Here is a 115,343-nt window from a genome sequence, read left to right as displayed (position 1 = left end):
TTCAATTGGCATTATTTTATTATATTTCATATAAAAGAGCGTTTTATACTTCCAATGACCTCCATCTAATGTACATAAAATAATATCTCCACAGATATCCTGACAAAATATTTTTATATTTCCATCAAAGTCTTCCATGACATAAAAGCTTTCAAAACTCTCTTTGTAAACAATTTTCTTTTCTGTCAGTTTACCATTTATGATCATTTGATAATATATACCTAATTCGATGTCGTATGAAAATATTAGTAAGTTTTTCTTTTTATTTTTTACTAAAAAATAATCATATTTTTTATCATTCATGCTTAATATCCCCCTAAATTCCTTACACTACTTACAAAATGGTATAAATACCAATTCCTCTATAATTGCATGGGTTGAGATTATAGAGCTAACATCAAACTTAATAACATTGTCTTTCTTTATTGGGGAACTTATTAACTTAGTTAATGATTTTACTACATATTCCATTCCGTTACCTTCTCTATAATCTGAAATATATAATTTAGCTTTTTGTTTACCTTTAAGCTTTCCTTCAATTATATATTTTTCTTCATTTTGATTTTTACATTTTATATAGTATGGAATATGAAAATCATATTCTAGTATTAAATACTTCTCTCTACTCTCTAAAATTTTTCTGCTTTTACTTTCTTCTATAACATTACAATTTTCAAAAATCATATCTTCTATACTTAAAATCTCATTGTCTTTTAATGATATTTCCACACATACTTGTGGAAAATTCACTTTTTCTTTATAGGTCGATAAAACTTTTTTTGCTAATATAGTGTTTCCTTTTTCTTGTTTCCATTTGTCATTTGAATTGATAGAAAGATAAAATTTTTCTTCTATTTCATTATTTTCTATAATAATTCCTATATCATATGGGACTATATTCTTCTCATCAAAGGTAAAAGTATCTAAAATAACATTATTAGAAACATCTATTCTATCAAGTACTCCTTTTCCTTCTTTATTTTTACTTGTTACCAAAAGTACTTTTTTATCAGGAGATAATCTGATCCTTTGTAAGTCTGGCAAAGTTGTACTAATACTTGCTATACATTTTTTATTTATTATGTCTATAACTTCAATTCTATGTAATCCATTATTTGCTGCATATAAAAAATTTCCACTTCCATCTAAACACGTAATACTTGATCCTTGTTGCAAATCTATATATGAAATACTTTCAGTTTCAAGATCTAATATATATACATTTCCAGTATAAGCACCTCTATTTGATCCTTTATTTGAAATATATAAATATCGTTCACTTTCCTCCATAAATATATAATTTGGAGTATTTCCAACTTCCTTATAAACTTTAATTAAATTAAAATTTGTAGTATCGTAAGCTTTTATTTCATTTTGAAAAATATCAAGTACAAATAATTTTTTTCTACTCTTACTAAGCTCCATGCTATCTGCAGCAATAAATCCTGTTATTCTTCCAAGTATTTCTCCATTACTTAGATTATAAATACATACCTCTTCTGTATTACAAACATAAATTTTATGAGAAATGGAATCCACTTTTATATTTCCATTATTAGGCATATGCCAAGTTTTATTAGTGTTATATAAATGCTCAATAATTGTAACTTTACTATTTCTATCTGTTGCAATATAAACATTATTTTTTTCATCAACAACGATATCTTGAGGTCTAGGACCAACTTCAATCTCGTTTATAACACTATAACTATCTCCATCAATTATAGACACCTTATTAGTACTTAAGTTAGATATATAATAGATAGTATTTCTTCTTACATTAGCCACGGATTCCCACTCCCCCCTTTTAATTATTTAATACAATAGCTACATAAGGTTTCTTTATCTTTATTCAATTAGCTCATAAGTTTCTTTCTTTCCTTCTTTTATTATCTTAAATACTGCAGTTGGATATATATTATTTTTAGCCAGTTCTCTTTGTATTTCTTCTTTATCCTTTTCTTTAAACTTTAATGCTTGTGTACAGCTAATATTAGTCTTATTTGGTGCCGTAACTAATTTCACCTCTATTTTCTTTTGAGTTAATCTATCATACATATATACAGCTCTATAATGAGATGTAAATGCCATTACATAATCATAGTCTCCTAACCTCATAATCTTCTCCTCTAAATTCCTACCTTTTAATCTATTTTCCCTCTATTGTATGCTCTAAAATATACTAAGTTACTTTCTGTTAATTTTCACCATATTTTTAAAAATTATTTTGTCCACTACTAGTTTTTCTTCTTAATAACCTTTCCATAACTGACTGATTTCTTTCTAAATCTAATTCCGCTTTTAATTTCTTATTTTCTTCAGTTATTAACCTAGATTCTTCTTTTATTAATAGGTTTTCTTCCTCCAGATATTTTGATTGATTTTCTATTTGAACATTATATTCTTTTCCTTCTATTAGCTGCTTATTTTTATCTACTAATTCAGAGATTAATTTTTTATTTTCTTCATTTACTAATGTTATTTCTATCATAAGTGAGGCGTTTTCCTTTAGAATTTCTTTCAAATTATTTTCTACTATTATCTTAGACTCTTTTTCTTCTTGATTTTTTTTATTTGCTTCTTGAAGCTCTAATGATAATTTATAAATCTTATCATTTGCTAAATCTAATTGATTTTTAAGTGATATAATTTCATCCTCATAAGCTTTCACACTTTTTTCAAGTTCTTCTTTTGATTCCTTAATTTCTAATAACTGAATATTTGTATTTTCAAGATCATTTTGAATCTTTTTTTGTAGTTCTAAAAATACATTGCAATTTTCTTCTGCCTTCCTTTTTTGATCTATTGCTCTAGCAACTTGTTGCTCGTACTCTTCCATAAATTTTTGATTTTTTTGCAACCTTAAATTTAGATGTGCTATTCTATTCATTAAGTTATTATTTTCTACTTTTTCTCGAGATAATTCCGCATTCAATCTTTCAACTAAGTCATTTCCAGAATTAGAATTTCCTTCATACTTATTTCTATCGTATCTTAATGAATCTTTCATAGTAATTAAAAATTCACTTGGGTCATATATCTTTATATCTAAGTTATCAGTTCCATAAACCTTTTTTCCTTTAATATTGCTGTCATTATCTGTACAAATAAAGGCGTTATATTTTTCTAATTTATCATTATTTCCTCTATCAAAATAAGCTGGCCCTATCCATTTATCATTATTAAAAGTTGAATAAAAAATCTTATCATCTTCTAACCAACAAGAACATAACTTATTACTTTCAGTAAATAATAAAGGTTCTAATAAACTATTTTTGCTTTCATATATCTTAAAGTCCTTCACATTTCCAATAGCATCTATAAAAACATGATCTAAAGAATATATTAAACCTTCTCTAGACTTATTTAATATATGGATGTCACTCTTATCAATAGCAACTTCAATTTTTATATCTTCTCCTTGAATTCCATAAAGCCTTTTTGATTGTATCCACCTATTATTTTCTAAATTACAATAATTTAAAGATATCTCATCCCCTTCATCTGAAAGGAAGAATACATAAATATTACCTCTATAATTTACATTTATAGAGTAATACTCCTTTAAATTAGAAATTAAAATAATATCTGATAATCTATTAATATTGGTTTCCCGTCCATTCCATACGCAATGCATTAAAACCCCATGATCACTTCCATCATTACCAACTAATAAATAGAAGATGTGCATATTAGATCCTATAATTTCAACTTTCAAATTTTCTATTTCAAAATCTTTATTATCTAATTTGTAAATTATTTTTCCTACCCACAATTTATTCTTCATTGTACAATATTTTAGTTCACCTTTATCATTGCTATATACTAAATGTATCCCTTCATTTTCATCAATATAAACAGCAAATCCAAGTACGTCTGTATCAATTGTAATTTCCTTAGTCCACTTCCCTTCTTTATACATAATTCTGTAACTCAATTCTTTATTATTATTTAATGAAAATTTCCATAAGCTTTCTTTATAATCTGAATATATCCATGGATATACACCTCTCATATTCGCCCTCCCATTTATAGAATTCTAATATAAAGTTTCTTAATCTGTTAATATTTCATATATTAATACTAAAACTATTAATTATAATATATAACTACTCAATTCGTTTATTTTCCCTTTTAAATAAATCATTTATAAAATTATATTTAAAATAAACAAATATTATGCAATTTTATGGAGTAAAAAATTTATTTTATATATATTTTTTAATATCACCTCTTTTATCTTCCTACATATCATGTAATGTGAGTAAATAAATTTATGTTTTTTATTATTTTAAAAGGAGGATATTATATGTCCATTAACTTCAAAAAATTCGTACCACGTCCAGGCCTAGTAAACAAGCAAGGACGTCTACCTGATCCTGCGGAGTTAGTTTGTATTGAAGTACCTAAGGTATTTGATCAATGTTTAATTAAAAGATGCCTTGTATATTGTGGAGGTCCAGACACAAATACAACTGATTGTGAATTAAGAAGTGATCCACTAGTTGATCCTAAACGATATATTTCTAGTAGAGACTTCAATATAACACTTCTTTCAGTGGAAAAGATACCAATTAAAGGTAAACGTGGGTTTAAAAAAGTAGTGCTTAAATACATGATTTCTTTCTACGCTGATTATCTTGATTGTGATGGCAAAACTAAGAGTGAATTTTATGAGATTAATAGAACAGATGTGATTGGAAAATTCTATTGTCCTGATTCAATTTCTCAAATTTCAGCTAGTACTGACCTAGAAGAAGATTCTAACATCATAAGACTTGAAATGGTTGCAGAAGCACTACATGGTGAAATACTTAAAGATAAAAACGGGGATGAAGTTTTAGATATCACTTTAGGCTACTATATTGTAGTAAAATGCGAACTTCTTGTACAACTACTAATTCCTGCATATGATTATTGTCCTGTTCCTAAAGTTGTTTGTGAGGATGAACCAGATGAAGATCCATGCGAAATTTTTGATAAGGCTCCAATTCCTAAGTTCTATCCTGATCAAAACTTAGAACCTCTATTCCCTGACTGTTATGATGATGATGACGACGATGATGATGTTGATGAATAAAAATTATTCTCTTAGCTATAACTAAAAGTATTTAGTATGTCTACTAAATTTAGTAGTTATAAATGGTGATGACAGTTTAAGTATTTAAGTATTTATGAATTTATTTAATTTTATCTATCATCACCTTTTACAATATTTATATACTTTAATAAAAGTACTTAATAAATAAATTTATATTGAATTTTTTGTAATACAAATAATGACCTACAACTTTTGTGTAGGTCATTATTTTTTTATGATAAATATTAATTTATCTAAAAGCTATATTTTATTATTTACCATTATTTGTTCTGCAACTTCATTAGCAGCAATCATCCCGCTTTGAAGAGAACCTTGTTGAGTTCCATGTTTTTGAGATATATGCTCCCCAGCAAAAAATACTCTATTATTCATTTCTGGCATTTTTGCTCCATAAGAAAATAATACTTTATCTTCCGGTTTTGATAATGCCCCTGATCCCCATATATATTGGACATCAGACCAAATCAATGACTTATAGTCAATTAAATTATCATCAATATAATGTTGTGGAAGATCATGAATCTTTTCTATATATCTTATAGCATCACTAATTTGTAATTCTGTATTTTCACTTCCAAGTAACATAGCTTCCTTACCCCAACTATAACTTACAAGTAGTACTCCTGGCTCCTTAGGACTTGTACCTGCTTTTAGTATATAGCTACCAATCTTATCACTTAAAGGTTCTGAGTGATCTGATGGATAGTAAATAGAGACTAGAGGAATGTCGGTAAATGTCCTTCCTCCTACTATTCCTTTTGATTTACCTCCCATTTCCCAAAATCTTTCTTTCAGATAAAAATATATTTTTTCTGATGTTTCATAATTCATTTCATTTATTGCACGTATTTTTCTTGAACTAAAGCTAGGCTTTATATCCATTCTCCTTAAACTTTGAAAAGGTATTGTACATATTATATAATCAAATTCTTCTATACTTTCCTTATTCATTTCTCCTTGTGTATATTTAAGAGTAATTCTACTTTCTGTTTCTGAGCTATATATGCCCTCCACTGGTGTTCCAATTTTTACTTTTACCCTTCCTAACTTATCTTTATCAATTCCATTAAATATCTTTTCATTTTTATCAAATAAAGCTCCATATAAAGACAGAGGTAAGTTTATCATTCCATCCTTAATATAATAATTAAATTCTGAATCTACTGTATAATATTTTTGTAATATTTCCATAAGACCAATTTGAAAAAATTGCTTACTTCCATCAAGATATCCTAGCATTGATATTGCCTCTTCGCTAAATCCAGCATTTTCATATGCTTTCCTATAACTTAATTTATCTATTTTTTCTATTTTTTCACAGTACTTATCCTTAACTTCTAATAATTCTCTTCTTTCTTTAGGTGTCAAAGCTTCCAAATACACCTTATGAAATTCTTTATCTGCTTGTTCTTTTAACTTCTTTTTATCACTGTTTGATAAATCAAACTTTGGATGTATATTTTTAAATACTTGTTTCCCCCTCTGATCATTTAATGCCTTTTCTCCTCTAATATATAATAAAGAATTATTATTATTATTTACAAAAGGTTTTGTTTCAAGGTTGAAAAGATTAATATAATGCCATGTGGTATAATGTGATACTGGTATGCTAATTTCTCCAAGTTCACCATATTTTCTATTTTTTCTATCAAAATAATAGGTGTAAACTTTTCCTCCAATTCTCTGGGTAGCTTCAAATAATGTGATATCACATCCTATCTTCCTTAATTCAAATGCAGCAGCTAAGCCTGCTTCTCCTGCACCAATTACCGCCACTTTTACATCTTTTGCATAACCACTTGGACATATATTAGTTATATCTGTAGGTGGACTCATTAATTCAATAATATTATTTATATCATTTGCTCTTTTTTGATTCTTTAGTACATATTCAAGCATATTGTATCTTTCGTCATCGCTAGGATTATCAATTTGATCAATATGCTTTGAGTTATTGCAAGATTCCATAACTTTCACATCCTAATGTTTTTTACATATATAATAATATATGTATTAGATTATTTTTATCGTGACTTATATATCTTTCTTATAGCTTCTAATAATTCATCTATATCTTGAAGAATATTAAAACATCCAGGACTTACCCTAACTGTTCCGGCATATTCTGTTCCTATAATATCATGTATTAAAGGAGTACAATGATACCCTGTCCTAACAGCAATTCCATATTCATTTAATTCTTCACCAACAATAGATGCATCAATTCCATCTATATTAAAAGAAATTACTCCACTTCTTTCATTTAGAGAATCACTTCCATATACCTTTATATAAGAAAGTTTTTTTATCTCTTCAAAAAAATATTTTATTAATTCATCTTCTGCTTTTTTAATGCTCTGTATCCCAACTCTTTTTATAAATTTTACCCCTTCACATAATCCTGCAATACCTGGAGTATTTAAAGTTCCACTTTCAAACTTATCTGGCATAAAATCTGGCTGATTCATATAATGTGAATTACTACCTGTACCTCCTTCCTTAAAATTATTTATTTTTATTCCATCTCTTATAAATAATCCTCCTGTTCCTTGAGGTCCAAGCAACCCTTTATGACCGGAAAATGCCAATAAATCTATATATGAACTTTCTACATCAATTGGTATAACTCCAGCACTTTGAGATGCATCTACCATAAATATAACTCCTTTTTCTCTTGCTATCTTCCCTATAGATATAATATCTTGAATACTTCCTAATACATTAGAAATATGATTAATTATTATTATTTTAGTATTCTTTTTAATTTCATTTTTAATATCTAAAGGATTTACATATCCAGCTTTATCTGCACCTACTAAAGTTATTTCTACCCCTTGCTTTTCCATTGAATTAAGAGGTCTTAAAACAGAATTATGTTCTATAACCGTACTAATAACATGATCTCCATTTTTTAAAACTCCCTTAATAGCTATATTTAATGCTTCGGTTGCATTACTGGTAAAGATCAAATTAAATTGATTTTTTATATTGAATAATTCACAAATTAGATTTCTTGTTTCCATAATTTTCAGTGCTGATTTAATTGCCATATCATGAGAGGCTCTACCTGGATTAGCACAATAGCTTTTCATGCAATTTAAGACTTCTTCATAAACTTTAGTTGGTTTTGGAAATGATGTAGCTGCATTATCTAAATAAATCATTTTACACTCCCTTTTTATTATTTAATACATTATATTAATCCTATTAAATTTTAGTTCTTATTATAATTTCAGCCTTTTTACTTAATTAAATAAATCTCCAGATAAAAATTCATCTAGAGATTTATTTAATTATTATTTTATATTTTTATACTCTTTCATAATTAATATAACAGCTATTATCACAATATATAGTAGCATCAAGTGATGAATTATTGAAAGCAATAGTAGCAACAGGAATTATTGAATTAACTCTTACCTCAACAGTATAAAAACAACAATCTTCTTCACATAAATCTTGATCACAAACAAAGAATGAAATAACTCTAGCTCCTGTTATTCCAGCAACTTCTCTACCTAAAATAATAGTCCATTCTGACCCTACTGGAACTCTTGTTAATTGATTTCTACATTGTTTAAATACCCTTATACTTAAATTCCCAAAAAAGTTTCTAAAAACTATATTGCTAGTAAAATTTAATTTAGCTCTTGGATTACATAAGCCATAAGTATCTACCTCAATTGAAGTAATTGCAAAAATAGTATTTGCTTCAGTATCTTCTGGTATAATAACCGACCTTGGACAACTACATTTTATAATAGGATTACAATATTTTTCATTCTTTTCTTTTTTAGCATCATTAAAATGACCATAATGTTTCCTCAAATTTGAATTCATATCCCGGCCCCCTAATTTCTTTTTTAAGTTTCATCTTATAAAGATACAGCCCTATCTTCTTATTCCATTTTCTTCTGTAGCTTTGACATGGACTTTGTTTTTTATAATTATATATTTCACCGTTCACTCCAAACTGATTATTATATATACAAAATATTAAGTTCATAACTTTAATACTTTCTTCTTATAGATATGTATTACTAATTAATATAGTTTGCCTTATCTATAATAAACTTAATATAAATAAATCCCGGCGTGGAAAATCCACCTCCAGGACTCATTTAAAATTATATTTCTAGTTTAATTTTCTAGCTTACAACTGCATTAATTTATTTTTTATATTATTAATCTCACTCACAATGACAATTTCTACGACAATATTTTTTACATTTATTCGAATTACATGTTGCTATAGCCCCAAGTGTAGCATTGTTAATATTTATAGTTCCAAGTGCTATAATTGTAGTAACTGTTGCAACTACTGTATAAGTACAACAGTCGTCACTACATAAATTATTATCACAAATAAAAAATGATAAAGTGCTAGCTCCTTCTACTCCTATTTCTATTTCTCCTACTGAAAATAACCATTCAGAACCAATTGGCACAGGTGTTATCTGCCCTCTACATTGCTTAAACACTCTTACAGAAAATGCTCCTATGGCAGCAATAGGAGTAACAATATTACTTGCAAATTCCAACTTAACGATTGGATCACATAAACAAGAAGTGTCTAAAGTCAGCGATGCAAGTGTGAAAGTAGTTCCGACTAAAGCACCTATAGGAAGGATTGTAGAAGTAGGACAACTACACTTTATAATAGTTGGACACGTATCTTCTCTTTTATAATTATCTATCTCATGACTTCTTTCAAATAAATCATGATCATGATATCCCCTTGATATTGAATCCATTAATTTTTTACTTCCTTTCTCTTTTCATCTATTAATAAAGAAATTTAATTAATATTGTATTATCTATAATAATTTTAATATAAATAAATCCCGGTATGGTAAATCCAAATCCGGGACTTATATTAATTTATACTTTTAGCTTATATTCTTTATATAAACCTATATTACTTACTTTACCTTTTTATAAGATTAATAGTAATATTTTTCGTCACACTTTTTATGACATTTTCTAGCACAAGCATTTGATTTACAAGTTATAGTTGCAATTAAATTTGAATTAGTAAATGATGCTCCAACTGTAGCTGCAAGAGGTCCAACAATTGTTGCAACTGCTGTATAAGTGCAACAATCATTATCACAAGAGTCACTATCACAAATAGAAAATGAAGTGAAAATAGCTCCTGGAAGTACCACAGCTGCTAATCCTCCAAGTACAGGATATACTGGTCCTACTGGAACTGGAGTTATTTGATTTCTACATTGCTTAAATATTTGTACACTTATTCCACCTATAGTAACAGCAGCTAATGCAGTAAAAGCACTTGAAAAATCTAGTTTAACAACTGGATCACAGATGCAAGAAGTATCTACAGTAAGTGATGCAAGTGTTATAGTCGCTGTTACTGCACCTATAACTGGTAATGCAGTAGAAGAAGGACATCCACATTTTATAATAGTTGGGCATTTTTCTTCTTTTTCATAATCTTTTTCATAATCTTTTCTATAATCTTTTTCACAATCTCTTCTATATTGTTCTTGATATCTTCTAGACATTGAATTCATAAATTGAATCCTCCCTTTCATATCTATCTTTTATAAAATTATCTTTCTTTATTAATTTAGTATCAGTTAGTTTTTAGTTTTAATATTATTTTCATCACAAATATTGTACTGAATTAATATCATATTACTATTAAAGTATAATTAATATCTATCCATCATTAATATTTATAATTAACATTTGTAAAACTGCTTTTGTAGTAACCTAAATTTTGATAATTACTTTACCTCTCAGGCTCATCACTTTCTGGGAATAATGGCTCTAAATTTTGGTCTGGATAGAACTTAGGAACTGGTGATCTATCAAATCTTTCACATGGATCTTCTTCAGGTTCTTCTTCACATGCTTCTCTAGGAACTGGACAATAATCATAAGCAGGTATTAATAATTGTACAATAAGTTCACATTTTACAACTATATAGTAACCTAAAGTTATATCTAGAACTTCGTTTCCTTCTTCATCCTCAACTATCTGACCATCTAGTGCCTCTGCTACCATTTCAAGTTTTATAATATTACTATCCTCACCTTCACATTGTTCTGGTTCAGTAGTTGCTGAAATTTGAGCTATAGAATCAGGGCAATAGAATTTACCAATTATATCTGTTCTGTGGATTTCATAGAATTCACTTCTATTTACACCATTGTCATCAATATAATCAGAATAAAAAGAGATAACGTAATTAAGAATTATTTTTTTGAAATTAGGGTTGCCTTTAACAGGTATTTTATCTATTGAAGTTAATGTTACACTGAAATCCCTGCTAGAAATATATCTCTTAGGCTCAATTAGTGGATCACTTCTTAACTCACTATCTGTCGTATTTGTATCAGGACCTTCGCCATATACAAGACATCTCTTTATTAAGCATTGATCAAATACCTTAGGTACTTCTATGCAAACTAACTCCGATGGATCTGGTAAACGCCCTTGTTTATTAACAAGGCCTGGACGTGGCACGAATTTTTTGAAGTTAATGGACATAAATTCTCCTTTCCTTAAAACTACGATACTCTAAATTAATTTAATATTTATTTATAATACATGTTATGTTGGAATATAAAAGTGGTGCTATTAAAAAGTCGTATAATGTAACTTTTTTTTACCCAAATTTGTGTATAAAATAAAAAAATTAGTCTTTTCTATAAATAAAACTGTATATTCATAATTTTATTCATTATTCTAATTCTATCAAAATGTAAAAGTTGATATATAAATCTTGCTATTCATCAACCTTTACTTAAAACCAATACATGTTTTTATAAAAAAAACACTGAATTTAATTAAGTAAAAGGATTTTACGTCCTTGAGCTTAATTAAATTCAGTGTATATTCATATATATTCATTTATTCTAATTACTTTAACCAATTTATCTATTCAATGCTTCAAGCAATGATTCTAACTCTAATCCATGTACCTTTGCTGCATCTTCTATTGTTTCTGCTTGAGCTGATGGACAACCCACGCATCCCATACCAAAATCCATTAAAATTTGTGGTGCATTTTCCTTTACCTTTATAACTTCTCCAATAGTCATGTCCTTAGTTATCATAATATCACCTATCCTTAATTTTTTTTAATTTAATATCAAATTAATTGTAATTTATCTTAACTACTAAATGCAATATTTTATCTTTAATTCTTTAAGTATAGCTAAATTTTCATACTTAATACTATTATTTTCATCTTCAAAGCCTACACATTCCTCATTAATTACATCTATAGTTTCTTTTTTTAATTCTCTTTGTGCGAACTTATAAATTACATTATCTTCTTTATGTATATGTCTTTCCAGAAGATTTGTATAAGAAACTGCATTAGCTATTACGTCTAATTTAGCTTCGGCATTTCCATTCTTTAAGGCTTCTAATGCCTCATTTAAATTAGTTACGTATAGTCTTCCAAGATCATGTTCTACTAGCATTCCATATTTAACTACCTTTTCTGCTGTTTCACCAATTTCATCAACCATCCTATTAAATAGCATAATTTCTTCTTTTTTATGATGATGAGAATCTGCATAGTTTCTTATAAAATGTATCATCTTATAGAAATCTTCATAGTTAACTTCTTTGCCTTCTAAAACAGAAAAACAAGCTTTTCTAACTACTTTTAACATCTCTTTAATATTCTTATGCTCATCCATCATTAATTCTATTGCATTCATTTTTTCATCCCCTATACTCTTTCTATTGAAAACTCATCATTTTCACATACATTATAATTAAAATCTTTGTTAACTTCATTAACAAAAGCCTTTATCCATAAGTTTCTTAAAGTATAAAAATAATTTACATCTCCGTATGCAGCATCCCATATATCTTTATGAACACAAATTCTTCTCTTCCAAACAACTTTATTTTCATCTTGTGAAATAACTTCATTTACTCTATCACAAGGCATTCCATCTAATATATAATCATTTACTGCATTAAATATTTCAACTGCATTACTTACAGGCTTTCTTTCTTCTTTTGCTTCCTTTGCAGCTTTTATACCTTGATTCATATATAAAGCTTCTAATTTAGAAGTTGCGTTTTCTTTTTCTAACAGCTTACCAGTCCATGTTGCAAGTCTTCCTTCAGCAGAATGAATCTTTTCTTGTAACCATCCATGAATATTTGATGTATCTATCATTTCTTCAAGAGGAAGATTAGGTAATTTTTCTCCATATTTATTATTTATTTCTTTTGATAAATTTTCTATATCTAAACCTTCATTTTTTGCTAAAGTAATTATTTCTTCTTCAAGGCCTTCAAACCAAACTATTTTATTAAATAACCAATAGTGAATTTTTCCTAAATATAAGCTCATTTCTTTTTCCTCCAATATCTATCATTAATTTTATAATGATAGTGTAACATATGGTCACATCATTTTCGGTAACATTTGTTACATCTTAATTTGTTTTATATTTTATCTATTATTTCTAGATTTAATTTTTTTACAAACTCTTCACCTCTAAACCTAAGTCTTAAATCTTCAGGCTCATGTGCATCTACCCCAAGTATTCTTCTAACATTATATTCTTTTGATAAATTCCAAAATTCTTCAACAGGATAAAAATATCTTTCACCTAAGTTATATTTAACTTTCCCTCTTTTGAATCCATTTATGTTAATTTCAAGAGGCATATTTAATCTTTCTGCTGCTTCTAAAATTCTTCTTGATGCTTTAATTGAGTGCTCATCCCAATTTCTATATGATACTGCAAACAAATCTGGATGAGCTATATATGCAAAATATCCACTTTCCATAGACTTTATTACATAATCTATATAGCATTCTAAAATTTCTGGCGTTAATTTAATTCCACCTACATAAAGCCATTCACCTTTATAAGGGAAAAAATGCACCCCTAATAATAAATAGTCAACTTTATATTTCTCTTTAAATTCATCATATAACCAATGATAATCTTCAAAATATTCACATTCTACTGCTTTCTTTACTGATATCTTATCCCCATATTTTTCTTTAGCATCATCTATTTCTTTAAAATAAACTTTTAAATCCTCATATGCCATTCTATTTCTATTATCTATATTTTTACCTGGATGAGGTAGATGGTCTGATATCCCTATTTCGTCATAACCTTCTTTTATTGCTTCTTCTACATAATCTTCTATTGTTCCAATAGCATGGTTACATCTATAATTATGTGTATGATAATTAGTTTTCATTTTCTTCACCTATCCCTTTCCATCATTTGCGTATGTATTACATAATTAACATGATAACATATATCTAAATTAACTTCTATTTTCAAACCCCAAATGAAAAGGCTATCATAAATTAATTTCAAAAAAATTTTTTAATAATTAATTTATAATAACCCATTTTACTATTTTATAAAAAATTCATTCTTATTCCTTGAATTTCTATTACTCTCTTTGTTATCATACTATGAACTACAACTACTTCATCTCTCTCTGCAATATAACAATAATCTCTCACACTGAATGTTATTTCATATTCATTTTCATAATCAGTAATATATATTTTATAAACTGGTATTTTAGTAGATCCTTTTGTAGTTTCTATAATACCTGTACATATTCCACTAGTTTTTGTATATAGTCCAAATAAAACTTCAAGAAAGTATATAAAATCTGAAATAAATATTATTAAAAATATATAAAATTCTTTATTAAAATATCCTGATAATAAAAATATTATTAATAATAACTTTATCCATCTAATCCTATTAACTCTGTCTTTCCATTTGACTTTTATATGTGGTGAAAACTTAGACTTCATTCTCCAAAATATATTACTTTCCTTGTTGTAGCTTCCCGGATATTCATAATCTCTCTTCCATTTTAGTTGCCTATCAGTAACTTGCAATAATCTTATCTTTCTTTCAATTATATATATTAAAATTAAAATTATTTCAATCAATATTTCTATTCTAGACAATACTGGATCTTTAAATATTAGAGTTACAATTACTGCATATATGGCAAATAATATACATAGTATCTTAAAAATAATAGTTTTTCTTTTAACTTCTATAATAATATTCTCATCTATATTTAGCCTAATATTATTTATTGAAAAAACTCCTAATGCAACTATAGAAAATATCATCATTATACTTATAGAATCTATATCTATACTATTGAAAAATGAAATACTAATTCCTTTATATTTTAGATAATACGATAGGTTTCCTATAAATCCTAAAACTAATCCGAAAGCTCCAAATATTCTCATGTTCTCTAGGCTTCTTTTTTCTGATCCCATAACAACAACTCCTTATTGCTTTAAAATAAATAATATCTATATTATTTATAAATTAGTTTTATTATCTACTTCTATTATATTATAATAGTGTTAATAATTGTTATAAATTTATGTAAACGAGGTGTTTTTATTGAAAAATTTTGTAGATTTAAGAAGTGATACTGTAACTAACCAACCAGATTTTATGAAAGAAGCTATGTTTAATGCTGAAGTAGGTGATGACGTTTATGGGGATGATCCTACAGTTATAAAGCTTGAAGCTATTGCAGCAGAAATAGTTGGCAAAGAAGCTGCTCTTTTTGTTCCAAGTGGTACTTTTGGTAATCAACTTGCTTTATTTACTCATTGCAAAAGAGGTAGCGAAGTAATTATAGCTGATTCTAATCATATAGTTGCTCATGAAGTTGGGGCAAGCTCTGTAATTGCTGGTGTACAATTAAGAACTATAGAGTCACCAAATGGTATTATAACTTCTAAAGATCTAGAAAAAAGAATTCGTTTTGAAGATGATGATATACACTTTCCTTCTACATCTTTAATTTGTATTGAAAATGCTCACTCAAGTGGTAATGTACTTACTATTGAAAATATGAAGGAAGTATTCAATATAGCTAAAAAATATAATCTACCTGTTCATTTAGATGGTGCAAGAATATTTAATGCCTCTACATCCCTTGGAGTTGATGTAAAAGAAATTACTAAATATTGTGATTCAGTTATGTTTTGCTTATCAAAAGGATTATGTGCCCCTGTTGGCTCAATTTTATCTGGAAGTAAAGATTTTATAGCTAAAGCTAGGAAAAAGAGAAAGCTTATGGGTGGTGGACTAAGACAAGCTGGCTTCCTTGCCGCTGCAGGTATCGTTGCACTAAATGATATGTCTAAAAGATTAAAAGAAGACCATGAAAATGCTAAAATATTAGCACATGAATTAAACAAAATACCAGAGCTTAATGTTAATTTAGATAATGTTAAAATAAATATGGTATTCTTCAGTTTCAAAGATTCTAGTATAGACACTAAATCATTAGTAAAATACTTTTTAGAAAATAATATTAAGATTAATGATGTTGAAAATGGTCAAATGAGATTTGTAACTCATTACTGGGTTACTAAAGAAGACATATCAAAAATAGTTAATACATTGAAAACTTTTTTACTTAAATTATAAATCATATATATTTTTTAATAACTCTATGAGCATAGGAGACTAGTGTATAGCCTCCTATATTTTCTTATATATAAAATTTTATATAAGATAAACCTTACTTTATACCTAATAAGATACTCTGTCTATAATGAATAAAAAAGACTCCTTATTATATATACATTAATTTTAATTGATGTACATAATCTTTAAATTCCTCTAAGTTAATTTCTTTATTTTCTATTAAATATATATAGTCTAATATTTTAGGATGAAATTTTAAATTTAATAATTCCTTACAAAAAGCATGTGCTGCTATTTCTCTTGTTTTTAGTATTGTTGCTTTTCTTTTAATTGGCCCTAAAAAATTTATATCTATCTCATCTAATAAATAATTAGTATTTTCTTCATTTTTAAACTCTAGAAAATGATAGAATTCATGAGCTAAATGAATATTATATACTTCCTGCTTTGATATATTAAATCCATACTTTTTTAATGTTCCTATTATTTGATCTATAGAGTTTTTATAGATTATTATTTGTTTTTCCTTTTTGTCAAACGTTATTTCTCCTCTAATATCTAAACTTTTAGATTGAGATCTATCCTTTATTAATACATTCACTTCATTACTCTTTAAAAGTGATTCTATCTCTTCATCTCTATATTTACTTGCAATATTTTTTCCTATTCTATTAGCTTCATTAATATAATACTTTATCTTTTCTTTAGGTATCTTATGAAATAAACTATCCTCTTTAAGTTCTAATAACGCTAATACTTCATCAGTCAAAAAATATAAGTTTTTCATATAATCACTCCTAAATTTCTTGAGTTGCCAATATTCCAATCTTTGTATCTTCATCTAAAAGTTCTATTTCAAGATTTGTTAATGTCAATAGCTGATCTTTACTAATAACTCCTGATAGATCTATAAGCTTTTGTTTAAATACTACATATATCTTTGGAAGCTGAGCTCCTGCATCTGTGAATAGTGTATTTTCATCTATAAAACTATTATAAGTTTTATATAGCTCTTTTTTTGTGCAGAATAGTAATTTGCCTTTATCTTTTTGTAATCTTATAACACCATCTTCATCAAGAATTCTTATTTTTTCTTTTTTACTTGATATTAATCCAAATAGCTTTTTCGTAGTTTCAATACACTTAAAAATGCTCCATCTCCCTGTTTCTCCAATGAGCTTAACATTTTCTTTAGATACCCCTGTTGAATCGCATACTACATTTATAAGTTCCTCCTTTGACTTCTTTTCAGCACCAAGTTCTTTAGTTCTAAGCTCTGTTGCCCCAGTTGCTGATGCTCTTAATATATTCTTTTTAGCATCTACATCTACAGTAATTTCTACTGTGTCAGGATTTGCTCCTGATTTTACAACAGCTTCAAATACATCCATTCTTATTTTTTTTATATCTTGCTCTGTAGGATTTATAACACTTCTTTCTATTTGCTCCCTAACTAATGCTAACGCAACCCCTATTGTAGAAATATATGCTGCATTCTTAGCTATATTATATTTTACATTCATAACTTCTGAAAGATATGGCGTAACTATAGAAGCTGAACCACCACCACCGACAAGTGTTATTATAGATTTATTTAATTTATACTCTGTTATTAATTCATCAACTATTTTCTTTACTTTACCTATAGCTATATCCATAACAGTCTTTGCAGCCTCTTCTATAGACATATTAACCTCTTTTGCCATTACTTCCCAAACTTTTCTCCCAGCTTCTATATTTCCTCTTGCATAATCATTTTCAGGTACATACCCTAAAATATTTGCTGCACCTGCTAAAGTTAAAGCAAAACTTTTTCCTTCATCACATTCAATAGCCACATAATTACACTTATCCTCTGGCCTTGGAGATATATAGCTTAATCTCGGATTTGATATTTCATTTGTACCTGCAAATATTTCATATTCTTTTTCTGCAATATGTGCACTTCTAGGTCCTACATCTACTATTTTATTATTTTCAACAACAATCATACTTCCGCCTGCAACACCAAGTGTTCTAACATCTAAAGATTTCAAATAAAGCTTATGTCCACCAACTTGAGAATTCTTAATCATTACTTTTCCATCTTTTATTACAGATATATCAGTGGAAGTTCCTCCAACTTCAAAAAATATTCCATCTGAAACTTTTTCATACATTAATGCCCCAGCCACACCAGCTGCTAAACCTGATAGCATCGTTAGAATTGGTCTTTTTCTAACCTCGTCAATAGTCATTACTCCGCCATCACACCTCATTATCATAAGTGGCTTTTTTATATTTGCATTTTTTACTGAAGTTTCAGTCATATTTGCCGTTTCCATCATTTTAGGAATTAATGCTCCATTTACCACTGCAGTTCTCGTTCTTGCTCTTAATCCATATAATTGTGATATTTCATATCCTCCAGTTGCATATATTCCACTACTTAAAGCTTCATCTATAACAATTTTTTCATTTTCCGGATTATCAACTGAATAGCTTTCTGATGCTACAATCACTTCTGCCCCAGCATTTTTAAGTTCTTTTATAGCCTCCCCTATAGAACTTTGTGATATTTTTCCTGAATCTATATATCTATGTTCTGTGTACAAATATTTTCCTACTGAAAGTTCTATATTATCAACTTTAGTCTCATTTTTAGCTCTTTCTCCTTCCATTCCTTTTCCCATTCCAATAATTCCAACCTTCGCAACATCACCTTCTAATAATGCATTAGTTGCTTGAGTTGTTCCATGAGCTATAAAAACTACATCATTAGGAGAAATTTTATTTTCTTCTAGAACTTTTTTTATAACTTCTATTACTCCTTTTGCAACTCCTTCTACTTCATGATGAGTTGTAGGTATTTTAGCTTTTCCTATTACTTCATAAGTATTATTATCTATTACTACAGCGTCTGTGAATGTTCCACCAACATCTATTCCAATCCTTACCTTACCCATTATATTTCCCTCCTGATGTATTTATCATTAAAGGTGCGCATATACGCACCTTTATATTTTTAAAAAGCATATATTATTTATATAATATTAAAAGATCATTAAAGCTGTATAGATTAATGATAAGCATGTTATTATCACAGTATATGGAAGTGTAGATTTTAATACTGAGTTAACATCAACTTTTGCAAAATCTGCAACGATTACATTATGAGTATTTGTAGGATCTGATATTCCTTGTACTACGCCTGTAGATCTTAAAGCCATACCTATAGCTGCTGGACTTAATGTTCCTGCTGCCATCATAACATTTCCAATACCTGAACCCAATCCATATAAATTAAGAGGTCCTCTATATAATGCAAGTGGTGATGCTATAGTAAATATTATAATATATGGTATTGGAGTAGTTGGTAATATAGCTCCTATAAGTGGTTGCATTAATGCTATTGTCGCATTTGCTGATACACCATTTAATAATATACCTATTCCAATCATTAATCCAATAACTCCCGCTACGTCTTGTATTCCTTCAACAAGTGAACTTGTTGTTATTTGAATTATTTGTGATGGCTTAGTTACTAGAATTGTATACACTACTGAAATTAATAATGAAAGTTCAGCACTAAATTTAAAGAAGAATACTAATAATATTGGAAGTAATGGTGATATTAATGCAAATATATTTACATCATCATGGGTCTTTGTTTCAAAATTACTATTTGGCATTGCCCACGTACTTCTCACACTCTTACTTCTTACGTTAATTAATATATACGCTGCTGTCACTATAATAGATATTAAACCTAACACTAATGAAGTTGACTTTACAAGCTCCATATCCATTCCTATTACATCAACATAAAATTGATAATTAGCAACATTAAATAATCCGCCAAGTCCTAACCCCATAAGAAATGATCCTGCTGCAACCTTTGGCTTTATTCCTGCTGATAACATAAGCGGTATCACTATCGTTGCAACCATTATTACCGCTCCTGCTCCTCCTAAAGCTGAAAATACTATTGCACAAGCTGCTGTTAAAATAAAAGCAATAGCCAAAGGCTTATCCCCAGCAAGTTCTGCTGCTTTTCTAATTATAGTATTTGATACACCTTGTTTTTGAATAACTTTTGCAAACATAGCCCCGAAAATAGCCGCCATCATTGTTCCAGCAAGCCTAGATGATCCTGCTCCAATTACATGAGCCATTAGAGTTTGTCCACCTTCTTCTGTTGGAGTCATAAAAGGAACTCCTGCAATTACCGCTATTATAATGCCTAGTAGTGGTAATGCTAAAAGTGTAGGTAACTTTTTCGCTATCATAAGTCCTGTAAAGACAGCAAAAACTAATAATATAAGAATAACTTGAATATTTAAAACTTCTCCCATTTTCATTCCCCTTTTTACTATTATTTTATAATTGCACTTTAATAATTTATTGTTGAGTAAAATTAGAGCTAAAATTTATTTATGTCATAATTTCTTATAAATGGTCTTATATTAATTCATTTATCACACTCCTTACAATTTATAATTTATTAAATATTTAAGCAAATTATTTTATTCAATAACTTGATTACTTTTTAATAACTCTAATTTAAGCTCCTCATAACTTAATTCTCTAAAATCTTTTTTAAATTTAAAACAAATCTTAGCTGCAGTTCCAGCTGCTTGTCCTAAAGCCATGCATATTGGTGAAACTCTCATAGATGCTAATGCTTCATGTGTTGTACTTATCGCTCTTCCAGTTATAATTAAGTTATTGATTTCTTTTGGTAATAATGCTCGATATGGTATTCCATAATAATCACCAATTTTCATTTCCATAAGATCTAATTCCTTACCATCTGGATCATGAATATCTATAGGCCAACTTCCAAGTGCTATTGTATCTTCAAATATCCTTTTTGTAACAATATCCTTTTCTGTTAGTTGATACTCTCCAACTAATCTTCTTGATTCTCTAACCCCTATTTCGTCTCCAGATTGAACTAATATTGCATCTTTAAATCCTGGTATATATTTTTTCAAAAAGTTATATATTTCAATTACCTGTCTTCTACCTTCTATAGTAGCTTCTGACAAATCAAAATCTCTAACTGAAATTTTATCTATAACTCTACTCATATTTATTGCAACTTCGCCCCTTCTATTTAATTCAAAAAAAAGAACTCTATCCCTATTTACAGTAAAATCACCATTCTTTGTAGCTTCCTTTATCTTTGAAAAAAATCCTGAGATTGCAACTCTTTTTGTATCTAAAAGACTTTTAATATTATTACCTATAACAAACTCCTCTTTATTATCTTCAACATATTTAACCAATTCATCTATATTCACATTGCTTACCTTAAACATCATTGTCATTGGCTGACACTTACCATCTTTTTCTCTACCTATCTCCATTTGATTTCCAGAAAGATATGCTATTTCTCCATCACCTGTGGCATCAACATAATATTTAGCATTTATCTCATATATACCTGATCTAGTTTTTGCAAATATTGAATTTAAATTTTTTTCCTTAACGTCTACATCTAGTGCTTCTGTATGATATAAAATTTCTACCCCTGCTTCTAACAAATATTCTTGAGCTACATACTTATAAATTTCTGTTTCTATGGGTGTAACTGTTGATGCTACACCAAGTGGATCTTCTATATGACCTATTGTCCCTCCATTTTGTTTAATTCTTTCTATAAGTTCATTTGCATATCCCATTACTATTTGCTTTTTACCAGCATGAAAAGTCATAAGAGGAATAACTAAAGCTTTAGTTGCACATCCACCTAAGTATCCACCTCTTTCTATTAAAATTACTTTATTTCCATCTGCAGCTGCTGCTTTTGCTGCTATAATACCTGAAGGACCCCCACCAATAACCAAAATATCACAATTTTTACTTCCTTTAATTTTCATACCTTCCCTCCTTAAGCTTTATATTAACCTCACATTACACTTCAAATGTTCTATTCCATGGTAATTTAGCCTTTACTATTATCTCTTCTATTTCTCCTTTAGCCCTTAAATAGTTGACTTTACTTTTAGAAAAATACTCATTAGCCATTTTATTTAATGACTTCTCAACAAAAGAATCTATTTTTTCAACTCTTTTATTCATATTAAAAATACTTAATCCTTCTTTTAACACTTCTTTATTTGTTTCATTTCTAATACTGCTTTGATACATATAATCATCGCAATATCTCTCTATTAAAAATCTTAAGCTCTCTAATGATTTTTTTAGATCTAGATTACCATTTGAATTTATATTTGAAATAATATTTCCATGAGCTATAGATGTTCCCATTGCATTTCCAGCAGTATTCCAAGCTCCATATGCTATTACTTTTAATAGTAAATTCTCTTCTTTTAATCTTTTTATAAGATATTCATCTCCACCATTTGAAAAGGCTAAATCTGCAATTGATACTTTTTTACCTAAATTTATATAGTTCTTAATTCTACTTATAAAATTATCAATTACCATTTTCTTATTATAGTTTTCTATAGTATCAGAGGCCATATCTATATAAGGAATATTAGGAGTAGTTACAGCCAGTATATAATCACATTCATCATATTTCTCCATAATCAAAGCATTAGTACTTTTTAAATGTTCATTTATATTAATTTTAAGTGATCTATCTTCAAACTTTGGAATACTATCTTCTGCCTTCTTGTCATCAAAATCTACATATACCTTAGGTCTAAATTCTCTTATATCGTTTACATATCGACTAACAAGAATTTGTCCGATCTCATCAGCACCTGGATAAACATATATTCTATCTTCTAATTTATACTTATTTATTTTTTCATGGATTCTTTTATGTTCTATTAAGTGCATACCATACTTAGAGCAATCCTCTTGCGATAATATTAAAAAGTCAATTATCCCATCCTTCACAAGCTCTATTGATTCCATATTAGCTTTATGATTTCTTTCTCGTGTTCTTAAATACGTATTTAAAACATCTTTTGGTATTTCTGATTCTATTTTATCCAAATTATTTTTCAAATTCACTTCATTTAATGACTCTACTCTATATCTCAATTCATTATATTTATTTATTTTGCTCCACCATATTTGACTTTCATCATTTGAAACTGATATAGATAACCTCATAATATTTGAAAATGCATATATTTTCACTTCTTTATTTATTCTTTTATAATCTTTTAAAAAGTTTAATATTTTTATTGATTCTTCTAAAGACTTTTTATCAGTCCTTGAAGCTATTAATCCACCATATAGCAACATATCTAAAGATATTATTAAAGCATCACATTTTTCACTTTTAATCCACTCTTTTATTGAATCTACATTTCCCTCAGCAAAAAAGCATCCTAAATCCTTTTTGCTTGGTGCTTTAATCTCTAAGTCTGCTAAATTAGCTAATTGAAGAACCAACTCTAAATTAACTGGTCTATCATCTAGTGGAACATATAATATTTTATTATTTTTCATCTATAGTCCCCTTATTATTGAAATTATCTATAGTCTTTCTGAATTTTAATGTAGTATCATAAATACTATCTCTTGTTTTACCAGTTACTATTGCCCCAATCATTATTCCATTAATACCCATTCCTTGTAATATTAATGCTTGTTCTGGTGTAATTCTTCTTTGAGTAGGTATCACTATAGGTTTAGAAGTTGCGTTACGAACTGATTTATATTGTAATATTTCTCTTACCGTAAGCTCGTCCCCATAAGTGTCTGGATTCATAATAGAACATTCTAATACATCTATAGGCAACTCATCATAAGCCTTGACATATTCTAATTTATAATTATCATCTATTGCAACCATTTTGTATATGTCTTCATTAAATATTAATGGATTCATATGCTTATCATATAATGATATAAAGTTAAACCCCTCATCTATTATTGCTTTAATTTCTGTCATTGGTATTTTATTATGTCCTCCAGCTACAATACCAATTGGCTTGTTATACTCTTTGCAAAGAGAAACTATTTTCTTAATTGTCTCTAATTCTTCTGCTAAAGATCCAAACCTAGTTTTACTAGCTCTATGCTCAACATTAATATGAATCTTTAAAACATCTGCTCCTGCTGATAGTGCTACCTTTGCTAATTCTACACTATTCTCTGGAAGACTTACTATTAGTGATATTTCTTTTTCATTCAATACATTAATTAAGTTCATATTCAAACCTTCCCCTCTTTTTTTGTTAATATAATTCTATCACCGTAAATATTATTAATCAATACTTTTTGAAATATTTTTTCATTTTTTTAGAAAATATTTTTCACAAAAAAAAGAACTTGATTAAAAATCAAGTTCTTTCAATTTTATTATCTAAGTTTTATTCTTAATATCAATATCTCTTTATACAACCCTATTATTTTACTATTTATACTACACTAACTTCTTTAATCTTATCATTGTTAAACATTTTCATCAATATTTTTTGAAATTATTTTTCTCATTTTTTGAAATTCTTTTTCTTTGTTAATAGAAAAGCGATGAGGCATATAAACTCCTCATCGCATTATTTATTCAATCTTTCAATTGCTTTGTCAGTTTTATTCTTAGAATCTAAAGCTTTTTCTTTATTCTTCCTTATAACATTGCTCCATATTAAATCTATTAAAAAGTTTTGTGATACTTTTGTTCCTAAAGACTCCATTTCAAATTTTAATTCTTGATATGTATAATTTAAAACATAATCGCTAACTCTTGCTAATTTAGATAATAAATTTTCAGTAATAGAAATAACTTTAGCATTATTATCTCTTGCTATTTCTGCTGCTATATTTATATCCTCTGTATTTCCACTATTAGAAATAATAAATAAAACATCTTCTTCTTGCATTAATGATGCCATCATTACTAGCGTATGACTATCTCTGTAACAACTACAGCTAAAACCTGTTTTCATAAATTTATAATATGCGTCTTCTGCAATTACCCCGGAATGTCCAACTCCTATAAACAATATTCTTTTTGCTTTAGCTAATACTTCTGATACTTCTTCAATAATTGTATAATCAATTTTCTTTAAAGTGTTCTCTAAAGAATTTACATTTAATTCATAGAGCTTAGTAACAACATCACTTAAAGAATCATCTTCTGATAACACATCATCTTTGCTACTAGCCTCGCTATCATATCCATTATTCTTAAACTCTTGAGCCATTGTCATTTTAAATTCTAGAAAACTTCTAAATCCTAATTTTCTACAAAATCTTGTAACAGTTGCTTCTCCTACACCACAATTATTCGCTATCTCTGTAACTGTCATGTATATGCTACTATTCATATACTCTTCTATATAATCGCAAATCTTATTCTCTGCTTTCGTTAACTCACTTCTATCTTTTACTAATGAAGATTTCATTTATATCCCTCTTACTTTACTATTTTAATTTTGTAAGATAATTATATTATAAAATTAAATAAATAACTACTTCTAACTAATATATAATTTATTCTTAGACTACTTCATGTTCTTTATAGTTCTCTCTTCTTACTCCCTACTTAACCCTATAATAAAAGTGCTTCCTTTATTTAATTCACTTTCTACAGAAATGCTTCCTTTAGAAAGTTCAACTATTCTTTTAGCTATTGCAAGTCCTAATCCATAACCTTGAGCACTTCTAGAGTTGTCTATTTGATAAAATTTGTCAAATATATGACTTACTATATCTTCATTCATTCCAATTCCTTTATCTTCTATATAGACTTTTATGAAATCTAAGCTTTTTTCTATTCTAATATTAATCTCTCCATTTTCATGTGAAAATTTAATCGCATTTTCTATAATATTGGTCCAAACCTGTAAAAATAATTCTTCATCACCGTAATAATAAGTGGTTGGCAAATCTAATTTAAAATTAATACTTTTTTCTATCCATTTATTTTCTAATAAAAGTATAGCTCTTCTTATATTTTCATCTAAAGCAAATTTGCTTTGGTTTTCTAACACATCTTGATTTTCTAGCTTAGATATTTTAAGAATATTACTTGATAAATTTTCAAGCCTTTTTGACTCTTCAATAATAATATTTAAGTATTCCTCTCTTTCTTCATCAGCTAAACTATTATTTTTAAGAATCTTAGCAAACCCTTGAATTGAAGCAATTGGAGTCTTTAATTCATGAGATATATTATTTACAAAATCTTTTTGAATATAGGCTGTATTTTTTAGTTTCTTTGCCATATCATTAAAATGAAAAATCAATTGAGCTATTTCATCTTTTTCCTTTGTTTCTAATTTAATATCAAAATTTCCTTCTGCAACTTCATTTGTTGCCTTAGTTAATTTCTTTATTTGTTTAACTGCTAGTGTAGAAATAAAACATAATAATGTTAAACAAATTATAAAACTTATGCCCAAAATTAAAAACTTTAGTCCATGAAATTCTTTAAGTATAGGAATTAAATATTGCTCACTATCTGAAAATTTCCTATTTACTATTGGAGAAACTATAAAAAATGTAACTATATTACTTAAAAGAATTGTTGTAAAAAAATATACTATTATTTTTCCTTGCAAAGTATGTCTAAAGTACCTATATATCTTCTTCATATATTTCTCTCCGCCTTATATCCAAGTCCTCTTACTGTAACAATTTTAAATTCATTAAATTCATTTAGTTTTTCTCTTATTCTCTTAATATGAACATCTACTGTTCTTTCATCACTTTCGATATCCATCCCCCAAATTTCCTCCATAAGTTGATTTCTAGTAAATATTTGTTTTGGGTAGCTAAGTAATTTAAATAATAAATAAAACTCTTTTTTAGCTAACTCTACTACCCTTGATCCCTTTTTTATTGTTAAAGTATCATAATTCAAAACTACATCACCAATTACTAACTTATGTTCATTTGATATTCTTGATCTTCTTAAAAGTGCATTTATTCTAAGAAGCATCTCATCTAAATCAATTGGCTTTACCATATAATCATCTGCCCCAACTAGAAATCCCTTTTTCTTATCTTCTATAGTTTCTTTGGCTGTAACCATTAAAATTGGGAGTTCATAATTAGAATTACGTAAATCTTTTACTAATTCATATCCACTTACTTTTGGCATCATAATATCACATATTACTAGATCAATATGTTTATCTTCAAATATTTCAATTGCTTTTTCTCCATCCTCTGCTAAATATATTTCATATCCATTTTGCTTTAAAAATACTTCCATTAATCTTCTTAAACTTTTATCATCTTCAACAATTAATATGTTTATCATTATATTCTCCTCAAAATTTACCTATTAACTATAAAAATCATCTCTTAAATAAATATTATAGTACAGTTAAAAACATAGGCAAATACCTTAATAGATATTTGCCTATAACTTTTGAATTTATTCTGTTCTTAATGCTTCAACTGGATCCTTTTTAGATGCCATTTTAGCTGGTATAGATCCACCTAACATAGTTAAACATACGCTTATAACTATTAAAATAATTGCATGAACTGGGTCTAAAACTGCCACGCCTTTTAAGTCAGTTATTTTATATAATATATTATTTGTTGGGAATGTTAAAAGCCATGCAATTATTATTCCTAAAATACCAGAACAACTTCCAACAATAAATGTTTCTGCATTAAACACACGAGTTATATCTTTTTTCCTAGCTCCTAATGCTCTTAAAACTCCTATTTCTTTTGTTCTTTCAAGAACTGAAATATAAGTTATAATTCCAACCATTATTAATGAAACTACTAAAGATATTGCTGCAAATGCTATTAAAACCATTGTTATAGCATCCATTATTCCACCTGATAAACTTACAAATGTACTTGCCATATCATTATATATTACTACATCTTCTTTTTCTTTTCCTTCATTCCAATCATCTAAATAGTCAGTTACAGCTTCCTTTGTTGTAAAATCTTTTGGATATAAAGTAATCATATATGGAGTACCAACGGCCCCTATTGATGCAAGAATGTTCTCCTTAGTATTTTGATTATCGCTATCTGGTCTATCACTTACTTTATCAAATCTTTCCCCTGTAAATACATTATAGTCAACTGCTTGTTGAGCTTTTGCTACTTCTGAATCTTTAGCATCTTCTATGAAATATTTACTTAATTCATCTGAATAAGCAAGGCCTGAAGATAAAACAGGAATAGTCACATCTTTCTTTAATCTTAAGATACCAGTAATCTTAAGCGAAATTGCTCTTTCATTATTATATATTTCACTCATGTCACTAGGATTTCCCGCTAGTGTAAAGTAATTTCCAACCTTAGTATAGTAATCATTATTTAATATAGCTCTTAATTCATGACCTACAATATCATTAAAGTTAATTTCTTCTTTATTACTATCAATTCCAAGTGCATCTAAAATTGTTGTATCTATTTTATTATATTCATCAACAACTAAAACTAAATCTGTCATTTCTTTTGGATATTCACCTGAAAGTAAGTCATATGATGTCTCTAAATATCCTTCTGTACTATTATCTAGCTTGATTGGATAAGATGATAAATTTAAATCTGAAACACTTACTGGAGTTGCAACATTACCATCACTCTTTAAAAGATTCATGTTGACTAAACGAGTATATGATACTCCTGAAAGTAAATTACTATCTATTTTTTCAACATAATCTACATATTCTTCAGTAAGCTTATTAGTATGCATAAATGTATTTTCTTTAGTATTATATGGATAAACTACATTTGTATCTGGATACTTTCCTTCTGAATCAGTATCTCCAGACATCTCTTTTCTCATTTCTTTACTATGTTCCATCATACTATTTATATCAACTTCAGCAGCCTTTTGAGTTATCATAATTGGAAATCCTGATAACGTATCTGCTTCGAAAATATCTATTTGTTTATCAAATCCATTTGAAAGTGATAAAATTAATGCTATACCTATAATACCAATGCTTGATGCAAATGCTGTTAATAAAGTTCTCCACTTTTTAGTTCTTATATTCATTCCTGATAGCTTTAATGCTGTTAAGAAACTCATGCTTGTCTTTTTGAGACTATATGAAGTATTATTTTTTTCAGATTCTAGTGGATTAGTGTCTGAAATAACATTACCATCTCTAAATTCAACTATTCTATCTGCATATTCCTTAGCAAGTTCCGGATTATGAGTTACCATTATAACTAGTTTATCTTTTGCTATATCCTTTATAAGATCCATTATTTGAATACTAGTCTTTGTATCAAGAGCTCCTGTTGGTTCATCCGCTAGTATTATATCTGGATCATTTGCAAGAGCTCTTGCAATAGCAACTCTTTGCATTTGACCACCTGAAAGTTGATTTGGTCTTTTGTGAACGTGATCTTTAAGTCCAACTCTCTCTAATGATTCTAATGCCTTCTTATGCTTTTCAGCAGATGAAACTCCACTTAATGTCATTCCCATTTCTACATTGTCTAAAATACTTAAATGGCTTATTAAATTATAGCTTTGAAAGATAAATCCTATGCTATTATTACGATAAGCATCCCAATCTGAATCCTTAAATTCTCTAGTGGATTTTCCATTAATAATCAAGTCTCCACTATCATACTTATCTAATCCTCCAATGATGTTTAGGCAAGTAGTTTTTCCTGAACCACTTGGTCCAAGTATTGCTACAAACTCACTTTGTCTAAAGTTTAAGCTTACCCCACCTAAAGCAACTTGTTTAAATTCGCCTGTTACATATGATTTTTTTATATTTTTTAGCGATAGCATACTTTCCCTCCTAGAATAAATTTTACTACAATAGTTTAAATAATATTTTAGTTTTATGAACTGAATATGAATTCAATAAAATTATTCTAACTATAATTATGTCCACTTTAAAAAAACTTAATAAAAAGACTCCTCATAAAGTATAGTGGATTAAACAATTTTTATCTACTATACTTTATGAGGATTGACCTTTAATCTTTATTTTAAATTATTAATATTTTCTATTTATTAAATATATTTACTTGATTTATTTAAATCTCTCTTTTGCTTTTATTATCTTGAATAAGATTTTTTATTAAAAGAAATCCTATTAAAATTATTGATACTAAGATAACTTGTAATATTTCTACAATGTTCATCCAAATGTTAATTTTTGAATAAGAATTAAACATCATAGTTGCTATATAAATTATGCTATCTCCTAACAAAAAAATTAGTAAATTATTAATTATTATTTTAAGTTTTGAACTATACATTTCTTTTTTACTTAATGGTATAGTATCATATTTTCTTAATATAAAAACTCGTTTTCCCTGCTCCTTTATCCAAAAAAGATGCCTATCAAGATAAAGCGTAAGAATAATTACTCCAAAAATTACTATAGGATTTATAAAAGAGATTGGTTTAGCCTCCAAACCTTTACCCCATATTACTTTATGAGAAGAAATATCTGATTGAATAACTACAAAATAGAAAAATAGTAATACACCAAGTAATAGTTTTTGATAATTATACTTTATTCTTTCTTTTTCATTTTCCAAATAGCTCATTTTATTCTCCTCCTATTTTTAAAGTAAATCACTTATGTGAAATTTTTTATTTAAGGAATCTTCTAATTGCTTTCTTTTAAAATTATCTTCAAGGGCTTCTTTAGTATCATTTATTTTAATTTCACCATTATCAAGTAAAATAATATAATCTGCAATCTTATCAAGATCACTAGTTATATGTGTTGACATAAGAATCCCTATATCTTGATTTAATATATCTTGTAGCATATTTAAAAAATCTTTTCTAAAAACAGGATCAAACCCAGCTGTTGGTTCATCTAAAAGAAGAAACTTTGGACTATGTGCCATAGCAAAACTTACTTGAAATTTCATTTTCATGCCTTTAGAAAACTGATATAATGGTTGCCCTTTAGGAATATTCATTTTATCTAGCCATATATAATAATCTTCCATACTCCAATTATTAAAATATTCTCCAAGAAGTACTCCATTTTCATATGCTGTCTTATCCATAAAAAATGAAAGTTTTTCAGAAATTAGACCAATTTCTTGTTTTGCTTCAGAAGTGTTCTTTTTTATATCAATTCCATTTATATTTACTTTTCCTTCAAAGTCAGTATCTAATCCAGCTATAATATTAATAAGTGTAGTTTTACCTGCGCCATTTATTCCAATAAGCCCTGTAAGATATCCTGGTTTAATCGTTAAAGAAACTGATTTAAGTGAAAAATCTTTATATTTTTTTACTATATTTTCACATTGTATAATATTTGTCATAAAGGCTATCTCCCTTCATATAAAGTCTTTAAAATATCTTGCATATCTTCAAGTGTAAGTTCTAATTTTTTCCCCTCGCTAATTAAACTTTCAAAATTATTTTCAAAATCCTTAAGCTGCTCCTCTCGAAGCTTTTGACGATTTGGTTCTTTTACATAAAACCCCTTACCTTGAACTGAATAAATTAACCCTTCCTTTTCAAGTTCCTCATATGCACGTTTTGTTGTAATTACACTTATTTGAAGATCTCTAGCAAGTGATCTAATGGATGGTAATAAATCTCCTGGCATTATCTCTTCTTGTATAATTGAATTTTTTATAGATTTAACTATTTGCTCATAAATTGAAATATTACTCTCTGTATCTAAAATAATATTCATTCTTAACCTTCTTTCGTATCTGGTATTTGTCTATAAACATCTTCATATGAAAGAGATTTCTTTAGAATTGGATCTATACAACTATAAGCAATGTACGCATTTACTATAAGAGCTACACTCCAACCTATTACACCTAAAAAATTCAATTGCACATTAAGAATAGACAATGAATAAAAAACTATAGCCTCCATCATTAATAAACAAATCCAATAATAATTAACTATTTCTTCCTCTTTAGAATATATTATATACCCTTCTTTGTCTTTCTTTTTTAATCCTTGTTCACCTATACCTATTTTTAAATTAATATCTAATATAATAAAAAACCATAAGGCAAGCTCCACAATATTTAGTATTATACCTTTGTTAAGAAAGATTCTTCCTATATAACTATAACTCGCTATAAAAATAAACATAAATCCCAAAATAATTTTTATAGCTAACTGTAAATACATATATTTCATTTTTTCCTTTTCGCCTGCAGCACATACAAACATTGCTTTACTGAGCCTTAATGGAATTTTTTTTGTTATATCAAACATAGTAATAAATGCTACTCCGTAAACAGCAGGAAGAATTGATCTTAATATATGGTCCTCTAATAGTAATTTAACTATAGTATCATTTGTTTTCGGCATATCCATAGGTATTTGCGTAACAAGTATAATGGTTAATATATAAGTAGTTAAGAAAATAAATAAAATAATATTGAGTACTACGCTTACCCAAGACCTTTTTAAGTTTACTAATAAATCATTTATAATAATTTTTAGCATTTAGAGTATCCTCCTTTTTCTAAATAGTACATTACCTCTTCTATTATTGGAATTTTAACTTCTATATCTAAATAATCTTCGCCTTCTACCTTTTCAATAAAAGCACAATTATGATATTCTCCATATTCTCTATAAATAATATTAGAGAATTTAAGATTTTCAATTTGCTCTTTGCTACCTTTAAGGATTAGATACTTATCCTGTAATTCTTCCTTACTTAAATAGAAAAACATTTCTCCATTATGAAGTAATGCTATATAATCTCCAACTTGATCAAGATCTTCTGTAATATGAGTAGAAAATAACACACTTCTAGTTCCATCTTCTACAATTTCCTGCATACAATTAATAAGTTCTTTTCTAAATAAAGGATTTAACCCTGCTGCTGGTTCATCCATTATAAATAGCTTTGCATCATGAGATAAAGCAAATGCTAACTGGAATCTAACTTTTAAGCCTGTAGATAACTTACCTAATTTCTTCTTAAGAGGTACTTCAAAACGCTGACAAAATTTACGGAATAAGTTTTCATCAAACTTACTATAAAGACTTCCATAAATTTTACCATTTCTAATTACACTAATACTATCCTCAAACATATTTTCATCAAGAACAAAACCAATTTGATCTTTTGCATCTTTTTCATTAGCATCCATAGAAATGCCATTAATTTTTATACTTCCACTATCTTTCTTATATAAATTTAATATAGTATTAATAAGAGTTGTTTTACCTGAGCCATTTACCCCTACTAATCCAACTATATAACCAGGCTCTATTTTCAAATTAATCCCTCTTAAATGTAATCTTCCTATCTTCTTTCCTAAGTTTTCTATTTCCATCAAAGTAGTCATTAAAGTACCTCCTTATAAACAACAGTATATATACTGTTCATATCTATATATACAGTATATATACTACTGGAAGCAATTTCAAGTATTTTTTCTCTTTTTGTTCTTAATATTTTATTTAAATAATTTTAAATAAAATAGGCGCAGTCTCAAAAATTTATTTAATATATACTTTATTCAATTTTAGTAAGCTTTATTGCCTTTAAAAAGTTAATCTCTTATTTTATAAATGGCCTCACGAAATGCGACTCCCTTTTAATCCATTGATTTTACTTGCTTAAAGACGTTTTTAAACTTAAATAGAAATTTTTTCTGTTATTTATATATACGCAAAAAGGGAAGTTCGAATCTAATCAGAACTTCCCTTTTTATCGGTTAATATCAAAATTTATTTTGATACAACTCATTTTTACAAATTTATACTATCTAAGTTTCTAGACCTAAAATTCCTAAAAAGCTGCTTAATTATCAATTATGCACTATCCACTATCAATTATCTATTATAGCTTCCTTCCCAAACAATTTCTCTATACTTATCTGGATCCGTATCTCCTTCTGTACTAAATAAAAGGACTCTTGAATTTTCATCTAAACCAATTGATTCTTTTAAATCCTTATACTCTGGATTTGTCATCAATTCATAAACTAATCCTAAAGTAACTGCTCCTGATTCTCCAGAAACAACTTTCTTATCTCCATTAAGTGGATTGCCTAGAACTCTCATTCCATTTGCTGCAACATAATTTGGTGCTGATACGAAAGCTTTAGAATAATTCTTTAAAACTTCAAAGCCTGTTATATTAACTTCACCGCATGCAAGTCCAGCCATTATTGTTGGCATATCTCCACCAACAGCTCTTGGTTTTCCATCATTAGCTATAGCTGATTCATAATAACATGCAGCTTCCTTAGCTTCTACTACTACAGTTCTTGGGCAATCTTCACCAAATACTGAAGCAAAGAATCCTTGAATTCCACCTGCTAATGATCCAACTCCAGCTTGTAAGAAAATATGAGTTGGTCTATTTACTTTATAATCATTTCTTAATTGCTCTAATGCTTCAAGTCCCATAGTTCCATATCCCTGCATTATCCATGCTGGAATTTCTTCATAACCTTCCCATGCAGTATCTTGAACTACAACTCCATTATGCTCATCTGCATATTTAGCAGCTAATCTTACTGCATCATCATAGTTCATATCAGTAATAGATGCATCAGCACCTTCTTTTCTTATATTTTCAAGTCTTATTAAAGAAGATCCCTTTGGCATATAAACTACTGATTTTTGTTTTAATCTATTAGCTGTCCATGCAACTCCTCTTCCATGATTTCCATCTGTTGCAGTAACGAAAGTTATATCTCCAAGCTTTTCTTTCACTTCATCTGAAGTTAATTTTTCATATGGTAGTTCTGCTATATCCATATTTAATCTTTGTGCTAAGTATTTTCCCATTGAATAAGATCCACCTAGAACTTTAAAAGCATTTAATCCAAATCTATATGATTCATCTTTTAAATAAATTCCTCCAAGTCCTAGTCTTTCACTTAAATTTTCTAAGTTAACTAATGGTGTAACACTATATTCTGGAAAACTCTTATGAAAGTTTCTAGCTTTATTTATTTCATCCATATTTAAAAAATCCAAATCACCATCTATTTTACTTTTTGGCATGGTATTTTCTTTCCATAATATCTTTTCTCCCATTATTAAACCCCCTAACTATCTAATTATTCTTGTTCCAGTCTTTCCTTTAATTCCATCTTTAGCTTTTTCTAACAATGTAATAAGTGCATGTCTTCCCTCTTTAGATTCTGCAAACTCTATACCTGCCTCCACCTTTGGCTTCATTGAACCTGGAGCAAAATGTCCTTCTTCAACATACTTCTTCATTTCTTCTACTGTAACTTTATCTAGCCACTCTTCATTTTCCTTACCATAGTTTATAGCAGCCTTTTCTACAGCTGTTAATATAATTAAAAAATCAGCATCTAACTCTTTAGCTAATGTAGCACTTGCAAAATCCTTATCTATAACAGCACTTGCTCCTCTTAAGTGGTTTCCCTCTTTAATTACTGGAATACCACCACCACCACAAGCGATTACAACGCTTCCTGAATCTGCTAAGCTTTTAATAGTTTCAATTTCTACAATACTCTTTGGTTTTGGAGAAGCTACAACTCTTCTATATCCTCTACCTGCATCTTCAACAACATTAATTCCCTTTGAAATTAAAACATCAGCTTCTTCCTTTGTCATAAAACTTCCTATTGGCTTTGTTGGATTTTCAAATGCCTTATCATTTTTATCTACTTCTACTTGAGTAATAACTGTAGCAACAGATTTATTTATATTTCTGCTTAATAGTTCTTCTCTAAGTGCATTTTGTAAATCATATCCCACATATCCTTGGCTCATTGCAACACATACAGACATTGGGATTGATGAGTATTTATGATCTGCTTTAGTTAGTGCATCCATAGCAAGATTTATCATACCTACTTGTGGCCCATTTCCATGAGATATTACAACATCATGTCCTTCTTCAATTAAATCTACTATAGCCTTTGCAGTTGATTTAACTGCACCCATTTGTTCTTCTAAATTATTTCCTAACGCATTTCCACCCAATGCTATTACAATTTTCTTTTTCATAATTCTCTCCCTCAAATTCTTAGAATATATGATTAATTTGAATGTTTAGGGCTTTTATCCTTATATTTTCCTTGGATAAAAGCCCATATATTTTATATAGTGTTAAGCTTATTTAACTTGACGATCCTTTTTAGCTTCTTCTAATTTAGCTAAAACTTCTTGTGGATCCTTAACTTTGCTTAAGAAAATCATTGCTGCAATAACATATGGCTTATAGCTAGCTTCTTTATAAAGAGGTTTTCTATATCTATCAAATACTGAAGCATCAACTTCCCCAGTTTCACAGCTAACTCCTGTAATATCTGCTGGTAAGCAATGTAAATATAATGCTTTTCCATCTTTAGTTGTCTTCATTAATTCTTCTGTACATTGCCAATCTTTATGTTCAGCATTTTGTGCTAATAATTCTTTTTCTAATTCTTTGATTCCATCGAAATCGCCATTTCCATATAAATCTGTTCTCTTTTCCATAGCAACAAATGGAGCCCAGCTCTTTGGATATACGATATCAGCTTCTTTAAATGCTTCTTCCATTGAATTAGTCTTTGTAAATGATCCACCTGAAAGTTTAGCATTTTCTTTAGCAATTTCTTCAACTTCTGGCATTACTTCATATCCTTCTGGGTGAGCTAAAACAACATCCATACCGAATCTTGTTAATAATCCAATTATTCCTTGAGGAACTGATAATGGTTTTCCATAAGATGGAGAATAAGCCCAAGTCATAGCTACTTTTTTACCCTTTAAGTTTTCTATTCCACCAAATTCATTAATTAAATGAAGGGCATCAGCCATAGCTTGTGTTGGATGGTCAATATCACATTGTAAATCAACTAAAGTTGGAATTTGTTCTAAAGTTCCTTCTTCATATCCTTCTCTTACAGCCTTTGATACTTCTCTCATGTAAGTATTTCCTTTTCCGATATACATATCATCTCTAATACCTATAACGTCAGCCATAAATGAAACCATGTTTGCTGTTTCTCTAACAGTTTCACCATGTGCTACTTGTGATTTTCCTTCATCTAAATCTTGAACTTCTAATCCTAAAAGGTTACAAGCTGATGCAAAGCTGAATCTTGTTCTTGTTGAATTATCTCTAAATAAAGAAATTCCAAGTCCACTATCAAATATTTTTGTAGAAATATTATTTTTTCTTAAATCTCTTAAAGCTTCTGCAACTGTAAATACAGCTTTTAATTCATCGTCGCTTTTTTTCCAAGTCTCCATAAAGTCATCATTATGCATTTTTGAGAAATCTAATTGATTAAGTTCATTAATATATTTGTCCATTAAAGCCATTTTAAAATTCCTACCCTTCATTATCTTAATTTTTATTTATTCAAATTTAAAATTAAATTATTTTATTATTTTTCTTTATTAGTACAGTAAATTGTTGGTAATGCAGCATATACAGCAGCACACTTAATTAAATCTTCTTTCCAAGTCTTTTCATTTGGAGCATGCGCTTCTGCTTCTGCTCCAGGTCCAAATCCTATTACAGGGATTCCATTACGTCCCATTATAGAAACACCATTTGTTGAGAATGTCCATTTATCTGTAAGCGGACGAGCCTTTCTCATTTCCTCTGTTACTGTAGCCCCACTTCTTGTTGTTCCGTAAAGACCTTCATATGACTCTTCCATTGCTTTTGTAACAATATGATCTTCTGGAATTACCCAAGTTGGGAAGTAACATTCAATTGGATATACTAAGCCTGTATAGCTTGGCCTATCATAGTTATACATACTTACTGTTGCATTATATTTTTTAACAGCTGGAAGTTCACGAATTTCTTCTAAACAGCTTTCCCAAGTTTCACCTGCTGTCATACGACGATCTAAAGAAATTGAGCATGAATCAGCAACAGCACAACGACTTGGAGAAGTATAGAATATTTGAGAAGTTGTAACTGTACCCCTTCCTAAGAAGTTAGCTTCCTTCCATTCTGGGTTATATTTTTCATCTAGCATTTTTACTAAGCCTTTGATTTCTTTATCATCAGCAGCATTATTTTCATTAAGGTCACGAACATTCATTAATATTTCAGCCATTTTGTAAATTGCATTATCTCCTCTTTCTGGAGCTGAACCATGGCATGAAACCCCTTGAACATCAACGCGAATTTCCATACGTCCTCTTTGCCCTCTATAGATTCCACCATCTGTTGGCTCTGTAGAAACTACAAATTCTGGTCTTATATTATCTTCTTTAATTATATATTCCCAGCAAAGTCCATCACAGTCTTCTTCTTGAACTGATCCAACAACTAATGCTGTATATTTTTCATTTAAAAGATCTAAGTCTTTCATTATTTTTGCTCCATAAACAGCTGAAACTATTCCTCCTAGTTGGTCAGAAGTACCACGTCCACCTATTTCAGTTTCAGTTTCATATCCTTCATATGGATCAAAGTTCCAGTTTGCTCTGTTTCCTATACCAACAGTATCAATATGTGCATCAAATCCTATTAATGTTTCCCCTGTACCCATATATCCTAGAACATTACCTTGTGGGTCTATTTCAACTTTATTAAATCCTAATGCTCTCATTTCTTCAGCTATACGGTTAACAACACCTTTTTCTTCACAGCTTTCTCCAGGAATAGCAACTAAATCTCTTAAAAACTTAGTCATTTGAACTTTATATCCCTCTGCTTGTGATTTAATATTTGTAAAATCCATATTCTTTTCCCCCTTATAGTTTAAATATATTTAATTCTTTAATATTATTATTAAGATCACCGATTATATTTATAGCAAAACTCATGCCAACTTTTTCACTAATTATTAAGGCAATATTTTAGTATTATTATGGTTTTAGGCCCCTTTCACCCCTTATTTTATTAAAAAAAATAAAGGATTATCATTTTGATAATCCTTTATCACTTTGGTTAAATCCAGCATTTTATAAGCTTTTCAAGGTTAATTATATATTTTTATCATTTTGATAAGTTATCCTTTATGATAAATTATATAAATAGAATTTGATAAAAATAATTTAATGTTCATTTATGAAGTCTTCTACATATTTTTTGCAATAAATTCTAGCATTTTTATACCAACTGACACAATCTCATCTATATTTATCTGAGAAAAATCATGACTAGTTCCCTCTAAAGTTATAAGCTCTGTTTTATTTTCTTTTTGTTTAAGTTCCTCATACAATATTTCCGCATTTTCATAAGGTACTATACTATCTTGTTTACTATGAACTATTAACGTATTTGGCTCATTTTTATCTACATAATTTACTGGACTATAAAGTTTTAAAATATCTTCCCTTTCTTCTCCTACAGAATTTATTATTTGCTCTAAATCCCATTGAACATTGTCAATATCTAGAGTTGTTAAATCCGTTGGTCCAAAAAAATCTATTAAGTATTTTATATTTGAAGAATATCCTTCTAACTCCTGTGAATCAACAAACTCATCTTCACCACTATATGCAGCCATTAATGCTAAATGCGCTCCAGATGATGCTCCTATAACACCTATTCTATCTGAATTAAATCCAAAATCATCTTTATTTTTGTGTATCCATCTTATAGTATCTTTTACATCGCTAATTTGCTTACTAAAGTTCTCTTCTCCATTCATAAGTTCATAGCTAGTGCTTATTATTGTAAAACCCTCATCTCTAAATGCATCTAAAAGTGGAGATATAGCTTCTGGTATTTCATTATTTCCATATACCCAACTGCCTCCATGTACATATAATATTACTGGTGAACCACCTTTAACACTCTTTTTCGGTCCATAAATATCCAGAGTTAATGGAACTCCATTAGTATTTTTATATATAATATCATCATAATCTATAGAATCTATTGATTTTAATGACAAATCTTCAGTTAAGCTTGGTCCGTTTTCTACGAATTCACTATATTTCTTTAATACACTTACATACAAAGATATTCTATCTCTTATAGAAAATATAAAAATTCCACCGATTAAAACTACTACTAAAATTACTAATCCTAAAACTTTTAAAAATTTCTTCATTTCTTCTCCTTCCATTAATATTATAGTTTCCTTACTATTTTAATTTATATTATATTTTAAATATTTATACAATAAATTAAACTTTTATTAATTTTGATAAGAAATTTTTAAAATTATACTAACTTTAATTATCTATATTATTAAAATTAGTATAATAAATATTATTTATTTTATATTTTTGTCAATATTGTTTGTGTATAGTAATACACTGTATTGATATTAAATTTAGGAAGTGATTCTATGAAAAAAAGATTATTTCTATTAATATTTTCATTAGTATTTTCTCTTATTTTAATTGGATGTAATAAAAATAAAAATGAGCCAGTATCTACTCCTTCACAAAATATTGTAAATGAAGAGAAAAATCCAAGTAATGATACTAATAAAGATCAAGCAACTGAAGATGAGCCATCAAATAATACTGATGAAGATAAATCTATTACTAATACTAAAGTTCGTTTATTCTATTTTGACTCTTCAAATTTGAATCTCTATTATATAGATAAAGAAATTCAAATATCAAATAAAGCTGTGGTAAAGGCATTAACAAAAGAACTTCAAAATTATTCTCCTAACAATAATTTTATAAATTTAACTAATAAAGTAGAGATTACTTCTGCTAAATTAGATGAAAATAAAAAACTTCTAACTATTGTATTTTCTTCTTCATATGTAGATAAAATGCTTCTTGGATCCTCAACAGAAAGTGGACTATTATCTTCATTGATATCTACCTATGCCTATAATTTAGATGTTGATAAGGTTGCTATTTATTTTGGAGATAAACTATATACTTCTTTGAAGGGTGATCTTCCTAATGGTTATTTTAATGTAGATTATAGCTCTGCCATTCCATACTCTAAAGATTCTTATAATAACTCTAACTCTGAAAATAATAACGAAACTGATACTGTAAAAAAGACTATAAACTCTAGAATATATTACTATAATTGCATTGATGATGTATTTTATTATATAAATAAGCCAATTGAAGTAATAGATGGAGCGTTAGTAACTGCCTTAACAAATGAATTAAAGAATCCTCCAAGCCAAAATTTATTTAGTTTTGGCGATAATTTAGCTATTCGTTCAGCTAAATTAGATAAAGAAAATAATACACTAACTGTTGATTTATCAAAATCTTATTATAATATATTAAGTAAAGTTGGTTCTGGAGGTGAATCTGCTGCTTTAAAATCATTGGCTTTAACTTATGGATATAATTATGGAATTGATAAAGTTATAATATTAGTAAATGGAAAACCTTATTCAGGTAGTCATATAATTTTTGAAGTAAATGAGTGTATTAATATTGATGTAGATAATATTAAACCTTTAAGTATTTAATATATTATTTTCTTATATAGCTAATTAATTTAAATACTAGGACTTTCATACTATTTTATCAAAAAACAGTAGTTAGTTTTGCATAAAAACAAAACTAACTACTGTTCTTAATAAGTAAGATTCTAAAACTTAAAAGATATGTAGTTACTAGAAAAAAATTTATAGTAACCACAAGTAATTAATAAATAAAGTACTTAAACAAACTATTAACCCTACTGTTTTACTATTTCTAAATATTTCTTTAATATCTTGTATTTAAAATCCCTACTCGAAAGTATTCTTTAATAAAAATTGATTTTTACTTTTAATAATATCACTTGAAATTATTACACTGATTTCTTTAGGATTTATTTTTGAATCACAAATTCTAATACTTTGTTCTCTAATAAGACCATCTAGATATTGCTTTATCATCAACCCGTTTCTTAAGCTTAAATTTCTATTCTCATCTAGTTCAATTATTGAATTATTTAAAGTTTCTTTAGCCCCATCATCTAAAATATATTTTTTACTTTCTAAAATACTTAATGCCATATTAAATAATTCATCTTTTTTATAGTCTTTAAAGTTTAGCATTGATGGAAATCTATAATTTAATTCTGGACTTACCTGCATAAGTCTTTTAATATTTTTGCTTTTTCCTGATAAAGTTATAACTATTCTGTTACTATTCTTATCTATAAATTTAACTAAATCCTTAATTATCCTATTTGATGTGTCTTCTAATAAGAATTCAGCATTATCTATATAAACTACTTTACCAACTTGCCTATTTAAAATATCTTCAATAGATATACCATTTTTCATATTATCTATAATTTCTTCTTTGCTTAGCTCCACTATACTTTTTGCTTTTACAACTCCCATACTATATAAAGTTTCTGATAATATATTTAATACAGTTTTTTTACCTGTTCCAATATCTCCAGTAAAAATTATGTTCATATATCTATTTATATCAGTAGATAGCCCTAGTCTTTTTCGTCTTTCCTTTACTCTCATTAATTTATATTGATTTCTTAAAAACTCTTTAGCTTCCTCATTTCCAATTAAATCTTTTAATCTCTCTTCTAAATCAAACTCATTGTCATATTGAGAAGTATTAAGCTTTTCAACATCCTTAGACGTTATTAAATTCATCTCATAAACACTTATATCTTCTCCTGCAATTCTTATGCTTTGAATTCTTATTAAATTCTCAACATAATTTCTTACCATTCTACCATTCCCTGATTGCGCATCAGAATTTTCATATATATCAACAAAACTCTTTTTAAGTGCAGCATATCCATTCTTAGATAACTTAAATCCTTTTGACTCAACTAATCTTATAGCCATTTCTAAAAGTTCATTTGGATTATAATCTTCAAAATTAGTCCATAATGGAAATCTTGATCGCAGTCCTATATTTACATCAAAAAACTCTTCCATTTCTTGCTCATATCCAGCTAATATAACTATTACTTCTCTTGAATAATCTTCAATTAATTTAAGAAGTGTTTCTATAGCCTCTCTTCCCAAACTATCATTAGCAAGAGTATAAGCTTCGTCTATAAATAATACACCACCTAAAGCTTCTTTAAATTTATCTTCTGTCTTTTTAGCAGTTTCTCCTGGTACATTAGAAACAAAACTAGATCTATCTGTTTCTACTAACTGACCTATCTTTAATAATCCCATACTATTAAGCATTTGTGCAACTAACCTTGCTATACTGGTTTTTCCTGTACCCGGATTTCCTGCAAACACCATATTTAAATTTTGCTCTATTTCTGTGTTTACTCCAACAGACTTTCTTTTTTCCTGAGCAATTAAAAGCTTATATTGACTTCTTAAAAGATCTTTAACTTCTTCTAGCCCTATTATATCTTTTAACTTTTCTTCTAAATCAAATTTAGCACTAGCTTTAAAGTTAAAATCTTCTCTTTCTAATAAATCTATTTCGCTTTTATTACTATTTAAATATTTTCTTGATGAATATATAATAGCATTTTCTATTATATTTCTTACAAACCTTGCATTTCCTAAATCATTTTTTCCTGTAAGTTGATTTCTAGTAAACAAGTCTATTAAATCATTTTTTACATTTTTTGCAATTCTATATCCCTTTGCCTTTGCAATTTGTATAGCAATTCTATACATTTCTTCCGGATTATAGTCTTCAAAATGAATTACATTTGGAAACCTAGATTTGAGCCCTTGATTAAAGCTTAAAAACTCTTCCATATCTTTTTCATATCCAGCTAATATAACTGTTAAATTATTTCTATTATCTTCAATTCCTTTTAGTAAAGCATCTACTATTTCTTTTCCGACTTTATCATCTTCACTTTCACACAAAGCATATGCCTCATCAATGAATAGTACTCCTCCTATTGCTGAACTTATTATGTCATTTGTTCTTTTAGCAGTCTCATTAACATTTTCTGTTACAAAATCCGCCTTGCTAACTTCAACAAATATGCCCTTTGATAATAGTCCTAATGCATTTAAATATTCATAAGTTATCCTTGCTGCGTTTGTTTTTCCAGTACCTGCATTTCCTGCAAATATCATATTTAAAGATATTCTAGATGTTCTTAGTCCTAGTCTTTCTCTTATACTCTGTACCTTATAATTATTTTCTATATTTATTAAAAATTCTTTCAAATCTTTAACACCTATTATAGATTCTAACTTATATCTAACCTCATCTAAAGTAGGAGTAGAATATTTATTTAATCTGTATATCTCGCTATTTACATTACAATATAGTTTATTACGATCTACATATATTAGTATTTTTTCTCCATCTTCTATAGCTTCCTTTAGTATTAGGTTTCTTAAAGGATCACTTACTTTATAATATATATATTCTGTAATTTCAAAGCCACTATTTTTACTAAAGTTCTTTTGAAGATATTCACCAACACCAAATTCTTCTTTTTCTTTACTATTATCTTTAAATCCTAATAGAACTTGTATGCCAAAATCATCTTTTATCTTTTCAATTTCATTTGTTAACTTCTTTCTTATAATTATATTCTTCTCTTTTTCCGTAAGCTCTCTAGTATGAAAATTTCTATCGATATTTTTTAATGATACTTCTAGAAATTCTTCAAATTCATTTTTATCTTCGTAATTATAAATAAATATAAAGAATTTATTATGACAAACTATTTTATTTATTTTATTTTTATCTTGTGCTTTTGCCTCTACTAAGAATTTATTTTTAATTATATAGTCATTATTTAGTTTAATACAAGTATTAGGATATATACTTGACAATAGATTCATTATTTCTTTTGATGCTTTTTCTGTGTTTTTAAACATTAACCCCTCAGATTTATCATTACCTAACTTTTCATATAAATCTGTTAAAAAAGCATTATAACCCAAATTAAAATTATAGGATGCCAAATCAATTTCATCTAAATTCTTATTTTTTATTAACTTCTTTTCATATAATTCATCAAAAATAGTCCTTATACTTACCTTCTTAAATGTATTTTTATGTCCTGCTACAATTAAAATTCCTTTTTCTTCATTTTCTAATTTATTTATAAAATATTCCGATATTTCTTTAAAAAATTCCCTTTGACCTATAAATTCTTTATTTAGCTTCTTTTCAATATCTAATATTATTTCATTCTTACCCATTTATGTCCTCCCATTCATTTTTTAACATACTCTCATTGATCTATTCTATATTATTTTTATCAAAGTTATTATGACTTAATCATTAATATAAAAAATGCTGTACTTTTGTAAGCACAGCACCATGAATTATATTAAATTATCTTTTTTTAATAAATTTAATAATGTTGGATTGAAATTAAATTCACTTATAAGCGAATCAACTTCTTTTAAAGCTTTTTCCTTTTTCTCCATGGAAACTTTAGATTTTGAAGCTCTTATTAATATATTTTTAGGTGAATGTGCTATATCAATGAATTCTAGAAGCTGTGTCTTATATCCAGCAGCTTCCAAAAGATTTCCCCTTACTGCATCTGTCATTAATGCTGCCATTCTTTCTTGAATTATACCATATTTAGTTAATATAGATAATGTATTTGCTTCCATTTGTTGATTAAATTCATGTTGGCAACATGGTACTGAAAAAATCATCTTTGCATTCCATTTTATTGCATTATACAATGCATAATCTGTTGCCGTATCACAAGCATGTAGTGTTATTACCATATCAACATTATTTTCATACTTGTATCCATTTATGTCACCAAGTTCAAAATGTAAATTATCATATTTATATCTTTGAGCTATTTCATTACATTTTTTAATTACATCCGCTTTAAGATCTAACCCTATCATTTTAACATTTATATTTTTTATTTCTACAAAATAATAATATAAAACAAATGTTAAGTATGATTTTCCACAGCCAAAATCTAATATAGTAAGTTCCTTATAATCATTTTTCTTTATTTCATCATCTATTATCTCAATAAACCTATTTATCTGCTTATACTTATCATATTTAGAATTTATAACTTTACCTTCTTTAGTGAAAACCCCTAAATCTATCAAAGGCTCTATTATCATTCCCTCTTTTAATATATAATTTTTTTCTTTATTATGACTCTTATTAGAAAGATTTGAATTATTGCTCTTTTTCTTTCCTAAAAATACTTTACCTTTTTTTGATATCTTTAAATCAAAGGATGTTTCATTAGACCATGCAGATAATTGTTTGTAATTATCATTTACACTATCAAATAGTACTTTTTCTAATTGATTAATTTCAATATTCTCATGAAAAACTTGCTTATCAGTAAACTTTTCTATTTGATAATATTTTTTCCCCTTATTATTTTCCTTAAGTAAAAAACTTATTTTATTATACTTAACTTCTTTATTTGCTTTATTACTAATAACTATCTTTATAATTTCTTCTTTTAACATTTCATAAATAGCATTTTTTAAATCTTCCATATATAAACTCCTTTTAATAAATTGCGAATATAAAGGCTACGATAAATAAATATTACACAAGAAATTATTAGATAGCAAGAATTTTTCTTATTCTACATATTTACTTCTTAATAGTTCTATTTCTTTCGCATAACCATCAAGTTCATTTGGAGTTTCTAAGAAAAATGGTAAATGTTTTAGCTTTGGATGATTTATTATTCTTGTTATAGCTTCTAATCCTAAAGAACCTTCACCAATTTTCTCATGTCTATCTTTATGACTTTTAAATGGATTTTTGCTATCATTTAAATGAATTGCCTTTAATCTATCTAATCCTATTACTCTATCAAATTCTTCTAAAACTCCATCTAAATCATTTACTATATCATATCCAGCATCATAAATATGGCAAGTATCAAGGCAAACTCCCATTTTTTCTTTTAATTCAACTCTTGAAATTATTTCTGCTATTTCTTCAAATGTTCTTCCAACTTCTGAACCTTTTCCAGCCATAGTTTCTAATAAAACTGTTGTAGTTTGATCCTTACTTAATACAGTATTAAGTAAATCTACTATGTAATTAATCCCTATCTCCACCCCTTGTTTTACATGACTTCCTGGATGAAAATTATATAAGTTATTTGGCATAAGTTCCATTCTATTTAAATCATCAATCATCATTTCTCTTGCAAATTCTCTTGTTCTTTCATCTGCTGAACATGCATTTAATGTATATGGAGCATGAGCTAAAATAGTTGAAAAGTTATTTTCCTTAGCAATTTTTAAAAGCCCTTCCATATCATCCATATTTATTTCTTTCGCCTTACCACCTCTTGGATTACGAGTAAAGAACTGAAATGTATTTGCTCCAATTTGCAATGCTTCTTTTCCCATATTCTCAAAACCTTTTGTAGTTGATAAATGACATCCTATATTTAACATAATTACCTCCAAAGTATAGTCTTATTTCAATTTGTTACATTTAATAATCTTTTTTATTAAATAATACTAAACTATTATCTAATCTGTATAATTTGTAAACTAATCCTATTAATTATTAGTTTCTGTTAGTTATATAAAATAATACTATAATAGTCTATACTAAATCAAGAACTAATTAATAATTTTTATTACTTAATAAAGATATACGAATTTAATATTTAAATTTAATAAATTAAATAGAGTTGCTATAATTAAAACAGCAACTCTATTATAAAAACATAAATTCTAATTTACATTATAAAAGTTAATGCAGTAGATTAAACTCCACCAATTATTAAAGCTTTATTCTTGATTTCTATAATTCCTAATAGCTTTCTATAAAACTATATAATAAAAGTTAAACCTGCACTAAACACTCCACCTAATATTAAAGAAAATGTACTAACTGCTAGTGCTACATCTAACTTTGTATTAGATTTTTCTCTTTCCATTTTAGTAACTTCTAGATTTGCACTAGCTGAATATTGAGCACTATTCTGTCCAAGCCCTTGCATAGAAAGTCCCATTGGATCACCTGATATTGATGCAAAGATTCCTACAAAAACTAATATAATACCTTCTATAAATAAAATATTTTCAAAGTTTTTATAGGCTGTTACTTTAGTTATTATAAATCCTATTAATGCTGCTACTCCAAGCCAAGCTATACCCCAAAGAAAAGATTTTATAACTAAGTTGATTCTATTATCTTTCATATAAATACCCCCTTTTTACTATTATAACATTATTTTCCTTTATAGTATATATTACTATATAAAATAATTATACATTCCCTCTTATTTTGTGATAGAATCACCATACAATGGGGTTGGAAGTCCGAATCCTCCTGCAACCTCAATTAAATCTCCTGTAATAAAAGATGATTCATCACTAGCATAAAATAGTGCTGCATTTGCTATATCCTCAGGCTTTCCAATTCTATTTAACGGAACATGTCTTAAAAATCCTTTTATAAACTCATCCGACATATTATCCATAGCAGCATCTGTTGCTATAAGACCTGGTAATATTGCATTACATCTAATTCCTTGTCTTGCATATTGAACTGCTATGTTTTGTGTTAAAGAGTTAATTGCTGCCTTTGATACAACATAAGCTACACGTGATAAATCTGGAGTTACTGATCCTATAGTTGATATGTTTATTATGCTTCCGCCTCCATTTTCTATCATATGAGGTATTACTTCTTTACAAGGTAAATATACACTTTGTAAGTTATCTTGTACTATTCTAAAAAAATCCTCTGTCTTTCCTGTAACTACATCAAAATCTGCTTTTACATCAGTTCCTCCATAGTTATTTACTAGTACATCTAATCTTTTTTCTTTATTAATAACCTCTTCTATCATAGTTTTATATGTTTCTGGCTTACTTGCATCAAAATATACTACATCTGCTTTACCACCATTTGCAATAATTTCATCTGCAATCTTTTTGCCTGCATCTAATCTCCTTACAGCAAGATAAACCTTAGAACCATTTTCACCTAATTTTCTAGCTATTTCTAATCCTATACCTCTTGTTGATGAAGTCACTAAAGAAATTTTATTCTCTAATCTTTTCATAGAGCACCTCCAAAATATAATCTAAATTCATCTCAACGTTTCAAAATATATTTTACCCATAAGATTATCTTTTTAAGTAACAATTTTTCTATAAATAATATTTTACTTTTTCATATTTTGATGCAATGGTATCGACAAAACTTCTTGCAATATTTCTATTCTTCATAGCAAATAACAGGGGTTCCATCCTCTATATTCTCAAAAATAGTTTTTGCTAAGTATGATGGAGAGTTTACACAACCATGAGTTCCATTCACTTTATATATTCCACCTCCAAAAGAATGTCTCCAACTCGCATCATGAATTCCTATATTACCATTGAAAGGCATCCAATATGTTACTTTAGCTTCGTAATTTGGACCTCTTAAAGTTGCTTCTTTTTGTTTATAATTAAGCATATACGTTCCAAGTTTAGTTGAATAACCTTTTCCAGGATCTCCAGTTACCACATCCCCTTGAGTAATAAGCTTACCATCTTTATAAAACCATAAATGCTGACTTGTTATATTGATTTCTACATAGGTATCCCCTATATCATCTTCATTTCTATTTAAAGCTCTTTGTGTATAGATTGGTTCTTTTTCAAGAACTGCTCCAAGCTTTATATTTTCAAGTAACATCCTTGTTTCAGCTACATAATTAATTTTCCATCCATAATATCCGCCTTTAACCTCAACCATTTTTCCTGTGGAAGATTTAAAATTTCTTGCTATTCCAACTGTGTTATATTTAGCACTTAACTCTAAGACATAATCTTTTACTGATTCTTCATTTATTATTACTTCTAAATTATCATCAACAGTAAGCCATTCATTTATTATACTTCCATCTAAAACTTCGCTCTTATTTCCAAATAAATATGTTATTTTAGTTGATACATATTTATTTAGTATATATTGAGTTTCCATTGTCTTTTCAGAATTTATTGTATACTCTGGATTTTCATAACACAATTTCACATCCAAATCTACTTCTAAGTCTCCATTTAATATGCTGTTCTCTATAGCTTCATATAATTTCTCTTCTTCTACCTTATTCCCATAAACTTCTTCAATTAATTCATATGAACCATTTGAATATTTAAATCCAACATTCTTAGGCTCTATAATATCTTTATTTAAGCACTCTAGTTCTTTAATTTTATTTTTTAAATTATCCCTATTATAAGTAACTAAATCATCTACATAGTAATCTTGATTTTTTATTAATGATACAATCCACTTTAAAGGAGCTTGTACCTTTTGAACATTAGACACACTATTTTTTTCGTTGTACTGTAATCCTATATCTTTTCCTAATATTTCTTCTACTTTCCTATCTCTTTCTATTATTTGTAACTTGTAATCATTTAAAGAGCTTTTTAATATATCTTGTACATCTTCATATGACTTTAATGATATATTAATTCCATTTATCTTTGTGTTGAAAAAGAAATGATTTGTAAAAAATACTGATATAAGTAAGTATATAAATATAATTGCTGTCATCATAATAATTATGTTTCCTGTAATTTTATTTTTAAAAAGCTCTTTTAGATTAATACTCTTCATTGCTCCATACCTTTCATTAATAGTATTTTATTTGAATATAATTTCTAATTTATAATATGCTTGTATTTTTTATTTTAAAACTTAATATACGTTACAATAAAGATTTAATATTTAACTAAAATATAAATGATTGAAACATGTAACATAATATATAAAGAATTATATTATTGTTATTTTTAAGTATACTTATTTTTTTAGAAATAATATAAAATAAAACTGCAAAAGGTATGGAATAAAAAATTCCATACCTTTTGATTTTAATTTCAACTCTAATTATTATTAATTCTATCAATATATTCTTTCATTATCTTAGCGGATGAAATGAATTTTTCTTTTTCATCTTCTGATAATTCTATATTTAATACTTTCTCTACTCCATTTTTACCTACTATTGTTGGAACACTTAAATATGTGTTAGTAACACCTAAATAATCATTTAATAACGTAGATACTGATAGCACAGTTTTTTCATCCTTTAAAAATGCTTCTACTATTCTTGTAAGAACTGCTGCAACTGAAAAGGCAGTAGCTCCTTTTCTATTAATAACTTCATAGGCTGCATTTTTAACATCATCAGCAATGACTTTTTCTGTTGCTTCATCCCATTCTATTTTCAATTGTTCTGAGAAGTCCTTTATTGGAATATTACCTATTGTTAATGACGACCATGGAACAAATTCACTATCTCCATGTTCTCCTAAAACATAGCCTTGAACAATTCTTCCATCAATACCAAAGTATTTTCCAAGTAAACTTCTTAATCTTGTTGTATCTAAAACTGTTCCTGAACCAATGACTCTTTCTTTAGGGAATCCAGATAATTTGTAAGTCATATATGCTAGTATATCTACTGGATTTGATACAACTAGTAATATTGCATTAGGGCTTAATTTTGCTATTGTTGGAACAAAGCTTTTAAATATTTTATAGTTTTTGTCTACCAAGTCTAGTCTAGTTTCTCCTGGCTTTTGTGCAACACCAGCAGTTATAATTATTATATCTGAATCTTTAGTATCTTCTAAAGATCCTAATGTAACATTGCAAGGACTATTTAAAGAACTACCATGCATTAAATCAAGAACTTCCCCTAGTGCCTTTTCTTGGTTAATATCATTAATAACTATTTCTCTTGCTACTTCCTTTTGTAGTAAGGCAAAGGCAGTAGTTGCTCCAATTGACCCTGCTCCAATTATTGATATTTTACTCATATATAATACTCCTTCATCCTTTATTTAAATTTATTATCATTTATTTCTATTATATACTAATTATTTATTAATTTATACTTTTCTCTAATAATTTTTATTATATAACTTCATATATATGTTTAAATTAATATTCTATCCAATTAGAATTATTAGCATATTATATAATTAATATACTTGTTTAATTATATAACAAAATTGAAATCATATATTGTTTAAAACTATATATTTTTATTAAAATACTGAATTTATTTAAACAATATAATTTACTTAAAACTTACTTATAATTTAATTAAATGTTATATATTTATTTAAACTTCTATAATATTTATTTTTAGTAGTTTGTGTATTATATATAAAAATAAGTCTAGTAACTTTTGTGAGGTTACTAGACTTATTTAAATTTATTTAGCTCTTATTACTTCAATTTTATATCCATCTGGATCTGTTACAAAGTAATATGAAGGTTTTGTTCCAGGAAGCCCTTTAAATGGAGTTACTTCATATCCTAAAGCTATGTGCTTTTCTCTCATGCCCTCTAGATCTTCAGCTTCAACTGCAATATGGCTAAACCCATTTCCTAAGTCATAAGGCTTTTCAACATCGTAATTATAAGTTAGTTCTATTTCATATCCACCTTCTTCATTAGATAAATAAACAAGGCTGAATTTATGTTCTGGATATTCTTTTCTTCTAGTTTCTATTAAATCTAATGCTTCTTTATAAAACTTTAATGACTTTTCTAAGTCCTTAACTCTTATACAAGTGTGTAACATTTTAACTGACATTTCTTGTCCTCCTATTTTAAATTTATTTAATATATGTTTAATTATATTTATGAAATTACTTTTTATCAACTAATTGTTCAATTTATAAATATTTTTTTAAATTTAAACATTATTTAAAGGTTTTCCTTTTACAATTTACTTTTCTTAAGTTTTATCATAAAATAAATTTACATATACATTTGGTATAATTATCTAATCTAGGAGGTTCTATGAGAAAAAAGAAAATATTTTTATTATTGATTTCATTATTAATTTCTCTTAATTTTACTGCTTGTAAGAATTCAAACTCACAAGATAATACAACTAAAAATAATCCTATTGAAGAAAATACTAATCTTGATGAAACTACAGAGGAAGCACCGAAAGTTCCTACTTCTTTTGAGGCTTTTGGAAAATCATATTCTTCAACTAAAGATCTAAATTTAATAGAAAAAGGAGCTAATATTTATGATGATCAAACATCTATTCACTATACTTCTGGTGAGTATAAAGAAATAGATTTTATAAATGATTTATTATATGCTTACTTAAATGAAGATACTTCTATATATAACTATTTAATATCATATAGCGATATTAATGAAAAAGGTTATCAAGCTATTTCTGAAGAAGATAAAGAAAAACTAATAAAGGATCTAGCTTCATTAAGAAGTCAAATGGATCTTCCTAGTGGAGAAGAAATGGTAGTTCGATTAGATAGAGTAACTTACGAGGGTTTAGATCCTAATACAAATTCCGGACATAGTTTTAAAATAAGAGTTGCAATTTCAAGAATAGGAGCAACAGTAGTCCCTTGGAACTACTTTACTATTACTGTTTTTGAAGATGAAAATAAACTTTTGGCACATTTGTTTTAGTGAAAAGTTAATAGTGAAAGAGTGTAGAAATTAATGATGTTTTGCTATTCAAAACCAAATTTAATTTCTGCCAAGCACTCTATATTTCAAAGTGCCTAAGGATTTTCCCCTTAACTCTTTCACTTTTTTCATTCTTTCACTCTTTCATTATTATAAATATATAAGTCCATTAATATCTCATCATCATATTCATCATTAACATAAAAGAAATTCTTATGAAATCCTACTTCTTTAAATCCAAACTTTCTATACAAATTTCTTGCTTTTGTATTGTTTGCCTTTACTCCTAGGCTTATATTCTTTATTTTTTTAGTATTTTTAGCAAAGTCTATTAGTGTTTTCATTACTTCACTTCCGATAGAAAACCCCCAATATTCTTTTTTTACTGAAATAGCAATTTCTGCATTATGAGATATTCTTTTTCTATTTGATGTGGATATTTGCGCTATACTTACTATTTTTTTATTTATTATTCCTACTAGCATCATAGAAGTTTCTTGGTTAGCCATATTTTCTAAATATGATTTTTCTTGATCTATACTTAAATGAAACTCATTTTCTCCAAATAGCAAATTATCACTTTCGCCGCCAACTATATTTAAATATTCAATCATCTTTTCAGCATCATTAACTTCTGCTTTTCTTAAAATTAAATTTTCCCCATTTTTTAATTTTATTTCTTTATACATAAAAACCCTTCTCCAATACAAATTGCTTAATATAATGAATTTATTTTAATCTATGGATACATAATCATTTTTAATATGATCATCTAAATATCTTAAAAGATTTTCTTTTTCTTCATCATTTTTAAAGATCCTTAATGGTATATTAATAAAAGTTGAATTAACAAGTCTTATAAAAATATTTTTTTCCATAACATAAGCTTTCTCAATAGATTCCCATGTAACATTTAGACATATTCCGTCTATTTCTTTTTTTATTCCTTCATCACTTAAAGTAATTATTGTGTCTCTAAAATAATCTATCCCTTTTAAATTAGGATCTTTTATTATAAATTTAGATGTTCTGTTAACCATGTGTTTATAGATGTCCTTATTAAAGATAACCCAAACAACCGTAAAAATTATCCAAAATATCAGCGGAACAATAGTATATCCCTCTAATATTTCAACAAGAGATAATATAATTATCAAAAGTAATGTAGGGTAAATTATAGCATTAAGAATTCTTCCTCTTTTTATAACACCTCTCTCGTTATTAACGAAGTAATTTAACTCCATATAATCATTATCATTATATCTAAATTTCATAATCATTAATAATCACCTCTTTATATTAATTAATATTTACTATATAATTATTGTAACACATTTTCTAACTTATAAATATTTTAGGAGGCATATATGAATAACTATAGTAACAATATAGTTTTTAATAAAGAAAAGAAAAAAACTATTACACCTAAAATTAAATTTATATTAGCTATTATTTTAATGATTCTAATTGCAGTATCTGTATTAACTTCATTTCTACTAAAGAACTTATTATACATTCCTGAATTATCTAAAGAAGAAGCCATAAAAATATTATATATAGATGATTCTGTAAATGAAAAAATTAAAAAAGCTGCTATAGATTATAAATTATCTGAATCTAATCCAATGTATAGTAATATATTTGACGTAAACGATCTAAATAATATTAATAGAAGTACACGTTCTTTAACCACAGATTTAATTATAAGTTATTCAGATATTAAAATTAATACTAACTGTAATGTAATCTTTGAATATAAAGATAATAAATGGATAATTACTGATATTAAAGATCTTAAAGCTGGCGATTTAAGTCCAGCTATATCTGCTGGATCCTATTTTTTAGATAAGCTATATTTTGAAGTGTTAAGTTTAGGTGGCTTTTCTTTTAATGGCACTAAATATAACTTTGATAAAGATTATATTAAAGACCTAATTGTACTTAAGGAATCCGGAAATACTACTGAAACTACAGTATATATAGGAAATTATAATAAAAGTAATGAATACTCAATGGTTGCAACTTTATCATTTGACTTTGAAAAACTACAATGGGTTTTAAAAAACTTAGAATTAAGGTAGAACAACTTATATTGTTCTACCTTTTATTCTTTTACTTCACAATGAATATATTCTTCAACCTTATCCCAAGGAACTACAAACCCCTGTCCCTTTGAACAGAAAATAGAACTTGATGAATATTCTATATCGGCATTTTTATCATATCCTATTTTATTAATTGCTTCTTCTGTATTGTGACATACATCATATCCCTCAAATATTAAACTTACACTACCTTTGCCTTTAGTAAAGGTAAGTATTTCTGAGCTATAATCCATAAATGTAGATACTGGCCCTCTTCCTGTTATAGAAACCTTATTTAGTCTTGTTTCTGGTGGATCAAATTCTCCATTTAACCTTTGAATATCAGATATAACCTTCCCCATATAATCAAGTTCTACATCTATTTTAAACTTATAGAATGGTTCAAGTAGTATATTATTAGCTTTTTCTAATCCTTGTCTTATTGCCCTAAATGTAGCTTCTCTAAAATCTCCACCTTCAGTATGTTTATTATGTGCTCTACCAGTTAATAGAGTTATTTTTATGTCTGTAATTGGTGAAGCTGTTAAAAGTCCATGATGATTTCTTTCAAAAATATGTGTCTTAATTAAGTTTTGGTTTCCTGTAGTTAAATCATCAGCATGACATTTATTTTCAAAAGTTATTCCTTCTCCTCTTTTGTTAGGTTCTATTTTCAAATGAACTTCAGCATAGTGTTTTAATGGCTCAAAATGCCCATATCCATATGTCTTATTATCTATGGTTTCCTTATACATGATTTCACAAGGACCAAATTCTACTTTTAAATTAAATCTATTTAATGCAACTTCTTTAAGTACTTCAAGTTGAATCTTGCCCATAATAGACACTTGAATTTCTTGATGTGTTTCATTCCATATCACATTTAATGCTGGATCTTCATTTTCTAATATTCTAAAATAGCCTAAAACTTCTTTTACATTATATGATTTATCAATAATAACTTTTGACATTAATGTTGGGATCATATTAAATTGAATGTTTTCTCTATTTTTTCCTATACCTTCTCCTGGCATTGCTTTAGTAATTCCTGTTACAGCAAAAATATCTCCAGCTGATACTTTTTCAACTGTTGTGAACTTATTACTATTATAAAGCCTTATACTACTTATTTTTTCAGTTATTTCTTCATCTAACACTCCATAAGTAATTTCATCTCTTACTTTAAGACTCCCACTAATAGCTTTTATAAAAGTAATTCTAGTTCCATTATTATCATATCGTATTTTATGAACTCTTCCTGCAAACTCTTCCTCTTCATCATAATTTGTATATGTAAGTTCATTGAATATATTCAAAAAATTATCTATTCCTTCATCTTGAAGAGCACTTCCACTTAAACATGGAAATACTTTATTTTCTTTTATAAGTTTTTTTAACTCATTAATCCAAATTTCTTCCTCATACTTACCATTAAAATATCTTTCTAAAAGATCTTCATTTCTCTCAGAAATAAATTCTATTAATTCTTCACTCATTCCATGAATAGAATCTATATGACATATATCATTACTTAAATTTTCATTAATTTCTTCAAGTACACTTTCTAAATCAGCTCCTGTTCTGTCCATCTTATTTATAAAGATAAAGGTTGGAATATTGTATTTTCTAAGTAAATTCCAAATTGTCTCAGTATGCCCTTGTATTCCTTCTACCCCACTAATTAATAAAATCGCATAATCTAATATACTTAATGCTCTTTCCATTTCTGTAGAAAAATCAATATGCCCAGGAGTATCTATAAGATAATAAGCGGAGCTTCCAATTTGAAATGTAGCTTGTTCTGAAAATATAGTAATTCCTCTTTCTTTTTCAATATCATGTGTATCCAAAAATGAATTTTTATGGTCTACTCTTCCTCTATTTCTTATGCTTTTTGTATGATAAAGTACTTGCTCTGAAAATGTAGTTTTACCTGCATCTACGTGAGCAAGAACTCCTATTGTCTTTTTCATTAAATCACCTTTTCTTAAACGCTATATAATTTATTATTAATTATATCATAGAAGCATTTGAAATAACTAAAAAAAGTGCTATAATGAAAACTGAAAACAAATTTAAGAAAGGGAAAGGTAATTTCAAACATGAGAATGTAATCTACTTTTAGAATTTTTAATTCACAATAAAATTTAAGATTTTTATTAGTCTTTTTTTGTTGTGTAAAAATTTACGGAGAGTGGATTACTGGCTTAAGGTTTATTTGCGTTACCCTTCTATAAAGTCGTATACTCTCTCCTACATTTTAAGGAGGGATTTTTTATGCAATTAGCATTATTAAATAAAATCAAAAAATATTATGGTGATAAATTAATATTAGATATAGACAAATTTGAAATACTAGATGGGGATAAAATAGGATTAGTTGGTGATAATGGCGCTGGAAAAACTACGCTTTTAAAAATTTTAATCGGTGATGAGATTTCCGATGAAGGAACATCTTATTTAACTGAAAGCTATTCCTATATTAGCCAATTTGGTAATAGTTTAAATGAATGTTCATTTAACAAAATAAAAAGTATTTTTAATGCTCCTACTGAATATAAAGACTATCTTTCTGGTGGAGAAAAGGTCAAAATGAAAATTACTAATGCTTTAAGTGAAAATAAGAAACTTATTATTGCTGATGAGCCAACTTCTAATTTAGATAGTAATAGTATTGAAACTCTTGAAGATATGCTGAAAAATTATTCTGGTGCTCTTCTTTTAGTTTCACATGATAGAAATCTATTGGATTCTTTATGTAATACTATTGTTGAAATTAAAGAAGGAAAGCTAAATATCTACAATGGAAATTACTCTAAATATATAGAACTTAAGAAAGCAGAAAAGGCAAGGGAAAATACTGAATATAATCAATATATTAATGAAAAAAGAAGACTTGAGGAAGCTATAGTATCAAAAGAAAATATAAGAGATGGTATTAAAAGAACACCTAAAAGAATGGGGAATTCAGAAGCTAGGCTCCATAAAATGGGTGGTCAAAAAGGTAAAAAGAAATTAGAAAATAATATAAAAGCTATTAGGAATAGAATCGAGCAATTAGATGTAAAAGAAAAACCTAAAGAAGATAAAGATATAAGAATTGATGTTATTGAAAATTTAGAGCTCACTTCTAAAAATCCTATTGAAGCAAAAAACTTAAATCTTACTATTGGTGGTAGAGTCCTATTAAATGAATGCGCTTTTAAAATAAAGAAAGGAAAAAAGATTGCCTTAATTGGGAAAAATGGAAGTGGTAAAAGTACTTTATTAAAAGAAATTATCAGTAACAATAATGAAAATATAAAAATTTCTAAAAATGTTGTTATTGGATATTTAGATCAATCTCAAGATATACTCGATCAAGATAAAACAATATTAGATAATATTAAAATTAATTCTTCTTTCAAAGAAAGTTTTATAAGAACAAATTTAGATGGCTTTGGTTTTAAGGGAGATACTGTATTTAAAAAAGTTTCATATTTAAGCGGTGGTGAAATAGTAAGAGTTGCTATTTGTAAGCTTTTACTTTCAGATAATAATATTATAATTCTTGATGAACCAACAAATTATTTAGATATTAAATGCATGCAATCTCTTGAAAATGCTTTAAAAAACACTAATAAAACTCTTTTAATAGTATCTCATGATAGAAAATTCATTTCAAATATTTGTGATTATATATTAGAAATAGATAATAATAAAATTATTCAATTTGATGGTAGTTACGATGAATATATTAATTTTAAATCTAAGCCCAAAATTGATAAAGATGAAAAGATCCTTAAAGAAAATATATTAATATTAGAAAATAAGCTTTCAGAAGTTATTTCTTTATTATCCTTTGAAAGTGATCCAAATAAAAAAGCTTTATTAGAAAATAAATATTCTGAGGTATTAAAGCAACTTAAGGAACTAAGAAATCAATAAAAATGGTGAGTATGTCTTATATTTGTGAAAAATCAAATATAAGACATACTCACCTTTCTTATTCAAAAAATGCTTTTGAATACTCTACTACACCATCAACTTCATTAAGCGCATTGGGAAGTAATTCTAAAACCATATAAGCTTCATCTGGAACATCAAAAGGAGCCTTAATTCCATAATTACTTGCTTTTTTAAATCCAAACTTAGGATAATAATTTTCATGGCCTAATACTACTATTGATTTATATCCTAATTTCTTTGATTTTTCTATAGCTTCATTCATAAGATTTTTACCTATACCATTACTTTGATAATCAGGCAAAACTGCTAATGGTGCAAGTGCAAGAGTTTCTGTATCTTTATTTTCACCCTTTATCAATGCCTTAGTTAAAAGAATATGACCAACAATCTTATTATCAATTTCAGCTAATAAAGATAGTTCTTTTATAAACTCATCACTACGTCTTAACCTTTTAACTAGATTATGTTCGTCATTATCTGTAAATTCTGCACTTTTAAAACTCTCTTCTATTACTTTTTCTACTTCTTCATTATCTTTATTTGTTTCTTCCCTTATAATTATAATAATACACCCCTTCTTAGTTAATACTAAATCCTTCTATCAACTCTATTTCTACTCCATTTGGATCTTCTATAAATATAAATCTTTCTCCACCAGGAGTTTTAATTGGTCCTCTAATAATTTTTATGTTTTTTCCTTCTAGTTCTTTTATTGTGATATCTAAATCTAAAGACTCAAATCCTATAGATACTTTTGAATGGATAACTTCAGCTGCTATAGACTTATTTTCATATTCTATTAATTCTAGCATTGCTGAACTTTCTCCTTTAAGAAATGCTATATTAGTTCCTTTCATTGGCGAAAATTCTTGTGCAATTTCTAATTTTAATACATCCTCATAAAATTTTACTGATTCTTTTAAATTTTTTACTGTAATTGTAACAAACTTAATATTCATCGTTAATTCATCTCCCTACATATATCTTATTATACTTCTAATTTCATTATTTTTTCACCATTTATATCTAATTCACCATTAAATTTAAATCCAAATTTCTCATACATCTTAATTGCTAAATAATTATTTTCATAAATGCTTAAATATATCTCATTACGTTTATATTCATTATAAATTCTATTTAATATAAGTTTTAAGCTTTCACTTCCATATCCTCTTCCTTGAAACTCATCTCCTATCATAAATCTATCTAGCCATACTCTCCCATTAGTCCCCTCATTTTCCCATAATCCATACATAGCAAATCCTATTAATTCATTATAATTATATATACCTACAGGCCTCCATAAGGATAATTGCTTTGCTTCATTTAGGCATTCTTCTACGGTTTCAATAAAGTTTTCCTGAATCTTTTTAACTTTTAATCTTAATGCTTCATTATAATTTTTATCATTGATTTCTTTTATAACTAAATTCATAATTTTACCTCAAATATTTTTATCTAATTTTAATATTAATTATTCTATTTAATTCTACTAATATTATTTTAAAATACTAATATAATCTATAGCTTTTTATTTAAATATCTTTTCTTATATCTAATTCTAGTATATTTACTAACTTTGTTAATGACCTGATAATTGGTTATACTTCCTAAAGCTCCAACAATAGGTAATCCCTGAATAAATTTGGCCATTAACAAACTTTCTGATAATACTTGTGATGTACTTTTAATTTCTAAATTAATATCTTTATTTATGCCTATATTTGAATCTATTTTATATTCAATTTCATTTAATTTTTCATTATAACTTACTTTTTCTTCACTATTTGTTAAAGCAACATTTATTAAATTTAATATATAAATCTTTTCTTCTTCACTTTCATAATCAAATCCATAACTTAATGCAATCTCGTAAATTGTTTTTAATATCATTGCAATAAATAGTGGTATATCAGGTAACCCTATCCCTAATACTCCAAGACCTGCTCCTTCTATTGTAGATATCGTTGAGTTTATAAGCTTACTTTTCTTTCCTTGAGAATCCATTACTTTTAGGCTTTTTCTAGTAACTTTTTTATCTAATGAATAATTATTCACATCATGTTCTAGTTGAATTTGATCTTTATCATATAGCTTTTCTATATATCTGCTTCCCTTTTCTAAAACTAATTTAAATCCATTATAAAAAGCACTTTCTAATGTATCTTTTAACTTTTGTGGTATTTTTTCTTCTATTTTATCCGAAATTGGTGCTACTTTACTCTTAATAAATTTATTTTCCTTTTTATTAAGTAATTTATTTTCTTTTTTGTTTAATTTAATTATTTCTCTATTTATTATTTTTTTCACTATTAATCACTATCCTTTAAGATATTTTGTAATCTTATTTTTATTATATACCTTTTTAATAGGATTATAGAATATTTATTATACTAATTTAAACAATAACAAATTATTAATATATAATTTTTACTCCACCTCTTTTGTTAAAACTAAGGAAAACTTATATATCTAATTTTATACATAAGAAAACTCCCATTTTAAAATTATAATCTTAAAATGAGAGTTTCACATAAACTACATATATAATTTTTAATTAGTAAATTTTTATGAATTCTTCAACTAAATTACTGGCATTTTTAGCAGCTATAGGTAAAAATTCTTCATATGATAGATCTGCCCCACCATCAGCTTTATCTGATATTGATCTAAGTATAACAAATGGTATGTTATTTAAATATGCAACTTGAGCCATGGAAGCTCCTTCCATTTCAACAGCTGATACTTGTCCAAAATTTTCTTTTATTCTATCAGCTATAGCTCCACCCGCTACAAATTGGTCTCCAGATGCTATTCTTCCTTCTTTTATATGAATACCCGAAACATTTTCTGATGCTTTTTTAGCTGTTTCAATCATATCCTTATCTGCTTCAAAGAAAGTTATTCCTAATCTTGATATCTCACCAAGGGGATCTCCAAATACTGTAGTATCAAAATCATGCTGCACTGCATCTGTTGAAATGACTATATCCCCTTGATTTAACTCTGGATCCATTGTTCCTGCAACGCCTGAATTTATAACTGCTGTTACTTTAAATCTATCTACTAATATTTGTGTGCAGGTAGCCATATTTACTTTTCCAACTCCTGAACGTACTAAAACTATATTTTTATCTTGTAATTTACCTCTATAAAACTCCATGCCTGCAACTTCTATAGTTTCTTTTATATCCATCTTACCTTTTAACAGTTCAACTTCCTCTTCCATAGCACCAATTACACCTAGCACTTTATCATTCGCATTTTTATTTTCCGCGCTACATCCTCCTAATACTGATATTACAATGAATAAACCCATAAATATAGATAATAATCTCTTCTTCATTTTCTTTCATCCCTTCGTTATATAGCGAATATTATTTAATAAATAACATTATTAGTTCGTGTAATTATTTATAACATAATTTCACTATATATTCAATACTATTTATATTATTTATCTATATTTTTTTAATACATATTCTATATTTCTAATTAATATTTATAGTGTATAGCTTCTTTATACTCATTATATATTTTTTTATTCAAGTCATCGCCCCCATCAATATTAGCACTATAAAATATAGGAGGTTTATTTATTCCCGCATTAACTAATTGTTGTGTAACTTCTGCTATTATAGAATTCATAATAGTAGCTGCTATTACTGTAGATGTAGGGCTAACCTTTTGTTCTAACCCTTCTAATTCAATACAAGCATCACCTATATCACCATGATTATCTATAACTATATCACTTATCTCATATAAGTTTTTCCCACAAGGATGCCTTGATGTAACAGTCTTTGAATACTTTAAGTTTGTTATACAAATAACTGATACATTTCTTTTTTTTGCTTCTAATGCTATTTCAATTGATACTGGATTTCTTCCTGAAACGGAATGAACTATTAATATATCGCCTTCCTTCATTGGAACTTTTTCTAAAATTGTTTTCCCATATCCAACTAATCTTTCCATACTACTAGTTAAAGAAATTGGAGATGTATCTAACATTAATGATTTAGCAAAAATCGGGTTAATTACAACTAATCCTCCTGCTCTATAATATAGTTCTTCACTAATAATTCCTGCATGTGATGCTCCAAATACAAATATAGATTTTTTATTTAAAATAGCATCAATAAATAAATCTACAGTTTTATTCATTACAACTTTTTCTTCGTTTTCAACTTCATCTATTAGCTCTTTAATTTTCTCGAAATATTTAAATCTCATAAACTCTCCTCCTAAAATAATACGGTAAAATATACTTTTAAACTATCAATTTAACATTAGCTAACTTCTTTTTTCTTCTTCATAACATAATATCCTAATCCTATTAGTACACAACCTAATATTAGAATATTAACATAACTTATAATTGAGCCTGTATTTGGAATTTTTTCTATTTCATTTTCTAAGTTACTATCTTTTTCAGGATCTATTACCTCTGGTTTTCCACTATTGTTTCCATTTTCAGAATTATTCTCTTCATTATTATTTTCTTCATTATCTGTTCCACCTTCAGCCTCTAGTTCCTTTATTTTTATAGCAGCATCTTCTAGCTTTTTATAATTTCTAACTAAAGCTTTATCCTTATCGGATAGGTTATTATATCTCTCCATCAAAGAATTTACTAAAGCTTTATCTCCTAAATTAACTTCTTCTGGTAAATTATCAATATCTTTAATAAGATTCATTACCTCTTCTGTAACAGCTTCTGTATAATGCGAATATGAACGCTCGCCAACCGATTTAATAGCAAATTTATATTCGTCTGAATAATCCATATCTAATACTAACTCATTATAATCTTTATTTTCATCTGAATTTACCCTAAGTGACCAATTGTTATCAATTTTATTATCTAACTCATATATAACATATTCATTAATATCATTTACTTGATCCCATTTGAGTTTTATCTTCCCATTATCTGTTTTCATAACAATAAAATCTTCTACTGCTTGTGGTGCTATATCGGTTCTTTCTATTTTATAGCTATCATATACTTCTGAGTTATTTAATAAATATGATTCTATTTTTAATTCTTTATTATTAATTGTTATCCCAGTATAAGATTGATCCTTTGGTTGTTCAGTCTTTTCAAATAATTCAAAATTTGCATCTGGATGTTGATCATAATATTTAAATCCTGATGTATTACTAATTAAGTACATTGTACCTTCAGGATTTTTAACTTTTCCATCTGTAACTATATCATCAGTTTTTTCTCCATTATAAATTTGTGCTGTTCTAGCGTATATATGATCATGTCCTTGAAGAACTAAATCTATTCCAAGTTCATCTATAACAGGTCCTAACATTGGTTTGATAACTTCTACAATATCCTTATCCTTTATATGGGATGAAGTACTATAAAGAGGTTTATGAAGAACTATAATTTTCCATTTCTTATCTGTAGCTATCATGTCTCTCTTCAGCCATTCAATTTGTGGCTCAAACATTTCTTTACTATCTGCCATTTCTGTATTTAACATTGCAAAATGAACGTCATTATAGTCAAAAGAATATACAGAATTCAATGGTGTTGCTTTAACATCTTTTCTTATTGGCAAGTTAAAATGATTAGCAAATCCTGTATTATTTCTTCCTTCATGATTTCCCATAACAGGTGCCATAGGTAAATTTAATAGACTCTTTCTTGCTTTTTCGAAGAAATATATCCACTCTTGTTCATTATTAGGTACATTTAATCCTGCATCTACCATATCCCCAGCCATTACCATAAATTTAGATTCAGGGAATTGTGTTAAAGCTTTATCTAGTGTTCTTGCCCATACTTCATAATCACCCTCATTTTTACCTTGTGAATCAGTTAAATACAGAAATGAGAATTCTCCCTCATCAGAGGTTGTAAAGCTTCCAGCTTCACTCCAAGTAATTCCATCTCCAACTCTATAAAAATATTTAGTTCCTGGTTCTAATTTATCTGATATAACTTTATGGCTTTCATATACCTTACTATCACCATTTAACTTAGTTCCAACAGTTTCACATATTCCTGTAAAAACAATACTGTCTGAAAAGTCTACCTCTTGTCCATCATCTTCAATTAATTCCACCTTTGTTCCCTTAACATTTTCATCTGTGTACCAAGCAAATCCCATTGACCTTGTAGTATCCCCATTTGGGCTCATAACAATTGTAAATGGATTACCTGTTTTAATTTCTTCATTTTCTGGTAATTTATCACTATAAAAATCTATCTTATCTATATTAATCTTTGCTGATCCATTAGATGATTCAAAAACAAACTTAACAGTATCTCCTTTTTCTAGATCAATATTAATAACTTTTTCTTCATAGCTGCTTTCTGAATTAGTTTCTGGAAAGTATATATTTCTAACAACTTTCGCATTTTTATACATAACTAATTTCCCATTATTTCCAGCAGAATAATTTACAAGCATCTTGGTTGATTTGGGAACATTTATAAACTCTATATAAGATCCCTCACTATTTAACCCAGTAACAGCCAATTCATCTGAAGCATTCGTATCAAAATACTTACTTGCTGATCCATTTAATGTTGCACATTCAGCTTCTATTTTCTCGATATACTTATCTTCAACTACTTCTTCCTCTAAAGCTTCATACAAAATATTACCTGTAGAGTCTAAAGGTGCATTTACATTTAATAGCTTTGACATTGTAGGCATGAAATCTGTATTATAAATTATATCAGTACACTCATATCCCTTCTTAATTCCATTCCCCCACATGAATGCAGCAATATTTTGTGCTCTATCTTCTAAACTATCGTGCTGTCCTCTTGCAGGAAATGATGATACAATTGATGAATGAAAATGATATGGAGTTTTTGGTGAGATAATTAAATCAGCAAATCCACTTCTTACTCCTCTTTCTTCCATTTCTTCTGGATACATAATTTCTCCAATATAACCCTTTTCCTTTAATGCATCTAGTATTTTCTTATTCTTATCTTCAATAACAGAGCTATCAAACTCATTAACATATGATATTTGAGCCTGTAATCCTACTGTTACAATAGCTATATCAGTTCCCTCTGAAGGAGATTGTATTTGACTTGGATGTAAAAATTCACATTCATATCCATCCCCTAGCCCTTCAATGGTATTAATTAAATCTTCTAATTTACTTTTATAACTATCATCATTAGTAGAATTCTGTAATCCAAAGTTAGCCATTCCATGATCGGCTGTTAAAACAAAACTCATTTTCTCATAAATTCCAGCTTCCTTACAAGCTTCAATAAACTCTCCAAGTTTTTTATCCATTAACTCTAATCTATCTACTACATTCTTAATCCTTTCATCTTCTGTTTTAGCAAGTTTTGATCCATAAGTCTCTACCTCGTTATGTCCTATTCCATCCAAATCATCCATGTATAAAGCTATAAATCTTGGTACAGCATCTAATTTAATATCTCCAGCTCTTAAATTTTTAACTAACTCTATTGCTGTGTCAAAACGTGCAATGGCATCAGAATATCCATTTTCTCCAATATCAGAGTTAACATAAGGATTTAACTCATCACCTATAACTGTTCCTCTATCTTCAAAAGCAAATTGATTTATTGATATAGCATTAAGACCTTGTCTAACAACACTTTCTGCCATAGTTTCACTTTCATTTTTTCTTGATGGTGTTTCTTGAACAATTACATTTTTTTCCTTATCAAAATACCTATAGCTATTCCCAGTATATTTTGAAGTTGTTCCAGAAGCTATTGCTGCTTGCATAGGATTAGTTATTGATGGTATTCCTGTTTTAGCATTAGAAAAATATACACCTTCATTATTCTTAATATTACTTAAAGTTGGTATTTTCCCTTCTTTTTCTGCTAAATCTATATAGTAATTTGCAAAACCATCCCAGTTAATATATACTGCTATATTTCCATCTGGTATTTCAGGCTTTATCATATATCTTACAGTCACTACTTTGGTAGAAGATTTACCATCACTATTAGTAGCAGTTATGACAATATCATTTTTCCCCTCACTTAAAGTAACATCTGCAGAAAATTTATTATCACTTACATTAACTTCTACTCCATTTACTTTAACTATCGATTCCATATTAGTAGTTCCTGTTAATGTAATTACATCTTTATATACTGTCATATTATCTTTTGGATAAATAACTGTAATTATTGGTGCTTCGGACACTTGCTCAAACACCCATGCTTTACCCTCATTATTATTAGGAGGATTTACCCCTAAAATGCTACATATAGTTGCTGCTATATCTTTAATACTTAAACTTCCTTTTACTCCACTTCCATTTTCAATATCTTCTCCAGATACAACACAAAAAACTTCTCTATAATCTAAATTGTCTGTCCTAAAAGTTCCTGACCCTGCCGCTGAAAAACTTTTACCTGATATTGGATTTATTAAGTAATCACAATAATCCCTAGATATCCCTAATTCTTCATAAGAATATATATCTTCTATATTTTCTCCAATATCATTTGTTTTATCTTTTAAATAGCTTAGCACTTTTTCTTTATCTTCTTCAGTAGCATTATTTGTAAAATATATTTGTGCATATGCCATTATATATTGCTTAATTATTACAACCTTAACATCTGATTCAATATTTCCTCCACCACTCTCTACTGCCTTTACGCCTGTTGACGAAGTAATTTTTGAAGCTAAACTTCCTGTAGTTATTTTACTTCCTATAGTATAAACATTAGATAATGAATTTAATATTATAGTTGTGTTTTTATATTTACCAGTATCTTTTAGAGCATTAACTATTTCTCCCACATTCTTATCTATTAATCTTATAGTTTCATCTAACTTATTATTTATTAATGAATCAGTTCCACCCCATCCTGCCATTTTTATATCATTTGAATATGCCATTATTAACTTTGGAGTGTCATTTGTATTAATAGCTTCAATTATATCTTTAGTAACACTTTCAACGGATATTAATTTATCTCCTCTTTCATATTCTTTTAACTTATAATTTTCATTTCCTTCTTTAAATACCCCTCTACCATCAATTGATTTATCTCCCAAATGCCAACCTGTAGCTAATACTTTTGCTCCATTATTATCCTCTATAAATTTTTCAAATATTGTTTGAGCTTCCATATTAAAAGTCTTTTTAGTATCATTTATACAGGTATTACTTTCCCTATCATAATACCTGTATAAAAACCTATTAGTATCTGTGTCAGCCCCGGTTAAAGCTGTAGCTTGTGAACCTCCATATGATGGAATCACTGTTTCAACTTCTCTTAATCTCGCTCCATTTGAAATTAGTAAATCAATATTAGGTGTATCTACACCCCTAGATTTTATTTCTTCATACATTTTATCTGACAATCCATCAATAACCAAATTAATTACATTTTTTTCAGAATTATTTTCTGCAAGTATTATTCTAGATGGTACTATCGATATTATCAAACATATTGCTACTATCAATGCTAAACCTCTTTTATTATTAACTCTCATCCTAAACATCCCCCTAAAAATAATAATTTTTTATATATTATGTTTAGATACCTTTTGGTTTTAGCTATGATCTTTATCGCATTTATTTCATTTTTGTTTAGCTATTTATAACAAAACAATTTAGTCTACTACTTCCAATAGATAAACTTACTTCATTACTATCTACACTTATTTCTTCTTTATTCCAGTCTATATCATAAACTTCAATATTTTTTATCTTTTTACTAAATTTTAAATTTAATATCGAATTATCAATCTTATTATAATTTCCAGCTATAAAAACATATTTGTTTTCTGATAATTTATAACCAGCTGCTTCACACTCTTCACTAATGAATTCAATATATTTATTGTCAATAAAATCAGAATCACTTATATATTCTTGTATTTTCTTTCTAAAATTTAGTGCTTTTTTAGCATAGTTATGAATTTCTCCAGCCTTTTCTGTTAATCTCGTTGTTATTCCCATCCATAATATATTTCCTAAAACTATAGCTCTTTGCATATCTTTAAAGAAATACTTATATCTTTTATCTTCATCTTCCTCCCAACCCCTAGGATTAACCATATTTACTTGAATAAATTCAGGGAATGTATATTTAAATACATTATAAAATTCATCATACTCAGCACCATTCCATGTTAAATTTCCCCATGTATAACTTCCGTAGATATCTCCACAATTTTCTGTCATTATATAAGAATTTGGATTATGGTTTCTTAACCTTTCCAATAATTCTTTTAATACATAAATATACCCATTATTAAAATCACCAATATCTTCATGGCTATGCTCTTTATTGTAACAAGGTAAAGGTTCAGCTGAAGCAAGTTGATCAAGATAAACTCCATCACATCCATAAGCTTTTACTGTAAATTCAGCAGTATCTAATAGAAAATCTCTCCACAACTTATCTGCTGGACAACTTACTGTAAATTTAGCTGGCCCATATGTTTCATAAACCATCTCTCCATTTTCATTTAAAACGGCCATTTTTTTACCAACGGTTTCATGGAAATTTGATTCAACATCAAAAATTCTAGCATTTATATATAAGGTAGATTGTCCACCATTGTTTCTTACATATTCAAGTCCTCTTCTAAACTCCATAGCTGATCCCAGCTCCATATCTGGATAATATTCAGGATAGTATGAATCAAATCCTGTTCTATTCCAGCTAGCTAAAAACATATGATTAACTCCAAGTTCTTTTCCCTTTTCATATAAATGTGGAATTTTATCAAATGTATTTTCTATTTTCCCATTTCTTTTAAAGTTATAACATTGATTTAAAGCATATTGCTCCTTTAAGTAATCTGGATTATGGTCAAAATCTAAATATTTTTCTATATATTTTCTATATATTTTGGAGCCATAATGCCAATCTTTATCTGTAATTGCAATAACATAATCTCCTGTATTATACTTTTGTCCATTAGTTATTCTTTTATATTTCCTAAATCCAAACCCCATCCATGGATTACTTTCTTGTCCACTTGTTTCAGCAATTACTCCTGTTACAGGGAATCTTTCATCATGACTACCTATATATAGTCCATTATTGTCATCATAATAATACATCCAGCTCATTGAAGCTAAGCCACAGTAATTTATTTCTCTCCTATAAATATCTTCGAATTTTACGCTACTAGCTCTCCAAAAATCTTTTTTATTTTTTCCGTATCCTATTACAGGATTTATTGTTTTTTCACCTGCATGATGAGGATAAATAATCACATCATCTTCATGACTATCTCCAAGATATATTCCTGATATACGTGGCATTAAAACTTCAGTTATTTCTATACTTTCATCTAAATTTTCAATGTCTGCATTAATAATAATTTTATCCTCAATTGACTTGATATATATGTTGCAGATTACATTTTTATTAGAAAATTTTTCAATTGCTATCACTAATTCATTTTCATTTTCTGATACTTCAATTTTTTCTGGGATTAATTTAACCTTATTTTTATCACTTATCCCATATAATTCTATAATAGATTGTTTTACATCATTTTTTATATATTCATCTCCAGTAATAGAGTTCTTAATACTAATAAAATTATTGATTTCACTTGAATATTCACAAGTAAACGTATTTCCCCTTAGCTTCATAATACACCTCTCATTTTAATATCCATACTTTGTATAATTATCAATTGCTTTTCCATTTATTTCTGATGCATTTTCCATATGGTTTGATATATATACACTTGGTTTAAGACCCTTTTCTAAAAGTTTTTCTACTACAGTACTTTGTATAGCCCACATTATATAACTTGCTGAAATCCCACTTGCTGGACAAATCTTTTGTCCCAATCCTTCAACATTTACTAATGTATCTCCATAGTTGCTACAGTTGTCTAAATAATATTTACATGCTTCAAATAGTCTTAATCCACTTGGATGATCTGATTTAAGCTTATTAGAATATTCCACTGTAGTTATAGCTATAGTTAAACATCCTAAATCATTTCCCTTAATCGCTAAATCTACAGGAAAATATTTGTATCCTGACACTGAGCCTATCATTATAATATCTCCTGCTAATATATTAGATCTTCCGATTATGAAATCTGCAAAGCCTGGAATACTATCATATCCTACTGCTCCTTTTGAAACAGATGGCCTATATCTTACAGGATTTTCAATTTCACATGTTATCTTTATAGGTTGAAGTGCCATCATACCTCCAGTACGACCTACTCCTTCAAACATAAGCATATGACCAGTGTCCATTATGTGCCAAGCGGCTCCTTTTTCTAATCTATCTGCAATTTCCTCAGATATTTTTATTATTTTTTCTTTTTGTGTATCTTCTATTTTTACTAATACTTTTTTCATTTCCTCAAAATACTTATCCATTAACATAACTTTAGTCCCTCCTGTATTTAGATAAATTATTTAATACCTCTTTATTTCTCTCAATATCTATATTAGCTTCTTTCAATAAAACATATAGTGTTGCTCCTATTAAAGGATCATATTTAGGATTTTCATAATACAAATTTTCACATTTTGCTGATAGTTCTTCTTTAAAAATATTTATAAATAAATCCCCAATATTAGTAACTCCTCCAATTAATGAAACTGGTAACTTTTCATAGTTTAATTTCCTATTTAATGTTATAACTAATTCTACTAATTCCTTTGCCGCTCTTCTTAAAATATCAATTGCATCTTTATCATTTTCCTTTGCTGCTTCAGCTACAATTTTAGAAATCTTAGCCACATCTTCTCTTCCAAAATCACTAGAATATATTATTTCTCTTATTTTATACTCATCTTCAATTTCAAACTTTTCTAGAAATATTTTTCTTAACTTGCTATCTTTTATATCGTTATCATAAAAATATGCAAGCTTTTCAAGGCACATAATTCCAATATGGTATCCACTACCCTTATCTCCAATTAATGGACCCCATCCACCACTAACTACTTTTCTATTGTCTTTTGATATTCCTACAGCAAAGGATCCTGTGCCACTTAAAACTACAATTCCATATGATTTTCCCATAGCTCCAAAAAAAGCATTATTAACATCCGATAAACATTTGATATTCTTCATACTAATCCTTTTTTTGATTTTGTGGATACAATTTTCAAAACCTGGTATAAATAAGCATACTAACTCTAAATCATTAATTGATAACCTTGCTTTTTCTATACATTCGTTTATTCCTTCAATAACATTATTAATAGCTTTTTCTTCATCTATAAATAAAGCATTAGTCCCTGCATTTTTGTAATAGCTTAATATTTCTGCTTTTTCATTAAATATAAGAAAATCTGTTTTTGTTCCACCACCATCGCAAACTAAAAAATTTCTCATATTATTCTCCTAACCTTAATAGTAAATTGGGGAGGCCATTAGGCATCCCAAATTTCAACTTTTATTCTTTACTTAATATTTCTTTACCTTGATTATCTACTCTTTGTGCGAATTCATCAGGAGTAATAACTCCTGCCCAAAGAGATTCACATTCTTTCTCAAACATATTTTGGAATTCTGATCCATTTATATTTACTTGATATGGAACAGCAGTTTCTAAAGCATCAACAAAGTATTTATTATAATTGTTTTCTCCTATAAACTTTGTTGTATCAACTTTATTAGATGCTGGTAAGCCAAATTTCATATCTAAAGCTATTTGTTGCCCTTCTTGTCCTGATAAGAATTCAACTACGCGCCAAGATAATTCTGGATTCTTTGCTCCTTTTGGTATAGTCCATGTATTTACAAAAGAAGAAGATGTACTAACTCCATTAACAGATGGAATTGGTAATACAGTATATTCTGTTTTATTAGCATCTAAAGTTGAAGAAGTTGAAAGTGATCCTATTTGCATTGCTACTTTATTAGCCATAAATGATGAGTATTCATTATCCCCAAATTGTGATGCTTGTGCACCAGTTGGACAAACTTTATAAGTATTTGTTAAATCATACATAAATTGTACTGCTTTCTTTGTATTTTCATCTGTTGATAATACACTTGTTTTTCCATCTTCTGAATATAATTTCCCTCCAAATGCAGCTATATGAGCAAATGTTTGGTCACTATAATTCTTCCAATAATATCCCCATTGAGAATCTGCACCTGAACCTTTAGTAAGTTGTTTTGCTATTTCTACAAACTCGTCCATTGTCCATGTATCACTTGGGATTTCAACGCCTGCATCTTTGAACATTTTTGTATTTACATACATTACTTTAGGAGTAACATCACGACCTGCTGCATACATTTTTCCATCAACAGTTAAAGCATCCTTAACAACTGGGTATAAAGAATCCTTATATTCTTGATTTGCTAAATCATCTAATGGCATAATCATATTCTTTTTTGCGTAACGTGGTACTTGGTCCATAGCAAGCATCATTACGTCTGGTGTTTCTCCTCCAGCTAGTTTAGTGATCATTGTGTCAGCATAACCCTCTCCAGAAACTGTTATAAATTCAAGTTTAATATCTGGATTCTTACTTTCAAAATCTTCCTTCATCTTTTGTAAATGAGCAAATTTAGTTATATCCCACCAAGTATAAACCTTTAATGTCTTTGGTTCATTTGAATTTGCATTATCCTTATCACTACTAGAGCCACAACTTACAAGACCAATAACCATAATTAATGATAATAAAACTCCTAATGATTTTTTTAATATTTTCTTCATAATGATCCCCCTTAAAATAAATTTTATATTCAAAGAGCTATATTTATTTCTCTTTGTATCATTGATAATATATTTATTTTCCTCCAAAACCTGAATTCATTGTTGAGGCCATAAAATATTTTTGGAATGCTAAGAAAATGATTACAATAGGTATTATACTTAGAGTTGCTCCAGCTAATAATACTGCCCAGTTAGGTTCACTTCCCTTAAGATACTTTAGTCCTACTGTAAGAGGCAGTTTATCATAATCATTAATAACTAACATTGGCCATAAAAATGAATTCCACACATTTCTAAAAGATAGAATTGCTGTTGTTGCTATAGCTGGTTTTGCATTTGGTAGCACTATCTTAAAAAACACACCAATTTTTGAGCACCCATCTACTATTGCAGCATTTTCTAAATCCTTTGGAATACTCAAAAAATATTGCCTGAAAAAGAATATATTAAATGCATTTGAAGCAGTAAACATACTTGATAAAAACAAAGCAGTAAAACTATTATATAAATTCATATCCACAATTATTTTATAATTAGGTATAAGAGTAACATGACTTGGTATCATCATTGTTGCTATAAAAGCAAAGAATAATATATTTCTACCTTTAAACTCTATTCTTGTAACTGAGTATGCTGCCAAAGATGCCACTATTATCATAGCTACCGGTATAGTTATAGATAAAAATATTGAATTAAAAAGCATTTTATTAAATGGTAAAACTTCCATTAATCTTTTATAATTTTGTAATGTGAATTCAGTTGGTATTAAATTTAAAGGATTTCCTGAATATAGCTGTTCAACAGGCTTAAAAGAAGACATAACTGCCCATAAAAATGGATAAATCATTATTATACTTAGTATAATCATAAAAATGTGATATGTTGTATTCCCTATAAATTTACCTTTACTTTTAGATATCTTCACTTTATTCTCCCCCCTGTTCATTTCTAAATCTATATTGAATTAATGTTATTATCATAATAACTACAAAGAAAATCCAAGCTATAGATGATGCATATCCCATATTATAGTTTCCAAACCCTTGCTCATATATATAGTACATAATGGTACTAGTTGATCCTAAAGGTCCTCCATTTGTCATTATAAAAATTGATTCAAACATATTAAATGCTTCAATAACTAGTAAAATAATAACTACAAATGTTGTATTAGATAACATTGGTAATGTTATCTTGAAAAAGCTCTGAATTTTATTAGCTCCATCTACTTGAGCTGATTCATAAAGACTTTCAGGAATCGTTTGCAACCCAGCTAAAAACATTATCATATAATAACCACTCATCTGCCATACACGCATAATTACTAATGCCATCTTACTTGTATCTGGACTATTTAACCACATAGGTGGATTATGAAATCCTATTGCCGTTAACATATTATTTATCAACCCCATATCAGGATTAAATATCCACAACCAAACCATACTCACTGCTATTGTAGACGTTATACTTGGAAGGAATAATGCTACTCTATATGCTTTTGTCATTCTTCCAGCTTTTTTATTTATAAGCATAGCCAGTAATAATGATATTGCTAATACTATTGGAACTAAAAATATAACAAAATATATTGTATTCCCAAAAAACTTGTAAAAAGATTCATCCTTTGTAAAAGCTCTTATATAATTCTCTAATCCTATAAATTTAGGCTTAGTCATAAGATCGTAATCAGTTAATGATAAATACAACGAATATATTATTGATCCAAAGGTAAATATTGAAAATCCTATCAAAGCTGGTGATATAAATAACCACCCTGTTAAAGCCTCTTTTGTTTTTAAGGATATTCTTTTATCTTTTTTTAAATTATATTTCGAACCTAACTCCATCTTCATTTCCTACACCCCTTTAGTAAAAACTATTAACTTTTGATTAAAACTCATTAAAATACTATCGCTAAAATAACATAATGAATAAATTGATCTATATATAAGGCATTTTTTTCTCCAAAATACTTAGGTGTTATTCCTCTTGCTTTAACATAATCTATTGGAAAGTGTGTTATTGAAATTAATGCTAATTGATATAAAGTAGCATCATAATTCATAAAATATGAAACAACCATTATCCCAAAAGAATATAGAATAGAATGTATAAATAAAACATAATTATCCTTCCCTTTACATTCTGCTAAATGTGGAGTTTGAAATAAGTAATCTCCAACTGCATGAGCCATTAAAATAAACAAAATATCTTTTATAATAAATTCACCCCTATTTATTAATTAATTTTCATCAATATATTAATTGCCTTCACATATAACTCTTATTATTCTCTCTGAGACATCACTTATTAATTTTTTTGAATCTTTAATACTATCTTCCAAACTCATAGGCTTATTCACTATACTAAAAATACTTGTAAAACCATGATTATAAAGCTCATCATGTCCTTCACCAATTTCTCCACAAATAGCTATTACAGGTAGTCCAATTTTTTCAGCTTCTTTTGCTACTCCATAAGGAGCCTTACCAAATTTTGTTTGAAAATCAATTCTTCCTTCACCAGTAAATACTATATCTGAATCTTTTAAAGCTTCTACTAACTTTGTCTCCCTAATAACTATGTCAACTCCACTTTCTAATAGGGCACCTATTACTAAAAATGCTGCTCCTGTTCCTCCTGCTGCTCCTGATCCAGGTACGTTTAAAACATCAACTTCAAATTCTTTTTCTATAATTTTAGAATACTCATACAACCCTTCATCTAAAATCTTAATATCATCTTCACTTGCTCCTTTTTGTGGTCCAAAGACATTTGTAGCTCCATTCACTCCACATAAAATATTGTCGACATCACACGCAACAGTTATCTTACACTTTAAAATTTCAGTATTAAAATTTCTTTTATCAATTTTATATAATTTTTTTAATGCTCCTCCGCCTTCTGGAATATCCCTTCCTTCTTTATTTAAAAATCTAATACCTAAAGCTCTAAGCATTCCTGCTCCACCATCATTAGTTGCACTTCCTCCAAGACCTACAATTATCTTTCTGCATCCCTTTTCTATTGCATCATTTAAAATCTGTCCCGTACCATATGTCGATGTTATTAATGGATTTAGCTCATCTTCATTTAATAAATTTAATCCAGATGCAGCAGCCATTTCTATAATAGCTGTTTCACCATCACCAAGTATTCCATAAAACGAATCTATTTCTCTTAATAGAGGATCACAAACTTTTAAGTTTATTATTCTTCCACCAGTTGCATCAACTAGAGCTTGGACAGTTCCTTCGCCTCCATCAGCCATAGGAACTTTTACAACTTCTATATTTTTGTTATACCTAATTATCCCTTCCTCAATGGAATTTGCTACTTCCATAGCTGTTAAACTTCCTTTATATGAATCTGGAGCAATTACTACTTTCATATGTTCACCACCTCATAACTTCTATGATCTACAACTATATAGTAATTGTTTACAAAGCTACTTTCAATGTGTTATCTGCATAAGAATTAAAACCACTTTTTATCTTTTTTTTGTTTACCATGCACAAAAATTTTTAATATAATATTTTATTTATTATTAGATTCTATTTTTCTTATATTTTCTTCATATATCAATATCGCTAAATATATCTTTGTACATTCATATGGCTTAGTTATATCTATTCCATACATTTTTTTGAATTTATTTAGCCTATACATAATGGTATTTCTATGAACATACATAATTTTAGCCGTTTCACCTATATTCATATCATTAATAAAATATCCCTTTATAGTTTTTAACATTTCATTAGATGCTTTATTTTTACCTTCGAAAACTTCATAATAATAGTCTTCTATATACCTGTTCCTATACTCACTTGAAATTCCCTTAATAAGCAATTTCAAACCATACTCATTTACATCAATCACTTTTTTAAAGTTATTGCCAATTTCAATTGACTCCACTAAGCTAATTTGATAATAAGATCTTTCATAGTCTAAGATTTCTTTACATTCTTTACCTATTATAAAAATATAATTATTTGTTTTGCTTAACTTCATTTTACTAATTAAATCATTTATATAACTTTTTATATCTATATTGTTATTAAACAATAATACTATTCTTTCATTATTAAAATTTAATACAAGTACATTCAAAGAAGATAAATATTTATTAAATAAATCCTCTATTTTTTTATAGTTATTCTTATAATTATTACACATTTTAAAGACAACCATTTTACGTAAAACTTTCATATCTATTTCTAATAATTTTGCTCTAGCTTTATATGACTCTAAATCTTCCTTTTGTATTCCCTGTATTATTTCTTTAAAATACATTTTCTGGTTGTTTTTTTGAGACTTTTGAGGAGCTTCTACACCAATTTCATTTATAATCATTTCAACTAACTCTTTAATTAAAGGTCCATATGGAATTACTTCTTCTGCTGTTCCAGTTATTCCAACTACCCCTATAACTTTATTATTATAAGTAATTGGCATATTCACACCACACTTACACCCCCTATACATATGCATATTCTTAGTAGTAATAATTATATTTCTATTACTACTAGCACATATTCTTGCAGCTTCATGATAAGTATTTTCCCTTTTTTTATTACTTGATGCAATTATTATTCCGTCCAACCCTATAATATTTACATCTTTGGTAAATATCGGTGTCAACCTATTTATTATCTTTAAACATGAATCATAATCTAGCACTTTATATTCCTCCTTAAGCCAATAAATAAACGATCTTTTTGCATATAATTAATATTATAACTACTGTAACCTTATAACTATTATATCATCAACAGTTCATTCTAAAATTTATATATACTATAAACCTATTAATAAATATTAAAAAGCTAGGAATCCCTCTTAGATTCCTAGCTTTACGATTATTTTATAAAATATTCTTTTCTTATCTTCTTTAAAGCCTTTTTAGAGCCTCTTGCAATATCTCTTTCAAGCTTTCTTTCTTTAAAACTTACAAATAATTGATTTAAGTCGTACCCTGCTGGATAAAGATCTTCTGCCTTTATTTCTAACTTTATTCTTTTATAGTTTACTTCACTAAATTCACCATCACATAGAACTGTTATATTGTTTAGTTCGTTAATTTCCTTATATACTATTGCCTCTTTGTTGTTATCTAAAAGTCTAACTTTATCTCCAATTGAATATGAAGTATATTCAATTGGATTATTTTGAATTTTCTTTTTAGAAATTTTGCTTTCTTTAACTAAGTCATAGTTATATTCTTTAGAGTCTATATACTTTCTTGCTTTCTCAATAATATTAGCATCTATTCCCATCTTTTTTGAAATATATAAAGCATTACTATCTCCTGATTTTCCTATTGAAAGCTTATATAGTGGCTCGAGTGTATCTTTTTTAAATTCCATAGCTGCATTTTCAAAATCAGGATGCTCCTTTGAGAAATTTTTTATTTCTCCATAATGTGTTGATGCAACTGTTATGCACCCTTTATGATAACATTCTTCTAATATAGCAATTGCAAGTGCTGCACCTTCATTTGGTTCTGTTCCACTTCCTATTTCATCAAATAATAATAAAGTAGATTTGTTACTTTCCTTTAAAATTCCTGCTAGATTCTTAACATGAGATGAAAATGTGCTTAGGGCATTTTCAACGCTTTGATCATCTCCAATATCTACAAATATCTTATTAAATAAAGATATTTCAGTTCCTTCCTTTGCTCCTATATGAAATCCTGATTGAATTGCTAAAGTTAAGAGTCCTACTGTTTTTAACACAACTGTTTTCCCACCAGCATTTGGTCCAGTAATTATTAAACTTCTGTAATCTTCTCCAATTTCAAAATCTAGTGGTACTCCATCCTTTATTAATGGATACTTTCCTTTTACTATTTTTATATATCCATGATTATTTATCTTAGGTTTAATTCCATTTATTTCACGACTATATTTAGCTTTTGCCCAAATCATGTCATACTCTGATATTACTTCAATATTTATCTTCAAATCTCTCATTCTTTCATAAATCATTTCTGTAATTGTAGATAAAATCCTATATTCTTCAATGCTTTCTTCTATCTTTAATGTTGCAAGTTCTGTTGTATATTTTGTTATTACATTTGGCTCTATAAATACAGTTAACCCTTTAGCTGAAGTTTCAATTATAGTTCCTTGAACTTGATTTTTAAAAGCTGCCTTTATTGGTATAGTATATCTTCCATTTCTTTGACTTATAAAACTTTCTTGAATATATTCTCTATTAGCACTATTCTTTAAAAACTTTTCAAGTCTTTCCTTTATTTTACCTTCACAAATATCAATATGCCTTCTTATTTTCTTAAGCTCTTTGCTGGCATTGGAATCAACAGTGCTACCTTTAATCGAATTATTTATTTCCTCTTCTATATAGCTTAAATCTGTAATATTTTCTCCATATGAGCTTAATGTATTTGCATACCCTTCTTTATCTTTTATAAATAATTTAACTTTTCTACATCCTCTTAAAAAATTAGATATCATTACTAATTCATTTGGATCTAATGATGCCCCCTTATCAATCTTTTCAATAAGTGGTACTACATCAAAAATTCCTTCTAATGGTATATGATAAGATGCATCTAATAACCTTCGTCCTTCTGATGTTTCCTCCAACCTTTGTTCTACAATCTTCATATTATCACTAGGCTCAAGCTTATCAATTAAGGCTTTACCTAAACCACTAACGCAATACCCCTTAATAATTTCTTTTAATTTATAATAGTGTAATTTTTCTAGTGTACTTTTATTCATATCAAAAAACCTTCCTTGTATTATTTACAAGTCTACGAACTTCAGATAGATTTTAAATAATATATTTCTTATATTTTTATAGGCCATAATTTAAAATAAAAATAAATTTATACAAAATAAAAAAGCTATGGATACTTCCACAGCTATAAATTCAACACTAATAAAGGTATATAAAACACCCAAAAAGTATATTCGTGGACTTGTATCTATTATAGTTTTATTAATTCCACAACAAATAAAGGTATACCACCCTATTTTTTAGAATTAATATTAAGTTACTATTTTAGATACTACACACTCACAAAAATACCTCACTTTATTTTAAAATCTATCTACATATAATATATGATAAAAATTATTTATCGTCAACATAAAATTGAATTATTTTTATTCAATATTAGTAATCTTTATAAAATATCCAATTAAAATTATTGAAGCTAAGCTAATTAAAGCACAAATAACTAATCCATTTTCTAATGATGAGTTTGATACAACTCCTATAAGTGGGTTAATAGCTGCTGATATAATACTTCCGATCATAGAATATATAGATAAAATAGTTGCTCTGTTTCTAGAAAATATAGATTTATTTTTTATATCTATTATCATTGGTTCCGCTACTGCCATACAAATAGAAATTAAAGCTATACATAAGAAACTCAATATTCGATTACTTATAATTATTAATATAGATGCATTTATTAATATCAATGTTACTAATAATATTATTGATTTCTTTTGGCCAATCATATTACTTAGTTTATAAGATTTTATTGATATTAATTTCATCACTTGAATTGCTACTAATAAAATACCAAAGTATTTAATATCGATTCCACTTTTAATATATTGTTCTTGGTTTAAATATACAGTTATACTTTGAACTACTTCACTAATTAAAGAAATACCAACTATAAATATTATTATTGATGTATTAGCTAATACAATCTTAAGGTTATCTTTTATACTTTCTTTTTTGACTATTTCATTTTTAACATCAATTAAAAATAAAGATACTAAAAAAGCTAGTCCGTAAGGAATTATAGTGTAATAAGCAGTTAAATCTAATGATATATTAATTATATAAGTTGACATTATTGATCCTAATAAAAAACCTATAGTTGAAAACCATTCATATCTAGCAAATATCCTCTCACTATTTTCCTCATCATTAATTGATAAATATATTAAACTACAGTCACATCCTGATAAACCTGATATTGATATAGATAGCAATACTCTTTCAAATAAAAACATTAAAAATGAATTTGCCTTTAAAAATATAATTTTAGATATAAAAAATATAAGATTTGATATTATTAATGTTTTCTTATATCCAAATCTATCCGCAAAAATTCCCCAAGGTATTTCTAATACTACTATTAAAACCATAGAAATAGATTCGATTAAGAAAATTTGCGATAATGATATTCCTCTATTTTCTCTAAATATCGTAGCTATTGGAGCATAAAATACGAATCCCTGTAAAAATACTATAAGATTCATTAAATATATATTTCTTTTACTATTCAATTTAACTTCCTCCTAAAAACATAACAAATAAACCTTTATAAAAAGGTTAAAATGAATTTAGAATCTAAGTTAAATTGGTCTAAACATAAATAATACCTCCAAATAGTTATAAATATATTATATGATTTAAATAAAAAAATACCTGCAATAGATGCAATGAACATAGTTATAGTATTAAGTACTCCCCAAGTAAATTTACTATTCCACTTGTATCTATTATTTCATATTTATCTTTTATCCTATTTCCCTAAATTGAATTTAAAGTATTTTCTATTTCTTTTATACTTGCTTTTACATCACTATCTTTTTTAGTAATCTTTACTCCTTCTACTTTTTTAATTCCATCAAAATATTTATCTTAAGCTTCTTTCTTAAGCGCTTATGGCTTACTTACTCTTTCTTTCTCTTTTTCAATATGCTCTCCATCTTTAACAAAGACTTAATTTAACGCTCCATAGACTTATCTAAAATTATTTTTTGCTCATTACTCATAATGCTACTGCCTTTAAATTTTAACCCACTAGTTTCTTCTATTTTCATATTATTATTTAACAAAATAAATATCTTTCTTCTTATAAATAAAGAAAATCATTAACCCTGGAAAAATTAAATTTAATGGTGTTAATAAACTCACTCCAGAAATTATTGCTGAATAAATAAATGATAATACCTCTATACCTATAAATAAAAATGCTCCTGTTGGCTTTTTACATAAAATTAATATTATTGATATAGTTATTATTAATGATATAACTAATGTTATTGTAACCTGGACTATATTTACTTGGCCTCCAATTCCTGTCTCAGCTAAAATTTTATTTGCTTGCTCCTCAAAAAGGATATCGAATAAAGAGCCTAATATGACAAATGTTTGTCCTATCAAATAAAGTACAGACATTGTAATAATACCGGCACCTACTCTTTTCTTTTCAACATAATTTTCCATCATTATCCTCTCTTTCCAAAATATTCATTTTTATAGTACTACTTCCATAAAATAACTACAATATTACTTACCTTAAGTTTATCTTAAGTTTTGTTTAATCCTTAGAAAATAAAGATAACTATAATAAGATATATTTATTTATATTTTTTAAAAATTATCTTAAACTCGCTTCCAAGTCCTTCCTTAGAATTCAAAATAATTTTTCCTTTATGTAATTCAATAATCTTTTTAGTAATAACTAATCCAAGCCCGCTACCTCCACTAGATTCTCTAGACATATCTCCTCTTACAAATTCCTCAAAAACTTTATCTCGTATTTCTTTTTTAATTCCTGCTCCATTATCTCTAATTATAATCTCTATCTCTTCTTCATTACTCCTAAGTTCAATAAATAAAGTTGTATCTTTTTCATTATATTTTAAGGAATTAATAATTAAATTACCTATAGCTCTTTCTAATTCTTTAGGGTCAAATTTATAGTAAATAGGCTCTTCTTGAATATCTATCTCTAAGTTAAATTCTGCCTCCTCAATTTCTCCATAATAAAGTGCTACTATACCTCGTAAAAATTCGCAAATATCTTTTTGCTTAATATTTAATTTATAATCTATACTATCTAATTTTGTAAATATAAAAAGCTCATTTACTAAATAGTTTAATCTTGATGTTTTATTATAAATATAATCTAAATAAATTCTTTTCTCATCAAAATCTTTTACAGTTCCGTCATTTAAAGCCTTTGAGTATCCCATAATTGATGTTATTGGCGTTTTTATATCATGAGCTATATCTCTTATCATATCCCTTTTACTTTTTTCAATCTTATCTTTATTTTCATTAGCTAATTTAATTTCCTTTACCATATAATTAAAGCTATCTCTTATGCTATCTATTTCTTTATATCCTTCAAAATCCAATCTTACTGATAAGTTTCCTTTACTCATCTTTTCTATACCTAAATTTATTTGATTTAAAGGTCCTCTAATTTTTTTTATATATTTATAATAAACACCCCATAATGATAAAACCATAAATATAATTGCTACAACTAATGAATATCTTATAGTTTCAAGAACTCTTCTTCCTAAGCTTTTTTCTTTCAATTGTTTCTTTAAAAAGAATTCACTATTAGGAATTTTTACTATATATAATTTACTATCCTGCTTGTACACTTTTGAATCAAAAAACTTCTCTTCTTTTTTTAATTGATCTTCATAAAAATTTATAAAATTTAATAAACTATAATCATTTATATTATCTTTTTTTTCTCCAATTACATTAACGACCTTATTATTTTCTATAGTTTCTATCCATCCACCAACTTCTAATATTCCATTAATATTAAGATTTTCATAGTTTTGAACAAAGAATTCTTCTTCCATCAACCTTTCTTCTTCTTTTGTCAAATGCATATTAGATATAATCCCCAAAATTGAAATGATAATAAATAATATTAAAGCTATTATAAAAATTATTATGGTATATATGTAATTAATAACAAAAATTCTGCTTAAACTTCTGTTTTTAAGAAAATTACTTATCTTCAAATCTGTAACCTATTCCTCTTATTGTTTTTATATATTTATCTTCTTTATTATCATCTTCAATTTTATCTCTTAAATTACTTATATGTACCATTATTACATTATCATCGTATAGATATTCTTCATTCCAGACATTTTCGAATATCCTTTTCTTTGTTAAAACTTTATTTTTATTTTCCATAAATAACTGTAATAATTTAAATTCCTTTAGGGTTAGCTGAACCTCCCTTCCAGCTTTAGTTACAACAACTTTCTCTTTATCTAATATTAAATCCCTACTACTTATAACATTATCAACATTATCCCTTATATTTAATGAATAACATCTTCTTAACTGTGCATTAACTCTAGCTATTAGCTCTAAAGGGTCAAAGGGCTTCGTTATATAATCATCAGCTCCTATGTCTAACCCTATAACTTTATCATGATTCTCACATTTTGCTGATATAATTATTATTGGTATATTACTAGTACTTCTAATTTTGTTTATTATGGCATATCCATCTATTCCTGGCATCATTAAATCCAGAATTACCAATTTAATATTTTCTGAGCTTAAAATATTCAATGCCTCTTTTCCTTCATAAGCTTTAAATATGGAATACCCTTTATTTCTTAAATATAGATCAATTAAATCTACAATTTCTTTTTCATCATCAACAATTAATATATTTATCATACTCTCTCCTTATAAGCTATAATTTCAATCTTATTACATTATAATACAATATTATCCACCTTAAAGCACTATTTGATGAAATTTATATATAAACTACAATAAAATCTAATCTTTATCTAACCATATGTAATTAATACTATTTAAATAATGTTAGTATCTGACAACTAATATAAGAATTAATTACTCTATCTATTTTCAATCCTGCTATTTTACTTATAGTTTTAACTGTTAACTAAAATATATAGTTAAATTACTTTAAATAATATTTAATGCTCTAATTTACCTTTTAAATTTACTGTAATATAATTATTATAGTAAGTATATTACTTTGGAGGATAATATGGGTAAAAAGGGTGGGAAAAGCAAAAAAAGACAAGGTTTTGTAAAAGCTAAATCAAATGAAAATCTTATTTTATTATTGGGAGTTATATTTTTTAGTATTATTTTAATTATTATTTCAAAATCTATATTTAGCAGTGGATTTTTACCTGATAAATATAATGGCAATATGAAATACTATAATGCTGTTGTTACAGAAGTTTTAAGTGAAGATTTGACAAAAGATCCTTATATAGAAGATGTTGAAGTAGGATTTCAAAAGATACTAGTTAAAATTTCATCAAAGCCTTATTCTGGTAATACATTTGAAATAGAAAATCCAATAAGCAGATTATATAATTTAAAAGTTAAAGAAGGTACTAAAGTAATAGTAGGCGTTATTGAAAAAGATGGTTCTACTCAAATGAATTTATATAGTTATGATCGAAGTAATATGATTTATTTATTAATAGCAGTATTTATTTTATCAGTTGTTGTAATAGGTGGATTTAAAGGTGTTAAATCTTTAGTAGCTCTAATTTTCACTTTAATATGTTGTGTATATTTAATGGTTCCTTTAATGCTTCGAGGTGTGGATCCAATACTCTCTGGAATTCTAATGAGTATATTGAGTATAACTGTAACACTTATACTAGTATCTGGATTCAACAAAAAGACCTTGACTGCAATTTTAGGTACGGTTTCAGGTGTTATCATTGCAGGATTAATTGCTTATGTTTTCGGATCATTAACAAATCTTTCAGGCTTAAATATGAGTGAAGCAGAAAGTTTAGCATATATTGCTGAAGATACGGGGTTAAAACTTAAAGGAATAATGTTTACTGGAATATTAGTTGCAACTCTTGGAGCTGTAATGGATATTGCAATGTCAATTGCTTCATCAATATTTGAAATTCATAAAGTAAACGATAAAATAAGCTTTAATGATTTATTTAAAAGTGCTATGAACATAGGTAAAGATACTATTGGAACAATGACTAATACATTAATTTTAGCATTTGCTGGTGGCTCCTTAAGTATTTTAATATTAGTATTTTCAGCAAATATGCCTTTTAATAAATTGATAAATTTAGACCTTTTAGGAATTGAAATAATTCAAGGTTTATCTGGAAGTATAGGTATAGTACTAGCCGTTCCAATTACTGCATTTATAGGATGTTATTTATGTAAAAATGAACTTAAATTAAAGAAATAAAAAATAAAGGAACTATCTACACAGATAATTTAAAATACATTTGTGAGACAGTTCCTTATTGATTTTTATTTACACCTTACAAAAAGATACTCTTTATCAATTAATAAAGAGTATCTTTTTGTAGTATCTTTTTGTATTACTTTAATTCTGGCCAGTATTCTTTATTAGCCTCGATCATTTCATCTAATATTTGCTTAGCTACAAATGCTGATGGAATTGTCTTATTCATTGTAAATGCCATAAGAGCCTTTTCATATGAACCCTCAATTGCAGCTTCTACAACTAACTTTTCACTAGCTTCTTGTTGCTCTATTAATCCTTTATAGAATGTAGGAATTTCACCAACACGAACTGCTTCTGGACCATCTTTAGTTATATATGCTGGAATTTCAACCATAGCGTCATCTGGTAAGTTTTTAATAGCTCCATTATTTTCAACCATAACTAAATGTCTTTTTCTTTGGTCAAATGCTAAACTCATAGCAACTTCTACTATAAATTCTCCATGTACTCCAGTAAAGAATTGTGAAAGATCAATTTCTCCAGTAGCAGTATATTCATCTACTGAGTCAAATATCTTCTTTTCTCTTCCTTCCATTACTTCATTTGCTCTAGTATGATTTTTGTCAGAATGCCCAACAACCTCATCTCCTAGTAAATAGTATTGCATATATGTGTTAGGAAGATATTTAGGGAACATTTGCATCATATGTTTTGCATTAGTAAATGTATGAAGCCATGATGCATCATTATGTCTTACTTCACTTCTTGAATCTGGAGGTAAATATCCATGTTCTAGAACATAATTTTTAAGTTCTTCTGTTCTATCTTCTCCATTTACTCTTATATTTGTGAACCAACCAAAATGATTTAATCCAAAATAATCAGCTTCTATATCATGTCTATCACAATCTAAAATGTTTGCCATATTTCTCATAATTGCAACTGGCATATCACATATATTTAAAATCCTTGCATTTGGTCTTAGCTTATACATTGCTTTTGCTACAATAGCTGCTGGATTTGAATAGTTTACTATCCAATAGTTCTTATTTGCATATTTTTCACAGAAATCAATCATTTCAACCATAGGATATATAGTTCTTAAACCATATGCTAATCCTCCTGGTCCACAAGTTTCTTGTCCAACTACATTATATTTTAATGGAATTTTCTCATCCATTTCTCTCATCTTGTATAAACCAACACGCATTTGTGCAAAAACAAAGTCTGCGTCATTAAAAGCTTCTTCTGGATTAGTTGTAAATATTAATTTCACTTCTGGATCAAACATTTCAACAACTTTTTTTACTATTACACCTACTTTATTTTGGCGTTCTTCATTTATATCATATAATCTTAATTCATCTATTTTAAATTCTTCCTTTTTAGATAATAAGCTTTTAACAATTCCTGGAGTATAAGTACTTCCCCCACCTACTATAACTAATTTAAATTTTTTCATTTCTAATATTCCTCCTTATTCTACTATTTCTAATGCGTCGTCTACTATTGTTCTTATTTTATTTATTGAAAGTCCATATACAACTTGTATATTCTTTCCTTTCTTAACTACACCTGATGCTCCTGTAGTTTTCAATGTTTGTTCATCGATTACAGTATCATCAATAACATCTACTCTAAGTCTTGAAAAACAATTTTCTACAGTTACTATATTTTCTTTTCCACCTAATGCTTTAATAATAGTTAAAGCCTTTTCCCTATCATTTTCAGTATTATCAATTTCTTTGTTTGATGACTTCATTTCTTTTTTAACTTTTGCTGCATTTTCCTTTAAATCCATTGTACTATCATTATCATCATCTTCTCTACCTGGTGTCTTTAAGTTCATTTTTTCAATCATAAATTTAAATACTACAAAAATTACTGCTATTTCAACTAATCCTACTAAGATATATATTGGCCAATGAGTTTTTCCAATACCTGCTGGTAAATTTATTACAAGAAAATCTAAAATACCATTTGTTGCACAAACTCTTACATTAAGTACATAAACTATCATTTGGAAGAATCCATCTATAACAGAATATACAAACCATAATAATGGAGCTGCAAAAATAAATGTAAATTCTAACGGTTCTGTAATACCTGCTATTACTGCTGTTAATGTTGATGGAATTAATTGAGATTTTAAGTTTTTACGTTTTATCTTCTTAGCTGTATAATAAAATGCTAATGCTACACCAATAACCCCAAATGTTTTTACTAAACCATAATTTAAGAATCTTGCTGAATCCGGCATCATTGTTATTGTGGGATCATTCAGTAATGCTAAGAATACTGGTTTAGCACCTATAACATTTTCTCCATTTATTATCATTTGATCTCCTACTGCTGAATATAGGAATGGAGACCAAATTAAATGATGTAATCCTGTAGGTACTAAGAATCTATTTAAGAATCCATAAACAAATACTCCTAAAGCACCTGCTGTACTCATAAACCCTGTTAAAGCAGTTATTCCATTAGCTATGCTTGGCCAAATATATGTTGCTAATATACTTAATGCCGCAACTATTGGAATCATAATTATAAATACAAACTTACTATTACCATAAGATGCCATAGCACCCTTAAATTCTTTGCTAACGTATTTATTATGAATTACAGCTACTGCTATTCCTAATATCATTCCTAGGAAAACTCCCATATCTGTTACATGAAAACCTAATTGAATTGTTTGTCCAGTTCCATATAATTCACTTGCAGTATTACCTGCTATTAATTTACCCGATAATTCTAACCACTTACTATTTGCTCCTAAAAATAATATATAGGACATAATTGCTACAAAAGCTGCTTCTGCTTTTTTCTTTTTAGCCATACCTATGGCAATTCCAACACAAAATAGGATACTTAAGTTTCCCATAATAGGCGATAACATCCCATTAAAGAATTTTCCTATTGTCCAAATAACTCCGCCTTCACTAACAAAAGTTGTATTGGTAAGTATAGCTGTTAGTGCAATTGACATTCCTACTATTGGTAAAAATAAGACTGGTCCAATCATAGCTTTAGCAAATTTCTGCATACTATCTAAAATCTTATCCTTCATTCTAATATCCCCTATCTCTTTTAAATTTTCTGCTTGGTAATTACCTTGAACTTAGAATAACATTTTAAACAAACATTGTTAATAGGTTTAACCTTTTCAGGAACATGTTACTCAAAAAGTAAACATGTTTACCTTTACAATAAAATTAAATATCTGTAATTTTGCTATTCCGTAGCTTCACTTGAAATCAACTCAAACTTACATATATTAAATTAAAAACTAAATGAATAAAAGGTATAAAAAAGAAACTACCAAAAAACTTTTCTATGGTAGTTTCTTAAGAATTTTATAAACTATTCATTACCTTATCTAATAAGTATTCCATCACAATCATTACTCGTGCATAAAAGTAATTAGCTGTAATATTTCTATCATCTAACTCTTTATCATCCAATATCGAAAAATGTATTGTTGATTGTTTTGCCATATGACTATTAGGCCTGCCAGTAAAGGTTATTATATCTAAATTATTTTTTGCCGCATAATCTATAACCTTTGTTACACTTCCTGTTTCTCCACTTTTTGATATACCTATTACTAAAGCTCCACCTATTTGATTATTGTCATATACGCCATAGGAATTTGTCTTTATGCATTTAAAACCTAATACAAGCATCTTCCTACAAAAAAAATCTACAATTGGCGATGAAAATCCTGTACCTGTAATATAAATTATATGTTGTCTATGCTTTATAAGATTATCAATAAAGGAATCTATTATATTTTTATCTATTTCATCAATAAAACTAGTTATATCAGACGTACGTTCCTGATTCTTTTCATTATTCTTTATTATAAAATTCAATCTATACAGCATATCTACATATCCAGTGTATCCTAGCTTTTTTGATAATTTAATTATTGTAGTTGCAGAAGTATAATTAGCTTGTGCAACTTCCCTTACTCCTTTATCTAAAACATTATCAATATTTTTTAATATATATTCAAGTACTTGTCTTTCTGTTTCTGTTAATTTATAGTTATCAGCAATTTTATAAATATCAAACTTCATATGATACCCCCAGTTTAAATGACTATAATATAAGTTACAATAAAAATAATATTTTAATAAAATCCCAAGTAATTGAGATTATATAATTAAAATTAGTATCTCAGTAACCTAAATAAGAAATCAAATAATATATACTTTCAATTTAGAGCTTCTTCTTAAAAACTGTTTAATATACTATTACTTTTAGGTATTATAGTATTTAATCAAAGTATATATAATATATTATCATATTTATTTTCATAATACATACCATTAACTTTTTTCTAATGACTTTTATTTAAAATTTAAAAAGATGATTATGCTTATTTCTTGAATATGATTTAAACAGGTATCTTAATAAAAATATTGATTGTTTATATAATTGAATTTATTTTATCAATCCATATTTTAGATTCTTTTTCTATGTCATCTTTGCCTAAGATCGCTGATACAACAGCATATCCATCTATGTCATATCCATTAAAACTTTCTATATTGTCTATTGACAATCCACCTATAACAACTATAGGTAGATTAACATTTCTTTTTATTTCTTTTAAAGTTTCCATACTTACATCTTTTGCATCTAATTTTGTTCTAGTTGTAAACATTGATCCAACTCCCAAGTAATCAGCACCCATTTCCTTTGCTTTTATTGCTTCTTCTAAAGACCTTGCTGATACTCCAAGTATTTTCTCCTTACCTATTAATTTTCTAACTTTATCTGCTGGCAAATCATCTTGCCCAACATGAACTCCATCAGCATCGCATAATAAAGCAATGTCTACTCTGTCATTTATAATAAATTTCACATTATACTTTCTAGTTATTTCTCTAAGTTTTAATGCTTTCTCTAAAAATTCTCCTCCAAGAGATTCTTTTTCTCTTAATTGAATCATAGTCGCGCCACCTTTAATGGCATCTTCTATTGATTTATAAAAATCTCTATCTTTTAGAATATCTGAGTCTGTTACTAAATAAAGCTTTAAATCATTCATTATTTTCTTACTTCCTTTTTATTTTATATTTACTTTTGCAAAATTTCTAAGTGTTTCTTCTGTTAACTTATAAATATTATTCATTAACTCAACCTTAAAACTTCCTATTCCTATATCATCTTTATCTGCTAATTCACCTGAAAGCCCCATTGAAATCACTCCCATTGCTACTGACTCAATATTACTTCCACATGCGCCTAAATATGAAGCTATCAAGCTTCCTGTCATGCATCCAGTTCCTGTTATGCCTTTTAACTTTTTACTTCCATTTTCAATTTTTATAACTTTTTCGCCATCACTTACAAAATCAACTTTTCCTGTTGCTACAATAATTGTATTCATCTTTCGTGCTATATCTCTTATTAATATTGATATATCTTCTCCATTATCATAAGAATCTACTCCTTGTCCATTCCCTTCAAAGCCTGCTATAAACTTAATTTCTGCAATATTTCCTTTTATAACATCAAACTTTACTTCATTTATTAGTTTATTCGTTAACTTAGTTCTTTCTTTTGTTGCAAAAACTCCAACTGGATCCAATATAACAGGCTTATTATATTTATTTGCCATTTTACCTGCCTTTAAAAATAATTCAACATTGGTAGATTTCATAGTTCCTATATTTATAACTACTGCACTAGCTATACTAACTATCTCTTCTAATTCTTCATAACTATAACTCATTAAAGGACTTGCTCCTAATGCTAATGTTATGTTTGCACAATCATTTATTGTGACTTCATTTGTATAATGAAGAATTAATGGATTTTTTTCTTTAACTTTATTTATTAAATTATACATTTTACCACCTCTTATCTATTACTTAAATTTATAAAAATGATGTACTGGACCTACACCCTTACCAATATCAAAGCTATTTTTAATAGCATTAGTAATATACTCTTTGCTAAGTTCTACAGATTTTTCTATATCATATCCAAGTGCTAAATATGCTGTAATTGCTGATGATAATGTGCACCCAGTACCATGAGTATTTTTTCTATTTAATCTTTCAGATTTATAAACTTTAAATAAATTTCCTCCAATCAAAATGTCAGCTGCTTCACCTTCTAAATGCCCACCTTTCATCAATACATAATTTGGTCCAAGAGTTAGTATTTTTTCTCCAGCTTCTCTCATATCCTCAATAGTATAAATCTTCATTCCTGTAAGCTCTTCAGCCTCTAATATATTCGGGGTTATTATATATGCTTTAGGAATTAACCTTTGAACTAAGGCATTTTTTGCTTCTGGCTTTAATAAGTTATATCCACTTTTAGATATCATTACTGGATCTACAACTAAATACTTTGTATCATATTTTTCTAAGGTTTCAACAATTTCATCTATAATTTCTGGACTAGAAACCATTCCTATTTTTATTGCTTTTGGTTCTATATCATCCATTACAACCTCTATTTGTTTTCTTATTATATCCTTACTTAAATCCTCAACCATAAATACTCCTTGAGTATTTTGAGCTGTTATAGCTGTAATAAAACTCATTCCATAAGTACCAATAGCACTAAATGTTTTTAAATCTGCTTGTATTCCTGCACCTCCTGAAGAATCTGATCCTGCAATAGTTAATGTTGCTATTTTATAGTTTCTCATTTTAATTCCTCCTAATTAATAAAATAAAAAGCTATATTCCCTTACTGGAATATAGCTTTTAGTATTTCTTAAAACAATATCATAATTTACAATTGATAATTTCTAAGCTTTCCTACGCTGGCATTATCCAGTTCAGGTAATAAGGGTTAATAAAATTATCATTCAAAGGATGTCGCGTTTCGTTACCCCCTTTATAAATTTATCTCTCAGCCATATAGGCACCCCTAGCAAGTTATTTAATTTTAAATTTATTTTACCATTTATTCTAATTTATGTATATAATTATCTGTTTATATATGTTTAAATTTTAAGTTAAATTTTTAAACATACAACTTCTCCCTATAGAAATAATAAATACTATTTCAAGCTATATTTTAATAATATTTTTTAATTATATTGTGGGAAACTAATATAGACAACTTATCTTTAGGAGGTAATTTAAATGGATAATAACAAAAATAGAAGAAAAGATCGTCCTAAATCAAATGCAGAACTTAGAAAAATGTATTCAGAATCTGGTGCAGAAATTGGAATTGAAAATGGCAAAAAGAAAGGCGCTCATTCCAATGGTAAGAAATTTACAAAAAGATCAAAGTTATCTCATAATAAATAATTTATGCTTTCGTTTTAAGATTTTAATTAAATAACTACTATATTTATTGTAGTTATAATATTAGTTATGTGATTACTAAATTAATAGCTATACTTTGAAAGTTTTTTAATAACCCTGCAATATAAAGCAGGGTTATTTTTATTAGTTTTTAGCATTTATTTTAAGTTTTAAAAACTTCTTTTTTCCTATTTTTATTACATCTTGTGATGATAAATTTATATCTAAACTATCTATTTTTTCTCCATTAATTTGAACTCCACCTTGTTCAATAAGTCTTGTAAATTCTTTTTTACTTGATACGTATTTCTCACTTACTAAATTTGTAACAATATCCTTCAAATTATTACTTTCTACTTTTAAATTAGGTATATCATCTGGGATTTCTTTTTTGGTAAAAGCTGTATTATAAAACTCAATTGCTGATTTCACTTCATCTTCACAATGATATAAGCTAGTTATTATCTGTGCAAGCTCTAATTTTATATCTCTAGGATTTTCACCTCTATCTAATCTGCTTTTTATTTCATCTATTGTATCTGGATGCTCATCTGTAGCTAATTCAAAGTATTTTATAATTAAACTATCTGGAACTTCCATTACTTTTTTAAACATAATATTTGCAGGTTCGTTTACACCAATGTAGTTCCCTAAACTTTTACTCATTTTTTCAATTCCATCTAAGCCTTCTAAAATAGGCATAAACATTGCAACTTGCTCTTCTTCTCCCATTGTCTTTTGAAGTGTTCTTCCCATTAAAATATTAAAGGTTTGATCAGTACCACCAAGTTCTATATCTGCTTTTAGAGCAATTGAATCGTAAGCTTGCATTAAAGGATAAAAGAATTCATGAACTCCTATTGGCACATTATTTTTATATCTATTTTTAAAATCATCTCTTTCTAGCATACGAGCTACAGTAGTAGTTGCTGCTAATTTCAAAACATCATTAAAATTTAATTTTGACAGCCACTCACTATTAAAACGAACCTCTGTCTTACTTTCATCTAAAACTTTAAAAATTTGAGTTTTATAAGTTTCTGCATTTTTTAATACTTCTTCATCAGTTAAAGCCTTTCTTCCCTTTGCCTTTCCTGTTGGATCTCCAATTTTTCCTGTAAAGTCTCCAATAACAATTACTGCCTTGTGACCTAAGTCTTGCATTTGCTTAATTTTACGTAAAACTACGGCATGCCCAAGGTGTATATCTGGTGCACTTGGATCAAGTCCTAACTTAATAATTAATGGTTTATTATTTTTTTCAGCTTTTTCTAATTTTTTTCTAAGCTCTTCCTCATTAACTATTGTATCTGCTCCCTTTTTGATAATTTTCATTTGCTCATCAATTGTTTGTTTCATTTTTAAACACTCCTCTTATATTATTTAAAATATAAGCAAGTTCTATAAGAATAACTTTACGAAAGGCTATTAATAAAACTATTTAAACTAATAGTGGCGCTTTTTATATGCTTCATTTATTAATTATTATAAAAAACACATATACAAAAATAAAAAACTCCCGCCCTTTATATCAAAAGGACGAGAGATAAATCTTCGTGTTACCACCTTAGGTTCATAGACAACTCACATTGCCTACCTTTTCAAGTACTCCAGAAAATATCTAGGTAATACTCTAGCACTATAACGTGTGCAAGGAATACGTCACAGCCTACTAAATGCTTCGCATAATGAAAAATGTAGAATTAACGAAAAAATTCTGATAGAGTTTTTAAAATTAAATTTTAGTAAATCAATATAACTATCATTCTAAATTGTATTTTCCTATGCTAAAGCTTCATTTGGTGTGAAGCTCAAAGATGTATTCATAATTAGCTTATCTTGCACCTCTCATCAACCGGTTACTTTCTGTAAGCCTTACTAACTACTACTTGTTCTTATCACAGCTTTTCATAATCTTATACTCCGAAATATAATCACTTATAAATCTTCGTTATGCTTATTAATATGGATTATAAATCTTATTTTTAATATTGTCAATATTCTTATAACTTTTTAATTAATCAATAATTAATTTTAACTTTTATGCTTCTATCTTTTTTCTTAATATTTAATGCTTTATTATTAGCAACGAAGAATCTATTATTACTAAACAGTTTTTCATCTTCTCCAATATATAGCTGTCTTCTCATAAATATAAATTTTTTATAATCTTCACCTAAATAATCTTTTATATTACTTTTATTAGAAGATGGTTCAAGAGAAATAATACCATTATAAGGAAGTATTTCGTAAGGTAAATATTTTTCAAACCATATTTTCTTATACTTGCTCCAATAAGCTATATCTACTACTTCCTTATTTTCATCATATTTTAACTCTTCTATAAATAAATTATCATTTATCCAAGTATCTTTAATATTACTCTTAATATCAATATTTAAATCTTCACTAAAATTAGCTCTTTCAACAACTATCTTAGCCTTATTAAATTTATCTATAGCTAAATCCTTTAAAACAAAGTTTTCAACTATTCTAATTCCATTACTTAATATTTCCTTTTCATCATATGCAACTACCCCCATTCTTTCAATATTTCTTCCTTCTATATTAGGACTAAAATTTATGCCTTCATTAAAGAAATTACCATCATTTTTTTGAATAGCCTTAATTTTTTCTTCATCATCAGAAACTACTGAGTAATCTAGATTTATAGCTAAAGGGCTGACTCTCAAATTATTTACTACAAACCTTACTCCCTCTATTTCAATTACATTATTTTCAGGAACTATATTTTTAACCTTTACTATCTTAGATGAATCTATATCTATAGTTACCTCCTTGACTTCGCCTTCTTCCGTAATTTCTATAGTAAAATCATTTTTATTTTCTCCTATTTTAAATGTCCATACACTTAATGTATCTCCATTTTTGTCTTTTTCACTAAATGCACTTGAACCTGATGCAAAATTTCCCTCTAAAATTCTTATATCAGATTTAGGTTTAATAGAATCATATTCTTCAGGTGGCTTATCTGTTGGTAAAAATCTATCTGCATAAGTAAAACTTCCTCTCATAAAAACTGAAAGATACTTATTATCATAAACAACGGCTTCTATTGTTATTTTTTTACCGTTACTAAATTCTACTGATTCATTAACCTCTTGAAGTTCTCCTTTGTCATTAAGCTTTTTCACGTAGCTATTATAAAAAAAATAATCATCATACCCAATTATCTTTTTTATCATTGCAGAAACTGTACTTAAATTAAAAATGAACATAAATGAAATAAATATTAAAGCTATTTTTATATATTTATTGTTTAAATTTAGTTTCTTTTTATTTTCTCTTTTTGCATCTTTTAAGGCTTCTTTCATTAAATCTTCAAATTGTGGTGGAGCTTTTAAATCCTTTTCCTTTAGGTTATCTAATTCTTTATCTAAATCCATCATTTATATCACCACCTATAATTTTTCTTATTTTGTTAATACCTTTATTTATTCTAGATTTAACAGTTCCTAATGGTATTTCCATAATTTCAGAAATTTCTTCATAAGTATAATCTAAATAGTATCTAAGTCTAATAACCTCTTTTTGATTGTCATTTAAATTTTCTATAAGAGACTTTAAATAAATTTTATTTTCTGATTCATTAAAAGTATTTTCTTCTGATATATTCTCTAAATTAACTTCTTCATATTTCTTTCTCTTAGATAACTCCTTTTTACATAAATTAACAAGTATTGTCTTGCTCCAACTATAAAATGAATCAAGTTTTTTAAGTTTTGGAATTTCTTTATACAAAACTACTATCATTTCTTGCAATATATCTAAGGCATCATGCTCATTTTTCATATATGCATAAGCTAATTTATAGTAGTTATCTTTTTCACTCATAATTAGTTTTAAAAGAGCTTCTTTATCACCATTTATAGCCTTCTTAACTTCTAGTTCCAAGCTTCTTCCCCCCAAACCTTGTCTACTTAAATATTAACCTATATACCTAAGAGTTGTATAGTGACTAAAAAGTTCCCTAAGCTTTTATTATTTTAAAGAATTTATATAATCGATTGGTCTATATATTACACTTTCATCACTTAAATAAAGCTTACCTTTTTTAACTCCTCCAATTGGATAGGGTAACTTGTTATATGCATTTATCATTTCACCTTTTCCCTTATATAAAACTACATGTCCTGGTGTAAAAACTAAATCTCCTGGTTGTATACCTTCTTTATCAACTTCATATCCTTGCAATATATCTTCTTGATCAAAAGTTGAATAACCAATTTCAACTCCAGTAACTTCCCTATATGCAAAGTAAGTTAATCCAGAGCAGTCAAAAGCTTGATTTCCTATGTATGTTTCTCTCTTTAATGGATAATATTCTTCTCCATAATAACCTATAAGTTCATCTAACCTTTCTCCAGTCATAATTTCACCTTTTCCACCCCATACATATTCTAGTCCTATTTTTTCTTCTGCCAATTCTATAACTTTATTTACAATTTCCTTTTCTTCTTCTGTCATGTTTATATCTTCATTGTCATAATTATCTTTTTTATATAAATTATTAAATGCCACAATTCCAACTACTAATAAAATTATTAAACCTAATATAAAAACTATTCTTCTATTTACTCTCATCTTTTTCACTCTCAACACTCCTTCAAGTTATTTCCTTTATATAGTTAATTTTACATTAGACCTCTTACTTTTCATAATTACTTTTTGATTAAGAAATAATTAATTATAAATTAAAATGAGCTGTTAAATTAAATACAGCTCATCTCACTTCTAAATCTATCATATTTTTATCTATTCCAGCATTGATATGGTACATAATTAAATATAGCTTCAAATCTATAACAATCATCTCCATAATACGCAACTAGAGGTAATATATCAATTGCACCAGGTCTTATTCTTCTTTTTGGAACCACTAGTATTCCTGCATTTAATATATAGTAATTTCCGATAGCTCCATGTATTTTACTAAATTTTTCATTATAATTAGCTCCCATGTATTTTACATTAACATTCTCATAACACTTTGATGATGATAGTAAAAAATATTGAGCTCTACATGGACGTACATATATTACTTTGTTTTCAGATTCAATATGCATTTCTAATCTACAGTTTGCTTGCAGTGGAGTTTGTTTTATATCTGGTATTATTTCTTTACTTTTTTCTTTAATCTCATATGTTTCTTTATTTACCTCTTCAAGAATACTCCAAAACTCATTTTCATATTGATTTTCAAATTCACTTTTACTATCTAAAAAATCATTTTCATATTTTTCTCTTATTTCTCGTACTTCTTTATTTATATTTTCAAATAAATCTCCATTTATTTTTTCTCTATCTTTATTAAAATCATTATAATCTAATCTTTCCACAATCATATCCCCCTAATATAGAGTTAATTTAATACTATACATTTGAATCTTAAATTAAACACATATTATAATATGCTTAATGTTTTAAACATTCATATAATAAACTATTAAGAAAGTTTTATTTATTGATTTAAATCATAATTTCTATACAAAACAGACATCTTAAATACTCATTAAGATGTCTGTTTGCCCCTTAAACTATTTTATCTCTAATTTATTTTTGGCAGCATTTACATGGATCAAAGGTAAACACTACATCAAATTTAAATTTACTACACCCATCAAATGCTTCAAAAGGTAATACATCTATATCTCCAGGTCTTAATCGTTCATTCGGAATAAATAATATTCCTGAATTTAAGATAAAATAAGTTCCTAGGTCTCCTCCAACCTTTTTAAATCTTTGGTTAAATCCATGTCCAATATATTTAACATTAATTGGACCACAACATTTTGATGAATTTGCTAAAAAATATTGGGCTGTTCTAGGACATACATATATTATTTTATTTTGTGGATTAATATGAATTTCAGATTTACAATTTGCTTCAAGTGGAGTGTACATTGAATGTGAAAATTCTTCTAAGCATTTTTCTTCTTTCTCATCAATTTTGTCTTTTTCTTCAAATATTCCAATTTCTCTTTTTAGATCCTCTTCCAACTCTAAATGCATTTTTACAAATTCTCCTTCACCAACTGTATCTAGTTCAGATTCATCATAAAAAGTTCTCATTAATTCTATCCTCCTGTTAATTAAAGAATTATTTTCTTGTACATCATCAATATTCTATTAGATACAATAGTATATTCACATATATGTGAATTGACATGATAAAAAGTGCATTTAAAGTATTAATTATTTAAAGTGATTGTTTATTAAACTATTATTCCCATTGCATCTAAAATATCTTGTGTTAAATTAAAATCTAAAGGCTTATCTATCGGGAAATCTGAACTTATCTTCATCTATATTAGAATTTTTTAATGGTTTAACAAATGCTGTTTCTGATAAATTCATTTCCTGGGCAATATTTTTCATTAATTCATCACTTATATCATCATCTAAAATACACACTACTGCTGGATTTCCTTTTAATGATTCACTAGTGAATGTATCTCCTTGATATATTTTAATTTTATTTTTCACTGCTCTCCCCTGCGTTTCCGTAATATTATTTACTTATCTTCAAATAATATTGGGTTATTATTATATATTTAAAAATTCATATTTTACTTGAACAATATATTAACTATCATATTATAATAATAAAAAATATTTTATTAAATTAATTAAGATTAAATAAATTATAACCACACCACATACTAATTCTGAAATTATTAAAACTAAAAACTAATACATGCTTATATTTAAATTTTATGATTATATCTATATTTACTTTATTCTTATAATCTTAGCATCAACTTGAACTGGATAACTTTCCCTTACTGGACCTGTTATTATTACCTCTACCTTATCTCCTACTTTAATATCTGATAATTTTAATTTTTCATCACTCTTTTGATTTATTATCTTCGTCTTTGTATTTATTGAAACACTTGCTTTATCAAACTCTGTATCTTCTTCAATCTTTCCTTCTACTAAGATTTGACCTCTTTTATCTTCTTGATTTTTTTCTGTTACTAATCCTCTTATAGCTACTTTATTATCATTTTCTTTAATTAAAATCCAACCTAAAACGATACATATAAGAAATGCTAATAAAATTAAATATACCTTTTTACCTCTTATTATAATCAACCCCTTTAAATATATATTTAGATTTCCAGTTTTATAATTAATATTATTTTCACATATTTAATTATATATTAATCTAACAAAAGTAATTACTAATTTAAGATTTCTTTAAGGTTAGCTTTATATAATTACCTCATAAGATATCAATTCTATGGGAGGTATTTATATGGCAATAAAATCATTTCAAAGATATGAAAAGAAATTTATATTAAATGAAAATCAATATAACGCACTTATTCCGATTTTATCAAAATATATGGATCCAGATAAATTCTGTAAATTTGGACAGAACTACAGTATTTACAATATATATTATGATACTGATGATAATCAAATAATTAGACATTCTATTAATAAACCTTACTATAAAGAAAAACTTAGATTAAGAAGTTACAGTATACCTACTAGTAAAGATGATAAAGTTTTTCTTGAGTTAAAGAAAAAAATTAATGGAATTGTAAATAAACGTAGAGCCACTTTAACTCTAAATGAAGCTTATAGATTTTTAGAATTAGGGGAAAGACCTAAGACTTCTGATTATCTAAATAATCAAGTTCTTAATGAAATAGAATATCATCTAAATAATCATGATGTTCATCCAACAGTATATATAAGCTATAGTAGGAAAGCTTTCTTTGCTAAGGATGATAATGATTTTAGAATAACTTTTGATTCTAATATACTAACTAGACGTGATAACCTCTTCCTTGAAGCTGGTAGTTTTGGTGATAGACTATTAGATAAAAAACATTACCTTATGGAAGTAAAAATACTAGGTGCTATTCCAGTTTGGTTTACTAAAATTCTTTCATATTTAGAGATATACAATACTCACTTTTCTAAATATGGAAATGAATATATGAGATATTGTTTAAATAAAAACTATGATACAGGGAGGAAAGATGTATGTTAGAAACTATAATTACATCAACGAATGGAGAATCATTCACACTATTTAACGCACTATTTATTATAATATCTTCAATTGTTCTTGGCTTAATTATAAGCCTTGCATATATGAAGACACATAAAAAAGAAGGATATGCAACAGGATTTACAATAACTCTTATAATGTTACCTGTTATAATTGCAATTATCATACTTCTAGTTGGAAATAATGTTGCTAGAGCATTTAGCTTAGCTGGAGCTTTTTCAATTATTCGTTTTAGAAGTGCACCTGGAGATCCAAAGGATATAACTTATGTATTTTTTACTTTAGCTGTTGGTCTAACTTGTGGCATGGGTTATATAGGATATGCTTTTATATTTACATTAATACTATGTGCTTTAACCTTAATATTAGATGCAACAAAGTTTGCTATGCCAAAAACAAAAACATCTAAGCTTAAAATCACAATTCCTGAAGACTTAAATTATGATGGTATTTTTGATGATATCCTTAATAAATACACAAATTCATGGCATATTGAAACTATTAAAACTAGAGATTTTGGATCACTATTTGAAATTCATTATATAATCCATATGAAACTTGACGCTAATCAAAAGAAATTCATAGATGAATTAAGATGCAAAAACGGTAATTTAAACATTTCATTAAATTTTGCTGGTTTTGAAGAAAAAGTTTATAACTAAATCACTATAAAAGCAAAGATAAATAAAGTATGTTTCATAAGTTAAATAGCTGTACAAAGAAGTACTAGGATTGATATATACTTATTTCACATATTTTATTTATCTTCTTTTCTCTATATTTTATTACTTACCTTACTAACTACTAAATAATTTTTCATAAGCCATATTAATTAATTCATCTTCACTTATTCCTTCAATTGTTGATATCTCTATCATCCTATTAGGTGAAATAATTATATATTGATGTCCACGTTCATTCATATAAACCTTTATGCCATTTGGTAAACTTGTTTCTTTTTCTATATATTCTATATCTATTTTATTTGCAAATCGTATTGTCTTATCAAAGTTATATTTCACTGCCCATTTATATTTACTTTCAAAAATATCATAACTTAAATAATCATTTTCTCCTTCACAGCTATAAAATAAATGTAATGCTACTGGAGATTTATCTAATACATAAAATAATGAATCATCTTTTCCAATATCATTAAAATCCTCTAGTTTTAAAGTAGCTACTTTTTCTAACATTTCATAATCAAGTTTATAATCTCTTGTATCTATATTTCTAAAAATTATATTTGTCATAATAAAAAATATTACTAATGTTAATAATAAATATACACTTGAAATTATAGTCTTTTTATTTCTATAATTCTTATTTTTAACAAATCTAACTATATAATTTAATAAAGTTATTAATAAGATAAAAGCAACACATATCTTAATAAAATCTAAATCAGATTTCATACCATAAAATATAAAAGCTATAACAGTTACAATAAATAATAACTTATAAATGGTTCTCTTAATTAAAGCAATAACTTTAAAATTATAAGATATTTTTTTCCCTTTACTTATTAATAATTTACCTCTAATATTGAATATTAAAAATGTTATTAATCCTATAATCTCATGTATTGAGAAAATACTAACAAATAAAAGACTTCCTAAACTTAATGGACTTGCTAAAAAATGTCCATCTGAGCTTCCTATTGTTATAATATATTGTGAGTATAAAAGAAATACTAAAGTTATAAAATTTAAGCTAACATATTTTAATGATGCTTTACGAATAGTATTAAACTTTTCAACCTCATCTGTATGAATATCTATTCTTTCTTGATCTATTTCACTACAATAAACTTGTATTTTTTCTCTTCCGCAAACAAATTCCCATCCAGCTTCTTTACAATACTCCCTATACTCTAATAAGCTATCACTATTTTCGCCATCAAAAAAAGATACACTATCTACTATATCAACTGAATATTTTAAACTTTTAGGCTTACTTCTTTTAAACTTTAGGAATAAACCCATCATATTCTCTAATATCCATCCCTTTAATGCCATTTTTTCTAGATATTCTTCTAAACTCTTATACTCATAAGGCAAAAAATTAAATATAACCCACTTCTTATTTCCCAATACCATTATTATATCCTCCTAAAAAAGATTTCCCATCTTTAACTAACACGATTAAACGATTATATTCATCTTTTAATATTTCTAATCCTTTATCCGTTATTATGTAGCTTCTTTTCCTTCCTACAACTTCAGTTTCTCTAATGATTCCTTCCTTCTCAAATCTACCAAGTAAAGCATATAATGTTCCTGGTCCAACCTTAACTCTTCCCTTTGATATTTCTTCAACTGATGCCATTATATCTACGCCACATCTTTCTTCTATTAAAGATATTAATATATAATACATTGGTTCAGTTAAATTTTGAAACTGTTCTCTTGGCATCTTTAATCGCCTCCAAACATCGATACTCGATATTAAAAACATAAAAAATAAATTTTTATCTTATATAACAAGTTTAATATCGAGTATCAATATTGTCAATAAAACTTTTACTTTTTATACCCTAATAAATAATATTTAAATATTACTTACTATTTAGAAAGTTGTTTATATCAGATTCTTAAAATTTATAGGTACTTTAGGTGCTGTACTTCTATTAATTCTTAATATAATTTTTATATTCTTTAGTAAGGTTGATCATAACGCTAGCCCTGATGCTACTATCATTATTGTCTTTTACATATTCTATTTGGTATTCCATATTTTAAAGGAATTCAGGTTTCTCATTCAAGATACTCTGACACTAGTGTATGATTATCTGAAAGAGCCGAAATGGCTAATAGCTGGGGAGATGACCTTTTCATATCAATCCATGCTAATGCTCTTGATGGAAGTGGTAGTGCTTATGGTACTGAATGCTATACTTATCCAAATAGCACAGCTGAAAATAAGAGGTTATCAGCAGATATTTGTTCTTCTATTTCAAGCAATCTAGGTACTTACAATAGGGGCCATAGAGAAGCCGATTTTGCAGTTCTAAGATTAGCAAAGATGCCAGCTGTCTAATTTAAAATGCATTTATTGATAATGAACACGATGCTTATAAGTTACAAAATAAACAAGATGAATTTGCTAGTGCTATTTGCACTGCAATAACAGGATCAAAAATTACACCACTAACTCCAAATCCAAATCCTCCGCCTACCTTCTTCAGATCGTAAATGGTTGTATTTACCTTAATAATAATCTATACGTAATATAAACTATAAAATACTATTCAACTTCCTATAGTAATAAGGAGTTGAATCTACTTAATTCAATTAAGTTTATTTTTAATAATATCAATAAACTTAGTTGACATTACATGCAGAATACTTAAAATAATAAAATAAGATAATATTATTACAATTCTATATTGTGTTATTTTTTTTATTTCAATCAAAAATGATAAATAATAGCCGAATGGATATGTAATCCACAATATAAAAGGAGTTTCTATATCAAACTGATAACCCGAAAATTTTGAACTCATAGACATTGTTATACACATAATCATCATAACTAAAAAATATATATTTAAAGCCTTATTTTTTACTTTAAATGATATAGTTAATATCAAAAATAAAATGGTACAAATAACCAAATGTTTTGTTGCAAAACCTGGATGTAATATTTCCACAATAAGCAGAGGATCACTATTAGATGGATCATAAATAAATATTACAGTAGAAACAACAAAGACAATTAGGTATATGATTGCAATTTTGAGTGAATTTTCTTTAACTTTAATTTTTTTCATAAGTTCCTCCTATTAAAGTAAAAGTAACTATTACTTTCTTTTTCACATATTAACTTATTTCCTATATTATACCATATTACCTTTTGTAATTCCCTTAAAATTCCATCAGAAATCTTTTCATGAAGAAATAAAAAATTACGATTTTAAACCATTTATAAGGAATTAAAATTTATAATTTTGAGTTTACTACAAATAAACTTATATTCTACTCTTTCAACTCCTCTCTTAACAGTGGAAGTTAGCCTCTCTTTATATTTATTAAACCATAATAAATACTCTTAGTCTAAATAGTTTTCTTCAGAAAATTCTATACGTGGTCTGTGGTATCCATAAACAAAAAAATTTTAAAATAAGATTCTCTTACTTTTTTAAATTACTGTAATGTGTATTGACACTTGAGTTAATTAATAATTTCAATAAATAACTTTCTCATATTATAATTATTTTAATCCTCTATTTTAGAACTATACATAAAAGCAGTGAGTGGCTTCCCCCTCACTGCTCAAATATCTTAACTTAACCATTTTATAACTTGCTATTAACTGTACAATTTTAATTATAATTTATAATTTTTACTTTTCCTCATTAACTAATACTTTCTTCAATGATGTAAATAGCATCCATAAAGCTATCATTACAAGTATGTGAGATACTCCTGAAATTCCTGAAATCATTCCATTAATTGAACTAGTTACTTGCAATTCTAATGCTTGTATAATTCCTCTAATTAGCATCATACATACCATAAGTGGAAGCCCAATATTATATATAACCATGAATTTTTTAAAAGTTTTGTTATATATCAGTTCTGTACCTCTACAAAATAGAGCTATAATTAAAAATAGTATTGAACCTAGTACCATTAGATGTACATGTATATATCCTAATGTTGTTTGCCCTGTGAATCCTATAATTTTCGTAAACTCTCTATAAAAAACTCCACCTATCATTGCTAGTAAAAAATAGATAAATGAAATATTTAATATCTTTTTCATACAAAACTACCTCCTTGAAATCATACTATTAAATCCTATTAATACAGTCCAAACATATGCACAAGTTTTTGGAATCATCAACATTCCTACTAATGGAATAGTATCCGCAAATAATACTACGGGAATATAAAATGCAAAACTCAATACAATAGTTAACCACATAAAACGAAAACTTTTGTCATTATTTTCTCTTGCACTTTTATAAAATAGAATAATTATCAATATTCCTAACAAAGCAAAAGGTATATTTCTATAAATTCCCCAGCTTAAAGGTGCATTTATGCTTGTCCAACCATTTTGCGGAAATAAACATAAGATAATACGTGTAATTGATAATAAGTATATAGCTAATGTTATTCCATTTTTCCCTTCAATTTTGTAACGTAAACGCCATACATAATAAAGTAGTATATAAAATATAGTCATTGTTATTGAAGTTATAAATTTACCAATTCCTAATGCAAATGTATAATTTTCAAGTCCTGTAGTACATAATGCAATTGCTCTTGGAACTAAGTGAAATGAGTCTCCTACTCCTAATGTTACTGCCATAACCCCAAATAGAAGATATTGTTTTTTCCCATTGTTTTTCATAATCATTATGATCCCTAAAGTAACTACTGTAATTAAATATACAACATCAAATGTTGTTTCCATAATTGCTTGCATTTTAATTTTCCTCCTTATACTTTATGTATTTTTCTTTCAAGCTTAAAATAGTTATAACCAAATAGAATTCCAGCACCAAATAATGCACAACCTAAACCAGAATAGAAAACAGCAATAAATACTTCTGGAACAAGACTAAAAACTCTTATCCCAATACCAAAAGTCATCATGAAAGCCATTATACAAAATGATTTTATATCAAAAAATTTCAAAACAAACTGCATCTCTTCCTTATAGTTTTGAATTCTATTTGTATGCTTTGTAACTAGTTTATTAAAAACTATGAACCAAAAAAACACAAACACCAATGTTGAAAGAATTAAGTTCAAGAAAGTGATATAACTAACATAACTTATAAACCCAATTCGTAATATATTGAACCCTGCAATAAGCCATACTATACTTGCTAAGATTAATAGCTTTTCCTTTCTTATTTTCATGAAAATTCCTCCTTTATAATATGAATCTTGTTCATATTGAGTTATATTTTTTCCCACTTTTTTAAGTGGGAATATTAATATATATTTTCATAGAAGCCATTTGTATTAAAATCCTATGTACAATATATTTATCTATTTATTATGAAAAACATACCATTGCAATAAGCTAATAACTTATTTTAAAAACTTCTATTTTTATATTTAAACTATATTTTATATATTGAGTTTTAAATTGAACAATGTTCATATAAAGAATATTATACTCTATCATTTATTTTGTCAATAGTATTCTTTATAAAATAAAATTCATAATTATTTATACTATGTAGTTACTATATTTCTTAATTAAGTAACTACTTCCTCTATACTATTCCTTTATTATCATAAATGAAAGGATATTACCTATAAGCAATTAAATTGCTTATAGATAACATCCTTTAATAACATTTTATATTATTAAGGCATTACAGGCATTTCTCCTTGTTGCATTCCTTCTTGCCCTCTCATAACACCACCTTGACCTGGCATTCTTCCTCCACCTGGTCCTCCAACTCCTCCTGTTTCTTGACCTACAGTTGTAACTGCACTAGAAGCTGTGAAACTTTCCAATTCAGTTCCTCCTGAGTAAGATCCTTCTGAATACAATCCATCACTTGATGTTCCAGTTGATTCTCCTCCTGTATAAATCTTATAAGATTCATTTGTTTTAATATTTTGTGAAGATATAACAACTGATTGTGCATTTTTACTTGGTGCAAATGTTATAACTTCATTTCCACTTTTGTCTTCAATACGAATTAATGTATTTGCTGATAAACTTGTAAATATATTAACTGAATTTTGTGTTGATGTTGTACTTACTGACTGAGCCATTCCTGATGCACCTGCTGCTATTAAAACTCCACCTGAAACTTTGAATTCTCCATCATAATCTAGAGATCCATTTCCGCTATTTTCAGGTCCATTTACTATAACAGTTCCAGCCTTCATATATATTGATCCATTAGCATCAATACCATCGCCACTTGCATCTATAACTACTCTTCCACCATTAAGATTTATTGTTCCATTTCCTGATGAAGCAAAACTATTTTGTCCTGGTCTTCCATTCATTGAAGATCCATCATTTCCACCTGCCGCATTAATACCATCATCACTTGCAACTACTTTTATATTTCCATCATTAATATTTATTGTTTCAGCTTCTATCCCTTCATAAGATTTAGTTATATTAATATCTCCACCCTTTATATTTATAACTGAATCTGCATGAATACCGTCATCACCTGATGAAGCATTAATACTTCCTCCATTAATTTCTACACTACTATTAGAATGTATTGAGTCATCAGATGAATCAATATTTATATTTCCAGAATCAATTTTGATTCCTACTACAGCTTTTATTCCTTTAGCACTTGCTGTTTCAGTTTCTACTACTGTTGTTTCTTGAGTTCCAAAGCCTTTAGGATTTCCCCATGCTCCCCATGAACTACTAGTTTTACTGCTATTTTCACTTCCTCCCCCTGATTTAATAGTTATATCTCCTCCAGTAATTGTAGCATTTGTTTCTGCTTGTATTCCATCTTCACCTGATGTTATATTAATAGTTCCGCCTTGAATTAATACATATCCTCTTTCTGCATCTTCTGAGTTATTAGATTTCATTCCATCCCCTTGTGAATTTATAGTTATATTTCCACTTGCTATTGTAATAGAATCTTTCCCTCTAATACCATCATGTACAGAAGTTACTGATATATTAGCATCTCCTATTTCTAAATCATCTTTACTTGTTATTCCATTATTATAATTAGCATTTACTATAAGAGACCCTGTACCATTAATAAACAAGTCAGATTTACTAAAAATTGCAGCATTTGGTTCATTATTGGCTTCATCCTCAAACACATAATTTTCTCCATCTGTTACTTGATTTTCTGTTCCATCAGCTAAAATTATATATGTATTTTTAGAATTCTTAACATATATTGCTGAACTATTAGAGCAACTTATATTAACACTATTTAATATAAGTTCTACATTATCTTCATCTCCAGCATTTACTATTATTTGCCCATCACTTAAGGTTCCTGAAATACTATAAGTTCCTGCAGAATTTATTATAATTTTATTTCCTTCTACAACTGCACCATTTCCTTCTACAGATATATTATCTCCTAAAGTGATAGTAGCATTTATATTTTCTATACTCTCACTGCTTATGGAAGTTTTATTGGTATTCGCTTGTTTATTTGTGCATCCAGTAACTCCTATGCATAAAGAAATTACTGATAATATAGCAATAAGTTTTTTACTCATAAATTTTCCTCCTACAATTTCATTGAGTAAATAATATCATTACTACCTTAAATTAATCTTAAAATATTTTTAAATTCTACTTTACAAGAAAACTAGACATATATGAGTTACTTATTCAATTACCTTATTCCCATTCAAAGCAATCTTATATATACTATAAATAAAAAACTAAAGCAACAAGAAAACTCCCTCTATAGTATTAGTTTTTATTATTTAAACTATCTACTATAAAGAGAGTATATAATTTCTTAGAATCCTATCTAAATTTTATTCTAAATACATTATTTTTTATTTAAAGTTAATGAATTTAAATCAACCTTATTTTTATCATCTTTTGAAATTTCATATTTGTCCTTATTTTCTACAACATCCTTAAGTTCTACATAAGCATTAGTTATTTTTGAAGAATATTCATCAACTATTATATCTTCATTAGAAACATCATCATTTATTTTTAATTTATCTAAATCCCTATTCATTCCTAATACTGTATTTCTCTCAAAATTATGTTGAGATAGATTTTCTGAATTTTTAAGTATCAATTCATTTAATATATCTTTAATCATTAATAACACCTCCATATTTCTATAAAAGTATTATTAGTAAATTTTCATAAATTTATTTAATAATTTGTAAATCATCTTTATATAAATTTTTAAATGATAACATTATCCATATTTTTATTATTAATGCATATATAGCTATTCCTAGTGATAACATTTCTGACATAAATATAAAGTTAAAATTACTTACTATTACTACAATTGGATATAACCAAAGATACTTTATTGCTTTCTTTTGATATTCTTTTCCTAAATCATTATTATATTTATCAGATAAAATTTGTGATGTTCCTTCTAAAAGTTTTACTATAGTTATAATATCTAAGATACTTCCTACATTAAACCATATAGCATTGAAAATTATATTACTTGATGAGTTTTCAATCCCCATAAATGGTAATATAAATGTAATAAATGAAACAAAGGCGCTTATATTATTTAACTTTAGTGACATGTTAAGTGAGTCATTTTCATTATCAATCAATATTTCTTTTATTCCAGAGGATATAATCAATATTGCAATAAAGTTCGGTAAAATCTGAATAGGACCAAAATTAAAGTGAAAAGCTGTAAAAACCATTCCCCAAAAGACTTTTTTATAACCATGAAGCATTTATATTTCCCCCTTTACTCTTAAATATTTATAAATATCACTAAACCTAAAGTAAGGGTTATAAGTTAAATTATTTATTCTCTGTTCATGATCGTTTCCACTTCCATCTTTAAAATAAATAACAGGCTTTATATCGTAACTATAAAGTTTTCTTTCTATATCATCTATATTATAAAATTGTGAAGTAAAATATAAATAATCATTTTTATTATAAATTAACTCCATATTAGCTATATTTCCTAGCTTGTCTATATTAAAATCAAATAAATCTTTAGTATCATCAAATAATGGTGAATAAATATGTGATACTTTTATGTAATCATTAACTATGAATCCCCCTTTACTAATGCCATCATTTGAACTTTGTCCACTATACCATTTTAATATTTTTTTATCATAATCATATTTATCCGAATCGTGCTTATATAATATTATCTTTCCTAAATCAACCTCCATAGTAAGTCCATCATCAAAAGTTACTGTTGCATTGCTTAATACAAGATCTTTATCAAATTCATAATCATACTTTTGAGAGCTTAAACTTAAAAAAACTGTATGAACCCCATATATACCATGATTTTCAACATTATCATTAACATTATTATAAAAGCGCATTAATCCCATAGAATTATTTTCACTTGCATAAAAATTTAATTCTGGTGCTTCTTTAAAGATTACAGATGATACTTTTCTTTTATCTTCTCTATTTGATATGTATTTTAATTCAATATCAAAACCTGAAATCGAATAGGCACCCTCATTTTCCATAATTTCAACTTCCTTATAATTTTTTAAAAATACAGGCTTATCTAATTTCAATTTACTTAATACTAAAAGTGTCATTACTAAAGATATGCTTATTAATGCCATAGAAATTTTTAAAGCTTTATTAATATTTTTCATCTTCTCCCCCTAAATATCCAAATTGAACATAATTTCATTATATAATAGATACAATAAAATTTCATTATAATAACTGATTATACTTAAATATACAATAGTTATGCTTTGCATAGCAAAACCTCTTCAACTTTTCACTTTTTCACTCTTAACTTTTCACTTATAAATTAAAACCCCCAACAATTTCATTTGTTGAGGGTTTTATTATTTCATTTATATATTATGCTGCTTCTATATCACTTTCATCTGATACTTCTATTTCTTCTTTGTCTTCTTTTAAAACTACATTTAATATTAATGCTGTTATTGTTCCAGTTGATATTCCTGATGCAAAAATCATTTTTAATCCTTCTGGTAATTGTGAAATAAACTCTGGTCTAAATGTTACTCCAAGTCCTAATCCAATAGATGTAGCTATTATTAAAAGATTACGTTCATTTATTTTTACTTTACTTAATGTTTTTATTCCTGCTGCTGCAACAGTTCCAAACATAACTATTCCAACTCCTCCTAAAACAGGCTGAGGAATGCTATTAACTATTGCTGCAAGTTTAGGTAAAAATCCTAATATAACTAATATAATACCTGCCATAACTGCTACATAACGACTAGCTACTTTTGTTAAAGGGATTAATCCAACATTTTGACTAAATGTAGTGTTAGGTAATGTACCAACAACACCACCTATCATACTTCCAATACCATCTGATAATACACCTGCGCCTATACGCTTGTCAGTCATATCTACTTCTGAAACTTCCCCTACTGCCTTTAAACATCCTACTGTTTCAATTGCAGTAACAAAATATGCTGGAATAAATGCTATAAGTGCTTTTAAATCAAAAGTAACTCCGTATTCAAATATCTTAGGAAATGAAATCCAACTTGCTTCTTTAACTGCTGTAAAATCTACTAATCCAAGTGGAATGCACACAACATATCCAACAATCATTCCTATAAGTATTGATGCGCTACTAAGCATACCTTTTCCATAACGATTTAGTAATAGTGTTCCAATAAGTACAAGCATTGAAATTGATATATTTTTTATACTACCATAATCTGCAGCTCCACTTCCCCCTGCAGCCCAATCTATTGATACAGGTAATAATGTTAACCCAATTAAACATACAACTGTTCCTGTAACTAGTGGTGGAAATAGCTTCATTAATGGCCTTATAAAATAGCTAAGCACTACTTCAAAAACTGCACCCAGGATTGTAGCTCCAATTATTCCTGGTAATCCTAAAACAGATCCAACGGTAATAGATGGTGATACAAAAGTAAAGTCTGTCCCCATTATGCAGGCTACTTTTGAACCTACTGGGCCTACACCCTTTGCTTGTATTATTGTTGCAAGACCAGCTGCAAGTATTGATGCACTTATTAATGTCGTTCCTGTTTTAGCATCAAATCCTAATGCACTGGATATAACTAATGGAACAACTATTATTCCACCAAATGCAGCAAATATATGCTGAATTCCAAATAATATCTTCTCTGATATTGATGGGTTATCGTCAACTCCATATGTTAGATTAATTCCATCTGTTGCTTTTACTTTATTCATGACTTCATCCTCCATTGTTTAAGTAATAAAAAACACCTCGTAATCGAGGTGTTGTCTTAAAAATAGAAATCAAATCATAAATTTATATTACAAATCTATTTACAATAATTTCTTTTTCAAATACAATACCTCGTAGTCTGCCTATTTACGGTTAGCAGGTAGAAACTTTCGGTCCATATCACCGATGATATACGAGAATTTCTTGATTTATATTCGTATTATACACAAACATTAATATAATTTCAATAATTAATTATATGGAAATTACTTTCCATTTCTATATATCCTTTTTAATAAATCTATATTCATCTATACTAAATATAATTTTTGAAATAGTTAATATAATAGAGCATGTCCATATTGATTTGACACCAAACTTTAAAGTTAATATTCCACCTAAAGATGCACCAAATAAAAACGAAGCAATTACTATTATATATCTTATTGATCTTGCACATGCAGCATCATCTTTTTTAGTTATTGCTAAATATGCAGCTTGTGAAGCCGTTCTTAGATTTCCTGTGCACATAGTTGTACTATATGGAGAATCAACTAGTCTCCTAAAAGATGAAATTTGCACTGATGAAACAAAAGATATAGTTGTAGTTACAAATATATGTGGTACGTTGTCTGGTATGAATCCAATAATAAAAAGTACAATTGCTTCAATAACTAAAATACATTTTTCAGCCTTAGCTGATTCTGCATAATTCTTTATTGATTTTTCTCTTATTATTTCTGTAACTACAACTCCTATTACAAATGATAAAATAGGAAGTGCAGCCATAAATACACTTCTATAGTCTCTATTTGTAATTCCAAGTGCAACTAATACAATATTCCCTGTTTCAGCATTAGCAAATACTCC

The 115,343-nt window shown here is 27.3% G+C and carries 103 protein-coding genes, 1 pseudogene and 2 riboswitches (2 of these 106 only partly in view); of the genes and pseudogenes, 11 read left to right on the top strand and 93 right to left on the bottom strand.

Annotated features, from left to right (window positions below; all coding sequences use genetic code 11):
• The 4 genes from J7M87_RS11920 to J7M87_RS11905 form a co-directional block, all read right to left on the bottom strand.
• Positions 1–303 carry the 5' end (the start) of a hypothetical protein gene (locus tag J7M87_RS11920; RefSeq protein WP_291651268.1) on the bottom strand. Its footprint begins 870 nt before the window's first position, so the window shows 303 of its 1,173 coding nt (coding positions 1–303); it begins with the start codon at positions 301–303; the stop codon falls past the left edge of the window.
• Between the two features lie 27 nt (positions 304–330).
• Positions 331–1,788 (bottom strand): YncE family protein, encoded by a 1,458-nt coding sequence (locus J7M87_RS11915; RefSeq protein WP_291651267.1) that lies wholly within the window; start codon positions 1,786–1,788, stop codon positions 331–333.
• A 60-nt stretch (positions 1,789–1,848) separates the two neighbouring features.
• Positions 1,849–2,118 (bottom strand): DUF3343 domain-containing protein, encoded by a 270-nt coding sequence (locus tag J7M87_RS11910; protein WP_291651266.1) that lies wholly within the window; start codon positions 2,116–2,118, stop codon positions 1,849–1,851.
• Between the two features lie 97 nt (positions 2,119–2,215).
• Complete coding sequence (locus tag J7M87_RS11905; RefSeq protein ID WP_291651265.1) at positions 2,216–4,015, bottom strand: hypothetical protein; 1,800 nt, start codon at positions 4,013–4,015, stop codon at positions 2,216–2,218.
• Positions 4,016–4,309: 294 nt separating this feature from the next.
• Here J7M87_RS11905 and J7M87_RS11900 point away from each other — a divergent pair, with 294 nt between their 5' ends.
• Complete coding sequence (locus J7M87_RS11900; RefSeq protein WP_291651264.1) at positions 4,310–5,080, top strand: hypothetical protein; 771 nt, start codon at positions 4,310–4,312, stop codon at positions 5,078–5,080.
• 261 nt (positions 5,081–5,341) lie between these two features.
• Here J7M87_RS11900 and J7M87_RS11895 read toward each other — a convergent pair whose 3' ends face one another.
• From J7M87_RS11895 to J7M87_RS11845, 11 genes are all read right to left on the bottom strand, one after another.
• Complete coding sequence (locus tag J7M87_RS11895; protein WP_291651263.1) at positions 5,342–7,069, bottom strand: FAD-dependent oxidoreductase; 1,728 nt, start codon at positions 7,067–7,069, stop codon at positions 5,342–5,344.
• 56 nt (positions 7,070–7,125) lie between these two features.
• Entirely contained in the window at positions 7,126–8,265 is a 1,140-nt protein-coding gene (locus tag J7M87_RS11890) for an aminotransferase class V-fold PLP-dependent enzyme (RefSeq protein ID WP_291651262.1), read from the bottom strand.
• A gap of 145 nt (positions 8,266–8,410) precedes the next feature.
• Positions 8,411–8,941: a DUF4489 domain-containing protein gene (locus J7M87_RS11885; RefSeq protein WP_291651261.1), complete on the bottom strand. Its 531-nt coding sequence runs from the start codon at positions 8,939–8,941 to the stop codon at positions 8,411–8,413.
• Positions 8,942–9,291: 350 nt separating this feature from the next.
• Complete coding sequence (locus J7M87_RS11880; RefSeq protein ID WP_291651260.1) at positions 9,292–9,855, bottom strand: DUF4489 domain-containing protein; 564 nt, start codon at positions 9,853–9,855, stop codon at positions 9,292–9,294.
• 189 nt (positions 9,856–10,044) lie between these two features.
• A complete protein-coding gene (locus tag J7M87_RS11875; RefSeq protein WP_291651259.1) occupies positions 10,045–10,638 on the bottom strand; it encodes a DUF4489 domain-containing protein in 594 nt (197 codons plus the stop codon).
• A gap of 221 nt (positions 10,639–10,859) precedes the next feature.
• The gene (locus tag J7M87_RS11870; protein ID WP_291651258.1) at positions 10,860–11,621 is read right to left on the bottom strand and encodes a hypothetical protein; all 762 of its coding nucleotides are present in this window, start codon (positions 11,619–11,621) and stop codon (positions 10,860–10,862) included.
• Positions 11,622–12,007: 386 nt separating this feature from the next.
• A complete protein-coding gene (locus J7M87_RS11865; RefSeq protein WP_291651257.1) occupies positions 12,008–12,190 on the bottom strand; it encodes a DUF1858 domain-containing protein in 183 nt (60 codons plus the stop codon).
• Positions 12,191–12,253: 63 nt separating this feature from the next.
• Positions 12,254–12,805 carry a hemerythrin domain-containing protein gene (locus tag J7M87_RS11860; RefSeq protein ID WP_291651256.1) on the bottom strand — a complete coding sequence of 184 codons (552 nt, stop codon included), beginning with the start codon at positions 12,803–12,805 and terminating at the stop codon, positions 12,254–12,256.
• Between the two features lie 11 nt (positions 12,806–12,816).
• The gene (locus J7M87_RS11855; protein ID WP_291651255.1) at positions 12,817–13,452 is read right to left on the bottom strand and encodes a hypothetical protein; all 636 of its coding nucleotides are present in this window, start codon (positions 13,450–13,452) and stop codon (positions 12,817–12,819) included.
• Between the two features lie 95 nt (positions 13,453–13,547).
• The gene (locus J7M87_RS11850; RefSeq protein WP_291651254.1) at positions 13,548–14,321 is read right to left on the bottom strand and encodes a histidinol-phosphatase; all 774 of its coding nucleotides are present in this window, start codon (positions 14,319–14,321) and stop codon (positions 13,548–13,550) included.
• 166 nt (positions 14,322–14,487) lie between these two features.
• Entirely contained in the window at positions 14,488–15,384 is an 897-nt protein-coding gene (locus tag J7M87_RS11845) for a hypothetical protein (RefSeq protein WP_291651253.1), read from the bottom strand.
• A gap of 130 nt (positions 15,385–15,514) precedes the next feature.
• Between J7M87_RS11845 and ltaE the strand changes: the two genes are divergently transcribed.
• Entirely contained in the window at positions 15,515–16,555 is a 1,041-nt protein-coding gene (gene ltaE, locus J7M87_RS11840) for a low-specificity L-threonine aldolase (protein ID WP_291651252.1), read from the top strand.
• A 148-nt stretch (positions 16,556–16,703) separates the two neighbouring features.
• Here the strand turns inward: ltaE and J7M87_RS11835 are convergent, their stop codons facing one another.
• The 20 genes from J7M87_RS11835 to J7M87_RS11740 form a co-directional block, all read right to left on the bottom strand.
• Positions 16,704–17,342, bottom strand: coding sequence for a hypothetical protein (locus tag J7M87_RS11835; RefSeq protein ID WP_291651251.1), 639 nt, complete (start codon positions 17,340–17,342; stop codon positions 16,704–16,706).
• A gap of 10 nt (positions 17,343–17,352) precedes the next feature.
• A complete protein-coding gene (locus J7M87_RS11830) occupies positions 17,353–19,500 on the bottom strand; it encodes a hydantoinase/oxoprolinase family protein (protein WP_291651250.1) in 2,148 nt (715 codons plus the stop codon).
• An 87-nt stretch (positions 19,501–19,587) separates the two neighbouring features.
• Entirely contained in the window at positions 19,588–20,889 is a 1,302-nt protein-coding gene (locus J7M87_RS11825; RefSeq protein WP_291651249.1) for a transporter, read from the bottom strand.
• A 171-nt stretch (positions 20,890–21,060) separates the two neighbouring features.
• Positions 21,061–22,419, bottom strand: a complete 1,359-nt coding sequence (locus J7M87_RS11820; RefSeq protein WP_291651248.1) for an FAD-dependent oxidoreductase — start codon at positions 22,417–22,419, stop codon at positions 21,061–21,063.
• Between the two features lie 34 nt (positions 22,420–22,453).
• Complete coding sequence (locus J7M87_RS11815; RefSeq protein ID WP_291651247.1) at positions 22,454–23,971, bottom strand: DUF4127 family protein; 1,518 nt, start codon at positions 23,969–23,971, stop codon at positions 22,454–22,456.
• Entirely contained in the window at positions 23,961–24,677 is a 717-nt protein-coding gene (locus J7M87_RS11810; protein WP_291651246.1) for a hypothetical protein, read from the bottom strand. The genes J7M87_RS11815 and J7M87_RS11810 overlap by 11 nt, the downstream gene beginning before the upstream one ends.
• A 346-nt stretch (positions 24,678–25,023) precedes the next feature.
• A complete protein-coding gene (locus J7M87_RS11805) occupies positions 25,024–25,872 on the bottom strand; it encodes a MurR/RpiR family transcriptional regulator (protein WP_291651245.1) in 849 nt (282 codons plus the stop codon).
• A gap of 129 nt (positions 25,873–26,001) precedes the next feature.
• Entirely contained in the window at positions 26,002–27,063 is a 1,062-nt protein-coding gene (locus J7M87_RS11800; RefSeq protein ID WP_291651244.1) for a HAMP domain-containing sensor histidine kinase, read from the bottom strand.
• Complete coding sequence (locus tag J7M87_RS11795; RefSeq protein WP_291651243.1) at positions 27,060–27,734, bottom strand: response regulator transcription factor; 675 nt, start codon at positions 27,732–27,734, stop codon at positions 27,060–27,062. Before J7M87_RS11795 ends, J7M87_RS11800 begins: the two co-directional genes overlap by 4 nt.
• 117 nt (positions 27,735–27,851) lie before the next feature.
• Positions 27,852–30,203, bottom strand: a complete 2,352-nt coding sequence (locus tag J7M87_RS11790; protein ID WP_291651242.1) for an ABC transporter ATP-binding protein/permease — start codon at positions 30,201–30,203, stop codon at positions 27,852–27,854.
• 251 nt (positions 30,204–30,454) lie between these two features.
• On the bottom strand, positions 30,455–30,973 hold the full coding sequence (locus J7M87_RS11785) for a hypothetical protein (protein ID WP_291651241.1): 519 nt from the start codon (positions 30,971–30,973) through the stop codon (positions 30,455–30,457).
• An 18-nt stretch (positions 30,974–30,991) separates the two neighbouring features.
• Entirely contained in the window at positions 30,992–31,711 is a 720-nt protein-coding gene (locus J7M87_RS11780; protein ID WP_291651240.1) for an ABC transporter ATP-binding protein, read from the bottom strand.
• A 5-nt stretch (positions 31,712–31,716) separates the two neighbouring features.
• Positions 31,717–32,091 carry a GntR family transcriptional regulator gene (locus J7M87_RS11775; protein WP_209738329.1) on the bottom strand — a complete coding sequence of 125 codons (375 nt, stop codon included), beginning with the start codon at positions 32,089–32,091 and terminating at the stop codon, positions 31,717–31,719.
• Between the two features lie 2 nt (positions 32,092–32,093).
• Positions 32,094–32,867 carry a hypothetical protein gene (locus J7M87_RS11770; RefSeq protein WP_291651239.1) on the bottom strand — a complete coding sequence of 258 codons (774 nt, stop codon included), beginning with the start codon at positions 32,865–32,867 and terminating at the stop codon, positions 32,094–32,096.
• The gene (locus tag J7M87_RS11765; RefSeq protein WP_291651238.1) at positions 32,861–33,721 is read right to left on the bottom strand and encodes an ABC transporter ATP-binding protein; all 861 of its coding nucleotides are present in this window, start codon (positions 33,719–33,721) and stop codon (positions 32,861–32,863) included. Before J7M87_RS11765 ends, J7M87_RS11770 begins: the two co-directional genes overlap by 7 nt.
• Before the next feature lie 490 nt (positions 33,722–34,211).
• A complete protein-coding gene (dpaL, locus tag J7M87_RS11760; RefSeq protein WP_291651237.1) occupies positions 34,212–35,426 on the bottom strand; it encodes a diaminopropionate ammonia-lyase in 1,215 nt (404 codons plus the stop codon).
• A gap of 15 nt (positions 35,427–35,441) precedes the next feature.
• Positions 35,442–36,374 (bottom strand): carbamate kinase, encoded by a 933-nt coding sequence (arcC, locus tag J7M87_RS11755; protein ID WP_291651236.1) that lies wholly within the window; start codon positions 36,372–36,374, stop codon positions 35,442–35,444.
• A gap of 108 nt (positions 36,375–36,482) precedes the next feature.
• Positions 36,483–37,676, bottom strand: a complete 1,194-nt coding sequence (gene ygeW / locus J7M87_RS11750) for a knotted carbamoyltransferase YgeW (protein WP_008679795.1) — start codon at positions 37,674–37,676, stop codon at positions 36,483–36,485.
• Positions 37,677–37,741: 65 nt separating this feature from the next.
• Positions 37,742–39,058 carry a YgeY family selenium metabolism-linked hydrolase gene (locus J7M87_RS11745; RefSeq protein WP_291651235.1) on the bottom strand — a complete coding sequence of 439 codons (1,317 nt, stop codon included), beginning with the start codon at positions 39,056–39,058 and terminating at the stop codon, positions 37,742–37,744.
• 339 nt (positions 39,059–39,397) lie between these two features.
• On the bottom strand, positions 39,398–40,378 hold the full coding sequence (locus tag J7M87_RS11740; protein ID WP_291651234.1) for an alpha/beta hydrolase: 981 nt from the start codon (positions 40,376–40,378) through the stop codon (positions 39,398–39,400).
• Positions 40,379–40,618: 240 nt separating this feature from the next.
• Here J7M87_RS11740 and J7M87_RS11735 point away from each other — a divergent pair, with 240 nt between their 5' ends.
• Entirely contained in the window at positions 40,619–41,725 is a 1,107-nt protein-coding gene (locus J7M87_RS11735; RefSeq protein ID WP_291651233.1) for a GerMN domain-containing protein, read from the top strand.
• A 264-nt stretch (positions 41,726–41,989) separates the two neighbouring features.
• Here J7M87_RS11735 and J7M87_RS11730 read toward each other — a convergent pair whose 3' ends face one another.
• From J7M87_RS11730 to J7M87_RS11695, 8 genes are all read right to left on the bottom strand, one after another.
• Entirely contained in the window at positions 41,990–45,364 is a 3,375-nt protein-coding gene (locus tag J7M87_RS11730) for an AAA family ATPase (RefSeq protein ID WP_291651232.1), read from the bottom strand.
• A gap of 126 nt (positions 45,365–45,490) precedes the next feature.
• Positions 45,491–46,657 (bottom strand): SAM-dependent methyltransferase, encoded by a 1,167-nt coding sequence (locus J7M87_RS11725; RefSeq protein WP_291651231.1) that lies wholly within the window; start codon positions 46,655–46,657, stop codon positions 45,491–45,493.
• An 87-nt stretch (positions 46,658–46,744) separates the two neighbouring features.
• Complete coding sequence (locus tag J7M87_RS11720; protein ID WP_291651230.1) at positions 46,745–47,578, bottom strand: deoxyribonuclease IV; 834 nt, start codon at positions 47,576–47,578, stop codon at positions 46,745–46,747.
• Positions 47,579–47,961: 383 nt separating this feature from the next.
• On the bottom strand, positions 47,962–48,333 hold the full coding sequence (locus tag J7M87_RS11715) for a hypothetical protein (RefSeq protein ID WP_291651229.1): 372 nt from the start codon (positions 48,331–48,333) through the stop codon (positions 47,962–47,964).
• An 81-nt stretch (positions 48,334–48,414) separates the two neighbouring features.
• Complete coding sequence (locus J7M87_RS11710) at positions 48,415–49,203, bottom strand: SDR family NAD(P)-dependent oxidoreductase (RefSeq protein ID WP_291651228.1); 789 nt, start codon at positions 49,201–49,203, stop codon at positions 48,415–48,417.
• A 155-nt stretch (positions 49,204–49,358) separates the two neighbouring features.
• Positions 49,359–50,753 carry a L,D-transpeptidase family protein gene (locus J7M87_RS11705; RefSeq protein WP_291651227.1) on the bottom strand — a complete coding sequence of 465 codons (1,395 nt, stop codon included), beginning with the start codon at positions 50,751–50,753 and terminating at the stop codon, positions 49,359–49,361.
• 269 nt (positions 50,754–51,022) lie between these two features.
• Positions 51,023–51,961: an L-lactate dehydrogenase gene (locus J7M87_RS11700; RefSeq protein WP_291651226.1), complete on the bottom strand. Its 939-nt coding sequence runs from the start codon at positions 51,959–51,961 to the stop codon at positions 51,023–51,025.
• A 401-nt stretch (positions 51,962–52,362) separates the two neighbouring features.
• A complete protein-coding gene (locus tag J7M87_RS11695; protein WP_111927913.1) occupies positions 52,363–52,746 on the bottom strand; it encodes a VOC family protein in 384 nt (127 codons plus the stop codon).
• Positions 52,747–52,955: 209 nt separating this feature from the next.
• Here J7M87_RS11695 and J7M87_RS11690 point away from each other — a divergent pair, with 209 nt between their 5' ends.
• Entirely contained in the window at positions 52,956–53,603 is a 648-nt protein-coding gene (locus tag J7M87_RS11690) for a hypothetical protein (protein ID WP_291651225.1), read from the top strand.
• Positions 53,604–53,731: 128 nt separating this feature from the next.
• On the opposite strand, the gene J7M87_RS11685 is transcribed toward J7M87_RS11690, so the two are convergent.
• Positions 53,732–54,292 (bottom strand): GNAT family protein, encoded by a 561-nt coding sequence (locus J7M87_RS11685; protein ID WP_291651224.1) that lies wholly within the window; start codon positions 54,290–54,292, stop codon positions 53,732–53,734.
• 45 nt (positions 54,293–54,337) lie between these two features.
• Positions 54,338–54,883, bottom strand: a complete 546-nt coding sequence (locus J7M87_RS11680) for a hypothetical protein (RefSeq protein WP_291651223.1) — start codon at positions 54,881–54,883, stop codon at positions 54,338–54,340.
• A gap of 87 nt (positions 54,884–54,970) precedes the next feature.
• Between J7M87_RS11680 and J7M87_RS11675 the strand changes: the two genes are divergently transcribed.
• Positions 54,971–55,684 carry a hypothetical protein gene (locus J7M87_RS11675; protein ID WP_291651222.1) on the top strand — a complete coding sequence of 238 codons (714 nt, stop codon included), beginning with the start codon at positions 54,971–54,973 and terminating at the stop codon, positions 55,682–55,684.
• Between the two features lie 23 nt (positions 55,685–55,707).
• On the opposite strand, the gene J7M87_RS11670 is transcribed toward J7M87_RS11675, so the two are convergent.
• Positions 55,708–57,660, bottom strand: a complete 1,953-nt coding sequence (locus J7M87_RS11670) for a TetM/TetW/TetO/TetS family tetracycline resistance ribosomal protection protein (RefSeq protein ID WP_291651221.1) — start codon at positions 57,658–57,660, stop codon at positions 55,708–55,710.
• A gap of 304 nt (positions 57,661–57,964) precedes the next feature.
• On the opposite strand from J7M87_RS11670, the gene cplR reads away from it, so the two are divergent.
• Positions 57,965–59,614: an ABC-F type ribosomal protection protein CplR gene (gene cplR / locus J7M87_RS11665; RefSeq protein ID WP_291651220.1), complete on the top strand. Its 1,650-nt coding sequence runs from the start codon at positions 57,965–57,967 to the stop codon at positions 59,612–59,614.
• A gap of 58 nt (positions 59,615–59,672) precedes the next feature.
• On the opposite strand, the gene J7M87_RS11660 is transcribed toward cplR, so the two are convergent.
• From J7M87_RS11660 to J7M87_RS11560, 21 genes are all read right to left on the bottom strand, one after another.
• The gene (locus J7M87_RS11660; protein WP_291651353.1) at positions 59,673–60,203 is read right to left on the bottom strand and encodes an N-acetyltransferase; all 531 of its coding nucleotides are present in this window, start codon (positions 60,201–60,203) and stop codon (positions 59,673–59,675) included.
• Positions 60,204–60,213: 10 nt separating this feature from the next.
• A complete protein-coding gene (locus J7M87_RS11655) occupies positions 60,214–60,594 on the bottom strand; it encodes a VOC family protein (protein ID WP_291651219.1) in 381 nt (126 codons plus the stop codon).
• Positions 60,595–60,623: 29 nt separating this feature from the next.
• Entirely contained in the window at positions 60,624–61,073 is a 450-nt protein-coding gene (locus tag J7M87_RS11650; RefSeq protein WP_291651218.1) for a GNAT family N-acetyltransferase, read from the bottom strand.
• Between the two features lie 86 nt (positions 61,074–61,159).
• Complete coding sequence (locus J7M87_RS11645; RefSeq protein ID WP_291651217.1) at positions 61,160–61,948, bottom strand: EcsC family protein; 789 nt, start codon at positions 61,946–61,948, stop codon at positions 61,160–61,162.
• Positions 61,949–62,195: 247 nt separating this feature from the next.
• Positions 62,196–62,984 (bottom strand): 5'-methylthioadenosine/adenosylhomocysteine nucleosidase, encoded by a 789-nt coding sequence (locus J7M87_RS11640; RefSeq protein ID WP_291651216.1) that lies wholly within the window; start codon positions 62,982–62,984, stop codon positions 62,196–62,198.
• Between the two features lie 149 nt (positions 62,985–63,133).
• Positions 63,134–63,874: an SIS domain-containing protein gene (locus tag J7M87_RS11635; RefSeq protein WP_291651215.1), complete on the bottom strand. Its 741-nt coding sequence runs from the start codon at positions 63,872–63,874 to the stop codon at positions 63,134–63,136.
• A gap of 56 nt (positions 63,875–63,930) precedes the next feature.
• Positions 63,931–69,120 carry an alkaline phosphatase family protein gene (locus J7M87_RS11630; RefSeq protein ID WP_291651214.1) on the bottom strand — a complete coding sequence of 1,730 codons (5,190 nt, stop codon included), beginning with the start codon at positions 69,118–69,120 and terminating at the stop codon, positions 63,931–63,933.
• A 97-nt stretch (positions 69,121–69,217) separates the two neighbouring features.
• On the bottom strand, positions 69,218–71,242 hold the full coding sequence (locus tag J7M87_RS11625) for a DUF6259 domain-containing protein (RefSeq protein WP_291651213.1): 2,025 nt from the start codon (positions 71,240–71,242) through the stop codon (positions 69,218–69,220).
• A gap of 15 nt (positions 71,243–71,257) precedes the next feature.
• On the bottom strand, positions 71,258–71,998 hold the full coding sequence (locus J7M87_RS11620) for a sugar isomerase domain-containing protein (RefSeq protein ID WP_291651212.1): 741 nt from the start codon (positions 71,996–71,998) through the stop codon (positions 71,258–71,260).
• Between the two features lie 4 nt (positions 71,999–72,002).
• A complete protein-coding gene (locus tag J7M87_RS11615) occupies positions 72,003–72,959 on the bottom strand; it encodes a BadF/BadG/BcrA/BcrD ATPase family protein (protein ID WP_291651211.1) in 957 nt (318 codons plus the stop codon).
• A 61-nt stretch (positions 72,960–73,020) separates the two neighbouring features.
• On the bottom strand, positions 73,021–74,298 hold the full coding sequence (locus J7M87_RS11610) for a sugar ABC transporter substrate-binding protein (RefSeq protein ID WP_291651210.1): 1,278 nt from the start codon (positions 74,296–74,298) through the stop codon (positions 73,021–73,023).
• Positions 74,299–74,371: 73 nt separating this feature from the next.
• Positions 74,372–75,223 carry a carbohydrate ABC transporter permease gene (locus J7M87_RS11605; protein ID WP_291651209.1) on the bottom strand — a complete coding sequence of 284 codons (852 nt, stop codon included), beginning with the start codon at positions 75,221–75,223 and terminating at the stop codon, positions 74,372–74,374.
• A gap of 1 nt (position 75,224) precedes the next feature.
• On the bottom strand, positions 75,225–76,154 hold the full coding sequence (locus J7M87_RS11600) for a sugar ABC transporter permease (protein ID WP_291651208.1): 930 nt from the start codon (positions 76,152–76,154) through the stop codon (positions 75,225–75,227).
• A 47-nt stretch (positions 76,155–76,201) separates the two neighbouring features.
• Positions 76,202–76,507, bottom strand: coding sequence for a DUF3307 domain-containing protein (locus J7M87_RS11595; protein ID WP_291651207.1), 306 nt, complete (start codon positions 76,505–76,507; stop codon positions 76,202–76,204).
• Positions 76,508–76,561: 54 nt separating this feature from the next.
• Positions 76,562–77,692 carry a glycerate kinase gene (locus J7M87_RS11590; protein ID WP_291651206.1) on the bottom strand — a complete coding sequence of 377 codons (1,131 nt, stop codon included), beginning with the start codon at positions 77,690–77,692 and terminating at the stop codon, positions 76,562–76,564.
• A gap of 146 nt (positions 77,693–77,838) precedes the next feature.
• On the bottom strand, positions 77,839–78,984 hold the full coding sequence (locus tag J7M87_RS11585; protein WP_291651205.1) for a sugar diacid recognition domain-containing protein: 1,146 nt from the start codon (positions 78,982–78,984) through the stop codon (positions 77,839–77,841).
• 179 nt (positions 78,985–79,163) lie between these two features.
• Positions 79,164–81,053, bottom strand: coding sequence for an endonuclease MutS2 (locus tag J7M87_RS11580; RefSeq protein ID WP_291651204.1), 1,890 nt, complete (start codon positions 81,051–81,053; stop codon positions 79,164–79,166).
• A gap of 387 nt (positions 81,054–81,440) precedes the next feature.
• Entirely contained in the window at positions 81,441–82,586 is a 1,146-nt protein-coding gene (locus tag J7M87_RS11575) for an MFS transporter (RefSeq protein WP_291651203.1), read from the bottom strand.
• A 544-nt stretch (positions 82,587–83,130) separates the two neighbouring features.
• Positions 83,131–83,532, bottom strand: a complete 402-nt coding sequence (locus J7M87_RS11570; protein WP_291651202.1) for a hypothetical protein — start codon at positions 83,530–83,532, stop codon at positions 83,131–83,133.
• 134 nt (positions 83,533–83,666) lie between these two features.
• Positions 83,667–84,944 (bottom strand): HAMP domain-containing sensor histidine kinase, encoded by a 1,278-nt coding sequence (locus J7M87_RS11565; protein WP_291651201.1) that lies wholly within the window; start codon positions 84,942–84,944, stop codon positions 83,667–83,669.
• A 121-nt stretch (positions 84,945–85,065) separates the two neighbouring features.
• Entirely contained in the window at positions 85,066–85,755 is a 690-nt protein-coding gene (locus tag J7M87_RS11560; RefSeq protein WP_291651200.1) for a response regulator transcription factor, read from the bottom strand.
• Between the two features lie 340 nt (positions 85,756–86,095).
• Here J7M87_RS11560 and J7M87_RS11555 point away from each other — a divergent pair, with 340 nt between their 5' ends.
• A complete protein-coding gene (locus J7M87_RS11555) occupies positions 86,096–87,289 on the top strand; it encodes a YibE/F family protein (RefSeq protein ID WP_291651199.1) in 1,194 nt (397 codons plus the stop codon).
• A 136-nt stretch (positions 87,290–87,425) separates the two neighbouring features.
• On the opposite strand, the gene J7M87_RS11550 is transcribed toward J7M87_RS11555, so the two are convergent.
• The 6 genes from J7M87_RS11550 to thiD form a co-directional block, all read right to left on the bottom strand.
• Entirely contained in the window at positions 87,426–88,754 is a 1,329-nt protein-coding gene (locus tag J7M87_RS11550) for a 6-phospho-alpha-glucosidase (RefSeq protein WP_291651198.1), read from the bottom strand.
• Between the two features lie 15 nt (positions 88,755–88,769).
• On the bottom strand, positions 88,770–90,365 hold the full coding sequence (locus J7M87_RS11545; RefSeq protein ID WP_291651197.1) for a PTS transporter subunit EIIC: 1,596 nt from the start codon (positions 90,363–90,365) through the stop codon (positions 88,770–88,772).
• Positions 90,366–90,651: 286 nt separating this feature from the next.
• Positions 90,652–91,377, bottom strand: coding sequence for a MurR/RpiR family transcriptional regulator (locus J7M87_RS11540; protein ID WP_291651196.1), 726 nt, complete (start codon positions 91,375–91,377; stop codon positions 90,652–90,654).
• Positions 91,378–91,730: 353 nt separating this feature from the next.
• Complete coding sequence (gene thiE, locus J7M87_RS11535; protein ID WP_291651352.1) at positions 91,731–92,357, bottom strand: thiamine phosphate synthase; 627 nt, start codon at positions 92,355–92,357, stop codon at positions 91,731–91,733.
• Positions 92,358–92,372: 15 nt separating this feature from the next.
• Positions 92,373–93,158: a hydroxyethylthiazole kinase gene (thiM, locus tag J7M87_RS11530; RefSeq protein ID WP_291651195.1), complete on the bottom strand. Its 786-nt coding sequence runs from the start codon at positions 93,156–93,158 to the stop codon at positions 92,373–92,375.
• 18 nt (positions 93,159–93,176) lie between these two features.
• Positions 93,177–93,971, bottom strand: coding sequence for a bifunctional hydroxymethylpyrimidine kinase/phosphomethylpyrimidine kinase (gene thiD / locus J7M87_RS11525; protein ID WP_291651194.1), 795 nt, complete (start codon positions 93,969–93,971; stop codon positions 93,177–93,179).
• Positions 93,972–94,063: 92 nt separating this feature from the next.
• Positions 94,064–94,207, bottom strand: a riboswitch (TPP riboswitch).
• A 206-nt stretch (positions 94,208–94,413) separates the two neighbouring features.
• Between thiD and J7M87_RS11520 the strand changes: the two genes are divergently transcribed.
• Positions 94,414–94,584: a hypothetical protein gene (locus J7M87_RS11520; RefSeq protein WP_008679883.1), complete on the top strand. Its 171-nt coding sequence runs from the start codon at positions 94,414–94,416 to the stop codon at positions 94,582–94,584.
• A gap of 141 nt (positions 94,585–94,725) precedes the next feature.
• Here the strand turns inward: J7M87_RS11520 and tyrS are convergent, their stop codons facing one another.
• From tyrS to J7M87_RS11480, 8 genes are all read right to left on the bottom strand, one after another.
• Positions 94,726–95,940 carry a tyrosine--tRNA ligase gene (gene tyrS / locus J7M87_RS11515; RefSeq protein ID WP_291651193.1) on the bottom strand — a complete coding sequence of 405 codons (1,215 nt, stop codon included), beginning with the start codon at positions 95,938–95,940 and terminating at the stop codon, positions 94,726–94,728.
• Positions 95,941–96,602: 662 nt separating this feature from the next.
• Positions 96,603–97,991 (bottom strand): DUF4179 domain-containing protein, encoded by a 1,389-nt coding sequence (locus J7M87_RS11510; protein ID WP_291651192.1) that lies wholly within the window; start codon positions 97,989–97,991, stop codon positions 96,603–96,605.
• Complete coding sequence (locus J7M87_RS11505) at positions 97,975–98,496, bottom strand: RNA polymerase sigma factor (RefSeq protein WP_291651191.1); 522 nt, start codon at positions 98,494–98,496, stop codon at positions 97,975–97,977. Before J7M87_RS11505 ends, J7M87_RS11510 begins: the two co-directional genes overlap by 17 nt.
• 87 nt (positions 98,497–98,583) lie before the next feature.
• Positions 98,584–99,186, bottom strand: coding sequence for an NlpC/P60 family protein (locus J7M87_RS11500; protein ID WP_291651351.1), 603 nt, complete (start codon positions 99,184–99,186; stop codon positions 98,584–98,586).
• A gap of 167 nt (positions 99,187–99,353) precedes the next feature.
• Entirely contained in the window at positions 99,354–99,941 is a 588-nt protein-coding gene (locus J7M87_RS11495) for a hypothetical protein (protein WP_291651190.1), read from the bottom strand.
• A 214-nt stretch (positions 99,942–100,155) separates the two neighbouring features.
• Positions 100,156–100,674, bottom strand: a complete 519-nt coding sequence (locus tag J7M87_RS11490) for a hypothetical protein (protein WP_291651189.1) — start codon at positions 100,672–100,674, stop codon at positions 100,156–100,158.
• A 201-nt stretch (positions 100,675–100,875) separates the two neighbouring features.
• On the bottom strand, positions 100,876–101,088 hold the full coding sequence (locus tag J7M87_RS11485; protein ID WP_365845378.1) for a PhzF family phenazine biosynthesis protein: 213 nt from the start codon (positions 101,086–101,088) through the stop codon (positions 100,876–100,878).
• Between the two features lie 246 nt (positions 101,089–101,334).
• Positions 101,335–101,700, bottom strand: coding sequence for a DUF3221 domain-containing protein (locus tag J7M87_RS11480; protein WP_291651188.1), 366 nt, complete (start codon positions 101,698–101,700; stop codon positions 101,335–101,337).
• Between the two features lie 163 nt (positions 101,701–101,863).
• On the opposite strand from J7M87_RS11480, the gene J7M87_RS11475 reads away from it, so the two are divergent.
• Together J7M87_RS11475 and J7M87_RS11470 are read left to right on the top strand one after the other, a co-directional pair.
• Positions 101,864–102,610 carry a polyphosphate polymerase domain-containing protein gene (locus tag J7M87_RS11475; protein WP_291651187.1) on the top strand — a complete coding sequence of 249 codons (747 nt, stop codon included), beginning with the start codon at positions 101,864–101,866 and terminating at the stop codon, positions 102,608–102,610.
• Complete coding sequence (locus tag J7M87_RS11470) at positions 102,604–103,293, top strand: DUF4956 domain-containing protein (protein ID WP_291651186.1); 690 nt, start codon at positions 102,604–102,606, stop codon at positions 103,291–103,293. Before J7M87_RS11475 ends, J7M87_RS11470 begins: the two co-directional genes overlap by 7 nt.
• A 135-nt stretch (positions 103,294–103,428) precedes the next feature.
• Here the strand turns inward: J7M87_RS11470 and J7M87_RS11465 are convergent, their stop codons facing one another.
• Positions 103,429–104,730 (bottom strand): DUF2812 domain-containing protein, encoded by a 1,302-nt coding sequence (locus tag J7M87_RS11465; protein ID WP_291651185.1) that lies wholly within the window; start codon positions 104,728–104,730, stop codon positions 103,429–103,431.
• On the bottom strand, positions 104,714–105,046 hold the full coding sequence (locus tag J7M87_RS11460) for a PadR family transcriptional regulator (protein WP_291651184.1): 333 nt from the start codon (positions 105,044–105,046) through the stop codon (positions 104,714–104,716). Before J7M87_RS11460 ends, J7M87_RS11465 begins: the two co-directional genes overlap by 17 nt.
• Before the next feature lie 384 nt (positions 105,047–105,430).
• On the opposite strand from J7M87_RS11460, the pseudogene J7M87_RS11455 reads away from it, so the two are divergent.
• A pseudogene (locus J7M87_RS11455) lies at positions 105,431–105,670 on the top strand (N-acetylmuramoyl-L-alanine amidase); the annotation flags it as partial.
• Between the two features lie 250 nt (positions 105,671–105,920).
• Here J7M87_RS11455 and J7M87_RS11450 read toward each other — a convergent pair.
• The 10 genes from J7M87_RS11450 to J7M87_RS11405 form a co-directional block, all read right to left on the bottom strand.
• On the bottom strand, positions 105,921–106,403 hold the full coding sequence (locus J7M87_RS11450; RefSeq protein WP_291651183.1) for a hypothetical protein: 483 nt from the start codon (positions 106,401–106,403) through the stop codon (positions 105,921–105,923).
• A 572-nt stretch (positions 106,404–106,975) separates the two neighbouring features.
• On the bottom strand, positions 106,976–107,398 hold the full coding sequence (locus J7M87_RS11445; protein ID WP_291651182.1) for a DUF2871 domain-containing protein: 423 nt from the start codon (positions 107,396–107,398) through the stop codon (positions 106,976–106,978).
• 6 nt (positions 107,399–107,404) lie between these two features.
• Positions 107,405–108,067 carry a hypothetical protein gene (locus J7M87_RS11440; RefSeq protein WP_291651181.1) on the bottom strand — a complete coding sequence of 221 codons (663 nt, stop codon included), beginning with the start codon at positions 108,065–108,067 and terminating at the stop codon, positions 107,405–107,407.
• A 14-nt stretch (positions 108,068–108,081) separates the two neighbouring features.
• Positions 108,082–108,507 carry a hypothetical protein gene (locus J7M87_RS11435; protein ID WP_291651180.1) on the bottom strand — a complete coding sequence of 142 codons (426 nt, stop codon included), beginning with the start codon at positions 108,505–108,507 and terminating at the stop codon, positions 108,082–108,084.
• 456 nt (positions 108,508–108,963) lie between these two features.
• Positions 108,964–110,829: a carbohydrate-binding domain-containing protein gene (locus tag J7M87_RS11430; RefSeq protein ID WP_291651179.1), complete on the bottom strand. Its 1,866-nt coding sequence runs from the start codon at positions 110,827–110,829 to the stop codon at positions 108,964–108,966.
• A 281-nt stretch (positions 110,830–111,110) separates the two neighbouring features.
• On the bottom strand, positions 111,111–111,395 hold the full coding sequence (locus J7M87_RS11425; protein WP_291651178.1) for a hypothetical protein: 285 nt from the start codon (positions 111,393–111,395) through the stop codon (positions 111,111–111,113).
• A 52-nt stretch (positions 111,396–111,447) separates the two neighbouring features.
• Complete coding sequence (locus J7M87_RS11420; RefSeq protein ID WP_291651177.1) at positions 111,448–112,005, bottom strand: hypothetical protein; 558 nt, start codon at positions 112,003–112,005, stop codon at positions 111,448–111,450.
• The gene (locus tag J7M87_RS11415) at positions 112,006–112,908 is read right to left on the bottom strand and encodes a hypothetical protein (RefSeq protein WP_291651176.1); all 903 of its coding nucleotides are present in this window, start codon (positions 112,906–112,908) and stop codon (positions 112,006–112,008) included.
• A 217-nt stretch (positions 112,909–113,125) separates the two neighbouring features.
• A complete protein-coding gene (locus J7M87_RS11410) occupies positions 113,126–114,490 on the bottom strand; it encodes a nucleobase:cation symporter-2 family protein (RefSeq protein WP_291651175.1) in 1,365 nt (454 codons plus the stop codon).
• A 98-nt stretch (positions 114,491–114,588) separates the two neighbouring features.
• Positions 114,589–114,690, bottom strand: a riboswitch (purine riboswitch).
• Between the two features lie 62 nt (positions 114,691–114,752).
• A protein-coding gene (locus tag J7M87_RS11405) for a YoaK family protein (RefSeq protein WP_291651174.1) crosses the window boundary here: on the bottom strand, positions 114,753–115,343 show its 3' portion. It continues 153 nt past the right edge of the window; the window shows 591 of its 744 coding nt (coding positions 154–744); its start codon lies off the right edge, out of view; its stop codon occupies positions 114,753–114,755.

The organism is Clostridium sp., assembly GCF_017888565.1.
In the GTDB taxonomy this organism is placed as follows: domain Bacteria; phylum Bacillota; class Clostridia; order Clostridiales; family Clostridiaceae; genus Clostridium.
This window is presented reverse-complemented; position numbering and strand designations above follow the sequence as displayed.

Excerpts from the sequence above, each read along its gene's own strand:
- J7M87_RS11910 (WP_291651266.1), bottom strand. The coding sequence starts at position 2,118 with ATGAGGTTAGGAGACTATGATTATGTAATGGCATTTACATCTCATTAT.
- J7M87_RS11905 (WP_291651265.1), bottom strand. The coding sequence starts at position 4,015 with ATGAGAGGTGTATATCCATGGATATATTCAGATTATAAAGAAAGCTTA.
- J7M87_RS11900 (WP_291651264.1), top strand. The coding sequence starts at position 4,310 with ATGTCCATTAACTTCAAAAAATTCGTACCACGTCCAGGCCTAGTAAAC.
- J7M87_RS11895 (WP_291651263.1), bottom strand. The coding sequence starts at position 7,069 with ATGGAATCTTGCAATAACTCAAAGCATATTGATCAAATTGATAATCCT.
- J7M87_RS11890 (WP_291651262.1), bottom strand. The coding sequence starts at position 8,265 with ATGATTTATTTAGATAATGCAGCTACATCATTTCCAAAACCAACTAAA.
- J7M87_RS11885 (WP_291651261.1), bottom strand. The coding sequence starts at position 8,941 with ATGAATTCAAATTTGAGGAAACATTATGGTCATTTTAATGATGCTAAA.
- J7M87_RS11880 (WP_291651260.1), bottom strand. The coding sequence starts at position 9,855 with ATGGATTCAATATCAAGGGGATATCATGATCATGATTTATTTGAAAGA.
- J7M87_RS11875 (WP_291651259.1), bottom strand. The coding sequence starts at position 10,638 with ATGAATTCAATGTCTAGAAGATATCAAGAACAATATAGAAGAGATTGT.
- J7M87_RS11870 (WP_291651258.1), bottom strand. The coding sequence starts at position 11,621 with ATGTCCATTAACTTCAAAAAATTCGTGCCACGTCCAGGCCTTGTTAAT.
- J7M87_RS11865 (WP_291651257.1), bottom strand. The coding sequence starts at position 12,190 with ATGATAACTAAGGACATGACTATTGGAGAAGTTATAAAGGTAAAGGAA.
- J7M87_RS11860 (WP_291651256.1), bottom strand. The coding sequence starts at position 12,805 with ATGAATGCAATAGAATTAATGATGGATGAGCATAAGAATATTAAAGAG.
- J7M87_RS11855 (WP_291651255.1), bottom strand. The coding sequence starts at position 13,452 with ATGAGCTTATATTTAGGAAAAATTCACTATTGGTTATTTAATAAAATA.
- J7M87_RS11850 (WP_291651254.1), bottom strand. The coding sequence starts at position 14,321 with ATGAAAACTAATTATCATACACATAATTATAGATGTAACCATGCTATT.
- J7M87_RS11845 (WP_291651253.1), bottom strand. The coding sequence starts at position 15,384 with ATGGGATCAGAAAAAAGAAGCCTAGAGAACATGAGAATATTTGGAGCT.
- J7M87_RS11835 (WP_291651251.1), bottom strand. The coding sequence starts at position 17,342 with ATGAAAAACTTATATTTTTTGACTGATGAAGTATTAGCGTTATTAGAA.
- J7M87_RS11830 (WP_291651250.1), bottom strand. The coding sequence starts at position 19,500 with ATGGGTAAGGTAAGGATTGGAATAGATGTTGGTGGAACATTCACAGAC.
- J7M87_RS11825 (WP_291651249.1), bottom strand. The coding sequence starts at position 20,889 with ATGGGAGAAGTTTTAAATATTCAAGTTATTCTTATATTATTAGTTTTT.
- J7M87_RS11820 (WP_291651248.1), bottom strand. The coding sequence starts at position 22,419 with ATGAAAATTAAAGGAAGTAAAAATTGTGATATTTTGGTTATTGGTGGG.
- J7M87_RS11815 (WP_291651247.1), bottom strand. The coding sequence starts at position 23,971 with ATGAAAAATAATAAAATATTATATGTTCCACTAGATGATAGACCAGTT.
- J7M87_RS11810 (WP_291651246.1), bottom strand. The coding sequence starts at position 24,677 with ATGAACTTAATTAATGTATTGAATGAAAAAGAAATATCACTAATAGTA.
- J7M87_RS11805 (WP_291651245.1), bottom strand. The coding sequence starts at position 25,872 with ATGAAATCTTCATTAGTAAAAGATAGAAGTGAGTTAACGAAAGCAGAG.
- J7M87_RS11800 (WP_291651244.1), bottom strand. The coding sequence starts at position 27,063 with ATGAAGAAGATATATAGGTACTTTAGACATACTTTGCAAGGAAAAATA.
- J7M87_RS11795 (WP_291651243.1), bottom strand. The coding sequence starts at position 27,734 with ATGATAAACATATTAATTGTTGAAGATGATAAAAGTTTAAGAAGATTA.
- J7M87_RS11790 (WP_291651242.1), bottom strand. The coding sequence starts at position 30,203 with ATGCTATCGCTAAAAAATATAAAAAAATCATATGTAACAGGCGAATTT.
- J7M87_RS11785 (WP_291651241.1), bottom strand. The coding sequence starts at position 30,973 with ATGAGCTATTTGGAAAATGAAAAAGAAAGAATAAAGTATAATTATCAA.
- J7M87_RS11780 (WP_291651240.1), bottom strand. The coding sequence starts at position 31,711 with ATGACAAATATTATACAATGTGAAAATATAGTAAAAAAATATAAAGAT.
- J7M87_RS11775 (WP_209738329.1), bottom strand. The coding sequence starts at position 32,091 with ATGAATATTATTTTAGATACAGAGAGTAATATTTCAATTTATGAGCAA.
- J7M87_RS11770 (WP_291651239.1), bottom strand. The coding sequence starts at position 32,867 with ATGCTAAAAATTATTATAAATGATTTATTAGTAAACTTAAAAAGGTCT.
- J7M87_RS11765 (WP_291651238.1), bottom strand. The coding sequence starts at position 33,721 with ATGACTACTTTGATGGAAATAGAAAACTTAGGAAAGAAGATAGGAAGA.
- dpaL (WP_291651237.1), bottom strand. The coding sequence starts at position 35,426 with ATGGGAGAAAAGATATTATGGAAAGAAAATACCATGCCAAAAAGTAAA.
- arcC (WP_291651236.1), bottom strand. The coding sequence starts at position 36,374 with ATGAAAAAGAAAATTGTAATAGCATTGGGTGGAAATGCGTTAGGAAAT.
- ygeW (WP_008679795.1), bottom strand. The coding sequence starts at position 37,676 with ATGGCTTTAATGGACAAATATATTAATGAACTTAATCAATTAGATTTC.
- J7M87_RS11745 (WP_291651235.1), bottom strand. The coding sequence starts at position 39,058 with ATGGATTTTACAAATATTAAATCACAAGCAGAGGGATATAAAGTTCAA.
- J7M87_RS11740 (WP_291651234.1), bottom strand. The coding sequence starts at position 40,378 with ATGAAGAAATTTTTAAAAGTTTTAGGATTAGTAATTTTAGTAGTAGTT.
- J7M87_RS11735 (WP_291651233.1), top strand. The coding sequence starts at position 40,619 with ATGAAAAAAAGATTATTTCTATTAATATTTTCATTAGTATTTTCTCTT.
- J7M87_RS11730 (WP_291651232.1), bottom strand. The coding sequence starts at position 45,364 with ATGGGTAAGAATGAAATAATATTAGATATTGAAAAGAAGCTAAATAAA.
- J7M87_RS11725 (WP_291651231.1), bottom strand. The coding sequence starts at position 46,657 with ATGGAAGATTTAAAAAATGCTATTTATGAAATGTTAAAAGAAGAAATT.
- J7M87_RS11720 (WP_291651230.1), bottom strand. The coding sequence starts at position 47,578 with ATGTTAAATATAGGATGTCATTTATCAACTACAAAAGGTTTTGAGAAT.
- J7M87_RS11715 (WP_291651229.1), bottom strand. The coding sequence starts at position 48,333 with ATGAAAGATAATAGAATCAACTTAGTTATAAAATCTTTTCTTTGGGGT.
- J7M87_RS11710 (WP_291651228.1), bottom strand. The coding sequence starts at position 49,203 with ATGAAAAGATTAGAGAATAAAATTTCTTTAGTGACTTCATCAACAAGA.
- J7M87_RS11705 (WP_291651227.1), bottom strand. The coding sequence starts at position 50,753 with ATGAAGAGTATTAATCTAAAAGAGCTTTTTAAAAATAAAATTACAGGA.
- J7M87_RS11700 (WP_291651226.1), bottom strand. The coding sequence starts at position 51,961 with ATGAGTAAAATATCAATAATTGGAGCAGGGTCAATTGGAGCAACTACT.
- J7M87_RS11695 (WP_111927913.1), bottom strand. The coding sequence starts at position 52,746 with ATGTCAGTTAAAATGTTACACACTTGTATAAGAGTTAAGGACTTAGAA.
- J7M87_RS11690 (WP_291651225.1), top strand. The coding sequence starts at position 52,956 with ATGAGAAAAAAGAAAATATTTTTATTATTGATTTCATTATTAATTTCT.
- J7M87_RS11685 (WP_291651224.1), bottom strand. The coding sequence starts at position 54,292 with ATGTATAAAGAAATAAAATTAAAAAATGGGGAAAATTTAATTTTAAGA.
- J7M87_RS11680 (WP_291651223.1), bottom strand. The coding sequence starts at position 54,883 with ATGATTATGAAATTTAGATATAATGATAATGATTATATGGAGTTAAAT.
- J7M87_RS11675 (WP_291651222.1), top strand. The coding sequence starts at position 54,971 with ATGAATAACTATAGTAACAATATAGTTTTTAATAAAGAAAAGAAAAAA.
- J7M87_RS11670 (WP_291651221.1), bottom strand. The coding sequence starts at position 57,660 with ATGAAAAAGACAATAGGAGTTCTTGCTCACGTAGATGCAGGTAAAACT.
- cplR (WP_291651220.1), top strand. The coding sequence starts at position 57,965 with ATGCAATTAGCATTATTAAATAAAATCAAAAAATATTATGGTGATAAA.
- J7M87_RS11655 (WP_291651219.1), bottom strand. The coding sequence starts at position 60,594 with ATGAATATTAAGTTTGTTACAATTACAGTAAAAAATTTAAAAGAATCA.
- J7M87_RS11650 (WP_291651218.1), bottom strand. The coding sequence starts at position 61,073 with ATGAATTTAGTTATAAAAGAAATCAATGATAAAAATTATAATGAAGCA.
- J7M87_RS11640 (WP_291651216.1), bottom strand. The coding sequence starts at position 62,984 with ATGAAGAAGAGATTATTATCTATATTTATGGGTTTATTCATTGTAATA.
- J7M87_RS11635 (WP_291651215.1), bottom strand. The coding sequence starts at position 63,874 with ATGAGATTTAAATATTTCGAGAAAATTAAAGAGCTAATAGATGAAGTT.
- J7M87_RS11630 (WP_291651214.1), bottom strand. The coding sequence starts at position 69,120 with ATGAGAGTTAATAATAAAAGAGGTTTAGCATTGATAGTAGCAATATGT.
- J7M87_RS11625 (WP_291651213.1), bottom strand. The coding sequence starts at position 71,242 with ATGAAGCTAAGGGGAAATACGTTTACTTGTGAATATTCAAGTGAAATC.
- J7M87_RS11620 (WP_291651212.1), bottom strand. The coding sequence starts at position 71,998 with ATGTTAATGGATAAGTATTTTGAGGAAATGAAAAAAGTATTAGTAAAA.
- J7M87_RS11615 (WP_291651211.1), bottom strand. The coding sequence starts at position 72,959 with ATGAGAAATTTTTTAGTTTGCGATGGTGGTGGAACAAAAACAGATTTT.
- J7M87_RS11610 (WP_291651210.1), bottom strand. The coding sequence starts at position 74,298 with ATGAAGAAAATATTAAAAAAATCATTAGGAGTTTTATTATCATTAATT.
- J7M87_RS11600 (WP_291651208.1), bottom strand. The coding sequence starts at position 76,154 with ATGAAGATGGAGTTAGGTTCGAAATATAATTTAAAAAAAGATAAAAGA.
- J7M87_RS11590 (WP_291651206.1), bottom strand. The coding sequence starts at position 77,692 with ATGAAAGTAGTAATTGCTCCAGATTCATATAAAGGAAGTTTAACAGCT.
- J7M87_RS11580 (WP_291651204.1), bottom strand. The coding sequence starts at position 81,053 with ATGAATAAAAGTACACTAGAAAAATTACACTATTATAAATTAAAAGAA.
- J7M87_RS11570 (WP_291651202.1), bottom strand. The coding sequence starts at position 83,532 with ATGGAAAATTATGTTGAAAAGAAAAGAGTAGGTGCCGGTATTATTACA.
- J7M87_RS11565 (WP_291651201.1), bottom strand. The coding sequence starts at position 84,944 with ATGCATTTGACAAAAGAAGAAGAAAGGTTGATGGAAGAAGAATTCTTT.
- J7M87_RS11560 (WP_291651200.1), bottom strand. The coding sequence starts at position 85,755 with ATGATAAATATATTAATTGTTGATGATGAAAAAGAAATTGTAGATTTA.
- J7M87_RS11555 (WP_291651199.1), top strand. The coding sequence starts at position 86,096 with ATGGGTAAAAAGGGTGGGAAAAGCAAAAAAAGACAAGGTTTTGTAAAA.
- J7M87_RS11550 (WP_291651198.1), bottom strand. The coding sequence starts at position 88,754 with ATGAAAAAATTTAAATTAGTTATAGTAGGTGGGGGAAGTACTTATACT.
- J7M87_RS11545 (WP_291651197.1), bottom strand. The coding sequence starts at position 90,365 with ATGAAGGATAAGATTTTAGATAGTATGCAGAAATTTGCTAAAGCTATG.
- J7M87_RS11540 (WP_291651196.1), bottom strand. The coding sequence starts at position 91,377 with ATGAAGTTTGATATTTATAAAATTGCTGATAACTATAAATTAACAGAA.
- thiM (WP_291651195.1), bottom strand. The coding sequence starts at position 93,158 with ATGTATAATTTAATAAATAAAGTTAAAGAAAAAAATCCATTAATTCTT.
- thiD (WP_291651194.1), bottom strand. The coding sequence starts at position 93,971 with ATGAGAAACTATAAAATAGCAACATTAACTATTGCAGGATCAGATTCT.
- J7M87_RS11520 (WP_008679883.1), top strand. The coding sequence starts at position 94,414 with ATGGATAATAACAAAAATAGAAGAAAAGATCGTCCTAAATCAAATGCA.
- tyrS (WP_291651193.1), bottom strand. The coding sequence starts at position 95,940 with ATGAAACAAACAATTGATGAGCAAATGAAAATTATCAAAAAGGGAGCA.
- J7M87_RS11510 (WP_291651192.1), bottom strand. The coding sequence starts at position 97,991 with ATGATGGATTTAGATAAAGAATTAGATAACCTAAAGGAAAAGGATTTA.
- J7M87_RS11500 (WP_291651351.1), bottom strand. The coding sequence starts at position 99,186 with ATGAGAGTAAATAGAAGAATAGTTTTTATATTAGGTTTAATAATTTTA.
- J7M87_RS11490 (WP_291651189.1), bottom strand. The coding sequence starts at position 100,674 with ATGAGAACTTTTTATGATGAATCTGAACTAGATACAGTTGGTGAAGGA.
- J7M87_RS11475 (WP_291651187.1), top strand. The coding sequence starts at position 101,864 with ATGGCAATAAAATCATTTCAAAGATATGAAAAGAAATTTATATTAAAT.
- J7M87_RS11470 (WP_291651186.1), top strand. The coding sequence starts at position 102,604 with ATGTTAGAAACTATAATTACATCAACGAATGGAGAATCATTCACACTA.
- J7M87_RS11465 (WP_291651185.1), bottom strand. The coding sequence starts at position 104,730 with ATGGTATTGGGAAATAAGAAGTGGGTTATATTTAATTTTTTGCCTTAT.
- J7M87_RS11460 (WP_291651184.1), bottom strand. The coding sequence starts at position 105,046 with ATGCCAAGAGAACAGTTTCAAAATTTAACTGAACCAATGTATTATATA.
- J7M87_RS11450 (WP_291651183.1), bottom strand. The coding sequence starts at position 106,403 with ATGAAAAAAATTAAAGTTAAAGAAAATTCACTCAAAATTGCAATCATA.
- J7M87_RS11445 (WP_291651182.1), bottom strand. The coding sequence starts at position 107,398 with ATGAAAAAGATATTAAATATTTCATTTATCTATTTTTTACTAGCAATG.
- J7M87_RS11440 (WP_291651181.1), bottom strand. The coding sequence starts at position 108,067 with ATGCAAGCAATTATGGAAACAACATTTGATGTTGTATATTTAATTACA.
- J7M87_RS11435 (WP_291651180.1), bottom strand. The coding sequence starts at position 108,507 with ATGAAAATAAGAAAGGAAAAGCTATTAATCTTAGCAAGTATAGTATGG.
- J7M87_RS11430 (WP_291651179.1), bottom strand. The coding sequence starts at position 110,829 with ATGAGTAAAAAACTTATTGCTATATTATCAGTAATTTCTTTATGCATA.
- J7M87_RS11425 (WP_291651178.1), bottom strand. The coding sequence starts at position 111,395 with ATGATTAAAGATATATTAAATGAATTGATACTTAAAAATTCAGAAAAT.
- J7M87_RS11420 (WP_291651177.1), bottom strand. The coding sequence starts at position 112,005 with ATGCTTCATGGTTATAAAAAAGTCTTTTGGGGAATGGTTTTTACAGCT.
- J7M87_RS11415 (WP_291651176.1), bottom strand. The coding sequence starts at position 112,908 with ATGAAAAATATTAATAAAGCTTTAAAAATTTCTATGGCATTAATAAGC.
- J7M87_RS11410 (WP_291651175.1), bottom strand. The coding sequence starts at position 114,490 with ATGGAGGATGAAGTCATGAATAAAGTAAAAGCAACAGATGGAATTAAT.